This window comes from Pseudomonas sp. RIT411 (assembly GCF_003057735.2).
In the GTDB taxonomy this organism is placed as follows: domain Bacteria; phylum Pseudomonadota; class Gammaproteobacteria; order Pseudomonadales; family Pseudomonadaceae; genus Chryseomonas; species Chryseomonas oryzihabitans.
The window spans coordinates 504,594-598,945 of sequence record NZ_QBIZ02000001.1 but is presented as its reverse complement, the minus strand read 5'-3'; the positions used below and the strand labels follow the sequence as shown (position 1 = coordinate 598,945).

Annotated in this window: 84 protein-coding genes and 1 tRNA gene (1 of these 85 only partly in view); 66 read left to right on the top strand and 19 right to left on the bottom strand. The window is 64.8% G+C overall.

The features are described from left to right. Positions 1–79 precede the first annotated feature (79 nt). Entirely contained in the window at positions 80–2,995 is a 2,916-nt protein-coding gene (locus DBY63_RS02755; RefSeq protein WP_108581207.1) for a ribonucleoside-diphosphate reductase subunit alpha, read from the bottom strand. A gap of 608 nt (positions 2,996–3,603) precedes the next feature. Further along, on the bottom strand, positions 3,604–4,344 hold the full coding sequence (locus DBY63_RS02750) for a 4'-phosphopantetheinyl transferase superfamily protein (RefSeq protein WP_108581206.1): 741 nt from the start codon (positions 4,342–4,344) through the stop codon (positions 3,604–3,606). A gap of 377 nt (positions 4,345–4,721) precedes the next feature. Here DBY63_RS02750 and DBY63_RS02745 point away from each other — a divergent pair, with 377 nt between their 5' ends. Further along, positions 4,722–6,071, top strand: a complete 1,350-nt coding sequence (locus tag DBY63_RS02745; protein ID WP_027598064.1) for a dicarboxylate/amino acid:cation symporter — start codon at positions 4,722–4,724, stop codon at positions 6,069–6,071. A 414-nt stretch (positions 6,072–6,485) separates the two neighbouring features. Here DBY63_RS02745 and DBY63_RS02740 read toward each other — a convergent pair whose 3' ends face one another. The 3 genes from DBY63_RS02740 to fabA all read right to left on the bottom strand — a co-directional run bounded on the left by DBY63_RS02740 (position 6,486) and on the right by fabA (position 9,698). Further along, positions 6,486–7,700, bottom strand: coding sequence for a sugar MFS transporter (locus tag DBY63_RS02740; RefSeq protein WP_027601621.1), 1,215 nt, complete (start codon positions 7,698–7,700; stop codon positions 6,486–6,488). A gap of 253 nt (positions 7,701–7,953) precedes the next feature. Next, on the bottom strand, positions 7,954–9,171 hold the full coding sequence (gene fabB, locus DBY63_RS02735; RefSeq protein ID WP_059226759.1) for a beta-ketoacyl-ACP synthase I: 1,218 nt from the start codon (positions 9,169–9,171) through the stop codon (positions 7,954–7,956). 11 nt (positions 9,172–9,182) lie between these two features. Further along, positions 9,183–9,698, bottom strand: a complete 516-nt coding sequence (gene fabA, locus DBY63_RS02730) for a 3-hydroxyacyl-[acyl-carrier-protein] dehydratase FabA (protein ID WP_007160484.1) — start codon at positions 9,696–9,698, stop codon at positions 9,183–9,185. A gap of 377 nt (positions 9,699–10,075) precedes the next feature. Here fabA and DBY63_RS02725 point away from each other — a divergent pair, with 377 nt between their 5' ends. Genes DBY63_RS02725 through DBY63_RS02700 form a run of 6 tightly spaced genes read left to right on the top strand, consistent with a single transcriptional unit; the run spans position 10,076 to position 14,074 of the window. Next, positions 10,076–11,098, top strand: a complete 1,023-nt coding sequence (locus DBY63_RS02725; protein WP_007160483.1) for an NAD(P)H-dependent glycerol-3-phosphate dehydrogenase — start codon at positions 10,076–10,078, stop codon at positions 11,096–11,098. A gap of 25 nt (positions 11,099–11,123) precedes the next feature. Continuing rightward, on the top strand, positions 11,124–11,429 hold the full coding sequence (locus DBY63_RS02720; protein WP_169886967.1) for a DUF4389 domain-containing protein: 306 nt from the start codon (positions 11,124–11,126) through the stop codon (positions 11,427–11,429). Beyond that, complete coding sequence (sixA, locus tag DBY63_RS02715) at positions 11,426–11,881, top strand: phosphohistidine phosphatase SixA (RefSeq protein WP_108581205.1); 456 nt, start codon at positions 11,426–11,428, stop codon at positions 11,879–11,881. The genes DBY63_RS02720 and sixA overlap by 4 nt, the downstream gene beginning before the upstream one ends. 20 nt (positions 11,882–11,901) lie before the next feature. Then, positions 11,902–12,345 (top strand): hotdog fold thioesterase, encoded by a 444-nt coding sequence (locus tag DBY63_RS02710; protein WP_017641977.1) that lies wholly within the window; start codon positions 11,902–11,904, stop codon positions 12,343–12,345. Positions 12,346–12,376: 31 nt separating this feature from the next. After that, positions 12,377–13,258, top strand: coding sequence for an alpha/beta hydrolase (locus DBY63_RS02705; protein ID WP_108581204.1), 882 nt, complete (start codon positions 12,377–12,379; stop codon positions 13,256–13,258). Between the two features lie 6 nt (positions 13,259–13,264). Beyond that, complete coding sequence (locus DBY63_RS02700; RefSeq protein ID WP_108581203.1) at positions 13,265–14,074, top strand: DUF4892 domain-containing protein; 810 nt, start codon at positions 13,265–13,267, stop codon at positions 14,072–14,074. Here DBY63_RS02700 and DBY63_RS02695 read toward each other — a convergent pair. Further along, positions 14,071–15,261 carry a CynX/NimT family MFS transporter gene (locus DBY63_RS02695; RefSeq protein WP_231500994.1) on the bottom strand — a complete coding sequence of 397 codons (1,191 nt, stop codon included), beginning with the start codon at positions 15,259–15,261 and terminating at the stop codon, positions 14,071–14,073. The two genes, DBY63_RS02700 and DBY63_RS02695, sit on opposite strands and share 4 nt — an antisense overlap. Positions 15,262–15,604: 343 nt before the next feature. On the opposite strand from DBY63_RS02695, the gene selD reads away from it, so the two are divergent. From selD to DBY63_RS02675, 4 genes are all read left to right on the top strand, one after another. Beyond that, positions 15,605–16,639, top strand: a complete 1,035-nt coding sequence (selD, locus tag DBY63_RS02690) for a selenide, water dikinase SelD (protein ID WP_108581202.1) — start codon at positions 15,605–15,607, stop codon at positions 16,637–16,639. Then, a complete protein-coding gene (mnmH, locus tag DBY63_RS02685) occupies positions 16,639–17,739 on the top strand; it encodes a tRNA 2-selenouridine(34) synthase MnmH (RefSeq protein WP_108581201.1) in 1,101 nt (366 codons plus the stop codon). Before selD ends, mnmH begins: the two co-directional genes overlap by 1 nt. Before the next feature lie 77 nt (positions 17,740–17,816). Beyond that, positions 17,817–18,107 (top strand): hypothetical protein, encoded by a 291-nt coding sequence (locus tag DBY63_RS02680; protein WP_007160474.1) that lies wholly within the window; start codon positions 17,817–17,819, stop codon positions 18,105–18,107. A 148-nt stretch (positions 18,108–18,255) separates the two neighbouring features. After that, positions 18,256–20,208, top strand: a complete 1,953-nt coding sequence (locus DBY63_RS02675) for a methyl-accepting chemotaxis protein (protein WP_108581200.1) — start codon at positions 18,256–18,258, stop codon at positions 20,206–20,208. Positions 20,209–20,217: 9 nt separating this feature from the next. On the opposite strand, the gene DBY63_RS02670 is transcribed toward DBY63_RS02675, so the two are convergent. The 4 genes from DBY63_RS02670 to DBY63_RS02655 are packed head-to-tail and all read right to left on the bottom strand — an operon-like array spanning position 20,218 to position 23,692. Continuing rightward, a complete protein-coding gene (locus DBY63_RS02670) occupies positions 20,218–20,952 on the bottom strand; it encodes a YciK family oxidoreductase (RefSeq protein ID WP_108581199.1) in 735 nt (244 codons plus the stop codon). An 8-nt stretch (positions 20,953–20,960) separates the two neighbouring features. Further along, on the bottom strand, positions 20,961–21,632 hold the full coding sequence (gene mupP, locus DBY63_RS02665; protein WP_027598053.1) for an N-acetylmuramic acid 6-phosphate phosphatase MupP: 672 nt from the start codon (positions 21,630–21,632) through the stop codon (positions 20,961–20,963). Between the two features lie 3 nt (positions 21,633–21,635). Next, positions 21,636–22,334, bottom strand: coding sequence for a bifunctional 2-polyprenyl-6-hydroxyphenol methylase/3-demethylubiquinol 3-O-methyltransferase UbiG (gene ubiG, locus DBY63_RS02660; protein ID WP_007160470.1), 699 nt, complete (start codon positions 22,332–22,334; stop codon positions 21,636–21,638). 32 nt (positions 22,335–22,366) lie between these two features. Then, entirely contained in the window at positions 22,367–23,692 is a 1,326-nt protein-coding gene (locus tag DBY63_RS02655) for a TRZ/ATZ family hydrolase (protein WP_007160469.1), read from the bottom strand. Positions 23,693–23,810: 118 nt separating this feature from the next. On the opposite strand from DBY63_RS02655, the gene mtnA reads away from it, so the two are divergent. From mtnA to pheA, 4 genes are all read left to right on the top strand, one after another. Further along, positions 23,811–24,884: an S-methyl-5-thioribose-1-phosphate isomerase gene (gene mtnA, locus DBY63_RS02650; protein ID WP_108581198.1), complete on the top strand. Its 1,074-nt coding sequence runs from the start codon at positions 23,811–23,813 to the stop codon at positions 24,882–24,884. 232 nt (positions 24,885–25,116) lie between these two features. Further along, positions 25,117–27,948: a DNA gyrase subunit A gene (gyrA, locus tag DBY63_RS02645; RefSeq protein ID WP_108581197.1), complete on the top strand. Its 2,832-nt coding sequence runs from the start codon at positions 25,117–25,119 to the stop codon at positions 27,946–27,948. After that, a complete protein-coding gene (gene serC, locus DBY63_RS02640) occupies positions 27,948–29,033 on the top strand; it encodes a 3-phosphoserine/phosphohydroxythreonine transaminase (protein WP_007160466.1) in 1,086 nt (361 codons plus the stop codon). The genes gyrA and serC overlap by 1 nt, the downstream gene beginning before the upstream one ends. Beyond that, a complete protein-coding gene (pheA, locus tag DBY63_RS02635; RefSeq protein WP_169853341.1) occupies positions 29,033–30,130 on the top strand; it encodes a prephenate dehydratase in 1,098 nt (365 codons plus the stop codon). The genes serC and pheA overlap by 1 nt, the downstream gene beginning before the upstream one ends. A 24-nt stretch (positions 30,131–30,154) precedes the next feature. Here the strand turns inward: pheA and DBY63_RS02630 are convergent, their stop codons facing one another. After that, a complete protein-coding gene (locus DBY63_RS02630; protein ID WP_027601632.1) occupies positions 30,155–30,631 on the bottom strand; it encodes a DUF4124 domain-containing protein in 477 nt (158 codons plus the stop codon). A 297-nt stretch (positions 30,632–30,928) separates the two neighbouring features. On the opposite strand from DBY63_RS02630, the gene mgtE reads away from it, so the two are divergent. Then, positions 30,929–32,365 carry a magnesium transporter gene (gene mgtE / locus DBY63_RS02625; protein ID WP_027598049.1) on the top strand — a complete coding sequence of 479 codons (1,437 nt, stop codon included), beginning with the start codon at positions 30,929–30,931 and terminating at the stop codon, positions 32,363–32,365. A 51-nt stretch (positions 32,366–32,416) separates the two neighbouring features. Here the strand turns inward: mgtE and DBY63_RS02620 are convergent, their stop codons facing one another. After that, the gene (locus DBY63_RS02620; protein ID WP_007160462.1) at positions 32,417–32,731 is read right to left on the bottom strand and encodes an Arc family DNA-binding protein; all 315 of its coding nucleotides are present in this window, start codon (positions 32,729–32,731) and stop codon (positions 32,417–32,419) included. Positions 32,732–32,990: 259 nt separating this feature from the next. Here DBY63_RS02620 and DBY63_RS02615 point away from each other — a divergent pair. From DBY63_RS02615 to DBY63_RS02575, 9 genes are all read left to right on the top strand, one after another. Then, a tRNA-Arg gene (locus tag DBY63_RS02615) sits at positions 32,991–33,067 on the top strand. A 245-nt stretch (positions 33,068–33,312) separates the two neighbouring features. Further along, on the top strand, positions 33,313–34,335 hold the full coding sequence (locus DBY63_RS02610) for a glycosyltransferase (RefSeq protein ID WP_027598048.1): 1,023 nt from the start codon (positions 33,313–33,315) through the stop codon (positions 34,333–34,335). Positions 34,336–34,340: 5 nt separating this feature from the next. Further along, a complete protein-coding gene (locus tag DBY63_RS02605; RefSeq protein WP_108581196.1) occupies positions 34,341–35,447 on the top strand; it encodes an FAD-dependent oxidoreductase in 1,107 nt (368 codons plus the stop codon). Beyond that, positions 35,428–37,059, top strand: a complete 1,632-nt coding sequence (locus tag DBY63_RS02600) for a hypothetical protein (protein WP_256594336.1) — start codon at positions 35,428–35,430, stop codon at positions 37,057–37,059. Before DBY63_RS02605 ends, DBY63_RS02600 begins: the two co-directional genes overlap by 20 nt. A 5-nt stretch (positions 37,060–37,064) precedes the next feature. Then, a complete protein-coding gene (locus DBY63_RS02595) occupies positions 37,065–37,853 on the top strand; it encodes an NAD(P)-dependent oxidoreductase (RefSeq protein WP_037007070.1) in 789 nt (262 codons plus the stop codon). Next, positions 37,853–38,686 (top strand): sugar phosphate isomerase/epimerase family protein, encoded by an 834-nt coding sequence (locus DBY63_RS02590; RefSeq protein ID WP_108581194.1) that lies wholly within the window; start codon positions 37,853–37,855, stop codon positions 38,684–38,686. Before DBY63_RS02595 ends, DBY63_RS02590 begins: the two co-directional genes overlap by 1 nt. Further along, positions 38,683–39,039, top strand: a complete 357-nt coding sequence (locus DBY63_RS02585) for an SMR family transporter (protein ID WP_007160456.1) — start codon at positions 38,683–38,685, stop codon at positions 39,037–39,039. Before DBY63_RS02590 ends, DBY63_RS02585 begins: the two co-directional genes overlap by 4 nt. A 13-nt stretch (positions 39,040–39,052) precedes the next feature. Beyond that, the gene (locus tag DBY63_RS02580) at positions 39,053–39,901 is read left to right on the top strand and encodes a glycosyltransferase family 2 protein (protein ID WP_108581193.1); all 849 of its coding nucleotides are present in this window, start codon (positions 39,053–39,055) and stop codon (positions 39,899–39,901) included. 44 nt (positions 39,902–39,945) lie between these two features. Further along, positions 39,946–41,301: an MFS transporter gene (locus DBY63_RS02575; RefSeq protein ID WP_027601636.1), complete on the top strand. Its 1,356-nt coding sequence runs from the start codon at positions 39,946–39,948 to the stop codon at positions 41,299–41,301. Between the two features lie 42 nt (positions 41,302–41,343). Here the strand turns inward: DBY63_RS02575 and DBY63_RS02570 are convergent, their stop codons facing one another. From DBY63_RS02570 to flgA, 4 genes are all read right to left on the bottom strand, one after another. Next, positions 41,344–42,078 carry a flagellar brake protein gene (locus DBY63_RS02570; protein WP_027601637.1) on the bottom strand — a complete coding sequence of 245 codons (735 nt, stop codon included), beginning with the start codon at positions 42,076–42,078 and terminating at the stop codon, positions 41,344–41,346. An 88-nt stretch (positions 42,079–42,166) separates the two neighbouring features. Next, entirely contained in the window at positions 42,167–42,634 is a 468-nt protein-coding gene (locus DBY63_RS02565; protein WP_027601638.1) for a flagellar protein FlgN, read from the bottom strand. A 60-nt stretch (positions 42,635–42,694) separates the two neighbouring features. Beyond that, positions 42,695–43,003: a flagellar biosynthesis anti-sigma factor FlgM gene (flgM, locus tag DBY63_RS02560; RefSeq protein WP_027598038.1), complete on the bottom strand. Its 309-nt coding sequence runs from the start codon at positions 43,001–43,003 to the stop codon at positions 42,695–42,697. 160 nt (positions 43,004–43,163) lie between these two features. Next, positions 43,164–43,757 (bottom strand): flagellar basal body P-ring formation chaperone FlgA, encoded by a 594-nt coding sequence (gene flgA, locus DBY63_RS02555; RefSeq protein ID WP_255211779.1) that lies wholly within the window; start codon positions 43,755–43,757, stop codon positions 43,164–43,166. 233 nt (positions 43,758–43,990) lie between these two features. Between flgA and DBY63_RS02550 the strand changes: the two genes are divergently transcribed. The 38 genes from DBY63_RS02550 to DBY63_RS02365 all read left to right on the top strand — a co-directional run bounded on the left by DBY63_RS02550 (position 43,991) and on the right by DBY63_RS02365 (position 88,189). Then, positions 43,991–44,923: a chemotaxis protein CheV gene (locus tag DBY63_RS02550; RefSeq protein WP_007160449.1), complete on the top strand. Its 933-nt coding sequence runs from the start codon at positions 43,991–43,993 to the stop codon at positions 44,921–44,923. 42 nt (positions 44,924–44,965) lie between these two features. Further along, positions 44,966–45,793, top strand: a complete 828-nt coding sequence (cheR, locus tag DBY63_RS02545; protein WP_027598036.1) for a protein-glutamate O-methyltransferase CheR — start codon at positions 44,966–44,968, stop codon at positions 45,791–45,793. Positions 45,794–46,015: 222 nt separating this feature from the next. Beyond that, entirely contained in the window at positions 46,016–46,438 is a 423-nt protein-coding gene (flgB, locus tag DBY63_RS02540; RefSeq protein WP_108581192.1) for a flagellar basal body rod protein FlgB, read from the top strand. A gap of 2 nt (positions 46,439–46,440) precedes the next feature. Beyond that, the gene (gene flgC, locus DBY63_RS02535; protein ID WP_027598035.1) at positions 46,441–46,878 is read left to right on the top strand and encodes a flagellar basal body rod protein FlgC; all 438 of its coding nucleotides are present in this window, start codon (positions 46,441–46,443) and stop codon (positions 46,876–46,878) included. 12 nt (positions 46,879–46,890) lie between these two features. After that, positions 46,891–47,601 carry a flagellar hook assembly protein FlgD gene (gene flgD / locus DBY63_RS02530; RefSeq protein ID WP_108581191.1) on the top strand — a complete coding sequence of 237 codons (711 nt, stop codon included), beginning with the start codon at positions 46,891–46,893 and terminating at the stop codon, positions 47,599–47,601. A gap of 26 nt (positions 47,602–47,627) precedes the next feature. After that, entirely contained in the window at positions 47,628–49,151 is a 1,524-nt protein-coding gene (locus DBY63_RS02525; protein WP_027598033.1) for a flagellar hook protein FlgE, read from the top strand. Between the two features lie 169 nt (positions 49,152–49,320). Further along, positions 49,321–50,064, top strand: a complete 744-nt coding sequence (locus DBY63_RS02520) for a flagellar basal body rod protein FlgF (protein ID WP_027598032.1) — start codon at positions 49,321–49,323, stop codon at positions 50,062–50,064. 46 nt (positions 50,065–50,110) lie between these two features. Then, positions 50,111–50,896 carry a flagellar basal-body rod protein FlgG gene (gene flgG, locus DBY63_RS02515; protein WP_027598031.1) on the top strand — a complete coding sequence of 262 codons (786 nt, stop codon included), beginning with the start codon at positions 50,111–50,113 and terminating at the stop codon, positions 50,894–50,896. Positions 50,897–50,917: 21 nt separating this feature from the next. After that, a complete protein-coding gene (flgH, locus tag DBY63_RS02510) occupies positions 50,918–51,613 on the top strand; it encodes a flagellar basal body L-ring protein FlgH (RefSeq protein WP_027601645.1) in 696 nt (231 codons plus the stop codon). An 11-nt stretch (positions 51,614–51,624) separates the two neighbouring features. Further along, positions 51,625–52,725 (top strand): flagellar basal body P-ring protein FlgI, encoded by a 1,101-nt coding sequence (locus tag DBY63_RS02505; RefSeq protein WP_007160438.1) that lies wholly within the window; start codon positions 51,625–51,627, stop codon positions 52,723–52,725. 12 nt (positions 52,726–52,737) lie between these two features. Continuing rightward, the gene (flgJ, locus tag DBY63_RS02500; protein ID WP_027601646.1) at positions 52,738–53,955 is read left to right on the top strand and encodes a flagellar assembly peptidoglycan hydrolase FlgJ; all 1,218 of its coding nucleotides are present in this window, start codon (positions 52,738–52,740) and stop codon (positions 53,953–53,955) included. Between the two features lie 8 nt (positions 53,956–53,963). Continuing rightward, positions 53,964–56,003 (top strand): flagellar hook-associated protein FlgK, encoded by a 2,040-nt coding sequence (flgK, locus tag DBY63_RS02495; protein ID WP_027598027.1) that lies wholly within the window; start codon positions 53,964–53,966, stop codon positions 56,001–56,003. An 11-nt stretch (positions 56,004–56,014) separates the two neighbouring features. Then, on the top strand, positions 56,015–57,313 hold the full coding sequence (flgL, locus tag DBY63_RS02490; RefSeq protein WP_027598026.1) for a flagellar hook-associated protein FlgL: 1,299 nt from the start codon (positions 56,015–56,017) through the stop codon (positions 57,311–57,313). Between the two features lie 118 nt (positions 57,314–57,431). Beyond that, positions 57,432–58,427 carry a UDP-N-acetylglucosamine 4,6-dehydratase (inverting) gene (gene pseB, locus DBY63_RS02485; protein ID WP_108581190.1) on the top strand — a complete coding sequence of 332 codons (996 nt, stop codon included), beginning with the start codon at positions 57,432–57,434 and terminating at the stop codon, positions 58,425–58,427. After that, positions 58,424–59,575, top strand: coding sequence for a UDP-4-amino-4,6-dideoxy-N-acetyl-beta-L-altrosamine transaminase (gene pseC, locus DBY63_RS02480; RefSeq protein ID WP_108581189.1), 1,152 nt, complete (start codon positions 58,424–58,426; stop codon positions 59,573–59,575). Before pseB ends, pseC begins: the two co-directional genes overlap by 4 nt. An 11-nt stretch (positions 59,576–59,586) precedes the next feature. Beyond that, a complete protein-coding gene (locus DBY63_RS02475; RefSeq protein ID WP_108581188.1) occupies positions 59,587–60,207 on the top strand; it encodes a pseudaminic acid biosynthesis-associated methylase in 621 nt (206 codons plus the stop codon). Continuing rightward, the gene (pseF, locus tag DBY63_RS02470) at positions 60,204–60,905 is read left to right on the top strand and encodes a pseudaminic acid cytidylyltransferase (protein ID WP_108581187.1); all 702 of its coding nucleotides are present in this window, start codon (positions 60,204–60,206) and stop codon (positions 60,903–60,905) included. Before DBY63_RS02475 ends, pseF begins: the two co-directional genes overlap by 4 nt. Beyond that, positions 60,905–61,963 (top strand): UDP-2,4-diacetamido-2,4,6-trideoxy-beta-L-altropyranose hydrolase, encoded by a 1,059-nt coding sequence (gene pseG / locus DBY63_RS02465; protein WP_027598021.1) that lies wholly within the window; start codon positions 60,905–60,907, stop codon positions 61,961–61,963. The genes pseF and pseG overlap by 1 nt, the downstream gene beginning before the upstream one ends. A 20-nt stretch (positions 61,964–61,983) precedes the next feature. Further along, entirely contained in the window at positions 61,984–63,036 is a 1,053-nt protein-coding gene (locus DBY63_RS02460; RefSeq protein WP_108581186.1) for an N-acetylneuraminate synthase family protein, read from the top strand. After that, a complete protein-coding gene (locus DBY63_RS02455; protein WP_108581185.1) occupies positions 63,033–63,743 on the top strand; it encodes a hypothetical protein in 711 nt (236 codons plus the stop codon). Before DBY63_RS02460 ends, DBY63_RS02455 begins: the two co-directional genes overlap by 4 nt. After that, positions 63,740–64,423, top strand: coding sequence for a WbqC family protein (locus tag DBY63_RS02450; protein ID WP_158541717.1), 684 nt, complete (start codon positions 63,740–63,742; stop codon positions 64,421–64,423). The genes DBY63_RS02455 and DBY63_RS02450 overlap by 4 nt, the downstream gene beginning before the upstream one ends. Beyond that, positions 64,420–65,100, top strand: a complete 681-nt coding sequence (locus DBY63_RS02445; protein WP_027598017.1) for a class I SAM-dependent methyltransferase — start codon at positions 64,420–64,422, stop codon at positions 65,098–65,100. Before DBY63_RS02450 ends, DBY63_RS02445 begins: the two co-directional genes overlap by 4 nt. Continuing rightward, the gene (locus tag DBY63_RS02440; RefSeq protein ID WP_108581183.1) at positions 65,097–65,777 is read left to right on the top strand and encodes a PIG-L deacetylase family protein; all 681 of its coding nucleotides are present in this window, start codon (positions 65,097–65,099) and stop codon (positions 65,775–65,777) included. Before DBY63_RS02445 ends, DBY63_RS02440 begins: the two co-directional genes overlap by 4 nt. Then, positions 65,774–66,805, top strand: a complete 1,032-nt coding sequence (locus tag DBY63_RS02435) for a hypothetical protein (RefSeq protein WP_108581182.1) — start codon at positions 65,774–65,776, stop codon at positions 66,803–66,805. Before DBY63_RS02440 ends, DBY63_RS02435 begins: the two co-directional genes overlap by 4 nt. Further along, positions 66,802–70,737 carry a glycosyltransferase gene (locus tag DBY63_RS02430; RefSeq protein ID WP_108581181.1) on the top strand — a complete coding sequence of 1,312 codons (3,936 nt, stop codon included), beginning with the start codon at positions 66,802–66,804 and terminating at the stop codon, positions 70,735–70,737. Before DBY63_RS02435 ends, DBY63_RS02430 begins: the two co-directional genes overlap by 4 nt. A gap of 238 nt (positions 70,738–70,975) precedes the next feature. Then, positions 70,976–72,409: a flagellin gene (locus DBY63_RS02425; RefSeq protein WP_077172405.1), complete on the top strand. Its 1,434-nt coding sequence runs from the start codon at positions 70,976–70,978 to the stop codon at positions 72,407–72,409. A 72-nt stretch (positions 72,410–72,481) separates the two neighbouring features. Beyond that, positions 72,482–72,871, top strand: coding sequence for a flagellar protein FlaG (locus DBY63_RS25135; protein WP_077172406.1), 390 nt, complete (start codon positions 72,482–72,484; stop codon positions 72,869–72,871). Between the two features lie 71 nt (positions 72,872–72,942). Then, complete coding sequence (fliD, locus tag DBY63_RS02415) at positions 72,943–74,400, top strand: flagellar filament capping protein FliD (protein ID WP_108581180.1); 1,458 nt, start codon at positions 72,943–72,945, stop codon at positions 74,398–74,400. Between the two features lie 94 nt (positions 74,401–74,494). Beyond that, a complete protein-coding gene (fliS, locus tag DBY63_RS02410) occupies positions 74,495–74,875 on the top strand; it encodes a flagellar export chaperone FliS (RefSeq protein ID WP_058791679.1) in 381 nt (126 codons plus the stop codon). 14 nt (positions 74,876–74,889) lie between these two features. Beyond that, positions 74,890–75,201, top strand: a complete 312-nt coding sequence (locus DBY63_RS02405) for a flagellar protein FliT (RefSeq protein WP_027598011.1) — start codon at positions 74,890–74,892, stop codon at positions 75,199–75,201. Positions 75,202–75,365: 164 nt separating this feature from the next. Further along, positions 75,366–76,844 carry a sigma-54 dependent transcriptional regulator gene (locus tag DBY63_RS02400; protein WP_044340926.1) on the top strand — a complete coding sequence of 493 codons (1,479 nt, stop codon included), beginning with the start codon at positions 75,366–75,368 and terminating at the stop codon, positions 76,842–76,844. Positions 76,845–77,122: 278 nt separating this feature from the next. Next, on the top strand, positions 77,123–78,232 hold the full coding sequence (locus tag DBY63_RS02395) for an ATP-binding protein (RefSeq protein WP_288505541.1): 1,110 nt from the start codon (positions 77,123–77,125) through the stop codon (positions 78,230–78,232). Then, complete coding sequence (locus tag DBY63_RS02390; RefSeq protein ID WP_108581179.1) at positions 78,229–79,611, top strand: sigma-54 dependent transcriptional regulator; 1,383 nt, start codon at positions 78,229–78,231, stop codon at positions 79,609–79,611. Before DBY63_RS02395 ends, DBY63_RS02390 begins: the two co-directional genes overlap by 4 nt. Before the next feature lie 241 nt (positions 79,612–79,852). After that, on the top strand, positions 79,853–81,937 hold the full coding sequence (gene tkt / locus DBY63_RS02385; RefSeq protein WP_108581178.1) for a transketolase: 2,085 nt from the start codon (positions 79,853–79,855) through the stop codon (positions 81,935–81,937). Continuing rightward, positions 81,934–84,753 carry a bifunctional transaldolase/phosoglucose isomerase gene (locus tag DBY63_RS02380; protein ID WP_108581177.1) on the top strand — a complete coding sequence of 940 codons (2,820 nt, stop codon included), beginning with the start codon at positions 81,934–81,936 and terminating at the stop codon, positions 84,751–84,753. Before tkt ends, DBY63_RS02380 begins: the two co-directional genes overlap by 4 nt. An 18-nt stretch (positions 84,754–84,771) precedes the next feature. Beyond that, positions 84,772–85,749 carry a phosphogluconate dehydrogenase (NAD(+)-dependent, decarboxylating) gene (gene gnd / locus DBY63_RS02375; RefSeq protein ID WP_108581176.1) on the top strand — a complete coding sequence of 326 codons (978 nt, stop codon included), beginning with the start codon at positions 84,772–84,774 and terminating at the stop codon, positions 85,747–85,749. An 83-nt stretch (positions 85,750–85,832) separates the two neighbouring features. Then, positions 85,833–87,389 carry a glucose-6-phosphate dehydrogenase gene (gene zwf / locus DBY63_RS02370; protein WP_074584317.1) on the top strand — a complete coding sequence of 519 codons (1,557 nt, stop codon included), beginning with the start codon at positions 85,833–85,835 and terminating at the stop codon, positions 87,387–87,389. Next, positions 87,371–88,189 carry an HAD family hydrolase gene (locus tag DBY63_RS02365; protein ID WP_108581175.1) on the top strand — a complete coding sequence of 273 codons (819 nt, stop codon included), beginning with the start codon at positions 87,371–87,373 and terminating at the stop codon, positions 88,187–88,189. The genes zwf and DBY63_RS02365 overlap by 19 nt, the downstream gene beginning before the upstream one ends. Before the next feature lie 352 nt (positions 88,190–88,541). Here DBY63_RS02365 and DBY63_RS02360 read toward each other — a convergent pair whose 3' ends face one another. Next, entirely contained in the window at positions 88,542–89,444 is a 903-nt protein-coding gene (locus DBY63_RS02360) for a LysR family transcriptional regulator (RefSeq protein ID WP_077172413.1), read from the bottom strand. Between the two features lie 162 nt (positions 89,445–89,606). Here DBY63_RS02360 and DBY63_RS02355 point away from each other — a divergent pair, with 162 nt between their 5' ends. Next, complete coding sequence (locus DBY63_RS02355; protein WP_108581174.1) at positions 89,607–90,335, top strand: SDR family oxidoreductase; 729 nt, start codon at positions 89,607–89,609, stop codon at positions 90,333–90,335. Here the strand turns inward: DBY63_RS02355 and DBY63_RS02350 are convergent. Further along, complete coding sequence (locus tag DBY63_RS02350; protein ID WP_027601670.1) at positions 90,332–91,252, bottom strand: LysR family transcriptional regulator; 921 nt, start codon at positions 91,250–91,252, stop codon at positions 90,332–90,334. The two genes, DBY63_RS02355 and DBY63_RS02350, sit on opposite strands and share 4 nt — an antisense overlap. A gap of 62 nt (positions 91,253–91,314) precedes the next feature. Beyond that, positions 91,315–92,313, bottom strand: coding sequence for an acyltransferase (locus DBY63_RS02345; RefSeq protein WP_108581173.1), 999 nt, complete (start codon positions 92,311–92,313; stop codon positions 91,315–91,317). Positions 92,314–92,793: 480 nt separating this feature from the next. On the opposite strand from DBY63_RS02345, the gene DBY63_RS02340 reads away from it, so the two are divergent. Both DBY63_RS02340 and DBY63_RS02335 read left to right on the top strand, forming a co-directional pair. Then, the gene (locus DBY63_RS02340; RefSeq protein WP_108581172.1) at positions 92,794–94,140 is read left to right on the top strand and encodes an aspartate aminotransferase family protein; all 1,347 of its coding nucleotides are present in this window, start codon (positions 92,794–92,796) and stop codon (positions 94,138–94,140) included. 56 nt (positions 94,141–94,196) lie between these two features. Then, on the top strand, positions 94,197–94,352 hold the 5' portion of the coding sequence (locus tag DBY63_RS02335) for a CoA-acylating methylmalonate-semialdehyde dehydrogenase (protein ID WP_027597998.1). The gene runs 1,338 nt beyond the window's last position; the window shows 156 of its 1,494 coding nt (coding positions 1–156); it begins with the start codon at positions 94,197–94,199; its stop codon lies beyond the right edge, outside the window.

The window sequence follows — 94,352 nt, the reverse complement described above, 5'->3', positions numbered from 1 at the left end:
GGGTAGGCCCTCACCCTGGCCCTCTCCCAGGGGGAGAGGGTATAAGGAGCAGCCCTCTGCTAAGAGAGGGCTTGGGTACTTACTGGCAGGCTTCGCACTCGGGATCGTCGAGGCTGCAGGCCTTGGGCACCGGAGCCGGTGCCGCGGCGGGCGCCGCTTCGACCTTCTGCGCCGGGGCGGGCGCGGCGCTGGCCTGGACGCCGGTGATGGGGTCGGCGCTCACGGCGTTCAGCTTGCCGGTGTTGATGGTGGACTTCTCGGTGCTGGTGGCGGCCAGGGCACGGAGGTAGTAGGTGGTCTTCAGACCGCGGAACCAGGCCATGCGGTAGGTCACGTCGAGCTTCTTGCCCGAGGCGCCGGCGATGTACAGGTTCAGCGACTGGGCCTGGTCGATCCACTTCTGGCGACGGCTGGCGGCCTCGACGATCCACTTGGTCTCCACTTCGAAGGCGGTGGCGTACAGGTCCTTCAGATCCTGCGGGATGCGCTCGATCTGCTGCACGGAGCCGTCGTAGTACTTGAGGTCGTTGACCATCACCGAGTCCCACAGGCCGCGGGCCTTGAGGTCGCGTACCAGATAGGGGTTGATGACGGTGAATTCGCCCGAGAGGTTCGACTTCACATAGAGGTTCTGGTAGGTCGGCTCGATCGACTGGGACACGCCGGTGATGTTGGCGATGGTCGCGGTCGGCGCGATGGCCATGATGTTGGAGTTGCGGATGCCCTTCTTGGCACGCTCGCGCAGCGGGGCCCAGTCCAGGGTCTCGGACAGATCGACCTCGATGTACTTGGCGCCACGCTCTTCGATCAGCCGCTTCTCGGAGTCGATCGGCAGGATGCCCTGGGACCACAGCGAACCCTGGAAGCTGGAATAGCTGCCACGCTCTTCGGCCAGGTCACAGGAGGCCTGGATGGCGTAGTAGCTGATCACTTCCATGGAGGTGTCGGCGAACTGCACGGCGGCATCCGAACCGTAGGCGATGTGCTGCAGGTACAGCGCATCCTGGAAGCCCATGATGCCCATGCCGACCGGGCGGTGCTTGAGGTTGGAGTTCTCCGCCTGGGGCACCGAGTAGTAGTTGATGTCGATGACGTTGTCGAGCATGCGCACGGCGGTCTTGACGGTGCGGGCGACCTTGGCGGTGTCCAGCTTGCCGTCGATGATGTGGTTCACCAGGTTCACCGAACCCAGGTTGCACACGGCGATCTCGTCCTTGTTGGTATTCAGGGTGATCTCGGTGCAGAGGTTGGAGCTGTGCACCACGCCCACGTGCTGCTGCGGGCTGCGCAGGTTGCACGGGTCCTTGAAAGTCAGCCACGGGTGGCCGGTCTCGAACAGCATGGACAGCATCTTGCGCCAGAGGTCCTTGGCCTTGATGGTCTTGTGCAGCTTGAGCTTGCCGTACTCGGTCAGGGCTTCGTAGTACTCGTAGCGTTCTTCGAAGGCCTTGCCGTAGAGGTCGTGCAGATCGGGCACGTCGGCGGGGGAGAACAGGGTCCAGTTGCCGTCCTCGAAGACACGCTTCATGAACAGGTCGGGGATCCAGTTGGCGGTGTTCATGTCGTGGGTACGACGACGGTCATCACCGGTGTTCTTGCGCAGCTCGAGGAATTCCTCGATGTCCAGGTGCCAGGTTTCCAGGTAGGCGCAGACCGCGCCCTTGCGCTTGCCGCCCTGGTTGACCGCCACGGCGGTGTCGTTGACCACCTTGAGGAAGGGCACGACGCCCTGGCTCTTGCCGTTGGTGCCCTTGATGTAGGAGCCCAGCGCACGTACCGGGGTCCAGTCGTTGCCCAGGCCGCCGGCGAACTTCGACAGCATGGCGTTATCGTGGATGGCGCCATAGATGCCGGACAGGTCGTCGGGCACGGTGGTCAGGTAGCAGCTGGACAGCTGCGGACGCAGGGTGCCGGCGTTGAACAGCGTCGGGGTGGACGCCATGTAGTCGAAGCTGGCCAGCAGGTTGTAGAACTCGATGGCGCGGGCTTCCTTGTCCTTCTCCATGTGCGCCAGGCCCATGGCCACGCGCATGAAGAACAGCTGCGGCAGCTCGAAGCGGGTGCCGTGGCTGTGCAGGAAGTAGCGGTCGTACAGGGTCTGCAGACCCAGGTAGGTGAATTGCTGGTCGCGCTCGTGATCGATGGCGGCGCCCAGCTTGGCCAGGTCGAAGGTGGCCAGTTTCGGGTCCAGCAGCTCCAGCTCCACGCCCTTGGCGACGTAGGCGGGCAGGGCCTTGGCGTAGAGGTCGGCCATCTCGTGGTGGGTGGCGGACTCGGCCACGCCGAGGAAGCTCAGGCCTTCGGCGCGCAGGCTGTCCAGCAGCAGGCGGGCGGTGACGTAGGAGTAGTTGGGCTCACGCTCGACCAGGGTGCGGGCGGTCATCACCAGGGCGGTGTTGACGTCCTTCTCGGCCACGCCGTCGTACAGGTTCTTCAGGGTTTCCTTCTGGATCAGCTCGCCGTTCACCTCTTCGAGGCCTTCGCAGGCTTCGCTGATGATGGTGTTCAGGCGGCCCATGTCCAGCGGCTGGGTGGTGCCGTCGGCCTTGGTCACGCGGATGGTCGGGTGCGGCTCGGCGATGTCGCTCGCGGCGCCCTGCTTGCGCTCCTGGCTGCGGGCTTCACGGTAGATCACGTAGCTGCGGGCGACCTTCTGCTCGCCGGCGCGCATCAGGGCCAGTTCGACCTGGTCCTGGATCTCCTCGATGTGGATGGTGCCACCGGAGGGCATGCGGCGCTTGAAGGTGCTGCTGACCTGGTCGGTGAGCTGCTTGACGGTGGTGTGGATGCGCGAGGAGGCCGCGGCGGTACCGCCTTCCACGGCGAGGAAAGCCTTGCTGATGGCCACGGTGATCTTGTCGTCGGTGTAGGGGACGACGGTACCGTTGCGCTTGATGACGCGCAGTTGACCGGGGGCGGTGGCGCCCAGGTCCTGGCTGGCATCTTGCGCCGGGCGGCCCTGCTGGGCTTGCTCGCGGGTCAGGTCGGTGTGCATGCGGAACTCCCTTGATCGGAAAGAGGGGATCGTCGGCAAGCCGGCGATCCGGAAGAGTGTCGGCCCGTGGGCCTGCGCGACGACTGCCTGTCGCGCCATTACCAATGAAGATTCCAACGAAAAGCCGTACCAGCGCCGATTCCCGCAGGAGCCGGCGTTCGGGGTCAGGGACCCTGGAAATTCATAATTCGGGCGACAGGATAAGCCCTCCTCGTTAGGGAAGACAGTCTTGACAGAGGGGTGTTTCGCCGTCCCAGGCCATGCCGACGAACTGCTATATATGGTGGTGCGGGGGTGCAAGGGCCACTAGATGTCGCGTTTGTCACGTTTCCGGCTGTGGATAAGACGTGGATAAGCTGTTCGGGACTGGGGGGTATCCTGGGGGTGGTGCCCAGCCAGTGCGCGTGGAGGCTAGGATCAGAGCGAAGTGGTCAAATAACGTACAACGTGACTGGGCGGGTGAGACAAAAGCGTCACGGGATATACCGGTTCGCTATGAGCATTTTCTCCACCATAAGAAAACGTTCGATAGCCGCTGCGACGTTCTGCCCCGGCCAGCGTTTGTGCACCCGATCGACCGGACGACCCTTTCTCTATATAGGAGAGCCTCAGCGACGGGGCGCGATCAGCGTGAGCAACCGCCGTTCTTCGTCCAGGCGGTAGTGACCGCGCAGTGAGGTCCCGGCGGACCAGCGCGGCGACAACTCGATCAGCAGCCGAATATCGAAGGTCCCGCCGGGATCGGTGCCAAGGATCTCGGCATCTTGGAAGAAGAACATCTGCCCGACCTGGGGATGCAGCGCCTTGAACAGACTCTCCTTGGCGGAAAACGCCAGGGTGATGGCAAAGGCCTGCTGCTCTTCGTCCAGCGCCTGCACGCTTTCCCGTTCGGCCGGGGTGAGGATCTGGTCGGCCAGACGCAGGGCCTTGGCCGGTTCGAGCAGGGTTTCCACATCCAGGCCGAGACCCAGGTAGTCCCGGGCGCTGCCCACCGCCGCGGCTGCCCAGCCGTGACTGTGGGTGATGGCGCCGACCCAGCCGGCGGGCCAGGCGGGGCCACGATCCTCGCGGCGATGACCGGGTACCGCTGGCGCGCCACTGAGCTGCCGCAGGGCCTCGCGGGCGCAGAGACGCCCGGCCAGGTATTCGGCCTGGCGCTTGGCCACGGCGCGACGGATGTTGTCCGGCGGCAGGGCGCCCAGGCGCAGGGCGTCGCGCTCGAAGCTCACCTGGGCGGGATCGAAGCGGCAGTGCAGCAGGGCCAGGGCGTCGAACTCCTCCGCCAGCGGCGGCAGCGGCGCGGGCGCTGTGCAGCAGCCGGGCAGGTCGGTAGGGGGCAGGGCGGGCATCTCGGCCGGATACTCCTCGAAGGCGGCAACGGATCAGGGCAGGCGCCGCTGGAAAGGCGCGCAAAGGATAGCCGACTACCGACGGCGACTGGCGGAAAACCGCCTCGCGCGGTGGGGGATTTCCGCCCCTTTTCGTCGGGTGGCGGGGTTCCGCCCACCGCTGACAACTAGACTTTCGACTGAAAGGTGCATGAAAGCTGGCCCTTTGATTGCGCACCAAGAAGTGGAACGGCGATTGCTTATATCCAGCCAGATACTGGTGTCACCGTCGCGCGGCCGCCAGGTCCACAACAAAAAGCTCTCAGGATGAGAGAGCCAACTTCAGTCAGGTGCCCACTCAGACAGGACGTCAGGTAGTGGCCACAAGGGAAAGAGCCATGACAGCAACCGTCGACACAACAACAACTACCACAGCTCCCGCGCCCAAGCGTCCCGTCAAGCAGCCGCTCTACAAGAGTCTCTATTTCCAGGTGATCGTGGCGATCGTCCTGGGTGTGCTGCTCGGCCACTTCTATCCCCAGACCGGCGCTGCCATGAAGCCGCTGGGTGACGGTTTCATCAAGCTGATCAAGATGGTCATCGCGCCCATCATCTTCTGCACCGTGGTGACCGGTATCGCCGGCATGCAGAACATGAAGGCCGTGGGCAAGACCGGCGGCATGGCGCTGCTGTACTTCGAGATCTTCTCCACCATCGCGCTGCTGATCGGCCTGATCGTGGTCAACGTCGTCCAGCCGGGCGCCGGCATGAACGTCGACGTCAGCACCCTGGACACCAAGGGCATCGCTGCCTACGCCGCGGCTGGCGAGAAGCAGAGCACCATCGACTTCCTGATGAACATCATCCCGTCGACGGTCGTCAACGCCTTCGCCACCGGTGAGATCCTGCAGGTCCTGTTCTTCGCCGTGCTGTTCGGCTATGCCCTGCATCGCCTGGGCGAGACCGGTCAACTGGTGTTCAACTTCATCGACCGCATCTCCCACGTCTTCTTCAACATCATCAACGTCATCATGAAGCTCGCCCCCATCGGCGCCTTCGGTGCCATGGCGTTCACCATCGGCAAATACGGCGTCGGCACCCTGGTGCAGCTGGGCTACCTGATGGCCTGCTTCTACATCACCTGCCTGCTGTTCGTGCTGGTGGTGCTGGGTGCCGTGGCGCGCATGCACGGCTTCAGCATCCTCAAGTTCATCAAGTACATCCGTGAAGAACTGCTGATCGTGTTGGGTACCTCGTCCTCCGAGTCCGCCCTGCCGCGCATGCTGACCAAGATGCAGAAGCTGGGCGCCGAGAAGTCGGTGGTCGGCCTGGTGATCCCCACCGGCTACTCCTTCAACCTCGACGGCACCTCCATCTACCTGACCATGGCTGCGGTGTTCATCGCCCAGGCCACCAACACCCAGATGGACATCACCCACCAGATCACCCTGCTGCTGGTGCTGCTGATCTCCTCCAAGGGCGCTGCAGGCGTCACCGGTAGCGGCTTCATCGTACTGGCCGCCACCCTGTCCGCCGTCGGTCACGTACCGGTCGCCGGCCTGGCGCTGATCCTGGGTATCGACCGCTTCATGTCCGAAGCCCGCGCCCTGACCAACCTGGTCGGCAACGGCGTGGCCTCCATCGTGGTCGCCAAGTGGTGCGGCCAGCTGGATGAGCAGACCCTGAAGACCGAACTCGCTCGCGGCCCGAACGCCGTCGAAGTCGAGGAAGCTCGCCAGCCTGCCTGAGCCTGACGCGAGGGCCGCGCCTGGAGCGGTCCCTGCGGTAACGACAAGACGCCCGTATCGAAAGATACGGGCGTTTTCTTTTGCCTGGGATCTGGCCGGAGCAGGGTGGCCGCGCCGCGTCAGACCGTAAGGTCAGGCCCTTCGATTGGCAGGTATGGGAGAGCCCTCCCGGCCGTCTTGGCTACGCCGAGAGCGAAGGGCAAGGCAGGGCCCTCCAGACGGCCTCTGCCGATGCTGCATGGCGGAAGGTGCGGGGATGGCGCAGGGTGGGTCAGATCGCGCGTGCAGGGTCGTACAGCCCGCTATCTGGCAGGTGTGCAGGTCAGTCGATCAGCCGGGAGATAAGGAAGGAGGAGAGCGGAGGGGTAGCGGAAGGGACGAAGCGCTGGCAGGCCGCCAGCGCTTCGGGGTGGATCAGCGACGCAGGGTGGGGCGATAGCCCATTACGCCGTAGAACAGGATGTAGAGGTAGCAGACCAGCGGGATCAGGAAGGAGGGCAGCAAGCCGATGGTGTCGGCGAAGTAGCCCTGGATGGCCGGCACCAGTGCGCCACCGACGATACCCATGCACAGCAGGCCCGAACCCTTGGAGGTGAACTTGCCCAGGCCCTTGAGTGCCAGGGAGAAGATGGTCGGGAACATGATGGAGTTGAAGAAGCCGATGGCCAGCAGCGCCCACATGGCGACCTTGCCACCCTGCAGCACGGCCACGGCCAGCAGCACGCCAATGGCGATGGCATTGAAGGTCAGCACCAGGTTCGGCCGCACCTTGGTCATGATCACGCCGCCGATGAAGCGACCGACCATGGCGCCACCCCAGTACAGGGACAGGTACTTGGCGGCGGTGGCGGCGTTCAGGCCAGCCACGTCCGGGCTTTCCATCAGGCTCACCAGATAGCTGCCGATGGACACTTCCGCACCCACGTACATGAAGATGCCGACCACGCCGAGCAGCAGATGGCGATAGGCCCAGACGCTGTTGGCGGTCAGGGCGTTCTCGTCGGTGGCGTTGTCCTGCTCGGTGTCCTTGATCTGCGGCAGGCGGAAGAGGCCGATGATCACCGCCAGGGCGACCAGCATGCCGGCCAGGATCAGGTAGGGCAGCTGCACCGAATGGGCGGCGGAGTCTTCACCGACCAGCGCCAGAATGGTCACCGCGCCCACCAGCGGGCCGACGGTGGTACCCAGGGAGTTGAAGGCCTGGGTCAGGTTGAGGCGCGAAGCCGCGGTTTCCGGCTTGCCGAGGATGGTGACGTAGGGGTTCGCCGCCACCTGCAGCACGGTGATACCGGCCGCCAGCACGAACAGGGCGGTCAGGAAGAAGCCGTAGGAGTGGGCTCCGGCGGCGGGGTAGAACAGCACGCAACCAACGCCGGCGGTGAGCAGGCCGACGATGATGCCCTTCTTGTAGCCCAGGCTTTCCACCAGGCGACCGGCCGGGAAGGAGACGATGAAGTAGGCGGTGAAGAAGCAGAACTGGATCAGCGAGGCCTGCAGATAGCTGAGGGTAAAGACCGCCTTGAGGTGGGGAATCAGGATGTCGTTCAGCGAGGTGATCAGACCCCACATGAAGAACAGCATGGTGAGGACGATCAAGGGTCCGCGGTAGCTCTGGTTTTGATTGTGCATTGGGGCTCCATGGGTACAACAGTTTCTTGTTTCTGCCCGCTAGTTCGGACAGCGCTGTCTATGGCGGCTGCGCAGGTACAGCGAAGCGGCGCGAGATTAAGCTATTCGTGCTGCTGAATCCATTCTTCCTGGAGGTTCGCAGGCGAAGTGCCGGCGCCTTCGACCGCGTGGTCCGTGCCCGGTTCAGCGGGGCAGGGAGCAGAAATGAAAAACGGCGCCAGAGGCGCCGTTTGGGTCACACAAGCGAGGACTATCAGCCCTGCCAGCGCTTGAGTACCAGGGTGGCGTTGGTGCCGCCGAAACCGAAGCTGTTGCTCATGATGAGGTCCAGCTTGGCGTCTTCCTTGGTCTCGCGCAGGATCGGCAGGTCGGCGACTTCCGGATCCAGTTCGTCGATGTTGGCCGAGCCGGCGATGAAGTTGCCTTCCATCATCAGCATGCAGTAGATGGCCTCGTGCACACCGGCAGCGCCCAGGGAGTGACCCGACAGGCTCTTGGTGGAGCTGATGGCCGGAGCCTTGTCGCCGAACACGGCGCGCACGCCCTTGATCTCGGCCACGTCGCCCACCGGGGTGGAGGTACCGTGGGTGTTCAGGTAGTCGATCTCGCCGTCGACGGTGGACAGCGCCTGCTGCATGCAGCGGATGGCGCCTTCGCCGCTCGGGGCGACCATGTCGTAGCCGTCGGAGGTCGCGCCGTAGCCGACGATCTCGGCATAGATCTTGGCACCGCGGGCCAGGGCGTGTTCGAGCTCCTCGACCACCACCATGCCGCCGCCGCCAGCGATGACGAAGCCGTCACGCTTGCTGTCGTAGGCACGGGAAGCCTTTTCCGGCGTCTCGTTGTAGTCGCTGGAGAGCGCGCCCATGGCATCGAACAGCATGCTCTGGGTCCAGTGCTCTTCCTCGCCGCCGCCGGCGAAGACCACGTCCTGCTTGCCGAGCTGGATCTGCTCCATGGCCAGGCCGATGCAGTGGGCGCTGGTGGCGCAGGCCGAGGCCACGGAGTAGTTCAGGCCCTTGATCTTGAAGGGGGTGGCCAGGCAGGCGGAGACCGTGCTGCTCATGGTCCGGGTCACGCGGTAGGGACCGACGCGCTTGACGCCCTTCTCGCGCAGGATGTCCAGGGCTTCCATCTGGTTGAAGGTGGAAGCGCCACCGGAACCGGCGATCAGGCCGGTGCGGGGGTTGGAGACCTGCTCTTCGGACAGACCGGAGTCCTTGATCGCCTGCTCCATCGCCAGGTAGGCGTAGGCGGCGGCATCGCCGACGAAGCGCTTGACCTTGCGGTCGATCAATTCTTCGAGGTTCAGGTCGATGGAACCGGAAACCTGGCTGCGCAGACCCATCTCGGCATATTCCGGATTGTGACGGATGCCGGCACGACCCGCGCGCAGGTTGGCGGAAACGGTGTCTTTATCATTGCCCAGGCACGAAACGATACCCAGACCGGTAATGACGACGCGACGCATGCGAAAAGCCCTTAGAAGCTATCGGTGGAAGTGAACAGGCCGACGCGCAGACCTTCGGCGGAGTAGATCTCGCGGCCGTCCACGCTAACGGTGCCATCGGCGATGGCCAGAATCAGCGACCTGTTGATGGTGCGTTTGATATGGATATTGTAGGTGACCTTCTTGGCGGTCGGCAGTACCTGGCCGAAGAACTTCACTTCGCCAGAGCCCAGGGCGCGACCGCGACCCGGATTGCCCTGCCAGCCAAGGTAGAAACCGACCAGCTGCCACATGGCATCCAGGCCCAGGCAGCCCGGCATCACCGGGTCACCTTCGAAATGGCAACCGAAGAACCAGAGGTCGGGACGGATATCGAGTTCCGCCACCAGTTCGCCCTTGCCGTATTTCCCGCCTACCTCACTGATATGCGTGATCCGATCGATCATCAGCATGTTCGGTGCGGGCAATTGGGCATTGCCCGGACCGAAGAGCTCGCCACGGCTGCAGCGCAGCAAGTCTTCGTAGGTAAAGGCGTGTTGTTTGGTCATGCAAGCTCCTGTAGCTGGCCTAGGTCCAGGCTCTGGCGACTCCGAAGGTCGCTCTGGGTATGGCTTCGTGTAGCAGTAGACTGCCGGGGCATCGGGAAAGTCACAGGCCAGCGCCCCGCTCGTTAACGGACCATTGTGCACTTTTCGCAGTCAATTCTCCATCCTGGGCGCCCGCTCGGGGTCGCGCGCGCCCTGGGGCGACGCGGCGGGCAGTACCGGGAAAGGGGTGTTTGCCCACCCTAGATAAGTATTCCTCGGGCGTTTTCAATACCGTTCGGCCGATACGCGGCAGACCTTGAACGGGCCCTGAGGCCGGCGCGCGGCTACCGTATACTGAGCGACGAGGCCGCGCGATCGCGGTGAAGCCGAGAGTTTCGATGACAGTCCAATCCCCCATCGCCGTCCTGGGCGGCGGCAGCTTCGGTACCGCCCTGGCCAATCTGGTCGCCGAGAACGGGCTGCCGGTGCGCCTGTGGATGCGCGATCCGCAACAGGCCGAGACCATCCGCCGCGAGCGCGAGAATCCGCGCTATCTGAAGGGTATCAAGGTGCACGCCGCGGTCGAGGCCACCAGTGACCTGCAGGGCGCCATCCAGGGCTGCGAGCTGATCCTGGTGGCCCTGCCGTCGAGCGCGCTGCGCCAGGCCCTGGCACCCATCGCCCAGCAGCTGGAAGGGCGTTTCCTCGTCAGCACCACCAAGGGCATCGAGGCGCACTCCTTCATGCTGATGAGCGAGATCCTCGCGGAAATCGTGCCGCGGGCGCGCATCGGCATCATCTCCGGGCCCAACCTCGCCCGCGAGATCGCCGAGCACCAACTCACCGCCACCGTGGTGGCGAGCGAGGACGAAGAGGTGTGCCGGCGGGTCCAGGCGGCGCTGCACGGCCGCACCTTCCGCGTCTATGCCAGTGCCGACCGTCTCGGCGTGGAGTTGGCCGGCGCCCTGAAGAACGTCTACGCCATCATCGCCGGCATGGCCGCGGCCCTGGCGATGGGCGAGAACACCCGCAGCATGCTGATCACCCGGGCCCTGGCCGAGATGACCCGCTTCGCCGTGCAGCGCGGCGCCAATCCCATCACCTACCTGGGCCTGGCCGGGGTAGGGGACCTGATCGTGACCTGCTCGTCGGAGAAGAGCCGCAACTACCGAGTCGGCCATGCCCTGGGGCGAGGATTGACCCTGGACGAGGCGGTGGCCCAGATCGGCGAGACCGCGGAAGGCGTCAATACCCTGCGCGTGCTCAAGGAAAAAGCGGACGAGCTGGGCGTCTACATGCCCCTGGTCAACGGCCTCTATGCGATCCTGTTCGAGGGCCGCAGCCTGGGGCAGGTGATCGAGGCCCTGATGGGCGGCGAGCCCAAGACCGATGTTGATGTGGCGGACGCCCCCTTCAATTGAGCCGCTACACTGTCTGAAAAGAGGAATTCCCATGTCCCAACCCGAGCATTCCCGCGAGCTGCTAGGCCTGCGCCTGATCTGGATGCTGCTGTTCCTGTTCGTCTGGCTGGGTGCGCAGTACGTGCTGGCGGTGGTGGTGCTGGTGCAACTGGTGGTGCGCCTGATCAAGGGCGAAGCCAATCCCGGTCTGACCGCCTTTGGCGCGGCCTTGGGCAACTATCTGGCGCAGATCGTCCGCTTCGGCACCTTCGCCAGCGAAGTGAAGCCCTGGCCCTTCGCCGACTGGCCGGCCACCGAGCAACCCGACGACCGTTCCGCCACCGCGCCATGAAGCTCTGGCTGCTGCGGCATGGCGAAGCCGAGGCGCGGGCGCCCAGTGACGAGCTGCGCGAGCTGACCGCTACCGGTCGCGCCGAGGTGCTGCGCAGCGCCCTGCAGCTCAAGGGTGCCAAGTTGCAGCTCATCCTCGCCAGTCCCTATGTGCGCGCGCAGCAGACGGCGGCCCTGGTGCAACAGCAGCTGGGCTGGCCGGGCGAGTTGCGCAGCGTTTCCTGGGCCACGCCCGACGGCGAGCCGGAACGCGCCCTGGCGGAGCTGGCGCGACTGGAGGTGGAGGAGCTGCTGCTGGTGACTCACAATCCCTTCGTCGGTGAACTGGCCGGCTGGTTGCTGCACGGTCATCGGCAGGCGCCGGTGGCCATGGGTACCGCGTCCCTGCTGTGCCTGGAGGCGCCGCTGCCCCTGGCCGGCGGTTTCGATCTGGTCAGTCGCTTCCACGGCTGACGCCCTTGCAAGGAAAGTACATGAGCATCTGGCAGACCCTTCCGGATCCTGAGGACCTCGGGCGTGCGCTCGAGAACACCCTGGCCGAACACCTGGACATGCGGATCGAAGCCTGGGACGACAGCAGCCTGACCGCCAGCATGGTGGTCGACCGCCGCACCCACCAGCCCATGGGATTGCTGCATGGCGGCGCGTCGGTGGCCCTGGCGGAAACCGTGGGCTCGATCGCCAGCATGCTCTGCGTGGATCGCTCGCGCTTCTATTGCGTGGGTCAGGAAATCAATGCCAACCACCTGCGGGGCGTGCGCTCCGGGCGGGTGACGGCGGTGGCGCGTCCCCTGCACCTGGGGCGCAGCAGCCATGTCTGGGACATCCGCCTGAGCGATGAAGAGGGGCGCCTGACCTGTGTCTCACGGCTCACGGTAGCCGTGGTGCCCTTGCAGCGGGATGCCTCCCCGGCATGAAGCGCGCACTGGCACCCGCGGAGTGGAAATCATGACCGCCCAGGTGCAGGAATTGCGGCTGGAATTGCCCCATATCGAGTTGAGCGCCCGGACCTTCGGTCCGGAAGATGGCTATCCGGTGCTGGCGCTGCATGGCTGGCTGGACAATGCCATGACCTTCGCCCAGCTCGCGCCACGGCTGCACGGCCTGCGCATCGTCGCTCTGGACCTGCCGGGTCATGGTCTGTCGGCCCATCGTCCCGCAGGCGTTGGGTATGCGATTCAGGACTATGGGCTGGATGTGCTCGCGGCTGCGCGGCAACTGGGCTGGGATCGCTTCGGTCTGCTTGGCCATTCGATGGGCGCCATCGTCGGCGTCATCGCGGCCGCGGCCCTGCCGGAGCAGATCGAGCGCCTGGCGCTGATCGATGGCCTGCTGCCCTATACAACGCCGGCAGAGGAGATCGCCGAGAAACTCGGCAAGGCGCTGCTGGCGGAGCTGGAGCTGCCCAACCGGCGCAAGCCGGTCTACGCCACGGTGGAAGACGCCGTAGTGGCGCGGCTGAAGGGGTCGCTGACGGTCAGTCGGGAAGCCGCCGAGCTGCTCGCCGAGCGTGGCTTGATGGCGGTACCCGGTGGCTACACCTGGCGTTCTGATCCCCACCTGAGGCTGCCCAGTCGAATGAGGTTCACCCCGGAGCAGGCCGAAGCCTGTCTGCGCGCGGTGCGCTGCCCCACAGCCCTGGTGGTGGCCGCGGGTGGCCTGGTGGCGCCCCATGCCGAGGCCATGCGCCTGGCGCGAGAACAGCCGAACTTCAGCCTTCACGAATTGCCGGGCGGGCACCATCTGCATCTGGACGATGCAGCGGGCGCCCAGGCCGTCGCGGATTGTTTCAATGCCTTCTTTGCCGCCGGCACCGGGCACGACGAATAATGCGGCATGCCTAGCCGTCTGTTCTGCCCGCGCTCCCGCTTCCTGCCACGCCTCCTGCTGATCGGCCTGCTGCTGTCCCTTGGGACGACGCAGGCGGAGGTGCTGCCGGAGATCGCACCCATGGACCATGCCCAATTGGTGCGCGAAAGCGGACCGGCAACCGCCGAACGCCTCTATCCGCTGGGGCCAGTCAGTCGCATCGGCGGTCGCCTGCGCCTGGAGGATTCGCTGCAGGTGGAGGGCCAACTCCAGACCCAGACCTTCGAGCTGGCCAGCGGCCATCCGCCGCTGGCGCGGCTGGACAGCGAGCGGCAGCGCCTGCAGCAGCAGGGCGCGACGCTGCTCTACTGGTGCGAAGGGCGTGATTGCGGCGCCAGCAACGTCATCGCCAACAGCCTGCTGGGCGAGGCCATGCTCTATGGACCGGACGATCAGCAGGGGCTGCTGGTGCTGCAACTGGCGGAGCCGCAGACGGTGCTGACGCTCTATGGCATCACCCGTGGCAATCGTCGCGGCTATCTGCATGCCGAGCGGCTGCAGGCAGGCCAGCCCCTCCCTGAACTGTTGCCGAGCGCCGCCACCCTGCTCAAGGAGTTGCAGCGCGACGGTCAGCTGCTCCTGCCCGCCCTGGAGCGGGCCCCTGAGCAACCCTGGATCGCCCGGCTGGCGGCGGCCCTGGCGCTCAATGGCGATGTGGCGGTAACGCTGGGCGGCGACCAGGCAGACGCCTGGCAGCGTGCCCTGCGCGAAGCGGATATCCGCGCGCCGCGGCTGCAGACCGAGGCCAGTCGAGCCGCCGGACTCTATCGCCGCTAGACGTCGTTGACGTAGCGGGTCCGCCCCGCACCCAGGCCGAACAGCGTGGCCAGCACGGCGATCAGGGTGAAGAGCACGCCCATGGGGGCCCAGCCGTGGGTGGCGTCGTGGATGATGCCCACCAGCAGCGGACCGAGCGAGGCCAGGCTGTAGCCCGCGCCCTGGGCCATGCCCGATAGCCGTCCGGCGGTTTCCGCATCCCGCGAGCGCAGCACCAGCAGGGCGAGCGCCAGGCTGAAGGTCCCGCCCTGGCCCAGGCCGAGTATCACCGCCCACAGCCAGAGACTGCCGACCGGGGCGTAAAGGCAGCCCAGCAGGCCGGCGAGGGTCAGACTCATCACCACCACGATGGCCAGGCGCTGGTCCTGGCCCCGCGTCGCCAGCCAGGGGGCGGTGAGAGCGCTGACCAGCTGGGTCATCACCGAGCCCGACAGCATCAGGCCGGCCTGCACCATGCCCAGGCCGCGATCCATCAGCAGGGTCGGTAGCCAGCCGAAGACGATATAGGCCAGCGACGACTGCAGGCCCATGTACAGGGTGATCTGCCAGGCCAGCCGATTGCGCCACAGCGAACCGCCAGCCCCGCGGCGCGGTGCGATGGTGGGTGGCTGGCGCAGTTGCGGCAGCCAGACCAGCAGGGCCACCACGGCGACCAGGGCCCAGGTGGCGAGGGCGGGTTGCCAGCGGCCGTCGAAGGCCTCGGCGAGCGGCGCGGTGGCCCCGGCGGCCACGGCGGCGCCTATGCACAGCATCATGGTGTAGAGCCCCATCAGCTGGCCGGCCTGGGCGGGGAAATCGCGCTTGACCAGGGCCGGCAACAGGACGCCGAGGATACCGATGCAGGCGCCGGCGATCAGGCTGCCGAGAAACAGGCCCAGGGGCGGCAGCAGGCTGCGCAGGACGATACCAGCGGCCAGCAATGCCAGGATGGCGCCGAGCGTGCGTTCGCTGCCCCAGCGGCGGGCCAGGCGCGGAGCCAGGGGCGCGAACAACCCCAGGCAGAGCACCGGCAGGGTGGTGAGCAGGCCGATGGCGCTGCTGGAAAGACCCGTGCTGGTCTCGATCTGCCGCAACAGGGGCGCCAGGCTGGAGAGCGCCGGGCGCAGGTTGAGGGCGATGAGCATGAGGCTGGCGAGCAGCAGGCCGCGTTGCCAGGGGGTAAGGGGGGAGGAGGCTGGAGAAGACATGAGTACGGCTATGACCGGGGGAACTGGCAATGCTAGCGCACCCTGGCCATAACGCACGGCGCTTCCGTTCGCTACCCTTCAACGGGAAAAAATAGTTGGCGGACCGGCTAAAAAATCGCCAGTTCGTCCATCGCCGCATCGCCGCTCGCTTGTCCGGGGTCGGTTGGAGGTTTTCCACGAGGTTATCCACAGCAACTGTGGATTACCGCCAGAAAACAGCCCTTTTGCTTTGGCTGGCGATCTGTTAGGCGCGGTCGGTGCCCGCCGGCTGACGGGCATTTGCTACTATTACGCCCCTTCGCGCTGGCTGTCGAACCAGCGCCACCGCTGAACCGGAGTAACGATGACCGATCCCATTCGCCTCACCCAATACAGCCACGGCGCCGGTTGTGGTTGCAAGATCGCCCCCAAGACCCTGGAGACCATCCTGGCCGGCAGCGGCGCCCAGCACCTGGATCCGCGGCTGTGGGTGGGCAACGCCTCGCGCGACGATGCGGCGGTCTATGGCCTGGACGAAGAGCGCGGCGTGGTCTCCACCACCGATTTCTTCATGCCCATCGTCGATGATCCCTTCGATTTCGGGCGCATCGCCGCCACCAATGCCATCAGCGACATCTACGCCATGGGCGGCGATCCCCTGCTGGCCATCGCCATCCTCGGCTGGCCGGTCAACGTGCTGCCGCCGGAAGTGGCGCGCGAGGTCATCGCCGGCGGTCGCCGCGTGTGCGACGAAGCCGGCATCCCCCTGGCCGGCGGTCATTCCATCGACGCGCCCGAGCCGATCTTTGGCCTGGCCGTGACCGGGATCGTGGAAAAGCGCCATCTCAAGCGCAACGACACCGCGACCCTGGGCAGCCGCCTTTATCTGACCAAGCCGCTGGGCATCGGCATCCTCACCACCGCCGAGAAGCGGGCCTTGCTGCGCCCCGAGGATCGCCATCTGGCGCGTGACACCATGTGCCAGCTCAATCGTCCCGGTAGCCGTTTCGGCCGCCTGGCCGGCGTCACGGCGATGACCGACGTCACCGGCTTCGGATTGCTCGGCCACCTGGTGGAGATGGCCGACGGCAGTGGCCTCACCGCCGAACTCGACTTCGCCGCCATTCCCCGCCTCGAAGGCGTGGATTTCTATCTGCAGCAGGGCTGCGTGCCTGGCGGGACCGAGCGCAACTTCGACAGCTACGGCAGCCGTATCGCCCCGCTGGACGAAGGCCGCCGCCAGCTGCTGTGCGACCCCCAGACCAGTGGCGGCCTGCTGGTGGCCGTGGCACCCGAGGGTGAGGTGGAATTTCTCGCCGTGGCGGCGGAGCTGGGCCTGGCCCTGCAACCCATAGGGCAGCTGGTGAGCCGGCGCGCCCATGCGGTCGAGGTGGCCTGATGAGCCAGCGTGAGGATGCCCGCGACCTGCGGGCGCTGTTCCTGAGCGATGTCCCCCTGGTCGATGTCCGCGCCCCCGTGGAATTCGCCAAGGGCGCCTTTCCCCAGGCCACCAACCTGCCGCTGATGAATGACCTGGAGCGCCAGCGCGTCGGCACCCGCTACAAGCAGCAGGGTCAGCAGGCGGCGCTGCAACTGGGTCACCAGCTGGTGTCCGGGGCGGTGAAGGAGGCGCGCATCCAGGCCTGGGCCGACTTCGCCCGGGCCTATCCGGAGGGCTACCTCTATTGCTTCCGCGGTGGCTTGCGCTCCCAGATCAGCCAGGAATGGCTGCGCAGCGAAGCCGGCATCGCCTATCCACGGGTGGTGGGTGGCTACAAGGCCATGCGTACCTTTCTCATCGACACGCTGCAGCAGGCCCTGGCCGAGTGCGGCTTCGTGGTGGTGGGGGGCATGACCGGCACCGGCAAGACCGAGGTGGTGGCCCAGCTCGACAACGCCGTCGACCTCGAAGGCCATGCCAATCACCGCGGCTCCAGCTTCGGCAAGCGGGCCACGCCCCAGCCGGGCCAGATCGATTTCGAGAACAGCCTGGCCATCGACCTGCTGCGCCGCCGTCATGGGGGGCAGGCGCAATTCGTGCTGGAAGACGAATCGCGCCTGGTCGGTCGCTGCTCCCTGCCGCTGGAATTGCACCAGGGCATGCAGCAGTACCCGCTGGTCTGGCTGGAAGACAGCCGGGAAAACCGCATCGAGCGCATCCTGCGCGACTATGTCATCGACCTGGCGGCGGAATTCGTGGCCCTGCACGGCCCCGAACAGGGCTTCGGCCTGTTCGCCGAACAGCTGCGCAAGAGTCTCTCCGGCATTGCCAAGCGTCTGGGGGGCGAACGCTTCCAGCGCCTGTCGGCCATTCTCGAGGACGCCCTCGCCGAGCAGGAGCGCTCGGGCGACGTCGCGGCGCATCGCGGCTGGATCGAGGGTCTGCTGGCGGAATACTACGATCCCATGTACGCCTATCAGCGCGAGAGCAAGGCGTCCCGGGTGATCTTCAGCGGCGACCAGGCCGCGGTGGTCGAGTTTCTGCGCAACCGGCGCTGAACAGCGCTTGGGGTTGGCGGTCTACGCTGCGGTTATCCGGCCGTTCCGGCCGGTTGCAGGTGCAAGGAGAAAGAGAGATGAAAGCGAAACTGGTTCCCGTCCTGGCCGCTACGCTGGCTGCCGTGGTGCTTGCCGGCTGTTCGGGCAAGGTGGTCAATCGCGACAGCTGCGCCGCCCAGACCCGTTCCGCCTGGCAGGAACTCGACCTGGCCAAGGCCGAAGGCTTTTCCGGCACGGTGAGCTATTCCAAGGCGCTGGCCTTGCTGTCCACCGCCAAGACGCAGCAGCAGGTCGAGGCCTACACCGGTTGCGTGAAGAACGCCGAAAAGGCGCGCTTCTACATTCGCGAGTCCCGCGCCGGTCGCTGATCGCTCGGCCCCCTGGCCAACGGCCGCCGTCCAAAGCGACGCCGACATAACCGCGCGCGACGGATAGTGGCGGTTTGCTCCGCACCCTCTCAAGAATCGGCTTCTGCAGACGACAGCGTCGGTAGAACTCATTTTGTCGGGGTGCGGTATGAAAGGGATTGCGCGCTATCGCCTGGCCAATTGGCGAACCGCGACCAAGCTGGCGGTGGGCTTCGGGCTGGTGCTGCTGCTGACCCTGGTGGTGGCCCTGCAGGGCGGGCTCGCACTCAAGGATGTCGAGCATAGATTCGGCTCCCTGCGCGACATGGCGGCGATCAACCGGCAGGTGATGCAGGTCCGCGCCCTGGAGCAGGGCTTTCGCCTGAGTGGCGAGACCGCCCAGGCCGAGCACCTGCGGCAGGCCCTGCCGGCAGTGCTCGAGCGGTTGGGACAGCTGGAGGCCGAGGTGGGCAGTGCCAACGCTGTCGACCTCGACGCCGCCCGTGAGGCCATCCAGGCCTATGGCGCTGCCTTCGCCGACTTCGAACGACTCCACACCTCGCGCCGTCTGGCCATGGAGGGGGCCGCCTTTCTGGTAGAGGGCGCGGCCAACAGCCTGGACATCCTCCAGTCCGGTCTGCTGGATGACGGCGCCTATGCCCTCAAGGATTCCGGCGGCAAGCAGGGCGCCGAACTCCTGACCCTGTCGCAGCAGGTCGGCGAACTCTATCGCCTGATGCTCAAGAGTCTTGACGAAGCCCAGGCACGGGCCGGCAAGAGCACGGTGGACGACCAGCCGCTGCCCTCGGCCAGTGCCGCCCTGGAATTGCTGGCCAAGGTCGAGCCGCAACTGAGCGATCCGGCCTATTCCTCGGTCATCCAGGACGTCTCCACCAACATCAAGGAATTCATCCGCCGCCTCGGCGACTATGCCGCCGCCCTGGCCCAGGAGCGGACCGCCGGTGCGCGGATGACCAGCCTGGCGGAGACCGCGGTGCAGCGGGTCGATGCCCTCTATGGGCAACAGGAGACCGAACTGCAGGCGATGATGACCAAGCGCCTGCTGACCATCGGCGGCGTGGCCCTGCTGGCGCTGATCGTCGGCGCCCTGGCTGCGCTGATCATCACCCTGGCCATCGTCCGGCCGCTGCGCAAGGTGATCGCCGCCGCGGAGCGCATCGCCCAGGGCCAGCTGGATGTCGAGTTGACGGTGGATCGGGGCGACGAGATCGGCCAGTTGCAGCGCTCCAGCGCCAGCATGGTGGCGGCGCTGCGCGGTATGGTCCTGCAGCTGCAGAGCGGTATCGGCCGGCTCGGCCAGTCCGCCGCCGCCCTGGCCGAACAGGCCCGCGAGGCGCAGCGGGGCGTGACCCGGCAGCGCGAGGAAACCGATCAGGTGGCCGCGGCCATGGCCGAACTGGCCGCCACGGCCCAGGGGGTCGCCGCAGATGCCGAGGCCGCCGCCGGTGCCGGCGATCAGGCCGAGCGCCAGGTCAGCGATGGCCAGGCGGTGATCGGCCGCAGTCTGGCCGGTATCGAGACCCTGGGGGTGGATGTCCGGTCCGCGGCGGAGCGCCTCGAAGGCGTGTCCCACGACAGCCAGGCGATCAGCAGCGTGCTGGACGTGATCAAGGCGGTGGCCGAGCAGACCAACCTGCTGGCGCTCAACGCGGCCATCGAAGCGGCGCGCGCCGGTGAGCAGGGGCGGGGATTCGCCGTGGTCGCTGACGAAGTCCGGGCCCTGGCGCGGCGTACCCAGCAGTCGAGCGTCGAGATCGAACGGCTCATCGTGGTGTTGCAGAAGGGCAGCGGCGAAGCGGTCGCACGGATGCACCAGAGCGAGACCCTGCTCGTCGACACCCTGGACAGTGCCGGCGATACCCGGCGCGCCTTTGCCGGTATCGCCACGGCGGTGGCCAGCATCCAGCAGAGGAATCAGCAGATCGCCGCGGCGGCCGTGCAGCAGCGCGGGGTGGCCGAAGAGGTGGCGGTCAATGTCACCCGGATTCGCGACGGCGCCGATCAGTCCAGCCAGGCGATGGCGGCCACGGCCTCAGCCAGCCGCGAGCTGGCCGAACTGGGTGACGAGCTCGCGCGCCTGGTGCAGCGCTTCCACGTCTGATCGACTCCGCTACTGGGCGTTGAGCGCCTGGCCAGTGGTGCCCCGGCTGGCCGGACCGAGCAGATAGAGATAGACCGGCAGGATGGCCTCCGCCGCGGGCACCCGGGCCGGGTCCTCTTGGGGATAGGCCGCCGCCCGCATGGCGGTGCGGGTACCGCCCGGGTTGACGCTGTTGACCCGGATGCCGTCCTTGGCCAGCTCCTCGGCCCAGACCTGCATCAGGCCCTCGGTGGCGAACTTGGACACCGAATAGGCGCCCCAGCCGGCCCGACCCTTGCGACCGACACTGCTGGACGTGAAGATCAGCGAGGCCTCACCGGCCGCCCTGAGCAGCGGCAGCAGGGCCTGGGTCAGGGCGAAGCCGGCCTGGACATTGACCTGCAGCACCTGCGCCAGCGCGGCGGCGGGCGTCTCTTCCAGCAGCACCCGCGGCCCGAGCAGGCCGGCGTTGTGTACCAGGCCATCCAGGCGCCCGTGACGTTCTTGCAGCCGCTTCGCCACGGCGGCATAGGCGGTCGCATCGGCCTGTTCGAGATCCAGTACCAGGGTCTCGGCCTGGCCACCGCTGGCCAGGATCTCCTGACACACCTGATCCAGCGCCGCGGCATCGCGACCCTGGAGGATGACGCTGGCGCCCAGGGCGGCGCAGCCCTTGGCCAGGGCGGCGCCGATGCCGCGATTGGCACCGGTGACGAGGATAATGCGGTCCTTGAGCAGCTCGGTCGGAGCCAGGTAGTCGAACATCTGAACCTCTAGCAGCCGCACAGCGCGCGATCGAGCAGGGCGCGCAACTCCAGCGGATGGTCGATGATGGCGTCGGCGCCCCAGTGCTCAGGGCGGTCGTCCGGATGGATGTAGCCGTAGCGCGCTGCCACCGTCTTGCTGCCGGCGGCGCGACCGGATTCGATGTCGCGCAGGTCGTCACCGATGAACAGGGCGGTCTGCGGATCCACGTCCAGTTGCCGGCAGGCCAGCAGCACCATCTCCGGATCCGGCTTGCTGTGCGTGACATGGTCCGGGCAGACCAGGCAGGCCGAGCGCTCGGCCAGGCCCAGGCGCTGCATGATCGGCTCGGCGAAGCGCACCGGCTTGTTGGTCACCACGCCCCAACGCAACCGGGCGGCGTCGAGATCGCGCAGGATCTCGTCCATGCCGTCGAACAGCCGGGTGTGGACCGCGCATTGCGTCTGGTAGCGCTCGAGAAACTCCAGGCGCAGGGGTTCGAGTTCGGCGCCCAGGGGGTCGATCTCGAAGCCGGCCAGGATCATCGCCTTGGCACCACCGGAGATGACCCCGCGCAGGCGGGCCTCATCGGCGGGCGCGAGGCCCCTGTCCTGGCGCATGCCCTGGATGATGGCGATGAAGTCCGGCGCCGTGTCGAGCAGGGTGCCATCCATGTCGAAGAGGACCGCTTGCAGACGCATGGCCTAGTCCTCGCGCTGGGTGCGCACCATGTAGTTCACCGTCACGTCGCCTTCGAGCTTGTATCTCTTGGTCAGCGGGTTGTAGGTGAGGCCGATGACGTCGCGCAGGTTGAGGCCGGCGGCACGGGCCCAGGCACCCAGTTCCGAGGGGCGGATGAACTTGCGGAAATCGTGGGTGCCCCGCGGCAGCAAGCGCAGCACGTATTCGGCACCGACGATGGCGAACAGATAGGCCTTGGGATTGCGGTTGATGGTGGAAAAGAACACCTGGCCGCCCGGCTTGACCAGGTCGTGGCAGGCCTTGATCACCGAGGAGGGATCCGGCACGTGCTCGAGCATCTCCAGGCAGGTCACCACGTCATAGGTGCCGGCGTGCTTGCGCGCGTGGTCCTCGGTGGTCTCCTGGATGTACTCCACCGGCACGCCGGATTCCAGCTGGTGCAGGCGGGCGACGGCCAGGGGCGCCTCGGCCATGTCGATGCCGGTCACCTGGGCACCGCGCTGGGCCATGGCCTCGCTGAGGATGCCGCCACCGCAGCCGACGTCCAGCACCTTCTTGCCGGCCAGGCCCGCGTGCTGGTCGATCCAGTTGACGCGCAGCGGATTGATGTCGTGCAGCGGCTTGAATTCGCTCTCGCGGTCCCACCAGCGGTAGGCGAGGGCCTCGAACTTGGCGATCTCGGCGTTATCGACGTTGGACATGGGGTTCTCCAGAGGCAAGGGAGCGGGGCGCGTCAGGCGCCCTGCTGGATACGGGTGGCCCACTGCTGCGCATTGGCTATGAGTTCGGCCTCGTCCAGGCGCACGAGTTCGCTCTGGCGCAGCAGCGGCACGCCGCCGACCCAGACGTCGCTGACGCGGTCGCGGCCGGTGGCATAGATGAGTTGCGAAACGGGGTCGTAGAGCGGCTGCTGGGCGAGGCCGCTGAGGTCGACGGCGGTCAGGTCGGCGGCCTTGCCGACTTCCAGCGAGCCCAGGCAGCGCTCCAGCCCCAGCGCGCGAGCACCGTTCAGGGTGGCCAGGCGCAGCGCGCGATGGGCATCCAGGGCGGTGGCCGAGCCGGCCACGGCCTTGGCCAGCAGGGCGGCGGTACGGGTCTCGCCGAGCAGATCGAGATCGTTGTTGCTGGCCGCGCCGTCGGTGCCGATGGCGACGTTCACGCCGGCCTGCCAGAGCCGCTCCACCGGGCAGAAGCCGCTGGCCAGCTTGAGATTGGATTCCGGACTGTGGATGACATGGCTGTTGGTCTCGACCAGGTTTTCCAGATCCTCGTCGTCCACCTGGGTCATGTGCACCGCCTGGAAGCGCGGCCCGAGCAGGCCCAGGCGGCGCAGCCGGCTGAGCGGCCGCTCACCGGTCTGCTGCAGCGCCTGCTCCACCTCGAAGGCGGTCTCGTGCACGTGCATCTGGATCGGTGCCTGTAGCTGCTCGGCCAGGACCAGGATCTGCTCGAGCTTGGCGTCGGCCACGGTGTAGGGCGCATGGGGCCCGAAGGCCACGCTGATGCGCTCGTGCAGCTTCATGTCGTCGAACAGTTCCAGGCCGCGGCGGATCATGTCGTCCGCGGTGCGGGCGCCGGGAATGGGGAAGTCGAGGATCGGCAGGCAGACCTGGGCGCGCACCCCGGTGCGATGGATGGCCTCGCAGGCCACCTGGGGATAGAAGTACATGTCCGAGAAGCAGGTGATGCCGCCGCGGATCTGCTCGGCGATGGCCAGGGTGGTGCCGTCACGGACGAAATCCTCGTCGACCCAACGCCCTTCGGCGGGCCAGATGTGATCCTGCAGCCAGGTCTGCAGCGGCAGGTCGTCGGCCATGCCGCGAAACAGGGTCATGGCGGCGTGACCATGGGCGTTGATCAGCCCGGGGATCAGCACCTTGCCCGGCAGCTCCAGGGTCTCCTTGGCCGGCTGGCGCAGGGCCTCGCTACGCGGCGCGAGCAGGGCAATGCAGCCGTCGCGCACGCCCAGGGCGTAATCGCGCAGGACCACTCCGGCAGGCTCCACCGGCACGATCCAGCTGGGGAGCAACAAGAGGTCCAGGGGCGCGGGGGTGGGCATCGGCGGCGGTTCCAAGAGGGGCGAGCCGGCAGTATAGCGGTCCTTGCGGCGCTACCGCTAAATCCGCACGCCGATGCCGGTATACTGGCTGGCTACAGATTCAGGTCGAGGAAAGATCATGCGAGAGCGTCTGCTGGCGGCGGAAAAGATCAAGGCGATCGAATGGCGGGACGGTGCCCTGCACCTGCTCGACCAGCGCCTGTTGCCGCTGCGCGAACACTGGGTCGCCTGTCACAGCGCCGCCGAGGTGGCCCAGGCCATCCGCGACATGTTGGTACGAGGCGCGCCGGCCATCGGCATCAGCGCCGCCTATGGCGTGGTGCTGGGTGCCCGGCAGCGTGCCGCGGCGGGTGAGGACTGGCAAGCCGCCGTCAGTGCCGACTTCGAACTGCTGGCCGCTTCGCGTCCCACCGCCGTCAATCTGTTCTGGGCGCTCAACCGGATGCGCGAGCGCCTGACGCGCATGGCCGGGGAGGGCGCCCTGGCGGCGCTGGAAGCCGAGGCGGTGGCCATCCACCTGAGCGATCGCGAGGCCAACCTGACCATGGCCCAGCTGGGCGTCGAGCTGATCCGCAAGCACGACGCCAGCAAGCAGACCTTCCTTACCCACTGCAACACCGGCGCCCTGGCCACCGGTGGTTTCGGCACCGCCCTGGGCGTCCTGCGCGCCGCGCACCTGGACGGCCTGGTGGAATGCGTCCATGCCGACGAGACCCGCCCCTGGCTGCAGGGCTCGCGCCTGACCGCCTGGGAGCTGGCCGGCGAGGGCATCCCGGTCAGCCTCAACGCCGATGCCGCCGCGGCGCACCTGATGAAGACGCGCAACGTCGCCTGGGTGATCGTCGGCGCCGATCGCATCACCGCCAACGGCGACGTGGCCAACAAGATCGGCACCTACAACCTGGCGGTCATCGCCATGCACCACGGCGTGCGCTTCATGGTGGTGGCGCCCAGCTCCACCATCGACATGAATCTGGCGTCCGGTGACGACATCCCCATCGAGGAGCGCGCCGGTCACGAGTTGCTGGAAGCCGGTGGCCAGCGCATCGCCGCCGAGGTCGAGGCCTTCAATCCGGTGTTCGACGTGACCCCGGCCGATCTCATCGACGCCATCGTCACCGAGCGCGGGGTGGTGGAGCGTCCGGACGCCAAGAAGATGGCCGAGCTGATGAATCGGCGCCGCCTGCATTGAGGTGATCGCCAGGGGCGGATACATCCCTGAATGTGTTAGAATTTCGCTCTTTGCACAGGCTTTGTTCGAAAGCCCTCGGCAGGCGGTGATGCAGTGCTGAAAACCGGCTGGAGCGCCTTCGCGCCGCCGGTGGCAGGCGCCGCCAGACGGGCTTTCGCCTCTCCTATATCAGGCTCGGCCGACATGCGGACGAGCCCTAGCGCTTTTCAGATCAGAAGGAACCAGGCTTCTCATGGGTGAACTGGCCAAAGAAATCCTCCCGGTCAATATCGAAGACGAATTGCGGCAGTCGTATCTCGACTACGCGATGAGCGTCATCGTCGGCCGGGCCCTGCCGGATGTGCGCGACGGCCTCAAGCCGGTGCACCGGCGCGTGCTCTACGCCATGAGCGAGCTGGGCAACGACTGGAACAAGCCGTACAAGAAATCCGCCCGTGTGGTGGGTGACGTCATCGGTAAGTACCACCCCCACGGCGACACCGCCGTCTACGACACCATAGTGCGGATGGCCCAGCCCTTCTCGTTGCGCTACATGCTGGTGGATGGCCAGGGCAACTTCGGTTCGGTCGACGGCGACAACGCCGCGGCCATGCGATACACCGAAGTGCGGATGTCCAAGCTCGCCCACGAACTGCTGGCCGACCTGGACAAGGAAACCGTCGACTGGGTGCCCAACTACGACGGCACCGAGCAGATCCCGGCGGTAATGCCCACGCGCATCCCCAACCTGCTGGTCAACGGTTCCAGCGGCATCGCGGTCGGCATGGCCACCAACATCCCGCCGCACAACCTCGGCGAGGTCATCGATGGCTGCCTGGCGCTGATCGAGAACAGCGAGCTGACCGTCGACGACCTGATGCAGTACATCCCCGGTCCGGACTTCCCGACCGCGGGCATCATCAACGGTCGCGCCGGCATCATCGAGGCCTATCGCACCGGTCGTGGCCGCATCTATGTGCGGGCCCGCGCCGAAGTCGAGGACATCGACAAGAGCGCCAATCGCCAGCAGATCGTCATCACCGAGCTGCCCTACCAGCTCAACAAGGCACGGCTGATCGAGAAGATCGCCGAGCTGGTGAAAGAGAAGAAGATCGAAGGCATCACCGAGCTGCGCGACGAGTCCGACAAGGACGGCATGCGCGTGGTCATCGAGCTGCGTCGCGGCGAGACCCCCGAGGTGGTGCTCAACAACCTCTACGCCCAGACCCAGCTGCAGACGGTGTTCGGCATCAACGTGGTGGCCCTGCTCGACGGCCAGCCGCGAACCCTGAACCTCAAGGAACTGCTGGAAGCCTTCATTCGCCACCGTCGCGAAGTGGTAACCCGGCGCACCGTCTACGAACTGCGCAAGGCGCGCGAGCGTGGCCACATCCTCGAAGGCCAGGCGGTCGCCCTGTCCAACATCGATCCGGTCATCGAGCTGATCAAGAGCTCGCCGACCCCGGCCGAAGCCAAGGAACGCCTGATCGCCACGCCCTGGGAATCCAGCGCGGTACGCGAGATGGTCGAGCGCGCCGGCGCCGACTCCTGCCGTCCGGACGACCTGCCCGAGCAATACGGTCTGCACGAGGGCAGGTATCACCTCTCGCCCGAGCAGGCCCAGGCCATCCTGGATCTGCGTCTGCACCGCCTGACCGGCCTGGAGCACGAGAAGCTCATCGCCGAGTACCAGGAGATCCTGCAGCAGATCGGCGAGCTGATCCGCATCCTCACCAATCCCGAGCGGCTGATGGAAGTCATCCGCGAGGAGCTGGAGAAGGTCAAGGCCGAGTTCGGCGACAAGCGTCGTACCGAAATCATCGCCTCCCAGGTGGACCTGACCATCGCCGACCTCATCACCGAGGAAGACCGCGTCGTCACCATCTCCCATGGCGGCTACGCCAAGTCCCAGCCGCTGCACGCCTACCAGGCCCAGCGCCGGGGCGGCCGCGGCCGCTCGGCCTCGGCGGTCAAGGAAGAGGACTACATCGAACACCTGCTGGTCGCCAACAGCCATACCACCCTGCTGCTGTTCTCCAGCCTGGGCAAGGTCTACTGGAAGCGCACCTACGAGATCCCCGAGGCCTCCCGCGCCGCCCGTGGCCGTCCGCTGGTCAACCTGCTGCCGCTGGCCGAAGGCGAGCGCATCACCGCCATGCTGCCGGTCGATCTGGAAGCCATACGTCAGCAGGCGCCGGCCGGTGACGAGGACCTGGGCGAGCAGGACGACAACCTGGACATCGAAGACGCCGTGCTGGTGGAAGACGATGTCGAAAGCGAAGGCGAAGAGGGCGAACTCCTCGATGCCGACCAGGACGAGCCCACCGGCGCCTACATCTTCATGGCCACCCGCAACGGCACCGTGAAGAAGACCCCGCTGGTGCAGTTCAGCCGTCCGCGCAGCAACGGCCTGATCGCGCTGAAGCTGGAAGAGGGCGACAGCCTGATCGCCGCCGCCATCACCGATGGGGCCCGCGAGGTCATGCTGTTCTCCGACGGTGGCAAGGTCATCCGCTTCAAGGAACGCCATGTGCGCACCATGGGCCGTACCGCCCGCGGCGTGCGGGGCATGCGTCTGGCCGAGAACCAGCGGCTGATCTCCATGCTGATCCCCGAGCCGGGCGCCGAGATCCTCACCGCCAGCCTCAACGGCTTCGGCAAGCGCACCGCCATGGCCGAATACCCGCAGCGTGGTCGTGGCGGCCAGGGCGTGATCGCCATGGTCATCAACGAGCGCAACGGCCCCCTGATCGGCGCCATCCAGGTGCTGGACGGCGAGGAGATCATGCTGATCTCCGACCAGGGCACCCTGGTGCGGACGCCGGTCGAGGGCATCTCCCGTACCGGCCGCAACACCCAGGGCGTCACCCTCATCAAGCTCGGCAAGGGCGAGAAGCTGGTGGGCCTGGAGCGGGTGCAGGAGCCTTCGGTGGACGAAGAGCTGCTGGATCACGAAGCCGAGCTCGACGACGAGGTGCTCGACAAGGAATTGCCGGTCGACAGCCACGAACCCGACCAGGACGATGTGCTGCCCGGTGCCAGCGACGTGCCGAGCGATGATCTGCCCAACGAGGATGACGAGTGATGAGCAAGCGTGCCTACAACTTCTGCGCCGGCCCGGCGGCCCTGCCTGAAGCTGTGCTGCGCCAGGCCCAGGCCGATCTGCTGGATTGGCAGGGCCGTGGCCTGTCGGTGATGGAGATGAGCCACCGCGGTGAAGACTTCACCGCCATCTCGAACCAGGCCGAGGCCGACCTGCGCGAGTTGCTGGCCATCCCCAGCAACTACAAGGTGCTGTTCCTGCAGGGCGGCGCCAGTCTGCAATTCGCCCAGCTGGCGATGAACCTGATGCCCGAGGGCGGCAAGGCCGACTACATCGACACCGGCATCTGGTCGCGCAAGGCCATCGAGCAGGCGCGGCACTATGGCACCGTCAACGTCGCCGCCAGTTCCAAGGGCTACGATTACTTCGCCATTCCGGGGCAGCACGAATGGCAGCTGTCCAAGGACGCCGCCTACGTCCACTACACCCCCAACGAAACCATCGGCGGTCTGGAGTTCGACTGGATTCCGGACGTAGGTGACGTACCCCTGGTGGCGGATGCCTCTTCCGACATCCTCTCGCGCCCGCTGGACGTCTCGCGTTTCGGGCTGATCTACGCCGGCGCGCAGAAGAACATCGGGCCCAGCGGCCTGGTGGTGGTGATCGTCCGCGAAGACCTGCTGGGTCGCGCCCGCGCCGCCTGCCCGACGCTGCTCGACTACAAGGTCGAGGCCGACAACGGCTCCATGTACAACACCCCGGCCACCTTCTCCTGGTACCTGTCGGGCCTGGTGTTCAAGTGGCTGAAGGAGCAGGGCGGTCTGCCCGCCATGGAGCGCCTGAATCGCCAGAAGAAGGAGCTGCTGTACGGCTTCATCGACGCCAGCGACTTCTACAGCAACCCCATCGCCAAGAACGACCGCTCCTGGATGAACGTGCCCTTCCGCCTGGCGGACGAGCGCCTCGACAAGGCCTTCCTCGAGGGCGCCGAAGCGCGCGGCCTGCTGTATCTGCAGGGCCATCGTTCGGTGGGTGGCATGCGCGCCTCCATCTATAACGCCGTGACCCTGGAAGCCGTCCAGGCGCTGGTGACCTATCTGGCCGAATTCGAGAAGGAGCACGGCTGATCATGTCCGAACACGAGCTCAAGGCCCTGCGCCTGCGTATCGACAGTCTGGACGAACGCATCCAGGAGCTGATCAGCGAACGTGCCCGCTGCGCCCAGGACGTGGCCCGGGTCAAGATGGGAACGCTGGCGGAGGGCGAAAAGCCCGTGTTCTACCGGCCCGAGCGCGAGGCCCAGGTGCTCAAGCGGGTGATGGAGCGCAACGGCGGTCCGGTCCGTGACGAAGACATGGCGCGACTGTTCCGCGAGATCATGTCCTGCTGCCTGGCCCTGGAAGAGCCGCTGCACGTGGCCTATCTCGGCCCGGAAGGCACCTTCTCCCAGGCCGCGGCGCTCAAGCACTTCGGCAAGGCCGTGGTGACCCGGCCCATGGCGGCCATTGACGAGGTCTTCCGCGAGGTCGCCGCCGGCGCCTCCAACTTCGGCGTGGTCCCGGTGGAGAACTCCACCGAAGGGGCGGTCAACCACACCCTGGACAGCTTTCTCGAGCACAACCTCTCGATCTGCGGGGAGGTGGAGCTGCGCATCCACCACCACCTGCTGATCGGCGAGAACACCAAGGCCGACAGCATCACCCGCATCTATTCCCACGCCCAGTCGCTGGCCCAGTGCCGCAAGTGGCTGGACTCCTACTACCCCAGCGTCGAGCGGGTGGCGGTGGCCAGCAATGCCGAAGCGGCGCGGCGGGTGAAGGGGGAGTGGAACAGCGCGGCCATCGCCGGCGACATGGCGGCCTCGCTCTATGGCCTGACCCCGGTGCAGCAGAAGATCGAGGATCGCCCGGACAACTCCACGCGCTTCCTCATCATCGGCAACCAGGAGGTGCCGCCCAGCGGCGACGACAAGACCTCCATCATCGTCTCCATGCAGAACAAGCCGGGTGCCCTGCACGAGCTGCTGCTGCCGTTCCACACCAACAACATCGACCTCAGCCGGATCGAGACGCGGCCCTCGCGCAGCGGCAAGTGGACCTATGTCTTCTTCATCGATTTCCTCGGCCACCAGGCCGATCCGCTGATCCGCGACGTGCTGGAGCGCCTGTCCACCAGCGCCGTGGCGCTCAAGGTCCTCGGTTCCTACCCCCGCGCCGTGCTCTGACGCGGTGCCAGCCGGTTGCGGGCGTCAGCGTCGACGCACGCAACCCTGGTCATCGAAGGTCACCAGGCGCGAGCGTTCCTTGCGCTGGCGCGCCTCGTAGTGATAGCGAGTCAGGGCGTCCAGTTGGGAAATCCGCTGCGGCGGTCCCAGGGCGTTCTCCACGTCCGCCCGGCTCATGCCGACCCTGACCTGTCCCCGGATGATCGCCTGCCGCCTTTCGCTGGGGCTGAGTAGATCGCCGCACCCATCCGTTCTGGCTGCCACCACTGTTGGTGGGCGTTGCGCCTCCTTGCGCGGAGGGGCCTTGGGTTTCGCCATCAGCGTGGGCCTGGCGCCGCCCGGGCGGGGATTGTCCGCGCGTTGCAGGCGGCTGTCGCTGTCCGAAGCACAGCCGCTGGTGGAAAAGGTGAGGTGGCCGGCGGCATCTTCGCAACGATAGACCGTGGCCGCCTGGGCAGAGGCGCAGCCCAGCAACAGGCCGAGCACGACGAGCTTCTTCATGGGACGTCCTCCTTGACGTAGCGCTCAAGCTTAGCGGGTTAACGACCGCGGGACGAGCGTTGCAAGCGCGGCTTCGATACCGGCCCAGAGCCCTTGCAAATAGCTGTTTTGAAAACCTTTTGCGTTCGCACCCGTAACCGGTCCGGTGTATCATCCCCGCCGTCAGCCCCGCCGGGGCAGTGGTCATCCCCCCTTATGGACTTACCCAGTCAACACTCAATCGCCTTTTTCGTCCCGTTGTTGAGATAGGGTTCGTCGGTGCGCTCCGCCGGCGGGCCGGAGTGCGCTATGACCGTAGTGAACGAAGCAGAAATCAGAAAGCCCCACGAGACGCTGCAGGAGCGTCTCGCCCAGGTCGTCGAGTTGCTGGAGCGCTACGACCTCGCCGTCGAGGCGCGTGAAGACCACGATCGCGCCCCCGTATCCCCCGCCGATATCCCCGAAGAGGGCCTCGAAGAGCTGCGTGCCCGGCTGGACGAGCTGCACCCGGCCGACGTCGCCTTCATCCTCGAAGCCCTGCCGCAGGAAGACCGCCTGACCGTCTGGGGGCTGGTCAAGACCGAGCGTGACGGCGAGATCCTGCTGGAGGTCTCGGACGCCGTCCGCGAGACGCTGATCGCCGACATGGACGATCAGGAAATCCTTGCGGTGGCCGGTCAGCTCGACGCCGACGAACTCGCCGACCTGGCGCCGGACCTGCCGCGCGACGTCGTCCATGAACTGATGGAGGCCCTCGACGCCCAGCAGCGCGAGCGGGTGCGCTCCGCCCTGTCCTACGAAGAGGACCAGGTGGGCGCGCTGATGGACTTCGAGATGGTGACCATCCGCGATGACGTCGCCCTGGAAGTGGTGCTGCGTTATCTTCGCCGGCTGAAAGAGCTGCCCGACCACACCGACAAGCTGTTCGTGGTCGACAACGACAGCATTCTCAAGGGGGTGCTGCCGATCAAGCGACTGCTGGTCAACGATCCGGAAAAGCTGGTTGTCGAGGTCATGGCGAAGGAGGCGGTGGCCTTCCATCCGGACGGCGACGCCTATGACGCGGCCCAGGCGTTCGAACGCTACGACCTGGTTTCGGCGCCGGTGGTGGACAAGAACGGCAAGCTGATCGGCCGTCTCACCATCGACGAGATGGTCGACCTGATCCGCGAGGAAAGCGAAAGCGAAGTCCTCAACATGGCTGGTCTGCGCGAAGACGAAGACGTCTTCGCCTCGGTGTGGAAATCGGTGGGCAACCGCTGGACCTGGCTGGCCACCAACCTCATCACGGCCTTCATCGCCTCGCGGGTCATCGGCCTGTTCGAGGGCTCGATCGAGAAACTGGTGGCCCTGGCCGCGCTCATGCCCATCGTCGCCGGCATTGGCGGCAACTCGGGCAACCAGGCCATCACCATGATCGTGCGCGCCATGGCGCTGGGGCAGATCAGTGTGACCAGCACCGCGCGCCTGCTGCGCAAGGAGATGGGCGTCGCCCTGTGCAATGGCGTCATCTGGGGTGGGGTGATAGGGCTGGTGGCCTTCTATCTCTACAGCAGCTGGTCCCTGGGCCTGGTGATGATGGGGGCCATGACCCTGAATCTGCTGTTGGCGGCGTTCATGGGCGTGCTGATTCCCATGACCCTGCAGCGCTTCGGTCGCGACCCGGCCATGGGGTCGAGCGTCCTGATCACCGCGGTAACCGACAGCGGCGGCTTCTTCATCTTCTTGGGACTCGCCACCCTGTTCCTGATGTAGGGCAGGGCAGGGTGCAGCGGGCTGCCCAGGCGCAGGGCAGCCCGGACGCCGTCAGGATGCGGCGTCGATGTCGTGGGCGATCAGCGAGATCAGGGCGTTCTGCTGGCGACCCGACAGTTGCCGAAAGCGCTGCAGCAACTCCCGCTCGCTGGCGGTGATCTCCGGACTGTCCAGGCGAAGCCCGGGTTCGTCCCCAAGGGCGCCCTCTTGCTGCAAGCTCTGCTCGAGACGCGCGATGATTTCGGAGTTCATGCTGCGATGATGGTTGCGGGCCACATCCGCGATGCGCTCTCGCATGCCCTCGGGCAGACGCACGACGAATTTGTCAGCGGTACGGCTTGAGTAGGATCTAATGGCCTGGGTCATTGAGGTACTTCATCTGGAGTCAAAAATCAGTGAAGGCATAAGCCCTCGTCTCGTTCCGCTAGCACTCACGGCACCTTGGACTCTGTAACCACCTGTCCCTAGGTATCTGTTTTTATTGACGTCAATTTACCGACGTACAGAACAAATTGCAAAGCTGCCGAAGAACTTCCTGTCTGTGCCGCCCCGCGCGCAGTGTCGCGCTGCCTGAACCGGAACATGACAAACCTTCCGCTGCTCGTTACCATGAGCGCCCTTTCCTGTCCCAGTAGCTCAATTGGATAGAGCATCCCCCTCCTAAGGGGAAGGTTGGTGGTTCGACCCCACTCTGGGACACCAGATTCCTTTCCAGAACCTCTCCTCGCGATCCGACGCCTTCAACTGCCCTTGCCGAACCGTTACAGCAGTTTGGAGGATAGGGCAAAAACGGCGACCTTGTCCGACTTCCAAGCTCTTCCAGTGGCGATTTGTGGCTGTGATCACAGCATAGAGCAGCAGACAAAAACCTGCCGAATTTATCTGTACTCTCCGTTGGCTAACCGTCTGCATTGCTTGTATCTGGAGCGCCTCTGGAGGTTCGCGTCATGGCCTTTTATCCCGTCCTACTTTCAGTCGTGTTCGTTGTGCGTAATCAGGCTACCGAGTTGCAGAGCGTCCTGGAGCGCGCGGCAACTGTTATCGGTCCCTTGGTAAGTGACTACGAACTTATCATTGTCGACAACGCCTCTTCTGATGACAGCGTAGCTCGATTGAAGCAACTCACCAGCATCAATGGCCTGCCCAATCTGCAGGTATATGCCCTGACCAAGGAAGTGGACTCCGATACCGCCGCTTGGGTGGGACTGGAGAATGCGCTGGGAGACTTCGCGGTCGTCATAGATCCGGAAACCGATGACATCGCCTTCTTGCCCGACATGTTGCAACAGGCTGCGGGTGGCATCGACGTGGTGTTCGCCAACAATCAGCAGAAAGTTCGGCAGACCCTGTCCTACAGTCTTTGCTCCAAGGGCTTCAACAGTCTCTACAAGCAGTTCAACGGCGTCGATCTGGCCAAGGATGCGCCTCAGTACCGGATGCTCAGCAAGAAGGTCATCAATTACATCCTGCGCCATCCGGCGCCGGCGCTGACCTATCGCCATCTGCCGGCGACGGCGGGCTTCTCGCGGATCAATCTCGAATACAGCATGCCGCCGCGCAGCACCAAGCCCAAGCGGTTGTCCGGCAGCTTCGATCGCGGTGCCCGGCTGCTGGTGTCCTCCACCCGCAAGCCCATGCGCATGGTCAGTTTCCTGTCCATCGTCGGGGCCCTGTCCAATCTGCTCTATTCGATCTACGTCATCGCCATCGGCCTGTTCAAGGATGACGTCGCGCCAGGTTGGGTGACGATTTCATTACAGCAGTCCGGCATGTTCTTTCTCATTTCGCTGGTCCTGCTGGTGCTCGGCGAATATGTCCTGCAGTTGACCCACAGAGTCAACGAAGGGCCGCTCTATCATGTCGCCCAGGAGTTCACGAGTGCGGTCATGACGCGCCGTGACAAGCTCAATGTCGAAGTAGTGCAGGGCGGCAATGCCGCAAGGCCGGCCACTCAATCCGGCATGGCCTGACGATCATGAGAGATGCGATTGTCATAGGTGGCGGATTTTACGGGGCCATGACGGCCCTGTATCTCATGCGCGTGAGAGGCTTTGCGAAAGTCACTCTGGTCGAGCGGGAAGACGGGCTGTTGAAGCGCGCCTCTTATCACAATCAGGCACGCGTCCATAACGGTTATCACTATCCCCGCAGTTTCGTCACGGCCTTTCGCAGTCGAGTCAACTTGCCGCGCTTCTTGCGCGACTATCCCGATGTGGTGGTGCGCGACTTCACCAAGTTGTATGCCATTGCCCGCAACAACTCCAAGGTCACGGCCAAACAGTTCGAACGCTTCTGTCAGGGGATCGAGGCATCGCTGCAACCGGCGTCGGAGGAATTAAGTCGATTGTTCGACGATCGACTGATCGAGGCGGTTTATCTCACCGAGGAATATGCCTTCAACTCCGCCGTACTCGCCGCTGAAGTGAGTCGCGAACTGGATGCCGTCGGCGTCAAGTTGCGCTTCAAGAGTCGCGTGACGGCGATCCGCGGCGAAAGCGGCGGCCTGGGGGTCGACGTGGTGGATGAAGCCGGCGGGCAGGAGGAGATGCAGTGCCGCTATCTCTTCAACTGCACCTACAGCGGCCTCAACCAGTACGGTGGCGATTTCCCCGGCACCGCCACCCGGCTGCGCCACGAAATCACCGAGATGGCGCTGGTGGAGATGCCTCCGGAACTGCGCAACCTCGGGGTGACGGTCATGGACGGGCCGTTCTTTTCCATGATGCCGTTCCCGGCCCGGGGTCTGCACACCCTGTCCCATGTGCGCTACACCCCGCACCTGAACTGGGAAGACGCCAATGGCACCGATCCCTATGCGCTGCTGGACGGCTATGACCGCGCCTCGCGGGCGGACTGGATGGTGCGTGACGTGGCCCGCTACATGTCGGCTGCGGCGCGGGTGGAGTACCGGGATTCGCTGTTCGAGGTGAAGACCATTCTGATGAAGAACGAAGGCGACGACGGCCGTCCCATCCTCTTCGAACAACATCCCCAGCTGCCCGGCTGCTATTCGATGCTGGGCGGCAAGATCGACAACATTTTCGATGCCCTGGAGCGCCTCGATGCCGAACCCTTCCACTGAAGCGACACCCAGGGGGGTGTCCGGCGTCGCCGGCTTCATCAGCGTTCTGGTCTTTTCCATCATCAATTTCTTTCTGTTCGGCAAGGGCGTCATCCTCGACCCCTTTCACCAGGGGGAGTATTTCGCCACGCTGCCGACGCTGCTGCACAGCCAGCCGGGTGCCCATGCCTTCACCATCCATGGTGGCCTGGATTTCATCCCGGTATGGCTGGCGGAGACCTGGTTCGGCGCCCAGCACACCTTCCTGGTGACCCAGATCCTCTATGGGCTGTGCAACACCGGTGCGGCGCTGCTGCTCTGGGGAACGGCCGTGTTGCTGTGCCCGGTGCCCAAGGGCCGCGCGCGCCTGATCCTGCTGGTCGCCGTGGGCGCCGTGGCGACCCAGGTGGTGGGCTATCGCGATCTCTTCCTGCTGCTGTCGCTGTTCCTCTTCTGCCTGCATCGCAAGGTGGAGACCACGCCGCGGCGACTGCTGTGCGAGGTGTTGCTGGGTCTGGCGGCCGGCTTCAACCTGTTCTGGTCCTATGACCGCGGCATCGCCGGGGTGCTGGCCATCGGCTCGGCGGTACTGCTCACGCTGCTCCTGCAGCGGCGGCATGTCCTGTCGCTGCTGAGCTTCGTGGCGACCGTCGGCTGGCTTGGCTTTGGTACCGATTTCTTCGCCCTGACCGATTACGTCAAGAACCTGACCTTCCTCCTGGAGACCTCGTCCCAGTGGGGCTACGGCTTGAGTGCCCGGCCGCTGGCCCTGAGCCTGCTGCTGGCGGTGCCCACGGCCCTGGCGGGTTTCGCCTTGATCCGCTGTCTGCCCTGGCCATGGCGCTGGAGCGAGGATCTGCCACTGATCGGTGCCCTGGCCGTGTTGCTCGCGATCTTCTTCAAGATCGGGGTCAATCGCGCGGACTTCCAGCACATCCAGATGGGCTTTTGGGTCCCGCTGCTGAGCTTGCTCTATGCCGCCCGGCGGCAGCGCCTCGCGCGCAACGGTGGCTGGGATATCTCGGCCCATCCGCGCGCGGCTGCTGCGGGCATTGCCGCCGCCGTGCTGCTGGGGCTGGTCGGACTTAATCCCTCGCCGTTCTTCGCGGTGCTGCTGGTGGGTGCGCTGCTGGCCTTCAGCCGACGCCTGCTGGTGCCGGCCCTGGCAGGGCTACTGGTGCTGCTCGCCGCCTTCAACCTCTACAAGTCGCCGGTGGAGCGGGTGTGGGCTCAGGGACTCGCCTGGGTACCGGCGCTGACCGCCTTGCCGGATGACGCCGCCCTGGCAACGCCCGGGGTGCAATGGGCATCGCGCCGCCTGCTGGAAAGCGGCGCCCACTGCGTCTTCGATCTGGCCAACAACGGCGTCATCAATGGCGTGACCGATCTGCCGGCCTGTACCAAGTACATCTATCCGGTCTATGCCACGCCGCCCTACGAGGCCGATCTGCTCAGCGATCTGCAGCATGCCGATCCGCCGGCGGTGGTGTATTCGACGACCTTCTGGTCATTCAACCTGAACAACATTTCCATGCACGACAAGTTTCCACGACTCAAGGCCTACCTGGACGAGCGTTATCCCGTCGAGGAGTGCCAACCGGACTATTGCCTGAGATTCAAGACCAAGGGGTGAGCAACATGAAGACCGACGCATTGATAGGGTACAGCGGCTTCGTGGGGTCGACGCTGCTCAAGCAGAAGGCCTTCGGCGCGCTGTTTCGCTCCACCAATATCGATCAGATCGGCGACCAGCCCTATGGCCAGGTCATCTGCGCCGGCGCCCCTGCCCAGAAGTGGATCGCCAATCGCGATCCCGAGGCCGATCGCCAGAAGATCGATGGCCTGATCGGTCATCTGTCGCGGATCCAGTGCGATTCCTTCGTGCTGATCAGCACCGTGGACGTCTTCAAGCAGCCGCTCGGGGTGGATGAGACCACCGCGGTGGACGAAGAGGGCCTGCACGCCTACGGCGCCAATCGCTATCGACTGGAGCAGTTCGTCCGGGAGCATTTCGCCAATGCCCTGATCGTCCGCCTGCCGGGCCTGGTCGGGCCTGGCCTGCGCAAGAACGTGATCTACGACCTGCTCAACGACAACAACCTGCACGCGGTGGAAAGCCGTGGTGTCTTCCAGTTCTATCCGATGGTCAATCTCGGCTATGACATCCAGACCGCCCAGGCCGCCGGGCTGGACCTGGTGCACCTGACCGCCGAGCCCATCAGCGTGGCAGACATCGCCCGCCAGGGCTTCGGACGCGACTTCGGCAATACCCTGGAGGGTACGCCGGCGCGCTACGATTTTCGCAGCGTGCATGCCGAGGTCTTCGGCGGCCGTGACGGCTACCAGTACAGCGCCCGCGATACCCTGCTGGCCGTGCGCGCCTATGCCCAGTCGGAACCTCCGGTCATCAAGGCGGAGGGTCAGTGATGCGCATCGCCATCTCCAATATAGCTTGGGATCCGACCGATGACGCCATGGTCGCCGAGATCCTGCAGCAATACCGGGTCGATGCCATCGACATCGCGCCCGGCAAGTACTTCGCCGATCCCAAGACGGCCACCGCCCAGGACATCCAGGCAGTGCGTCAGCAGTGGCAGGCCCGTGGCATCGAGATCACCGGCATGCAGGCCCTGCTGTTCGGCACCACCGGACTCAATGTCTTTGGCGCCGATGACATCCAGCGTGCGCTGCTGGCGCAGCTGGAGGGCGTCTGCCGGGTCGCCGAGGGACTGGGTGCGACGCGCCTGGTGTTCGGCTCGCCGCGCAATCGCGATCGCTCGGGATTGAGTGACGACCAGGCCCTGGCACAGGCACGGGATTTCTTTCGCCGTCTGGGCGATGTGGCCGCGACCCATGGCGTGCAGATCTGTCTGGAGCCGAATCCGCCCCGCTATGGAGCTAACTTCATGATCGACAGCGATTCCACCGCCGCCGTGGTGCGGGCGGTCGAGCATCCGGCGATCCGCATGCAACTCGATACCGGCGCCCTGACCATCAACGAGGAAGATGCCGCTCGCGTGCTCGAAGAGCATGCGGAGCTGATCGGTCACGTCCATGCCAGCGAGCCGGACCTGGTGACCTTGGGGGAGGGCGGTACCAACCACGAGGGCATCGCCTTCGCCCTGACCCGCCGCCTGCCGGAACAGGTCGTCAGCATCGAGATGCTGCCGGCCAAGCAGGGCTCCAACCTGGCCGCGCTGGAGCGTGGCGTCCAGGTCGCGGTCAAGGCCTATCGAGACCTGCCGGAGGCTGCCGCATGAAGTGGCTGATCCTGATCCTGGGCATCGCGTCCAACGCCTCGGCCAGCGTGCTGGTGAAACTGGCCATGCTGCCGCCGCGGCGTTTTCCCAGCCTGAGCGATCCCATGGGCGCCCTGGCCAACTGGCCGTTCTGGCTGGGGCTGTTCATGTATGGCCTGGCCTTTCTGCTGTACGCCGCCGCCCTCGCCAAGCTGCCACTGAACGTGGCGCATCCGGTGCTGACGGCCGGGGCCATCGCCAGCGTCGCACTGCTGTCGGTGGTGATCTTTCGCGAAGCCTTTCCCTGGACCACGGCGGCAGGCATCGTCCTGATCATCGCCGGCGTCGCCCTCATCACGGCCCGTGTCGGTTGAACTTGGAGGACCTATGACTACTGCAATTCCCGCGACCGAGCGCGCCCTCTGGCAGGTGCCCAGCTATTCGACGACCTTCTGGAACGGCCGTAGCCGCCCGCACTGCGTGGTGATTCCGGTCATCAACGAAGGCGAGCGCATTCTCAATCTCCTGCGGCGCATGGCGGCGGTCAGGATCGCCGACATCGCCGATGTCATCATCGTCGACGGCGGCAGCACCGATGGCTCGCTGGAGCCGCAACGGCTGCAGGAACTGGGCGTCCGCGGGCTGCTGGTCAAGACCGCGCCGGGCAAGCTGAGCGCCCAGCTGCGCTGCGCCTATGCCTTCGTCCTCGACGAGGGTTACACCGGCATCGTGACCATCGACGGCAACGACAAGGACGATCCGGACGCCATCCCGCGCTTCATCGAAGCCATCGAGCAGGGTTACGATTTCGTCCAGGCCTCGCGCTTTCTGGCCGGCGGCGTGGCGGAGAACACCCCCAAGTCCCGTGACTTCGCCATTCGCTTCATCCATGCACCCATGCTGAGCCTGGCCTCGGGTTTCCACTGGACCGACACCACCCAGGGTTTCCGCGCCTACAGCCGGGCCATGCTGCTGGATCCGCGCGTGGCACCGTTCCGCGACGAGTTCACCACCTACGAGTTGCTGGCCTATCTGTCTTACCGGGTACCGAAATTGGGCTATCGCTGCGTGGAACTCCCCACCGTGCGGCGCTATCCGAAGGGCGAGGTACCCACCAAGATCAGCAGCGTCAGAGGTAATCTGTCGGTGTTGCAGGTACTGATGAAGGCCTGTGCAGGCTACTACAACCCACGCCTGGGCGAGGATGCCCAGTTGGCAGCGCAACGACGAAGCTGATCCCGTCGCGCTCGCCTGATGCGCAAGAGACGATGGAGTAGGCAATGGTGCGTGTGCTGTCGGCGTTTCGCGGGCTCTATTTCGCGACGCTGTTGATGTTGATCGGGACCGGTCTGCTGAGTACCTATCTCGGCCTGCGACTGGCCGCCGATCAGGTGCAGGGACTCTGGGTCGGCGCTCTGACCGCAGCCTATTACGCGGGACTGGTGATAGGCGGCAAGCTGGGGCATCGGCTGATCGCCAAGGTTGGCCATATCCGCGCCTATGTGACCTGCGCCGGAGTGGTCGGCGCCGCAGTGCTGGGCATCGGCCTCCTGCCCTGGTTGCCGGTGTGGCTGGCGCTCAGGGTACTGATCGGCATGGGGATGATGTGCCAGTACATGGTGCTGGAAAGCTGGCTCAACGAGCAGGCTGGCCCTGGCGAGCGGGGCAAGGTGTTTTCCGGCTACATGACCGCCTCCTACCTTGGCCTGGCGCTGGGGCAGGTGGTGCTGGTGCTCTCGCCCGATCTCGGCGTCGACAAGCTGATGCTGGTCGCCATCTGCTATGCCCTGTGCCTGGTGCCAGTAGCTGTCACCGGCAAGATCCACCCGGCGCCGCTCAAGCCGGCGCCGCTGGAGCCCACGTTCTTCATCCAGCGGATTCCGCAGTCGTTGACGACGACCCTGGTCGCTGGACTGGTGATCGGCTCCTTCTATGGCCTGGCGCCGCTCTATGCCAGCGCCCAGGGCCTGCCCACCGAGCGCATCGGCCTGTTCATGGCCTGCTGCATCTTCGCCGGTCTGATCGCCCAGTGGCCGATCGGCTGGCTTTCGGATCGGCACGATCGCAGCTGGCTGATCCGCGTGGTCGCCATCGCCCTGACTCTCGCCGCCCTGCCGTTGGCCGTGCTGCCCCATGTGCCGCCAGTGGTGCTGCTACCCCTCGGCCTCATCGCCAGCCTGCTGCAGTTCGTGCTGTATCCGCTGGCGGTGGCGCTGTCCAATGACCATATCGAAGGGGAGCGCCGGGTCTCCTTGAGTGCCATGCTGCTGGTGACCTTTGGCATCGGTGCCTGTATCGGTCCGCTGGTGGTGGGGGCGCTGATGAATCTGGTCGGACCCAATATGCTCTATGCCTTCGTCGTCCTCTGCGGGGCGATCCTGATCTGGCGCATCCGGCCGGATGCAGTCACCGGCAAGCACCTGGTCGACGAGGCGCCGCTGAGCCATGTGCAGATGCCCGAAGGGTCGACCAGTTCGCCGCTGGCGGCCGCGCTGGATCCACGGGTCGATAGCCAGGTGGTACACGACCAGATGCATACTGAACCGGTCGTGGAGGAGGAACCCGCCGAGGAGGGGGCACCTCTGCAGGAAGAGATCGAGTTTCCCCAGAATCCGCCTGAATCCAAGGCGACCTGAGAGTTGGAGGAGGGCGCCCAGCAGCCGTGGGCGCCCGATCGGTCACTCGAACCGGCGATTTTCTCGCTGCAGCTGGTAGATGAAGCGCTCGACCTGGCGCTGGGCTGCGCCACTGAGGTTGTCGAAGCAGACGCCCACGTCGCTGTATTCCAGGCGGTCCGGACAGGCGACGTGGCGGATGGTCACCGGCGTGTTGATGGCGCCTATGGGCAACTCGGCGGTAAAGCTCTGGACCCGCTGCCCGGGTTGCAGCAAGTGGGTCACGTTGCCGGGAAAGCGTAGCTTGCAGCCCGTGGCCGACAGGTCGATCAGTTGACCACGCAGCTGGATCTGGCTATTGCCCTGGCTCAACTCGGCCGTCGCCGGCTGGGTCAGCAGCAGCTTGACCCGATAGGCATTGCGCCGCTGGTGATAGGTGAGCTCAGTGGGCAGGCCGATCCAATAGCAGCGATTGCCGTCCAGTTCGCTGAACTCGACCGGGCGATCGATCTGCCAGGTGACCTTGATGCCTTCGTGGAAGCTGTCCACCCGAAACGCCTGGCCCTGTTCGAGCAGGCGTTCGGCTTCGCGTGGGATGAACTCGTCCAGCGCGATCAGTCCCTTGGCTTCGTCGATTTCGACGACGAAGCTCTGGAATTGCTGCCCCTGACGATTGAAGGTGATCCGCAGCGGAATGTGCTGCTGTTGCGCCGGCCGCAGGCAGGCCAGGATCTCGCCCTTGGAGCGATAGATCTGGGGTGGCTGAGCGGCGTTGTCGCTAGCGGAAGAACCTTGCACCTGGAAACTCCTGTAAACAGCGGTCAGCAAGAATACTGGCTAGCTGCCATCTGTACAGCAAAAACGCGTTGGGGGAAAAGCTTCGAGCTCAAGCCGAACTCAGCGGACGCTGATAACCGCCACCGGTCTGGCTGCCGCGGCGGTTGTACAGCGTGGGTGCCGAGGTGCCCTGCAGCACGTTCAGCAGCTTGCCGACCACGAAGCGGTTGGCCTGGATGATCTGGCCATTGCGGACGTTGTGCGCCTTGCACTGCTCCATGAGCTGCGCGAGCCGACTGGAAAGCGCCAGCAGTTCTTCCCCATCGGGTAGCCGCGCAGCCAGGGCTTGCAAGCCCTGCAGATCCGCGCGCAGACCGTGGGCCTGGAGCAGGGCAGTGCGCTGCTGGGCATGCTGGTCGAGCTGCTTGAGCAGGATCTGCTTGGTGCCCAGCAGGGCTTCCAGCCGATCGAGCTGACGCTCGCTCAATGCCTGGAATTCCTGCTCGATCAGGGCCAGCAGTTGCTCGCTCAGGTCGATGTCGTGGCGGGTGATTTCGAGCAAGGTGGCATTGGGCATGGCACGGTTTCCTTTCGAACGTTAGAGACGATCGTCAGAAAGGCCGTGCCGAACCGGGCGTCAGGACTCGAACGCCATCAGTTTGTCGGCCACTTTCTGGCTGTCGACCTTGTAGGAGCCATCGGCGATGGCCTGTTTCAGGCGGCTGACCTTGTCGCTGTCGACCACCGGCAGATCCTTGAGCCCTGCCGTCAGGGAGCTCAGTTGCTTGGCTTCAGCGCTCAAGCTGACCGACTCGCCGGAGGCGGTGCTCTGGGTAGCCTTGACGTCGCTGGTCTGAGCCGCGGACACGTCCTTGGTTGACGCCGCCTTGGTATTGCCTATGCCCGCAGTAGAGGACGAATTCAGGCGATTGATATCTAGAGCCATGAGTGGAGATCCTCGTGTCGTCTCGTTCGCATGTCCGGCTTATCGGCGTGCAATGCCGAAACTTTAGCCGTAGACCTGTGCGCCCCGTCACATCCTTCGACAGGATGACGCGCAGAGGTTCAGGAAGCGGACGTTCAAGGTACCTCTTTTGGCTCTTGCGCTAAAGGGCTACCTCCACCTGGCCCTGATCGACGACCCGACCGTGAATTACCCGGTTGGAGCTGAGGTTGCGTACGCGGATCTCCTCGTCCTTGGCGCCGGCGCTGAGGGCCTCGCCCTGCATGCGGATGCTGAAGGAGGCGCTGCGGGCATTGATGACCACCTGCTCGCCCTTGCGAATGAGTTCGGCCTGCTCGATAAAGGACGGCGCCAGGACCTGCTCACTGACCACCTGACGCTTCAGCTGGGTGCCTATCACCTGTTCCAGGCTGGTCAGGTAGCCCTGGGTCAGGGTGCCGACATCACGCTCCACCAGCGCCACGTTCTGGCTGTCCAGCACCGCGCCACGCAACAGGGGCTGCAGCGTGACCACCACCGGGCGATACAGCTTGACCTGCGCGGGCACGAATACCGTCCAGGGACTAGCGCCTTCGCAGCGTACCTTGACGTTTATCCGACCCACCGGGGTCGGGTTGCCCTGCTGCGACAGCGTCAGGGGTTTGTCGCAGGCGGCCAGCCGCAGGCGGGAATCCAGCGAGTTGATCTGGGTTTCATGGCGCGCGTTGGAATGGGTCTCCAGCAAATATTCCTGCACGCGCTCCTCAAGAAAACTTTCGACGGCGCCGATAAGTTCGTCAGATGAGGTGTAGTCGCCTTCTGCATAGGCCTTTCCGCCCAGGCATGTCAGGATCAGCACAAGATTCGCAGCCCAGCGGCAAGAAGTCTTCATAGGTCGGAAACACGTCGCTTCGATCTTCATGAGTCACATCTAAGCAAGCCCTGTGCCGAGTTTTCCAACCGGTCCGTGGCAACGAGAGGAGTCGCCAAATGGCTGGTGTATTGGACGCAGTCAACCAACGTACCCAACTGGTGGGCCAGAACCGTCTGGAACTGCTGCTGTTCCGCCTGGACGGCTCGCAGCTCTATGGCATCAACGTCTTCAAGGTGAAGGAGGTGCTGCAGTGCCCCAAACTCACCGTGATGCCGAAATCGAGTCCGGTGGTACGGGGCGTGGCCAGCATTCGCGGCGGCACCTTTCCCATCATCGACCTGGCCATGGCCACCGGTCGCCGTGGGCTGGAAGACATCAACAACTGCTTCGTGATCATCACCGAGTACAACACCAAGGTGCAGGGCTTCCTGGTGCGCTCGGTGGAACGGATCGTCAACATGAACTGGGAAGGCATCAACCCGCCGCCCAAGGGCACCGGTCGTGATCACTACCTGACCGCCGTCACCCGGGTCGACAACCAGCTCGTCGAGATCATCGACGTGGAAAAGATCCTGTCCGAAGTCGCACCGTCCGTCGAAACCGTGTCGGCCGGCGTCATCAGCGAAGTGGTACAGGCCAAGGCCGTCACCAAGCGCGTCCTGATCGTCGACGACTCCTCGGTGGCCCGCAAGCAGGTGAGTCGCTGCCTGGAAACCGTAGGGGTAGAGGTCATCTCCCTCAACGACGGCCGCCAGGCCCTGAATTACCTCCAGGCCATGGTGGCCGAAGGCAAGCGCCCGGAAGAGGAATTGCTGATGATCATTTCCGACATCGAGATGCCGGAAATGGATGGCTACACCCTGACGGCGGAAATCCGTCATGATTCGCGGATGCAGAAAGTGCATATACTGCTGCATACCTCCTTGTCCGGCGTCTTCAACCAGGCGATGGTCAAGAAGGTCGGTGCGGACGACTTCCTGGCCAAGTTCCGCCCCGATGATCTTGCCTCCCGGGTAGCCGAGCGCATCAACGCGGTCGACAGTCACTAGGTGAAGGCGTCTCTATCCCGGTATCCAGAAGGCGGAGCGGCAGTGTCAGCAGTCAACGCGGATTTTGTGCTTTTTCGTGATTTCCTCGAGAAATCCAGCGGGATCCTGCTCGGTGACAACAAGCAGTACCTCGTCTCCAGTCGGCTCAACAAGCTGATGGAGACCGAAGGGATCAAGACGTTGTCGGAGTTGGTGCAGCGCATCCAGATGCAGCCCCGTGGCGGGTTGCGGGAAAAGGTCATCGATGCGATGACGACCAACGAAACCCTGTGGTTTCGCGACACCTATCCCTTCGAGGTGCTCAAGAACCGCCTCTTGCCGGAGTTGACCAAGAACACCTTCGGCCAGCGCCTGCGGGTCTGGTCGGCGGCCTGCTCCTCGGGTCAGGAACCCTATTCGCTGTCCATGACCATGGACGAATTCGAGCGCAGTGCGGCAGGGCAGGGGCGTGGCGGCATGCAGATCGTGGCGACCGACCTGTCCGGCGCCATTCTCACCGCGGCCAAGTCCGGCGAATACGATTCGCTGGCGATCGGTCGGGGGCTGTCCCAGGAGCGCCTGCAGCGCTACTTCGACGTGCAGCAGCCGGGGCGCTGGGCGGTCAAACCGGCGATTCGCAGCCGCATCGAATTCCGTGCGCTGAATCTGCTGGACAGCTATGCCAGCCTCGGCAAGTTCGACATGGTGTTCTGCCGCAACGTGCTGATCTACTTTTCCGCCGAGGTGAAGAAGGACATCCTCACGCGCATCCACGGCACCCTCAAACCGGGCGGCTATCTGTTCCTGGGCGCCTCCGAGGCCCTCAATGGCCTGCCGGATCTCTATCAGATGGTGCAGTGCAATCCGGGCATCATCTACAAGGCCAAGTAGGCCGGTCGATGGACACCCCAAGGGCAGACCCAGGTCTGCCCTTTCTTTTGCGCCAAAGTTTTGCCGCCCCGGCCTCGGGGCCCGGCAAGGACGGCGGAAAAACCTTGCCGCTTGCCGTCGTTCTGACTGCCACCTTGCGCTAAGCCCTTGATTTAGATGGATGCTGGAGACTGGCACGGGCCTTGCTAAATCGCTTGCAAGCCACGTCAAAGGTCTCTCGACATGAGCATCAGTTTCGACAAAGCACTCGGGTTGCACGAGCAGGCGCTGAACTTCCGTTCGCAGCGTGCCGAGGTGTTGGGCAACAACATCGCCAATGCCGACACCCCGGGCTACAAGGCACGGGATCTGGATTTCAGCGCCGTGATGGCGGAGCAGGCGGCCAAGAGCGCACCAGGGGCCTCCGGCCACTATCACCTGGAAACCACCAACAGCCGCCATATCGCTGCCGAAGGCTTCGACATGAGCATGGGCGACTCGGCGTTGAAATATCGCATCCCCACTCAGCCCTCCGTGGACCAGAACACCGTGGATGCGCAGGTCGAGCAGGCCAACTACGCCGAGAATGCGATGAATTTCCAGGCCAGCTTCACCCTGCTCAATAGCAAGTTCAAGGGGCTGATGTCGGCCCTGCGCGGAGAATAGCCATGTCCCTGAGTTCGCTGTTCAACATCGCCGGCAGCGGGATGAGCGCCCAGAACGTTCGCCTCAATACCGTGGCCAGCAACATGGCCAACGCCGATTCCGTATCTTCCAGCGTCGACCAGACCTACAAGGCGCGGCACCCGGTGTTCGCCGCCCAGCTCAACGAGGCCCAGGGCGGCGCCTCGCTGTTCGATGATCAGGGCCAGGCCGGGGTCGGGGTGGAGGTCAAGGGCATCGTCGAGGACCAGAGCGAGGTACAGAAGCGCTATGAGCCCAACCACCCGATGGCGGACAAGGACGGCTACGTCTACTACCCCAACGTGAACGTGGTGGAGGAGATGGCCGACATGATTTCGGCCAGTCGCGCCTTCCAGACCAATGCGGAAATGATGAATACCGCCAAACAGATGATGCAGAAGGTACTGACCCTCGGTCAGTAAGGAACCGGCGCCATGGCCATAAGCACGACCAATTCCACCGCTCAGTCGGTGCTCGACAAGTACTCCGTCAACAAGACGAGTGCCACGGGTGACAGCAGCGGTAGCGAGACCAAGAAGACCAGTCAGCTCGGCAAGGACGAGTTCCTCAAGCTGATGGTCGCCCAGATGAACAACCAGAATCCGCTGGAGCCCCAGGGCAACGGCGAATTCATCGCGCAGCTGGCGCAATTCAGTACCGTCGAGGGCATCACCAACCTCAATACCAGCGTCAGCTCGATCCTCTCCGGCAGTCAGTCTTCCCAGGCGCTGCAGGCGTCCACCCTGGTGGGCCGCAAGGTGATCGTCGATACCGACAAGGTCAAGGTGGATACCAGTGCGGACTTCAAGGGTGCGCTCAATCTGACCGCGTCCAGTCCGAACGTCTGGGTCAACGTCTACAACGACGCCGGCAGTCAGGTGAATCGTCTGAACCTGGGGCAGCAATCCAGTGGCCTGGTGAATTTCACCTGGGATGGCACCGACGCCAGTGGCAAGAAGCTGGACGCAGGCACCTATCGCTTCGAGGCCCAGGCCAGCATCGATGGCAAGACCGAAGCCATGAAAACCAGTTTGCCGGCTAACGTCGACAGCGTGACGCTGGGGCAGAACGGCGGCGAAATGACACTCAACCTTGCCGGCGTCGGCAGCATCGGCATCTCCAAAGTCCAGGCGGTCGGCCAGTAAGGCGCGGCACACGAGAGGAATCCAGCATGTCTTTCAATATCGGTTTGAGCGGCATCAAGGCCGCGTCCAGTGACCTCAACATCACCGGCAACAACATCGCCAACGCCAGCACCGTCGGCTTCAAGCAGTCGCGGGCAGAGTTTCAGGACCTCTATGCCGCCTCGGTACTGGGTACTGGCAAGAATGCCCAGGGCAGCGGCGTGCTGCTGGGCAATGTCGGCCAGCTGTTCAACCAGGGCACCATCGATTCCACGCAGAATGCGCTGGACATGGGCATCAACGGCAACGGCTTCTTCATGACCAGCAACAACGGTGCCGTCCAGTACACCCGTGCGGGTTATTTCGGCACCGACAAGCAGGGCTTCATCGTCGACAACAACGGCTACAAGCTGCAGGGCTACACCACCAACGCCCAGGGCCTGCTGCAGCCCGGCGTACGCAGTGACCTGCGCATCGAGACGGCCAGTCAGGCGCCCAAGTCCACCACCCAGATCGCTCAGCAGTTTAACCTGAACTCGACCAGCGCACCGCCGACGCTGACGCCCTTCGATCCCTCGGATCCGAAAACCTACAACTCCTCGACCTCGCTGAACATCTATGACAGCCAGGGTAACTCCCACGTCATGTCGCAGTACTTCGTCAAGGCACCGGCGCCGGCCACCAATCAGTGGTCGATGCAGGTGCTGATCGACGGGCGCAATCCGCTGGATCCGGGGGTTGCCACCAAGACCGCCAATACGGCGGCGGGGGTTGCCGGTGCGACGGCAAACAGTGTAGCCACGGCGGTCAACAACATGTCCGGGGCCACGCCCCAGGTGAAGGCCATCGCCAACAATGCCGCCGCCGCTGCCGGTGCGACTCCGGCCTCGGTCGCCGCAGCCGTGGCCGCCTATGGCACCCAGCCGCAGAGCTTTGGCGTGACCTTCGATGCGGCTGGCAAGCTGAGCACCGTGAGCTCTTCTTCGTCGGGCGTCAGCATCGATCCCAAGACCAATATCATCACCTTCGCTACCGATCCCACCGGATCGAGCGGTAGTGGCTGGATCCCGGCGATATCCGATGGTGGCAACCCGGCGAACTACAGCTGGAACGGCGCGCTGGGCAACACGGGCGGCTTCACCTTCGATCCGCGCGGCTCGACGCAATTCTCTACTGCCTTCGCGGTGAACAGCGTTAACCAGGACGGCTACACCACCGGTCAGCTGTCCGGTCTGGAGATCGACGATACCGGTCAGATCTTCGCGCGCTACACCAACGGTCAGTCCAAGGTGCAGGGTCAGGTGATCCTAGCCAACTTCGCCAACGTCCAAGGCCTGACGCCCATGGGCAAGACCTCCTGGACCGAATCCGCCGAGTCCGGCCAGCCGGTGGTGGGCACGCCGCGGGCCGGTACCCTGGGGGCCCTGCAATCCGGTGCGTTGGAGGCGTCCAACGTCGACATCTCCACCGAACTGGTCGACATGATCGTGGCGCAGCGCAACTACCAGGCGAACGCCAAGACCATCGAGACCGAGAACGCCATCACCCAGACCATCATCAACCTGCGTTGATGTCGTTTCTCTGACGGCTTGCCGCTCAGACGTCAGGAAAAGCCTCCTTCGGGAGGCATTTCTATTCTCAAGCCCTTGATTCAGCGGGTTTTTCGTTTTCTGGAACGGGCCTTGCTAAAGAACCTCCGAACGCAAGCTTGGCGGCAATCTGCCGCCGTCGGAGGATCAGATGGACAAGCTGCTGTACGTCGCCATGACCGGCGCCAGCCAGAACGAAATGGCCCAGCGCGCCCATGCCAACAACCTGGCCAACGTCTCGACCTCGGGATTTCGCAAGGATCTCGAACAGGCGCGCTCGATGCAGGTGTTCGGCGAGACCATGCCGTCGCGCGTCTATTCCATGAGCGAACGGCCGGCGACGGACTTCACCCCCGGCGCGCTGCAGGAAACCGGGCGTGACCTGGACGTGGCCATCCAGGGTCCCGGCTTCGTCGCGGTCCAGGATCCCTCCGGCAAGGAGGCCTATGTGCGTACCTCCAGTCTGCAGATCGATCCCCTCGGCATGCTGCGGACCGGCAGTGGTATGCCGGTGCTCGGCAATGGCGGACCCATCGCCGTGCCGCCCGCTTCCAAGGTGGAAATCGGTCAGGACGGCAGCATCACCATTCGCGGCTCCGGCCAGGCAGCCAATGCCCTGGCCCAGGTCGATCGCATCAAGCTGGTCAATCCCGACACCAAGCAGATGGAAAAGGGGCTCGACGGCCTGCTGCACATGAAGCAGGGCCAGGCGGCGCCGCCCATGGATGCCAATGTGTCCCTGGTGTCCGGCTTCGTCGAGTCGAGCAATGTCAATGCGGCGGAGGAGATGACCTCGATCCTGTCGCTGTCCCGCCAGTTCGAACTGCAGGTGAAGATGATGCGCAGCGCCGAAGACAACGACGCGGCGCTGGCAAAGGTTTTGCAATTCTCCTGATCAAGGCTAGCGCCGACGTAAAACCGGCACTTCGAGGAATACCATCATGATGTCGTCACTGTGGGTCGCCAAGACCGGTCTGTCCGCCCAGGACATGAACCTCACCACCATCTCCAACAACCTGGCCAACGTGTCCACCACGGGCTTCAAGCGCGACCGCGCCGAATTCCAGGACCTGCTGTACCAGATCCGGCGCCAGCCGGGTGCCCAGTCCACCCAGGACAATCAGCTGCCCTCCGGCCTGCAGCTGGGTACCGGTGTGCGCATCGTCGGCACCCAGAAGAACTTCACCGAGGGTTCGCTGCAGACCACCGACCAGCCGCTGGACATGGCCATCAACGGCGACGGCTTCTTCCAGGTGACCATGCCCGATGGGACCATCAACTACACCCGTGACGGTACCTTCCACCTGAATGCCGATGGCCAGCTCGTGACCGCCAACGGCTTCGCCCTGCAGCCCGCCATCGTGCTGCCGGCCGATACCAAGACCTTTACCGTCGGCGAAGACGGCACCGTGTCGGTCACCACCGCCGGCCAGGCCGCGCCCCAGGTCATCGGCAACCTGCAGATCGCCCAGTTCGTCAACCCGGGCGGTCTCCAGGCCGTGGGCCAGAACCTGTTCAGCGAGACCGCCTCCAGCGGCGCGCCCCAGGTTGGCACCCCGGGTCTGAACGGCCTCGGCACCGTGCTGCAGAGCACCCTGGAAAACTCCAACGTGAGCACGGTGGAGGAGCTGGTGAACATGATCACCACCCAGCGCGCCTACGAGATGAATTCCAAGGTCATCAAAGCGGCCGACGACATGCTCGGCTTCGTCAGTCAACAGCTCTAATCCCCTGTGAGGAAGCGCTCCATGAAACCTCTGTTCGCCGTCGCCCCGCTCCTGGGAGCGCTCGTACTCGCAGGATGCGTAGCCCCGGCCGCCAAGCCGGACGATCCCTATTACGCTCCGGTGTTGCCGCGCACGCCGGTGCCGGCGGCGCAGAACAACGGCGCCATCTTCCAGTCGGGGTTCGAACAGAATCTCTATACCGACCGCAAGGCCTTCCGCGTGGGCGACATCATCACCGTCACCCTGCAGGAGAAGACCCAGGCCAGCAAGAACGCCAGTTCCGACGTCGCCAAGAACAGCAAGGCGACCCTCGGGCTGACTTCGCTGTTCGGGGCCAAGCCGAAGATCCCCAATCCCCTGGCCGACGGCGACCTGAGCCTGGACGCCGGCTTCTCCGGCAACCGCTCCAACACCGGCAAGTCCACGGCGGCCCAGGGCAACAGCCTGTCCGGTTCGCTGACCGTGACCATCGCCGAGGTACTGCCCAACGGCATCCTGGTGGTCCGCGGCGAGAAGTGGCTGACGCTCAACACCGGCAACGAACTCATGCGCATCCAGGGCATGGTCCGCGCCGATGACATCGCCACCGACAACACCGTGTCGTCCACCCGCGTGGCCGATGCGCGGATCACCTATTCGGGCACCGGCGCCTTCGCCGATGCCAGTCAGCCGGGCTGGCTGAGCCAGTTCTTCGGCAGCCCGCTGATGCCCTTCTGAGGATGAGCGCCATGTTCAAGACCCTCATCGCCGCTGCCGCCCTGGCCCTGGTCATGCCCCTGGCCCAGGCGGATCGGCTGAAGGACATCGCCAGCATCCAGGGCGTGCGGACCAACCAGCTGATCGGCTACGGCCTGGTGGTGGGTCTGCCCGGGACCGGCGACCAGACCACCCAGACGCCCTTCACCGTGCAGACCTTCAACAACATGCTGGCCCAGTTCGGCATCAAGGTACCGCCGGGTACCACCGCGCAGCTGAAGAACGTCGCCGCGGTGTCCATCCATGCCGATCTGCCGGCCTTCGCCAAGCCCGGCCAGACCATCGACATCACCGTGTCCTCCATAGGCAACTCCAAGAGCCTGAGAGGCGGCAGCCTGCTGCTCTCGCCGCTCAAGGGGATCGATGGCCAGATCTACGCCATTGCCCAAGGCAATCTGGTGGTGGGTGGTTTTGACGCCGAAGGTCGCGACGGCTCGAAGATCACCGTCAACGTTCCGTCGTCCGGGCGCATTCCCAATGGCGCCACCGTCGAGCGGCCGGTGCCGAGCGGCTTCGACCAAGGCAACAGCATCACGCTGGACCTCAATCGCAGCGACTTCACCACCGCCAAACGCATCGTCGACAAGATCAACGAAACACTTGGCGCGGGTGTTGCATCAGCCGTTGATGCCGGGTCGATTCGTGTCACAGCGCCGGTGGATCCCAGCCAGCGCGTCGACTACATCTCGATCCTGGAGAACATGGAAGTGGATCCGGGGCAGGCGGTGGCCAAGGTCATCGTCAACTCCCGTACCGGGACCATCGTCATCGGCCAGAACGTCAAGGTCTCGCCGGCGGCGGTGACCCAGGGCAGCCTGACCGTGACCATCAGCGAGGACCCCCAGGTGAGCCAGCCCAATCCCTTGTCGGGTGGGCAGACGGTGGTGACTCCCCAGTCGACCGTCAAGGCCAAGCAGGAGGCCAAGCCGATGTTCAAGTTCGGTCCGGGTACCACGTTGGACGAGATCGTGAGAGCGGTGAATCAGGTGGGCGCTGCGCCCAGCGACCTGGTTGCCATTCTCGAAGCGTTGAAACAGGCCGGCGCCTTGCAGGCCGATCTGATCGTTATCTAAGGAGAACGGGCGATGGAATCTCGTCTGGGTGGCAACTACGGCAACGTCAAGGATTCGGGGGCCTTCACCGACCTGAATCGGTTGGCCCAGATGAAGGGTAAGGACCGCGACAGCTCGGAAAACGTCAAGAAGGTCGCCGGCGAATTCGAGTCGCTGTTCCTGAGCCAGATGCTCAAGTCCATGCGCAGCGCCAATCAGGCGCTGGCGGACAAGGACAGCCCCTTTTCCAGCGAGACCACCAAGCAGTACCAGGACATGTACGACCAGCAGCTGGCCGTCTCCCTGTCCCGGGATGGCGGCGGTATCGGCCTGGCCAACGTGCTGGAACGTCAGCTGAGCAAGACCGCCCAGCCGTCGAGCCGCCCCAATCCCTTCGCCCAGGTTGGCCAGGCTGCGCCCACCGAAGGCCAGCTGGCCGCCGGTCGCAACGCCAAGCTCAACGACGTGGCGAGCCACGGCCTCAAGCCGGCCACTACCGTAGCGTCCGGGCGTGACGATTCCAGCGCGCTGAATTCCCGACGGCTGGCGCTGCCCGGGCGTCTGGCCGAGCGTACCGCCGCCAATATTTCCGGGGCGGCCGAGCAGGGCGCCACCCTCAAGCAGAGCTTCCAGGACGTCGCGGCCGCCCAGAGCGCCTGGCGCCAGCAGGCCACGCAACCCGGCAGCAAGCCGGCCGCCGCGACCGAGGCCGTCGCCAGCGTGGACGGCGCCGCTGCCACCGGCAAGACCCGTTTCCGCACCCGTCAGGAATTCGTCGACACCATGATGCCCATGGCCGAAGCCGCGGCGAAGCGTCTGGGCGTGGATCCCAAGTACCTGGTCGCCCAGGCGGCGCTGGAAACCGGCTGGGGCAAGCACATGGTCAAGCAGGCCGATGGCAGCAACAGCAACAACCTGTTCGGCATCAAATCCCACGGCTGGGACGGCGGCAGCGCCCCGGCGGTGACCCAGGAATTCGTCAACGGCAAGGCTGTGACCGAGACCGCCAAGTTCCGCACCTACGATTCCTTCGCCGATAGCTTCCACGATTACGTGAACTTCCTGCAGAGCAACGACCGCTATGACAAGGCGCTGTCCACCAACGGCAACTCCGAGCGCTTCATGCAGGGGCTGCAGCAGGCCGGCTACGCCACCGATCCGCACTACGCACGCAAGGTGATCCAGATCGCCCGCAACATGAACACCTATCAGACGGTCGCCTCCCTGGGCACCAGTCCGTCCCGCGGTTGAGGTGAGCCATGGCTGATCTACTTTCCATTGGTCTATCGGGCCTGAGGTCCACGCAAAACGCCCTGACCACCACCGGTCACAACATCGCCAACGTCAATACGCCCGGCTATTCGCGGCAGGAGGCCATCCAGCAGACCAACATCGCCCAGTTCAATGGCTCGGGTTATGTCGGCTCCGGCTCCCAGACGGTGGATGTGCGTCGCCTCGCCAGTGATTTCCTCACCAGCCAGGTGCGCTCGGCCAACAGCCAGAACAGCGAGTTGCAGGCTTTCAAGAGCCAGATCTCCCAGCTCGACGGCCTGCTGTCCGACAACACCACCGGTATCACGCCGGCGATGCAGAAGTTCTTCGCCACCCTGCAGACCGCGTCCCAGGATCCGTCCTCGGTCCCGGCGCGGGAGGCCGTGCTTGCCCAGGCGCAGGGGCTGAGCAAGTCCTTCAATACCCTGTATGACCAGATCGACAAGCAGAACAGCCAGATCAACGATCAGCTGTCGGCCCTCACCGGTCAGATCAATTCCCTGGCCAAAAGCGTCGGCAGCCTGAACGATGCCATTGCCCGTTCCAAGGCAGCCGGCGCGGCGCCCAACGATCTGATCGATTCGCGGGACCAGGCCATCAAGCAGCTGTCCGGCATGGTCGGTTTGCAGGTGGTCAGCCAGGACGATGGCTCGCTCAACCTGTTCGTCGGCACCGGCCAGCCACTGGTGGTCGGCAGCAACGTTTCGACGCTGACCGCTCAACCGGGCAATGACGATCCGTCGCGCTATCAGATCACCCTGACGGCGGGCAGTACCTCGCAGATCATCACCTCGCAGGTCAGTGGCGGCGAGATGGGGGGCCTGCTGTCCTATAGAGACACGGCACTGGACCATGCCTTCAATAGCCTCGGTCAGCTGGCGCTGACCCTGACCGATACCCTGAACAAGCAGCTGGGGCAGGGTCTGGATCTGGCGGGCAATGCCGGTTCGGCGCTGTTCAGCGACGTCAACGGCGGCCAGAGCACCGGTCTGCGAGTCATGGGGCGGTCCACCAACTTCGGCTCGGCTACAGCCACGCTGAACATCACCGATACGTCCAAGCTCAATCCGAGCGACTATCGGCTGGATTTCGACGGCACCAACTTCAAGGCGCTGCGCATCAGTGATAGCACCAGCATCACGGTGACCCGCAGCGGTACCGATCCGGTCACCCTGACCTTCGCCGATGCCAAGGGTACCGATCAGGGTTTCAAGGTGCAGTTCACCGCGGCCGAACTGAACAAGGCCCAGGCGGGCGACGTCTTCAGCCTCCAGCCCACCCGTCGCGGTGCGGCGCAGATGAGTGTGGAGCTGAGCCAATCCAGCCAACTGGGCTTCGCGGGTACCGCCAAGGCTGCCAGCACTACCAACAACCGTGGTACCGGTGCTATCACCCAGCCTGACCTGAAGAGTGCGCCTTCGCCGGTCAGTACCGCCGATCTGGGTAGGCTGTTCGGTAGTGGTGGCATCAAGCTGAGTTTCAATGCCGCCGCTGGCAACCTGACCGGGACCCTGCCCACCGGGGCCAGCCTGAGTTATGTCTCGCCGTCCACTACCGGCCTGACCTCGGGTCAGACCAATACCTTGCGGCTGCAATACACCGACCCGAACACCAACAACAGCTACAGCTACGATTTCAACGTCAGCGGCGTGCCGCAGGATGGCGACAGCTTCACCCTGGGTGCCAACAGCGGCGCCGTCTCGGACAACCGCAATGCCCTGAACCTGGTGGCCTTGCAGACCAAGACCACCATGGGCGGCTATGGCACGACCGGTACCACTTACAACAACGCCTACGGCGGCCTGGTGGAGCGGGTCGGTACCCTGACCGCCCAGGTGCGGGTGGACTCGGCCGCCAGTGAGACCGTGCTCAAGCAATCCGAAGACAATCGTGATTCCCTGTCAGCGGTGAACCTGGACGAAGAGGCGGCCAAGCTCGTCCAGTTCCAGCAGTACTACGGTGCCTCGGCGCAGGTCATCAAGATCGCCCAGTCGCTGTTCGACACCCTGATCGGCGCCTTCAGATAAGGAACCCGCCCATGCGCATCTCTACCGTCCAGGCGTTCAACAATGGCATCAGCGGCCTGCAGAGCAACTATGGCGATGTCAGCCGCTCCCAGGAACAGATCAGCACCGGCAAGAAGATCCTCACCCCGGCGGACGATCCGGTGGCGTCGATCAAGCTGTTGCAGCTGAGCCAGGAAGAGGCGCTCAACGGTCAGTACAACACCGGTATGACCGCCGCCAAGAACAGCCTCACTACCCAGGAATCCATGCTGACCTCAGTGGAGACGGTGCTGACGCGTATTCGCGAGATCGCCGTCCAGGCCGGCAACGGTGCCCTGGATCCAACCGATCGCGCCTCTCTGGCCAAGGAAGTCGGGCAGCGCGAAGACGAGCTGATGAACCTGATGAACAGCAAGGATGCCAGTGGCAAATACTTGTTCTCCGGTTCCATGGGTGACACCCAGCCCTATGTGCGTAACGCCGACGGCACCTACAGCTACAACGGCGACGAAGGGCAGCGCAGCGTACAGATCGCCAGCTCCACCTTCGTGCCCCTCAGCGACAGCGGCAAGGACGCCTTCGAGAACAACTTCAACGCCAATCGGGTGGATACCAGCAAGGGGACGACCAATACCGGTACCGGGCGGATCTCCCTCGGCCTGGTGACGGACAAGGGCGCCTATGACTCGACCTTTCCGGCCAGCGCGCCGCCGGTAGCCAGTGACGGTATCGGCATCCATTTCCTCGATGACAAGAAATACGTCGTCTACGACCTCGCCAAGGCACCTACGGCCGCCCAATGGGCGGCCTACGATCCGGCCAATCCACCCGCAGGCCAACTCAAGGTGGACAGCCTGGACAGCACCCAGGAAGCCAGCAAATCCATCAGCTATGGCGGGGTGAAGGTGCAGATGGATGGCGTTCCGGCTGCCGGCGACGAATTCAAGATCACCCGCGACACCGCCAACGAGAAGCGCAGCCTGCTCAACGTGGTATCAGACCTGCGCAAGGCGCTGGAGAATGGCGACAGCAGTACCGAAGGGGTCTACCAGATCCGTGACAGCGCTGCCGTGGCCCTGAGCAACTTAGATACGGCCTACACCCAGGTCGACGGCGTGCGTGGCAAGGTCGGCGCGCGTCTCAACGTCATCGACTCCACCAGTGACTTCATCGCCAACGTCAGCCTGGTCAACAAGTCGGTGCAGTCTGATCTCCAAGATCTCGACTATCCCGAGGCGCTGTCGCGTTACGCCTTGCAGAACACCGTACTGCAGGCATCGCAGCAGAGTTTCGTGAAGATCGCCCAGTTGAGTCTGTTCAAGTACCTGTAAGGACAGAGGTCAAGGCGTAACGGGATTGGCCGATTTTTTGCTGCTACTCTTTCGCTAGGCTAGATGCGCCGGTTTTCCGCCGCCTCCGCCGCTCGACTCATCGCGAAGGGATAGCAACATGTTTGATGGCCTGTCGATCTTCATCTCGGGTGGTACCGGCTCTTTCGGTCGCGCCTTCGTCAAGCGGCTGCTAAGCGACTACCAGCCCAAACGGGTAGTGGTGTTTTCTCGCGACGAACTCAAGCAGTACGAGATGAGCCAGGAGTTCGATGCCCCCTGCATGCGCTACTTCCTCGGCGACGTGCGCGACGAGCAGCGTCTGCAGCAGGCCATGCGCGGCATCGATCTGGTGATACATGCCGCCGCCCTGAAGCAGGTGCCAGCGGCCGAATACAACCCTACCGAATGCATCCGTACCAACGTCAATGGCGCGGAAAACATCATCGCCGCGGCGTTGCAGAACGGTGTGAAGAAGGTCATCGCCCTGTCCACCGACAAGGCGGCCAGTCCGATCAATCTCTATGGCGCCACCAAGCTGCTGTCGGACAAGCTGTTCGTCGCGGCCAACAACATCGCCGGCAGTCGCGACACCTCCTTCGCCGTGGTGCGCTACGGCAATGTGGTCGGCTCCCGCGGCTCGGTGCTGCCACTGTTCCGCAAGCTGATCGCCAAGGGCGCCGAGGACCTGCCGATCACCGATGCGCGCATGACGCGCTTCTGGATCACCCTCGACGAGGGCGTGGATTTCGTCATGCGCAGCTTCGAGCGCATGCAGGGCGGCGAGTTGTTCGTGCCCAAGATTCCCTCCGCGCGGATCGTCGATCTGGCGACTGCCCTGGCGCCGGATCTACCGCAGCGCCAGGTCGGCATCCGTCCGGGGGAAAAGCTGCACGAGATGATGATCTCCCGGGACGACAGTCCTCATACCCTGGAATTCGCGCGTCACTATGTCATCGCGCCGGCGCTGAGCTTCAACCAGCCGTGCGACTACTCCCTTGATGGCCTGGGCGAGCAGGGACATCCGGTCGAGCCGGGCTTCGAATACCTGTCCGACATCAATCCCGATTACCTCGACGTCGCGGCGCTGCGCCAGCTGGTCGAGCGCTGCCCATGAGCGCCATTCCCTATGGTCGGCAATCCATCAGCGAAGCGGACATCGCCGCGGTCACCGCCGTGCTGCGCTCCGACTGGCTGACCCAGGGGCCGATGATCGAGCGCTTTGAACAGGCAGTGGCGGGGCGCTGCGAAGCGACGCACGGTGTGGCCGTCTGCAATGCCACGGCGGCGCTGCATCTCGCCTGCCTGGCGCTGGACCTGGGGCCTGGCGATCTGCTTTGGACCTCGCCCAATACCTTCGTGGCCAGCGCCAACTGTGCGCGCTATTGCGGCGCCGACGTCGACTTCGTCGACATAGATCCGCGCACCCTCAATCTCAGCGTTCCGGCGCTGGCCGCCAAACTGGAAGTCGCCGAGCGGACAGGGCGGCTGCCGAAGATCCTGGTGCCCGTGGCCTTCGCCGGCCAGAGCTGCGACCTGGCCGCCATCCAGTCTTTGGCACGCCGCTATGGCTTCAAGGTGATCGAGGATGCTTCCCACGCCATAGGCGCGCGCTACGTCGGTCAGCCCGTGGGCTCTGGCGCCCAGGCCGACATCACCGTATTCAGCTTTCATCCGGTGAAGATCGTCACCACCGGCGAAGGCGGGCTGCTCACCACCAACGATGCCGCCCTTGCCGAACGGCTGCGGCGACTGCGCAGCCACGGCATCACCCGCGACCCGGCGTTGCTGCAGGCCGCAGGGCAGGGTGGCTGGTACTACGAACAGCTGGAGCTGGGCTTCAACTACCGCATCACCGACATCCAGGCGGCCCTGGGACTGTCGCAGCTCGACCGCCTGGAGCCCTTCATCGCGCGTCGGCGCGCCCTGGTCCAGCGCTATCGGGAGCTGCTGGCGGAATTGCCGGTCGGCCTCCTTGGCGACCAGGTCGGTGCCGAGTCGGCCTGGCACCTCTTTCCCATCCGGGTGGATGAACACCAGCGCGATCAGGTCTTCGCCGGGATGAGAGCTGCGGGTATCGGCGTCAATCTGCACTACATCCCCGTGCACCTGCAGCCCTATTACCGCGCCCTGGGCTTCGCGCCTGGCGATTTTCCGGAAGCCGAGCGCTACTACGCCCAGGCCCTGAGCCTGCCGCTGTACGCCGACCTGAGCGAGGCCCAGCAGGATCGAGTGGTTGAAACGCTGGCCGAGTTGTTGAAGTAGAGGAAAGGAGCATGCGAGAGATGACCGCGCAAGAGCGCTTCTGGCAGGGTGAATTCGGTGATGCCTACGTCGACCGTAACGCCGGCGCTGCAGCCGTAGCCAGCTGCCTGGCCTTCTTCGGACGCGCGCTGGCGCGGGCCGGCGGCCTGGGTAGCGTGCTCGAGCTGGGCACCAACCGTGGCCTCAACCTGCAGGCGCTGCGAGCCCTGTTGCCCCAGGCGCAGTTGCAGGGTGTCGAGCTCAACGGCAAGGCCTGCGCCCTGGCCCGGGCGCTGAACGTTGCCGAGATCTGGGAGGGTTCGCTGTTCGATTATCCCGTGACCAAGGGCTTCGACCTGGCGTTCACCAAGGGCGTACTCATCCATCTGCCTCCCGACTTGCTGCCGGCTGCCTACGACAAGCTGTACCAGGCCAGCCGACGCTTCATTCTGGTCGCCGAGTACTACAACCCCACGCCGGTGGAAGTGAGCTATCGCGGCCATGCCGAGCGACTGTTCAAGCGCGACTTCGCCGGTGAACTGCTCGACCGCCATGCCGATCTGCGCCTGCTGGACTACGGCTTCGTCTATCACCGCGATCCGCTGTTCCCGGCCGATGACATCTCCTGGTTCCTGCTGGAGAAACAGGCGTGACCGCCATCGCCATCATTCCCGCCCGGGGGGGCAGCAAGCGCGTCCCGCGCAAGAACATCAAGGCCTTCCACGGCCGCCCGATGATCGCCCATTCCATCCAGGCGGCGCTGGAAAGTGATCTGTTCGCCCGGGTCGTGGTCAGCACCGACGATGCAGAGATCGCCGAGGTCGCCCGCAGCTGGGGCGCCGAGGTGCCCTTCCTGCGTCCCGCCGAGCTGGCGGATGACCATGCCGGTACCGTCGAGGTGATCCAGCATGCGGTAGCGGCGCTGCGCGAGCAGGGCGAGGACTTCGCCTACGCCTGTTGCCTCTACGCTACCGCACCTTTCGTGACCCCGGCCGATCTGGCGCGGGGGCTGGAAATCCTCGAACGTCATCCGGACAAGGCCTATGCCTTTACCGTCACTGATTACGCCTCGCCGGTGCAGCGAGCGTTGCGGCTGCGCCCGGACGGCGGTGTCGAATCGCTCTATCCGGAGTTCTACGAAACCCGCTCCCAGGACCTGGAACCGGCTTTCCACGATGCCGGCCAGTTCTACTGGGGGCGCACCGAGGCCTGGGCGCAGGGTGCACCCCTGCATGCGCCGCACTCGCTGCCCGTATGGCTGCCGCGGCATCGGGTGCAGGATATCGATACGGCCGAGGACTGGCGGCGTGCTGAAGTTATGTTCGCCGCCCTGGGAGCGGCGCCGCGGTGATGCGGATTCTGGTGCGTGTGGATGCCTCGCCCATGATCGGCAGCGGTCATCTGGCACGTTGTCTCACCCTGGCCAGGGCGCTGGAGGCACAGGGTGCGCAGTTCACCTTTGTCTGCCGACTCGCTGAGCCGGACTGGCGCGCACTGATCCCCCAAGCCTATGAAGTCCTGCTGTTACCCCCACTGGGATCGCCGCCTGGCTATCCCGAACAGCGGATCGACGCCGAGGAAGACTTCCTAAGCATGCAAGTCCTGCTGGGTGAGCGATGCTTCGACTGGTGCCTGATCGATCATTACGGCCTGGCCGCGGACTGGCATGCCAAGGTCCGCCGCCATGCCAGACGCATCCTGGTGCTGGACGATCTCGCCAACCGTCCCCTGGCGTGTGATCTGCTGCTGGACCCAGGCGATCATCCATGGCCGGAGCAGCGCTACGTATCCCTGCTGCTGCGCGACGCCGTGCAATTGTACGGGCCAGAACACGCACTGCTGCGCGACGAGTTCAAGCAAGCGCGAGAAGGTCTGGCGCCGCGCGCGGGGCGTCTGGAGCGGGTCTTGGTGTTCTTCACCGGCGGTGATGACCTGGGCCAGACGCGGCTGGCGCTGCAAGCCCTGCTCAACTGGCGCCCCGGCCTAATTGTCGATGTGGTGGTCGGAGCAGGACAGGCTGACCAGGCAGAGCTCCAGGCACTGTGTGATCAGCCGGGGTGGCGACTGCACATTCAGATCGACTACATGGCCCGGTTGCTGGCGGACGCCGATCTGGCCCTAGGTGCTGCTGGCGCCTCCTCCTGGGAGCGTTGCGCGCTGGGAGTTCCAGCGCTATTGGCGATCCTGTCCGACAACCAGCGCGAGTTGGCGGCCGGTCTGGAGCGCTGCGGGGCAGCACTTATCCTGGGGGAAGGTGCCGAGCTTGAAGTCGAGGATTATCAGCAGGCGCTGCACGCCCTGACGCCCGAGCAATTGGCGCGGATGTCGGCGCAGGCCTGGAAGCAGGTGGATGGTCTGGGTACCCAGAGAGTCGTCCACGCCCTAATGGAATTGTCGGCCGCACGCTGAGGCGGTGGAGGAAAGCTCGCATGTACCCACGTCCATTCGCCATCGCCGGCCGCGAGATTGGGATAGCGCACCCGCCGTACTGCATTGCCGAGGTTGGCATCAATCACAACGGTGATCTGGACACGGCGTTTCGTTTGATCGAGGTGGCCAAGTCGGCCGGTGCGGATGCGGTCAAGTTTCAGACGTTCAAGGCCAAGGATTTCTGCGGCGATCCCGAGCAAACCTTCACTTACCGCTCGCAAGGCCATACGGTCACCGAGCCCATGCTGGCGATGTTCCAGCGCTATCAGTTCGCTCCTGCGCAGTGGCAGGCGATCAAGGCGCATTGCCAGGCCGTCGATATCACCTTCTTTTCAACGCCGCAGAATCGACCCGACCTGGATCTATTGCTGCAGATCGGCGTGCCTGCCATCAAGGTCGGATCCGACGACTTCACCAATCTGCCGCTGCTGGAAAGCTATGCTGGCGAAGATCTGCCGCTGATCCTGTCCTGCGGGATGAGCGATCTGGCCGAGGTGCATCAGGCGCTGGAAAGCGTCGGCTGGTTCGCCGGTCGACCGCTGGTGCTACTGCTTTGTACCTCCCAGTATCCGACGCCGCCAGACGATGTACACCTCAGCCGCCTGACTACCTTGCAGCACGCCTTCCCCGGCCTCACCGTCGGGTTTTCCGACCATACCCAGGGCCCTCTCGCTGCAGCATTGGCACTGGCCCTCGGCGCCCGTGTGTTCGAAAAGCATTTCACCCTCGATCACGATCTGCCCGGACCGGATCACTGGTTTTCCGAAGATCCGCTGGGTCTTGCGTGCTGGATCGAACACATCCACCAGGCGGCGGCCATGATGGGCCGTCCCTATGTCCGTCCGACGGTGGAAGAGCTGACGAACAAGCGTGAGTTTCAACGTGTGCTGGTGGCCTCCCGTGATATTCGTCACGGCGAGCTCTTCAGCGCTGAAAACCTCGGTGCGCGACGGGTAGCGGGTGGTATCGGACTTCCGCCGTCCTTCCAGAGACGCTTGGTGGGACGATCGGCTTCGCGGGATTTCCTGGCAGGCGCGGTGATCGACCTGTGAAGCCGAGGATCTGCCTGCTACTCAATGACCTGGCGGAGGCACCGGCCGCTACGTTGCTGGAACGTCTGCTGCCGTCATCTCGGGTGGTCGTGGACCTGGCCGTGCACTATCCGGCAGAGCCGGAGCGCTACACGGCCATCGTACCCTTCAATTATCGCAGGCTGCTGCCTGCCGAAACGCTGGACCGAGTACTGGTCTTCCATGCGTCGGCCTTGCCCCAGGGCAGGGGGTGGGCGCCGATCTACTACAGCATCGTCGAGAATCAGCCCTGCTATGTGGTGACCGGCTTTCGCGCCGCTGCAGCGGCCGACACGGGTGATCTGATCGTCCAGGCCAGCTTTCCATTACGTCCCGAGTACACCGCGGCCTATCTCCGGCAGGTGGACGAGCCACTTTTTCTACAGGTGCTCGGTCGATTGCTGGAGCGTTGGCCGACAGGCGATTTTCCTGCCATACCCCAGTCGGGCGAAGGTGCGTTTCGCGAGCGCCGACGGCCTGCGGACAACGAGATAGATCCGACGCGACCCTTTGCGGACTGGATCCCGCATCTGCGTGCAGTGGAGGCGGCTCATCCAGCCTTCTTTTTTTACCGGGGCGTCAAATACCTCGTCGAGGTTCGCCCCGAGATACCCCCTGCTTTTCCGCCGCCCTTGCGCCTCGAATACTGCGCTTCGGGTGAAATCGAGTGGCTGGAGGACTGGGTGTGAGGGTGGCCATTCATCAGCCTGCTTATCTACCCTGGCTCGGTTACTTCGATCGCATCGCCCAGGTCGACCGTTTCGTCTTTCTCGATACCGTGCAATTCGAGAAGAACAGCTTCATCAATCGCAATCGCATCAAGACCCCTCAGGGTATCCAGTGGCTGAGCATACCGGTATCCAGTCGCGGCCACCTGAACAGCGATCTGAGCGAGACCCGTATCGACAATTCGCGCGATTGGCGCGCCGACCACCTCAAGGCGCTGGCGCTGAATTATCGGCGCACTCCGCATTTCGCCATGCGCTTTGCGCGTCTTGAGGCCCTCTACGCCGAACCTGAAGACTTGCTCTCGGCCTGGTGCTGGCGCCAGCTGCGCTTCTGGCTCGACGAATTGCGGATCTCGACACCCGTGCTGCGCGCGAGCGACCTCGACCTGCGGCAGCGCAAGTCGGCGCTGGTACTGGAAATCTGCCAGCGCCTGGGGGCTAGACATTATGTATCGGGTAGCCTTGGGCGTGACTATCTGGATGAGGCGTCGTTTACCAACGCCGGAATAGTCGTGGAGTACCAGGCGTTCGTGCCGCGATCCTATCCTCAGCTCTGGGGCGAGTTCAGTCCCGGCCTAGGCGTGGTCGACTGGTGGTTCAATCAGCCCGAATCGATCACCCCCTTCAGGAGTCAGCCATGACCTTTTCCGCCGAATGGGAGCAGCGCTATGCGGCCAATACCCATCTGTCCATCTGGCCCTGGTCGGATGTGGTCAGCCTGACCCGGCGCCATCATCCCATGCTCGGCGCAGGCCACCGTGTTCTGGAACTCGGTTGTGGCGCGGGTGCCAACATCCCGTTTTTTCTGCAGCTCGGGGTCGACTACCACGGCCTCGATGGCAGTCCGACCATGGTCACTCAGCTGCAAGAACGCTTTCCGCCGCTCAGAGAGAGGTTGCTCGTCGCTGACTTCACCGAGGCCTGGCCGCTAACGCCAGGCTTCGAGCTGATTCTTGATCGCGCCAGTCTGACTCACAACACCACCGCCGCCATCCGACGTTGCCTGGCCCAGGTGCTGGCGGCCCTGCGGCCCGGTGGGCTGTTCATTGGCGTGGACTGGTTTTCCACCGCGCATTCGGAGGTTGTCCATGGGCGACCCGATACCGATGCCAATACCCGTACCTCTTACACGTCCGGGCCCTTTGCCGGGGTGGGGCGGGTGCACTTTGCCGATGAGGCCCAGCTGCGCGAACTCTTCACCGATTTCGACCTGCTGCACCTCGAAGAACGACGTGCCCAGCGCCTGGAGCCGGCCGATGGCCTGTGCATAGCCACCTGGTCGCTGGTGGCGCGCAAACCCGAGAAGAAAAGCTCATGAGCAACGAACGCGTTCTGGTCATCGCCGCCCATCCGGACGACGAGATTCTTGGCTGTGGTGGCGCTATCGCCCAGCACAAGGCACGGGGGGACGAGGTGCATGTCGTCATCATGGCCCAGGGGCTCTACAGTCGCGGCACACCCGAGGAGGCGGAGCGCCTCGCCCTCGAGAAGGCGTCCGACGACGCCAATCGCATTCTGGGAGTGGATCGCCTGACCCGTCTCGACCTGCCGGACAATCGCCTCGACAGCCTCGATCTGCTGGATCTGGTCAAGCCCGTCGAAGCCCTGATTGGCGAGCTGCGGCCCGGTATCGTCTATGGCCACTGGTGTGGCGACGTGAACATCGATCATCGACGCCTGCACGAAGCGGTAGTCACCGCGTGCCGCCCGCAACCGGGTCATCCGGTGCATACCCTGCTGTTCTTCGAAGTCGCCTCGTCCACCGAATGGCAGCCTCCTCACAGCGCACCGGCCTTCCTGCCGAACTGGTTCGTCAATATCGATTCCGTGCTGACGCTCAAGCTGCAGGCCCTGGATGCCTATGCCATGGAAATGCGCGCCTGGCCGCACCCGCGCTCGCTGAAGGCAGTCGAGCATCTTGCCCGTTGGCGTGGTGCCTGTGTCGGCATGGCCGCGGCAGAAGCCTTCGTGCTTGGCAGGCTGCTGCAATCATGATCGAGTACGACGGCGGCTCACCGGTTGCCCGGGACTGGACCTCGACCGACCTGCCGTTATCAGACGGTCCCTGGCTCTTCGGCAATGCCGGGATCGATTGCCTGCGGCAGCAGGTGGAAGATGCCTTCGCCCGGCGCCAACTGGATCCCGCAGCCGAACCCCTGCGGGTGAGCGCCGACCAGCTGTCCGTACCGGCGACCCGCAATATGCAGGCCTATGCCGCGCTACCGGCAAGTCTAACGGCTGAACAGCGCTGGCATGACTACGCCGCTGCCTTGGAAGAGGGCGGGCGACTGGTACTGGACGTACGTCCGGCGGAGCACTGGCAGGGGTTCGGTCGGCGCCTGACAGCCCAGGATCAGCGGACGCCTTGCTATGCCGTACGCGACCTGATCAGCCAGTTGAGCGCCCAGGGGCTGGCTGTCATCGCCGTCGAACCCTATGCCGGGCTCTGGGACAATGCTTGGCTGTATCGGGGGCTCAGGCACAGACACAAGTGGCGGCGGCTGCTGTCCTGGCTCGCCAACGACGAGCCGCTGCTGACCTGGGCGCTGCGCCTGGAACAGGAGGTTTTCGCCACGCTGGCACCCCGGGCAAGTGGACGCTGCCTGGTCGCGGCAGAGAAGCGTCCCGGGGCGGTGGATCCTGCGGACGCATTGCAGCAGCTCGCCGAGCGCGACCAGGCCCTGAGTGATCCTCTGCGCCTGGCGCCGGGTGCCGAGGCGCTGGCGGCAAGCCAGGCGGAGGCGACTTCTTCCCTGCGTGCCCAGCAGCTGTTGCTCATGCTTGGCGAAGTTCTGCAGCGCCACTATCCGCAGCTGGATTGGCTGGCGCTGCTGCCAGAATCAGCCGCTCGGCAATTGCGCGATTGGCAGTCCGCGGAGGCGATCGATCAGCGGGCCATGACCATACTGGACGCGTGGCGCCAGGGCTCCGGCGAACATGAAGAGCTGTTGCGTGGCCTCGACTATTCCCTGATGACGCCGCTGTTGCGGCAGTATTTTCCGGCACGGAGAGCGCCCTCGTGAAAGCCCCGGCCATCGTCGCCTTCCTTTGGGACAATCAACTGCCGGTGTTGCGGGAGTTCTTCCGCCGACACGGTCCCCTGACCCTGATCACCCTGTCGCCCTATGTCTCGCAGGGGCTGCTGGACGTATTGGACGAGGCGGGTAGCAAAGTCTTCGTGCTGGATCAGGAGCTGGACGATGCGGGCGTCTTCGCCGTCGAGCGCGACACCTACCACTGGCATAGCCGCCTGCAGCTCTGGTTCGATCAGGGGCCACCGGCGCGTCTGCACAACGAAGACTGGACCGCGCTGCACGCCCTGATCGATGCCCGCCTGCACGCCGAGTTGCCCACCGTGGTGACGCTGCTGGAAAGCCTTGCCCGCGCGCAACGCGACTACCGGCTGAGCCTGGTGCTGGGCAGTGAAGACGTGATGGTCATCGCCAAGGTGACCATGCTCTGGGCGCGTACCCAGGGGATTCCCTCCCTGCACCTGTCCCACGCCCTGGCGCTGAACGATCCCTACACGGTGCATGGGCGCCAGGTCGCCGACATCACCGCCGTCTATGGCCAGCGTGGCCTGGAGGGCTATCTGGATTATGGGGTGCCGCCGGAGCGCCTGAGGGTCACTGGCAATCCGGCCTGGGATGGCATTCCCGCGCGGCGGGCCGCCCGTGCCGAGCATGCCGCGGCCCTGCATGCCAGGCATGGTCTGCGCGTCGGAGAACCCATCGTGGTGTTCGGCACCACCTGGGCGAGCGGCCATAGCGCCCACGGTGACCAGGCCATTTTCGAACGGACCGTGGCAGCCTTCATCGATGCTTGCGAGAAGCTGTTCAGTAGCGGCTTGACCTTCAATCCGGTGATCAAGGATCGTCCGCCCAATTTCCAGTTCGGCGAGACGCGCGTGGCTGAATTGCTGCGCGAACGCCAGGCCGATCCGGGGCGCTATTTCTATCTGGCCGAAGACGGTCCGCTCTGGCCGGTGGTCGCCGATGTGCTGATCGCCGTGGATTCCAACTACTGCGTGGAAGCCTTGCTGAGCGGCACCGCTGCCATCAATTTGCGGCATCCCGGCAACATGCCCTTCGGACCCTGCTATGCAGCGGAGGCCGGTATCGCCGACGTCACGGCGCAAGAGCTCCCCGATGCGCTTGGCCGCCTGCTGCGCGATCCTGTCGAGCGGGCTCGCCAGGTCGCGGCCAGCGCCCGCAGCGCACCCTATTACAACCTTGCCCAGGCGGGCGATGCCGCCCAGCGCGTGGCACAACTGATGGGTGAGATGGCCGTCGGCCTGGTGCCGCGTCTGCTGGCCTGGCTGGATGCCCGCCTGCCTATCGCGGCAGAGCGCGAGGCGCTGCAGCGTCCGGTTGAGGAGCTGGGCCGCGGTCGGCAATTGCTGGGAATCCTGATTCTGGATGCCGGCCAGAACGCCGTTGCGGTGGAGCGAACCCTGGCCAGTCTGCAAGAGACCCTGGGTACGGCCTGGACCGCCGTGGTAGTCAGCCCGGCGCCTGCGCCCGTCACCCTGGAGGCCGGCGTCGAATGGCTGCCGGTCGGGGCAGGAGAGGTCATGAACGTTGCCTCGGCCCGAATGCAGGAGCAGGGCAATGGGGCTTGCGACTGGTGGCTGACCCTGGACGCCGGTGGCGAATTCACTCGCAGCGGCCTACTGCTGTTCACCTCGATGCTGGCCCGGTTGCAGTTGCAGGATCCCGCGGGGCAGGCGAGTCATGCCTGTTTCGCCGACGAATTGCAGCGCTCTGCCGAAGGCGCGATCGGCGCCTGCTTTCGCCCGGACTTCAACCTGGATCTGCTGCTGAGCTTTCCGGCGTTGTTCGGCCGGCACTGGGCCGTGCGTCAGTCGAGCCTACTCGCCCTGGGCGGCCTGGAGCCCGCCTACGGCACTGCGGCACCTCTGGATCTGCTGCTGCGGGTGATCCAGCGCCATGCCGGGGCCGGTATCGAGCATCTGCCCGAGGTCCTGCTGGTCGCGGACAGTCCCGCCCTGAGCGTCGAGCCCGCCGAGCAGGTGGCGCTGGAGCAGCACGTGCAGGCGCGCGGCTATGCCGAGGCCCGGGTCGAAGCCTTTCTGCCACGGCGGTATCTCATCACCTACGGCCATCAGGCGACTCCCAGCGTATCGGTGGTCATCCCGGTGCTGGATGAGCTGGAGCGCGCCCAGCGCTGTCTGGACAGCCTGCTGGAACAGACCCGCTATGCCGGTTTTGAGGTCCTGCTGGTCGATTGCGGCAGCCGTCAGCCGGCGACGCAACGCTGGCTGGATGACCTGGAGGCGCTGGGTGCCGAACAGGTTAAGGTCTGGCGCTTTGCTGGCGAGCCGAATCGCTCCGCGCTGATCAACGCCGTGGCCCAGGCCAGCGCGGCGGACTTCCTGCTGCTGCTCGAGCCCAGTTGCGTGCTGGTGCAACCGGACTGGCTGGAGATTCTGCTCGATCAGGGACAGCGGCCGGAGGTCGGCGCCGTTGGACCACGCATCTGTGATCCCCAGGGGCGGATCCTCGAAGCGGGCCTGCTGCTGGGCCTGGACGATGGGGCCAGTGCCGCCTTCGCCGGAGAGGACCTGCAGACGCCTGGCTATCTGAGTCGTCTGCAACTGGTGCAGGATTACAGCGCCCTGGGTGCGAGCTGCCTGTTACTGAAGCGCGAATTGATCCTGGCGCTGGATGGCTGGGATGCCGAGCGCTTTCCGCTGGCCTATGGCCCGGTGGATTTCTGCCTGCGCCTGCGGCAGGCGGGTTATCTCAACGTCTGGACACCCCAGGCGACCGTTATCCAAGAAGGCCTGGACGGCACGCTGGTCGATCGGCAACGAGCGACGGAGCGCGAGGCGCTGCAGGAACGTTGGCTCCCCGTGCTGGCACGGGATCCAGCCTACAATTCCCAGCTCTCATTGGCCGGCAGCGGCTTCAGCTTCGAATACGGTACGCGACGCCTGCAGCAGGCTGTCCTGCCACAGATCCTGGTCTGTCCCGCCGACGAAGCGGGCTGCGGCCACTACCGGATACGTCAGCCGCTGATGGCGCTGCGCGATGCCGGCCGGGTGGAAGGGCTGATCTGCGCCCAGCATCCGACGCCTCTGGAGCTGGAGCGTTTTTCGGTCGATACCCTGGTTCTGCAGCGGCAGATCACCGATGACCAGCGTGACAGCCTGCGTCGCTTGCAGAGGCTGTCGCGCACCTTCACGGTGTTCGAGCTGGACGACTATCTGCCGAACTTGCCGCTCAAGAGCATGCATCGCGCCTCGATACCCAAGGATATCCTCAAGGCGCTGCGTCAGGCCGTGGCGACCTGCGACCGCCTGGTGGTTTCCACGCCGGCGCTAAGCAGTGCTCTGGCCGGTATGAATACCGATATACGCGTCGTACCGAACTTCCTGCCTCCACGCTGGTGGGCGGGGCGGCAGAGCCTGCGTAGGCAGGGACGCAAGCCACGAGTGGGCTGGGCGGGGGGCAGCAGCCATACCGGCGACTTGGAGTTGGTGGTGGATGTCGTCCAGGCGCTTGCCGATGAAGTGGAGTGGGTCCTCTTCGGGATGTGCCCCGACCGACTCAGACCCTATGTGCATGAGTTCCATCCGGGAGTCTTCATCAATGACTACCCGGCCAAGCTGGCCAGCCTGAATCTCGACCTGGCCATTGCGCCGCTCGAAGACAACCTGTTCAACCGCTGCAAGACCAACCTGCGGCTGCTCGAATATGGCGCCTGCGGTTTCCCGGTGGTGTGCTCGGATATCGAGCCCTACCGGGGTGATCTGCCGGTCACCCGGGTGCGCAACAGATTCAAGGACTGGTGCGATGCCATTCGCAGTCAGCTGGCCGATCTGGATGCCACCGCGCGACAGGGCGATCTGCTGCGTGAACAGGTGCTCCAACAGTGGATGCTTGAAGGCTGCAATCTGGACGTCTGGCAGGCTGGATGGCTACCCGGTTGAACGTCGCGATGAAAAGTGCGCTTCGCCATTAAATAAAACGGCTCTCCCGTCGATAACCTGGATGTCACTCTCCGGCGTTTGATCACTGTCAAGTGTCTGGCGAAGAAAATCGCCAAACACCCTTAAAGTTCTAGCGACAGGCGCCGATAAACAAGATGAATGCGAAATACAGGGGCGTCTGAGCAAGCAGGTCCCATTCGCATGCTCAGGCACACAAGGTTCAACTGGAGACGCCACCATGGCACTTACCGTCAATACCAACATCCCTTCCCTGAACACTCAGCGTAACCTGCAGAACGCGTCCAGCTCCCTGGCCACCTCCATGCAGCGTCTGTCCACCGGTAGCCGTATCAACAGCGCCAAGGACGATGCCGCCGGTCTGCAGATCTCCAACCGTCTGACCAACCAGATCAACGGTTTGAACCAGGCGACTCGCAACGCCAACGACGGTATCTCCCTGTCGCAGACCGCTGAAGGCGCCATGCAGCAGTCCACCAACATCCTGCAGCGTATTCGCGACCTGGCCGTGCAGTCCGCCAACGGCTCCAACAGCGACGCCGACCGTTCCGCTCTGCAGAAGGAAGTGACCGCGCAGCAGAACGAACTGACCCGTATCGCCCAGACCACCACCTTCGGTGGCCGCAAGCTGCTGGACGGCTCCTTCGGCACCACCAGCTTCCAGATCGGCGCCAACGCCTACGAAACCATCGATGTCACCCTGAAGGACACCTCGGCCACTGCCTTGGGTTCCAACCAGATCGGCAGTGGTGCCAGCACCAGCGCAGGTAATGCGGTTGCTGGCAGCGGTGGTGTACTCACCACCAGCGGCAGCATCACTCTCGTGGGCGGTGGCAAGAGCCAGCCTGTGAACTACGCCGCCGGTGACTCGGCCAAGACCATCGCTGGCGCTATGAATGGCCAGATTCCTGGTCTTGCTGCTTCGGCGCGTACTGTGCTGACCGTAACCGATTCCATTACCAGCGGTGCGGCCAACATGACCATGAACGTGGGCAGCAACTCGCTGAACCTGGTCGGTGTGGCCAGTACCAAGGACATGGCTGACCAGATCAACGCCAACGCCGCCAAACTGGGCGTTACTGCTAACTACGACAGCCAAGCCAAAAAGCTGACCATCACCTCGGCCACTGGCGAAAACGTAACCTTCGGTGCGGATACCGGTAACGCAGCCGGTGCCATCACGGTTTCCTCGCAGAAGTCCGATGGTTCGTTTAGTACCGGTGTGGATGTGCGGGCCAATGGCGGTCAAGCCATGGGCTACGTCAAGCTAGATTCGCCGACCACCTTCGCCATGACAGGTGATACCACTGCGATTTTTGGTTCGACCAAGTCTTCGCTGAGCAAGGTCTCCGACGTCGACATCTCCACGGCCGACGGCGCTCAGAAGGCCCTGTCCGTGATCGACCAGGCCCTGGCCAACATCGACTCCCAGCGCGCTGACCTCGGTGCGGTGCAGAACCGCTTCGACAACACCATCAGCAACCTGACCAACATCTCGGAGAACGCCACCTCCGCCCGTAGCCGCATCAAGGACACCGACTACGCCGCAGAAACCGCGAACCTGTCGAAGAACCAGGTACTGCAACAGGCTGGTACCGCGATCCTGGCCCAGGCCAAGCAGCTGCCCCAGTCGGTTCTCAGCCTGCTCCAGTAAGGGCAGAGATCGGTCTAGGCAGGGAGAAGGGGGACGCCCCTTCTCCCTTTCATGCGTTGTGAGGACATTACAATGGACATCGTCAAGACAACGGGTTTTTCAGCGGTAAGGCCCTATGGCGCTCAATCGAGCCCTGCGGCCGCGACGTCCTTCAGCGCTGCGGCGCCCACGGCGGACTCTACGGTCAAGCCGGTTTCCCAGACCAGCAAGGCCGACGGGGACAAGGCCGAGAAGCCGGAAGACGGCAACATGGATGGCGCCCTGTCCAAGCTGAAATCGAAATTCCAGGAAGACCACCGCAACCTGGATTTCAGTATCGATGACTCCACCGGCGAGGTGGTGGTCAAGGTGCTGGACGGTGAGTCCGGCAAGCTCATCCGGCAGATGCCCAGCGAGGAGGTGCTCAAGCTGGCTAAACAGCTGGATGAGATGCGCAGCCTGATGTTCAAGGCCAAAGCCTAGTTGGCGCGGAACTTGAATCAGACTGACTAAGCGCAGGGGCGACGACGTAACGTTGGCAGGGGGATAGCGACATGGCAGGTATCAGCGGAATTGGCGGCTCGGGGCTGGACATCGACTCCATCGTCACCAAGATGGTGGCCGCCGAAAAAGCACCCAAGATGGATCAGTTGAACGCGACGCAAACCAAGGCGACCGCGCAGCTCACCGCGATCGGTTCCCTGAAGGGCGCCATCAGCGAATTCCAGACCGCGCTGACCACGCTCAATAGCCCCACCAGCTTCCAGGCGCGGGCCGTCACCCTGTCGAAAAGTGACTATCTCACGGCCACGGCCAGTACCAGCGCCAGCGTCGGGAGCTATCAGGTCGCAGTCACTCAGCTGGCTGGCAGTAGCAAGGTGGCCCTGGCGTCCGTACCAGCCACCTCCACCACGACTGCCAGCGATAACAAGACTTCCACTACGATTCCCACCACCTTCGGCAAGGGCACGCTGAGCATCAAGATCGGCGATACCAAGCTCTCGGACATTCAGGTCGATGCCACCAACAACACCCTGAGTGGCATCCGCGATGCCATCAATAAGGCCGGACAGAACCAGGGCATCAGTGCTAGTGTCGTCAATGACGACACGGGTTCACGACTGGTATTGAGCAGCACCAAGACCGGTGACGGTAATGACATCTCGGTGTCGGTGAGTGGTGATGATGGTTCGGGCAAACAGAGTCTGACCAAGCTGGCCTACACGCCAAGCAACAGTGACTCCAGCGATCCTGCCGCCGCCCATTCGCTCTCCAAAGCCAAGAGTGCCCAGATGACCATCGATGGTCTGAAGGTCACCAGCGCTTCGAACACGGTGAGCAATGCGGTCGATGGTCTAAGTTTCACCCTCAAGGCCACCACCCCGGCGGACAGTCCGATGACCGTCGGCGTCAGCCAGGACGAGTCGGGTGTCAAGGGCAACATCAAGGGCTTCGTGGATGCCTACAACAAGCTCATGGGTGTCATCAAGACCCAGACCTCGGTGACGAAGGTCGGGGACAACAGCTCGCCCATCGCGGCTGCGCTGGTGGGGGATGCGACTGCTCGCGGCCTCACGACCACCATCCGCAGCGAGCTTGGCACCATGCAGGGGACAGGCGCCGTCAAGGCGCTGGCCGACCTGGGTATCACCACCCAGAAGGATGGCACCCTGGCCATCGACGACACCAAGCTGAGCAGTATGGTGAGCTCCAACTTCAGTGACCTGTCCAGCTTCTTCACTGGCGACCAGGGCATAGCGGCGCGGCTCAAGGGTAAGCTCGATCCCTATACCATGACCAATGGCATTCTCGAGCAGCGTTCGAACTCCCTGAGCACCACCTTGAAGAACGTGGACGCCCAGACCGCCACGCTCAACACGCGTATGACCGCGCTCTCGGATCGTCTCTACAAGCAATACAACGCCATGGACCAGCTGTACTCGTCGTTGTCGACCACCGCGTCCTCGCTCTCCCAACAGCTGGCGGCCATGCCCTTCGCCAACAAGAGTTGAGTGGGCCGATTCGGCCAATCCGGTCGATAAAGGGGTCAAGTAATTCGCGTCATGACCGATAAAGAAAGTATCGGAAACACACAGAGGTCGTGACATGAACGCAATGACAGCCATGCGCCAATACCAGCAGGTCGGCCTGCAGGCGCAGGTGTTCGAAGCCAGTCCCCATCAGCTGATCCAGATGCTCATGCAGGGCGCCTTGGATCGTCTGGCCAAGGCGCAAGGCGCGCTTGAGCGGGGTTGGCTGCCGGAGAAGGGCGAGCTGATCGGCAAGGCGGTATCCATCATCGCCGGTCTCAAGGACGTCCTCGATTTCGAGCAGGGTGGTGAGATCGCCACCAACCTGGATCGTCTGTACGACTATATGATCCGCCGGCTCAGCGAAGCCAACCGCAACAATGATCCTGTTATCCTTGAAGAAGTATCCGGCCTGATCCGCGAGATCAAATCCGGCTGGGATGCCATTGCCCCCTGATCTGGAGTCGACCGATGAACGTCGCCATGCAAAAGACCCCGGTGGAACGCGTCGAGCTCGTCTATGAGCAGATGGCCGCTGCGCTCAAGGCCGGAGACTGGACGCGGATCGCCGAGCTGGATCTGGATTGCCGGCTGTTCGTCGACGAAGCCATGTATGCCACGGGGGACGAGGCCGTAGCCCTGCGTGCCAGCCTCGAGCGCCTGCTGGCGCTCTATGCCTCCCTGCTGCAGAGCTGCAAGGCAGAGCGGGACGCTACCGCCCAAGAGTTGACCAAGCTCAACAAGTCGAATCAGGCCGCCAAGGTCTATCAACTGTTCGGTTGACTGTCATCTGTTGGACGGTAATTCAAAGTTTGGATATTTCGCCGCCATAAAATTGACCCCGCATCACAATTTGTCTTAACTTGCGCAAGATGCCGACCAGTTGGCACTTGGATGCAGGCGACACCTGCGCGTAGCGAACCGACAAGCCGAATTGGGGCAGGGACATGTGGCGTGAAACCAAGATCCTTCTGATCGACGATGAAGCCGAGCGGCGCAAGGCGGTCTCGGTCATTCTCGATTTTCTCGGCGAAGCTCATCTCGCCTGCACCAGTTCCGATTGGCAGGCCACCCTCGAAGCGCTCGACAGCAGTCGGCAGGTCAGCTGTGTGCTGGTCGGTCGCGTCGACAGCCGTGGCAACAGCGTCGAGCTGCTCAAGCAGGTGGTGGCCTGGGACGAGATGGTCCCGCTGCTGTTGCTCGGCGAAGCGGCGCAGCCGGAGTGGCCGGACGATGTCCGCCGCCGCGTGCTGGTCTCCCTCGAATACCCGCTGGCCTACAACAAGCTGCTGGATTCCCTGCACCGTGCCCAGGTCTATCGCGAGATGTACGACCAGGCTCGGGATCGCGGGCGTCAGCGCGAGCCCGAGCTGTTCCGCAGCCTGGTGGGTACCAGCCGCGCCATCCAGGGCGTGCGCAAGATGATGCAGCAGGTGGCCGATACCGAGGCCACGGTACTCATCCTCGGTGAATCCGGCACCGGCAAGGAGGTGGTGGCGCGCAACCTGCACTTCCACTCCAAGCGCCGCGAGGCGCCCTTCGTGCCGGTCAACTGCGGCGCCATTCCGGCAGAGTTGCTGGAAAGCGAGCTGTTCGGTCACGAGAAGGGTGCTTTCACCGGCGCCATCACCAGTCGCGCCGGTCGTTTCGAATTGGCCAACACCGGCACCCTGTTCCTCGACGAGATCGGCGACATGCCGCTGCCCATGCAGGTCAAGCTCCTGCGGGTGCTGCAGGAACGGACCTACGAGCGGGTAGGCAGCAACAAGACCCAGAGCGTGGACGTGCGCATCATCGCGGCGACCCACAAGAACCTGGAGCAGATGATCGCCGCCGGCACCTTCCGCGAAGACCTCTACTACCGCCTCAATGTCTTCCCCATCGACATGGCGCCGCTGCGCGAACGGGGTGAAGACATCCCGCTGCTGATCAACGAACTGATCGCGCGGATGGAACACGAGAAGCGGGGCTCCATCCGCTTCAACTCGGCGGCCATCATGTCGCTGTGCCGCCACGAGTGGCCGGGCAATGTCCGCGAACTGGCGAACCTCGTGGAACGCATGGCGATCATGCATCCCTATGGCGTCATCGGCGTGGCCGAGTTGCCGCTCAAGTTCCGCTACGTGGAAGACGAAGCCGATCCCATGGTGGAGTCCCTGCGCGAGGAATTGCAGGAGCGCGAGGCCATGGCCGGGATCGGGACGGTCGAGGTGTCGTCCTCGGCGCTGCTGCCCAGCGAAGGCCTGGATCTCAAGGACTACCTGGCCAACCTGGAAAAGAGCTTTATCCAGCAGGCGCTGGACGATGCCGGTGGCGTCGTGGCACGTGCCGCCGAGCGACTGCGCATCCGCCGGACCACCCTGGTGGAGAAGATGCGCAAGTACGGCATGGGCCGTCGCGACGACGAGTTCGACGAAGAGATCTAGCGAACCCTCTATAGCGCTGAATGGGTCAACGTAGGGTGGATGACGGCGCAGCCTCATCCACCTTATTTTTTAGCGTGGCAAGTGGAAAAGGCCGCGCCGTTTTCCGCGCTACGGCGCTTTGGCGCCAGGACGGCATGGGTCTTGCTCCAGCCTGGACAATGTCAATTGTCCGTCGCGAGCCCCAGCCGATGCCTGCGCAAGCCCTTTCTTCCGCCGTCCCTGCCGACGCTGCCGTGGAGGCTTCCGCCTCCGCGCAGGCCCGTGAAGCCCTGGGGCAGATGTCGCGCCAGCTGAGCGAATCCTTCCAGTTGCTCGAAGCCCGGATGAATTCGCTGCAGGGCGAACTGGAGTGGGTGTCTGCCCAGCGTCTGCAGGAGCTGGCGGAAAAGGAGCGCCTGGCCAGCCGGCTGCAGAATCTGCTCGACGTCCTGCCCGCTGGCATCGTGGTGCTGGACGGCGCCGGGCGCGTGCGCGATGCCAACCCCGTGGCCCAGGCCCTGCTCGGCGAGCCCCTGGCAGGCGAGCTGTGGCGTACGGTGATCGCCCGGGCCTTTGCCCCGCGCCATGACGACGGCCACGAGGTATCCCTGCGTGACGGCCGGCGCCTGTCCATCGCCATCCGCTCCCTGGATGGCGAGCCGGGACAACTGGTGCTGCTCAACGACCTCACCGAAACCCGTCACCTGCAGGGCGAACTGGCACGGCATGAGCGGCTGTCGGCGCTGGGGCGGACCATGGCCTCGCTGGCGCATCAGATCCGTACCCCGCTGACCGCGGCGCTGCTCTATGCCAGCCATCTGGAGGAGGGCGGCCTGGCGCTGGCGCAGCAACAGCGTTTCGCCAGCCGGCTCAAGGAGCGGCTGCACGAACTGGAGAACCAGGTCCGCGACATGCTGGTATTCGCTCGCGGCGAATTGCCCCTGGCGGATCGACTGACCCCCAGCGCGCTGTTCGCTGCCCTACGCGAGTCGGCGACCCCTCATCTCGGCGACTGCCCTGTGCGTTGGCAACTGGATGCCCAGGGCGGGCTGCTCGCTTGCAACCGCGACATGCTGGTAGGCGCCGCCCTGAACCTCATCCACAACGCCCTGCAGGCCATGGCGGGCAGTGGCCGCTCGGGACGGCTCAAGGTGCATCTATATCGCCGTAACGGCGAGTTGCGCCTGGCGATCAGCGACAGCGGTCCGGGCATTCCGCTGGCGGTCCAGCAGCGCCTGGGCGAGCCCTTTCTCAGCACCAAGACCACCGGCACCGGTCTCGGCCTGCCGGTCGCCCTGGCGATGGCCAAGGCCCACGGCGGCCGGCTGACCGTGCGCTCGCGGGTGGGGCGTGGCACGGTGGTGACCTTCATCCTGCCCCTGCTGGCGAGCGAGGAGACCTCGGCATGACCCTGCCCATCCTGCTGGTGGAAGACGACCGCGCCCTGCGCGAAGCCCTGGCCGATACCCTGGAACTCGGCGGTTATCGCTATCGCGCCGTGGACAGCGGCGAGGCGGCGTTGCTGGCGCTGGCAGAGGAGCCCTTCGGCCTGGTGATCAGCGACGTCAACATGCCCGGCATCGACGGTCATGAATTGCTGGCCAGTATCCGGCTGCGTGATCCGGCGCTGCCGGTGCTGCTGATGACTGCCTTCGGCAGCATCGAACGCGCCGTCGAGGCCATGCGCGGTGGCGCGGCGGACTATCTGGTCAAGCCCTTCGAGCCGCGCCTGCTGCTGGACACCCTGGCGCGCTGCTGCCCCCAGGGACGCCGCGTGCCCGGGGCGCGTCAGCCGGTGGCGGCCGATCCTCAAAGTCGGCAACTGCTGGAGCTGGCCAGCCGGGTCGCCCGGAGCGAGGCCACGGTGCTCATCACCGGCGAGTCGGGCACCGGCAAGGAGGTGCTGGCGCGCTTCATCCACGATCAATCGGCGCGGGCGGACGGCCCCTTCGTGGCGGTCAACTGCGCGGCCATCCCCGATCACCTGCTCGAAGCCATCCTCTTCGGTCATGAGAAGGGCGCCTTCACCGGCGCCATCGCCGCCCAGCCGGGCAAGTTCGAACTGGCCCAAGGCGGTACCCTGCTCCTGGACGAGATCTCCGAGATGCCGCTTGGGTTGCAGGCCAAGCTGCTGCGGGTCCTGCAGGAGCGTGAGGTGGAGCGGGTCGGGGCGCGCAAGCCGCTGGCGCTGGACATCCGCGTGGTGGCCACCAGCAACCGCAGGCTGGCGGAGGAGGTGGCCGCCGGACGCTTCCGTGAAGACCTCTTCTATCGCCTGTCAGTCTTTCCGCTGGCTTGGCTGCCGCTGCGCGAGCGACCGGCCGACATCGTGCCCCTGGCCGAACGGCTGCTGGCTGTCCAGGCCGCGCGGATGAATCGTCCGGTACCGGCCCTGAGCGCCGCCGCGCGCCAGGCGCTGGCCGAGCATCCCTGGCCGGGCAATGTGCGCGAACTGGACAATGCCGTGCAGCGGGCGCTGATCCTGCAACCGGGCCACCAGCTCCAGGCCGAGGATTTCGGACTGCACTGGCTGGCGACCGGTGTCTCCCAGACGCCTGTCGCAGCGCCCGTGCTGACGTCAGGCGTGGCCGATGCCATGCGTCCATTGGACGCCGATCTGCGCGATCGGGAATTCCAGGTGATCCTCGATACCCTGAAGGCCGAACGCGGCCGCCGCAAGGAGACCGCCGAGCGCCTGGGCATCAGTGCTCGCACCCTCAGGTACAAGCTGGCGCAAATGCGTGATGCCGGGCTGGACGTGGAGCAGGAATTGCTCGCCGGTTGCTGAGCGCGCAAGTCGATAGCCGGCTATCTACCCGGAGGGAACCAACCGTCTAAGGCGCTGTTCTAGAGAAAGGATCGCGACTGCGGCGTGGGGTCGCAGAGGAAGCTTGCCCCCGCCGTCCCGGACCCCGTCCGGCCGCTTTGCTTTCTTCTCCTAGGCGCTGCTTGTGCTGAAAACGGTTTCATGGACGGTGCTTGCCGTTTTTGCCGCGGGTGGCGCGCCTGCCAGCACGAGGACGCTTGCCATGGGTTCCACCGCACCTTCCAGCTCCAACGCCGACCTATTGACCATCAATACCATCCGTACCCTGTCCATGGATGCGGTACAGAAGGCCAATTCCGGCCACCCTGGTACGCCGATGGCCCTGGCCCCGGTCGGCCATACGCTGTGGAGCCGCTTCCTCCGCTATCACCCCGAGCATCCGGACTGGCCCAACCGCGACCGCTTCGTGCTGTCGGTCGGCCATGCCTCCATGCTGCTCTATTCGCTGCTGCATCTCGCAGGCGTCAAGGAGATCGACGAGCACGGCACCGCGACCGGCAAGGAAGCGGTCAGCCTGGAGGACATCAAGCAATTCCGTCAGCTGGATTCCAAGACCCCAGGCCATCCCGAGTACCGCATGACCACCGGCATCGAGACCACCACCGGTCCGCTGGGGCAAGGCTGCGGCAACAGCGTCGGCATGGCACTGGCGCAGAAGTGGCTGGCGGCGCGTTTCAATCAGCCGGGCGTGACCCTGTTCGACTATGACGTCTACGTCCTCTGCGGCGACGGCGACATGATGGAAGGGGTCACCGGCGAGGCAGCGTCCATGGCCGGCCACCTGGGGCTGGACAACCTCTGCTGGATCTACGACAACAACACCATCAGCATCGAGGGCCACACCGAGCTGGCCTTCAGCGAAGACGTGGCCGAGCGCTTCCGTGGCTATGGCTGGCACACCCTGCACGTCAAGGATGCCAACGACGCCGAGGCCCTGGCCGCCGCCCTGCATCGCTTCAAGGGCAACACCGGCAAGCCGACCCTGATCGTGGTCGACAGCCTGATCGGCTATGGCGCACCCAACAAGCAGAACACCGCGGCGGCCCACGGCGAGCCGTTGGGCGCGGACGAGATCAAGCTGGCGAAGAAGGCCTATGGCTGGCCGGAAGATGCCGACTTCCTGGTGCCCGACGAAGCCCGTCATCACCTGCGGGATGCCCTGCTGGAGCGTGCCAGCGGCCTCTACGAAGACTGGAATCGCGCCTTCGACCGCCTGCGCCAGGACGATCCGCGTCGTGCCGACGAACTCCAGCGCATGCGCGCTGGCGCGATGCCCGAGGGCTGGGACGCCAAGCTGCCCAGCTTCGACGCCGACGCCAAGGGCGTGGCCTCCCGGGAATCCGGCGGTAAGGCGCTCAACGCCTTCGCCGAGCAGATCCCCTGGCTGGTCGGGGGCGCCGCCGACCTGGCGCCGTCCACCAAGACCAACCTCAAGTTCGACGGCGCCGGCAGCTTCTCCGCGCGGGAGCCTGCGGGGCGCAACATGCACTTCGGCATTCGCGAGCATGCCATGGGCTCCATCGCCAACGGCATGGCGCTCTGCTACCTGCGCAGCTTCACCGCCACCTTCCTGGTGTTCAGCGACTACATGAAGCCGCCGATCCGCCTGGCGTCGATCATGGAATTGCCCGTGGTCTTCGTCTTCACCCACGACTCCATCGGCGTTGGCGAAGACGGCCCGACCCACCAGCCCATCGAGCACCTGGCGCAACTGCGCGCCACCCCGGGCCTGCTGACCCTGCGTCCGGGCGATGCCAACGAAGCCGTGCAGGCCTGGAAGATCGCCCTGCAGCAGACCAATAGACCCTCCTGCATGGTGCTGTCGCGCCAGCCGCTGCCGACCCTGGATCGTTCGAAGTACGCCAGTGCCGAAGGGGTCGCTCAGGGTGCCTACGTGGTGGCCGATGCCGAGGGCGGTAAGCCCCAGGTCATCCTTATGGCTACCGGCAGTGAATTGGGCCTGGCGATGCAGGCTTATGAGCAGCTCAAGGGCGAAGGGGTCAAGGCACGAGTGGTTTCCATGCCCTGCTGGGAGTTGTTCGAAGAGCAGGACGAGGCTTACAAGCAGTCCGTGCTGCCTGATGAGGTGCTGGGGCGCGTCGCCATCGAGCAGGCCGGTCCCCTCGGCTGGGAGCGCTATATCGGGCGCAAGGGTGCCTCGGTGACCATGAGCACCTTCGGGGCCTCGGCGCCCATCGGCAAGCTGCAGGCCAAATACGGCTACACCGTAGAAAACGTGGTCAAGCTGGCCAAGGAGCAGGCGCAACGTCAGGGGAGCGCCACATGAGCAATCCACTCAAACAGCTGACGGAGCAGGGCCAGGCGGTCTGGCTCGACTTCGTCAGTCGCGAGTTCCTCGCCAAGGGTGAACTGCAGAAGCTGATCGAGCGTGACGGCCTCACCGGCGTCACCTCCAACCCGTCGATCTTCGAGAAGGCCATGGGGCATGGCAGTGACTACGATGCCAGCCTCGAGGCCTTTCTGGAAAAGGCCGATGCCGAGCCGGTGGATGTCTATGAGCATCTGGCGATCGAGGACATCCAGCAGGCCGCCGACATCCTGCGACCGGTCTATGATCGTCTCGAAGGCCGCGATGGCTATGTGAGCCTGGAGGTCTCGCCCTATCTGGCGCTGGATACCCGTGCCACCCTGGAAGAGGCGCGCCGGCTCTGGCAGGCGGTGGACCGACCCAACCTCATGGTCAAGGTGCCGGGTACGCCCGAGGGTGCCGTGGCCATCCGCAAGCTGATCGAAGAGGGGATCAACGTCAATGTGACCCTGCTGTTCGATCGCAACGCCTACATGGCGGTGGCGGAAGCCTATATCGCCGGTCTGGAAGCCCGCTTGCATCGCGGTGAAGACATCTCCCGTCTCGCCAGCGTGGCGAGCTTCTTCATCAGCCGGGTCGATGGCGTGCTGGACAAGCTGATCGACGAGCGCAAGGGCGAGGACGCCGAGCTGGGCGGGCTGCGTGGCAAGGTCGCCATCGCCAACGCCAAGCTGGCCTATCAGGACTACCAGCGGCTGGTCCAGTCGCCGCGCTGGAAGGTCCTGGAAGCCAAGGGCGCGCGCCCGCAGCGTCTGCTGTGGGCCTCCACCGGCTCCAAGGATCCGGCCTATCCCGATACCCTCTATGTCGACCAACTGATCGGGCCGGATACCGTCAACACCATGCCGCCGAAAACCATGGATGCCTTCCGTGACCATGGCACGGCGGCTCCCATGCTGAGCACCGACATCGAAGCCGCGCAGCGCGTGGTGGATGCGACGGCCCGTTTCGGGCTGGACCTGGATGGCGTGGCCAAGCGGCTGGTCAAGGACGGTGCCCGCCAGTTCGAGGACGCCGCCGATGCGCTGCTGGGCGCGGTCGGCCAGAAGCGCATCGATTTCCTGGGTGAGCGCCTGAATACCGCGGACTATCGCCTGCCCGATGCGCTGAATGAAGCGGTGGAAAAGCGTCTCGACGAGGCACGCCGTGAAGGCTGGTCCCGTAGGCTGTGGCAGGGCGATGCCTCGCTCTGGACCGGTCGCGACGAAGACCAGTGGGTCGGCTGGCTGGCCGCGGCCCAGGGCCGTCAGGCTGACCCCAAAGCCTTGGCAGCCCTGGCGGAAGCGGCCCGGCAAGAGGGCCTGGATACCGTGGTGCTGCTGGGCATGGGCGGTTCGAGCCTGGGTCCGGAGGTGCTGGCCAATACCCTGGGCACCGCGCCAGGCGGGCTCAAGCTCAAGGTGCTCGATTCCACCGATCCGGCGCAGATCGCCGCCCTGGAAGAGCAACTGGACCTGCACCGGACGCTGTTCCTGGTTTCGAGCAAATCCGGCTCGACCCTGGAGCCAGAAATCCTGCGCGCCTATTTCCACAAGGCCGTCGAGCAGGCCCTGGGTGCGGAAACAGCCCAGCGGCGCTTCGTCGCCATTACCGATCCCGGCTCCAAGCTCGAAGCCAGTGCCACGGCCGAGGGCTACCGGGCTATTTTCCAGGGCGATCCCCATATCGGTGGACGCTATTCGGTGCTGTCGGTATTCGGCATGGTGCCCCTGGCGCTGCTCGGCCATTCGGTGGCCGATTTCTTCCAGGTGACCCAGCCCATGGTGCTGGCCTGCAGCCCCAGTGCGCCGCCGGCCATCAATCCCGGCATCCGCCTGGGCGTGGTCCTGGGCGAGGCGGTGCGTGCCGGACGCGACAAGGTCACCCTGATCGCCTCGCCAGGTGTCGCCAGCCTGGGCGCCTGGCTGGAGCAGTTGCTCGCCGAGAGCACCGGCAAGCAGGGCAAGGGCATCATCCCGGTGGACCTGGAGCCGCTCGGTGAGCCAGCCGTCTATGGGGCGGATCGGGTGTTCGTCAGCCTGGTGCTGGCGGGCGAAGAAGACGCCGAGCGCGACCGTCGCCTGCAGGCCCTGGCCGCAGCCGGGCATCCGGTGGTGGACATCCGTCTCGCCCGCGCCGAACTGATCGGCCAGGAATTCTTCCGTTGGGAGGTGGCGACTGAGGTGGCCGGTGCCGTCATCGGCATCAATCCCTTCGATCAGCCCGACGTGGAAGCCAGCAAGATCAAGACCCGCGCCCTTACCGACGGCTACGAACGCGAAGGGCGTCTGGCCGGCGACGAACCGCTGCTGGAGGAGGGTACCCTGGCCCTGTTCGGCGATGCCGACCTGCAGGGGCAGGACACCGCCCGCGCGGCGATCAGGGCGCACCTGGCGCGCCTGCAGCCCGGCGATTACCTCGCCGTGCTGGCCTATCTCGAGCGCAATGCCGTGCATGAGGAGGCCTTGAGCGCCATGCGTGATAGCATTCGCGACAGCAAGCGCGTAGCGACCGTCGGCGGCTTCGGCCCCCGCTTTCTGCACTCCACCGGACAGGCCTACAAGGGCGGTCCGAACTCGGGTGTGTTCATCCAGATTACCGCCGATGCCCAGAACGACCTGGAGATTCCAGGGCGGAGTCTGAGCTTTGGTGTCGTCGAGGCCGCCCAGGCCAAGGGCGACCTCGAGGTGCTGGCCGAACGGGGACGGCGCTACCTGCGCGTGCATATCAAGGGCGGCGACATCGACGCCGGCCTGCAACAAATCGTCGAACTGGTCGAGGCGGCGGTCGCCTGACCTCAAGGAGTCATCAGCATGCAATTGGGAATCATCGGACTGGGCCGCATGGGCGGCAACATCGCACGGCGTTTGATGAAGCATGGGCATGAAGTCGCGGTCTATGACCGCAGTGCCGAAACCGTGGCCGGCCTCGGCAAGGAAGGCGCCGTCACCGCCGACAGCCTGGACGGTGTCATCGCCGCCCTGGCTCAGCCGCGGGCCATCTGGGTCATGCTGCCGGCCGGCGAGCCGACCGAGCAGACCATCGCCGAGCTGGCCGACCGCCTGGCTCCCGGCGACGTCATCATCGATGGTGGCAACACCTACTACAAGGACGACATCCGTCGCGCCAAGACCCTGGCCGAGAAGGGCATCGACTACGTCGACGTCGGCACCTCCGGTGGCGTCTGGGGCCTGGAGCGCGGCTACTGCATGATGATCGGCGGCAAGTCCGAAGCCGTCGAGCGCCTGGAGCCCATCTTCGAAGCCCTGGCCCCCGGTTATGGCAGCATCGAGCGTACCCGTGGCCGCAACGCCCCGGACGAGCGTGCCGAGCGCGGCTTCATCTTCACCGGTCCGGCCGGTTCCGGTCACTTCGTCAAGATGGTGCACAACGGCATCGAATACGGCCTGATGCAGGCCTATGCCGAAGGCTTCGACATCCTCAAGATGAAGAACAGCGACAAGCTGCCGGAAGACGAGCGCTTCGACCTGGACCTGGCCGACATCGCCGAAGTCTGGCGCCGTGGCAGCGTGGTGTCCTCCTGGCTGCTGGACCTGACCGCCCAGGCCCTGGCCAGCGACGTCGCCCTGGAGAAATTCTCCGGCTCCGTGGCCGACAGCGGCGAAGGTCGCTGGACCATCGAGGCGGCCATCGAGGAAGCGGTACCGGTCAACGTCCTGTCCGCCGCCCTCTATGCGCGTTTCCGCTCCCGCCAGCAAGCCACCTACGCCGACAAGCTGCTGTCGGCCATGCGCTTCGGCTTCGGCGGCCACGTCGAAATCCCGCAATAAAACCCCGGCCGTTCCCCTGTGGAGCGGCCACGGGCCGCGTCCCGGGGGACGGCATCAGCCGCCCTCGCGGATAAGGCCCTGTCATGACCGATTCTCCTGCCGTCACCCCCAGCACCGCCGCCCAGGAGCGCCGCTCCTGCACCAAGGCACCCACCGCACCGCCGGCCACGCTCTTTCTGTTCGGCGCCAATGGCGACCTGGTCAAGCGACTGCTGATCCCCTCGCTGTACAACCTCCTGCGTGACGGTCTGCTCGATGACCGCACCCAGATCATCGGCGTCGATCACAACCCCAACTCCGACGAAGGTTTCGCCGACCGGCTGGAAGCCTTCATCCGCGACCAGGCCGAAGCCAAGGGCAAGTCCCGGGACGAGGCGCTGGATGCCGATCTCTGGGGCCAGCTGCGCGGGCGCATCCGCTATCTGCAGGGCGACTTCCTCGAAGACGCCACCTACCAGGCGGTGGGCGAGCGCATCGCCCAGGCCGACACCGACAACGCCGTCTTCTACCTGGCCACCGCCGCGCGCTTCTTCGGCGACGTCGCCGAGCGCCTGGGCAAGGCCAAACTGCTGGAAGAGCGTGAAGACGCCTACCGCCGGCTGGTGGTGGAAAAGCCCTTTGGCGCCGACCTGGCCAGTGCCCAGGCGCTCAACCAGCGCCTGCTGGCGAACATGGAGGAAAAGCAGATCTATAGAATCGACCACTACCTGGGCAAGGAGACGGTGCAGAACATCCTGGTCAGCCGGTTCTCCAACGCCCTGTTCGAGTCGTTCTGGAACAACCACTACATCGACCATGTGCAGATCACCGCGGCCGAGACCGTGGGCGTGGAGTCGCGGGGCGATTTCTACGAGAAGACCGGTACCCTCAGGGACATGGTACCCAACCACCTGTTCCAGCTGCTGGCCATGGTCGCCATGGAGCCGCCGGCCTCCTTCAACGCCACCTCGGTGCGCGACGAGAAGGCCAAGGTGGTCGGCGCCATCCGTCCCCAGACCACCGAAGAGGCCCTGGCCAACTCGGTGCGTGGCCAGTACGCCGCCGGGACGATGAACGACAAGCCCGTCAAAGGCTATCGCGAGGAAGAGCGGGTCGATCCCGAGAGCCAGACCGAGACCTATGTGGCGCTCAAGCTGTTCGTCGACAACTGGCGCTGGGCCGGGGTGCCTTTCTACCTGCGCACTGGCAAGCGCCTGACCGCGCGTGATACCGAGATCGCCATCTGCTTCAAGCATGCGCCCTATGCCCAGTTCCGCGACACCAAGATCGACCGGATGCGGCCCAACTACCTGATCATCCAGATCCAGCCCGACGAAGGCATGTGGTTCGACTTCCATGCCAAGCGCCCGGGACCCCTGGTGGAACTGGAGAACATCCGCATGGGCTTCGCCTATAGCGATTTCTTCGAGATGCAGCCCTCCACCGGCTACGAAACCCTGATCTACGACTCCCTGATCGGCGACCAAACCCTGTTCCAGCGCGCCGACAACATCGAGAACGGCTGGCGCGCCGTGCAACCCTTCCTCGACGCCTGGCAACAGGGCGGCGCAGTGGAAAGCTACGCCGCGGGCAGTGCCGGTCCCGCCGGCGCCGATGAACTCCTGCAGAAGGACGGCCGCTCATGGCATCCGCTGACCTGATCCCCATCGACCTGCTGGTGTCGGATATCGACGGCACCCTGGTGCGTGACGACAAGAGCCTGAGCGAGGCGGTGATTGACGCCGTCAAGCGCCTGCAGGCGGCCGGCAAGGCCATTACCCTGGTCAGCAGTCGCCCGCCGCGGGCGTTGCTGCCGCTGGTGCGGCAACTGGGCGTTGACCAGGCGGTAGCCGGTTTCAACGGCGGCAATCTGGTGGAAGCGGACGGCGCCCTGATCCGCGCCCACCGCCTGGCCGAGCAGGTGACGCGTCAGGTGCTGGAGCGCCTGGATCGCGAGGCCTTCGAAGTCTGGTTGTTCGCCGACGACCTCTGGCTGACCCGCGACGGGGAGGGGCCCTACGTCCCCCGCGAGACCCGGGCACTGGGCTATGGACCGACCGTGGTGGACTCCTTCGAACCCTACCTGGATCGCGTCGACAAGATCGTCGCCGCTGGCAGTGATCACGCCGGCCTGGAAGCCCTGGAGGGCGAACTGGGTGAGCGATTGGGGGAGGGCGCCACGGTGCTGCGCTCCCAGCTCTATTACCTGGACATCACTCATCCCAAGGCCAACAAGGGTGACGCCCTGATCGAACTGGCCCAGGCCGCGGGCGTACCCGTGGCGCGCACCGCGGCCATTGGCGATGGCAGCAACGACGTGCCCATGTTCCGCCAGGCGGGCCTGGCCATCGCCATGGGCCAGGCCGGGGCGGCGGTGCGCGAAGCAGCCGACCGGGTGACGGCCAGCAACCAGGAAGATGGCCTGGCCCAGGCCATCGATCAGTGGATCCTGGGGGCCTGATGGCTGGTTGGTGAGGTTGGGCTTCGCTGTGCTCAACCCAACCTGCTTGTCCTGTAGGTTGGGTTGAGACAGCTCCACCGTCGAAGCCCGACAGGTCTGAATTAGCTCCAGGTGGAAAAGGCTGCGCCGTTTTCCACGCTACGGCCTGATGGGTGATATTGGGCTTCGCTGTGCTCAACCCAACCTACAGGGTGCGTAGGTTGGGTTGCGGCGGCTCCATCGCCGAGGCCCGACAGGTCTGAATTAGCTTCAGGTGGAAAAGGCTGCGACGTTTTCCACGCTACGCGGTATCAGGCGGGCGCCCCCTCTCCCTCCGGGAGAGGGCCGGGGTGAGGGTAGCCCAAACCCCGCGCTACCCCTCCTTCTGCTCCCTAAATTCCCGCACATGCTCCACCAGTGCCCGCAGCTTGGGCGCCAGGTTGTGGCGGTTCGGATAGTAGAGGTAGAAGCCGGGAAAGGGCGGCAGATAGTCGTCCAGCACCCGCTCCAGTTCACCACGTGCCAGATAGGGCCGGAAGGTGTCCTCCATGCCAAAGGTGATGCCGCCGCCGGCCAGGGCGGTGCGCACCATCAGCAGCATGTCGTTGGTGGTGATCCGCGGCGAAACGGCCACGTCGAAGGCGCGGCCGTCCTCGCTGAATTCCCAGCGCCAGGGCGCCACTTCCGGAGCCGGACGCCAGCCGATGCAGCGGTGGTTCGCCAGGTCGCGCGGGTGCCGGGGCTGGCCATGGCGGGCGAAGTAGGTCGGGGTCGCCACGGCCACCTCGCGCTGCGCCCCGGTCACCGGGATGGCGATCATGTCCTGCTCGATCACCTCGCCCAGCCGCACGCCGGCATCGAAACCCCGCGCGACGATATCGAATTCCTCGTCGGTGACAGTGATGTCCAGGGTCACCTCCGGATAGGCCTCGACAAAGCTGGCCAGCAACGGCCCGTCGAGAAAGCGCTCGGCGATGGAGGTGACCGCGACCCGCAACAATCCGCGCGGAGGGCCGGCGTGACTGGCGTCTTCCAGGGCACCCAGCAGCCCGGCCAGGGGCCCGGCGACCTGTCGCTGCAGGCGTTCGCCCGCTTCGGTAAGACGCACGCTGCGGGTGGTGCGCTGGACCAGTGAACTGCCCAATTCGTCTTCCAGACGGCGAATGGCCTGGCTGACCGCCGAGCGACTGACGCCCAGGCGATCGGCCGCCACACGAAAATTCTCGGCCGTGGCCACCACGGTGAAGACCTTGAGCAGATTCAGATCGGTAGGCATTGGTAAGTCCAGCTAACCATGGCAGTCAGGGAAGGGGGAGTTATCACGACAATGGCCCCTCGCTAAGGTGGTGGCAAGCCTGTAAGGGCGCCGTGCCGACAGGGCAGGCAGCCGACGAGCAGATCGTCCGGGCAAACCATCCCATTTCGAGAGGAACACTCCATGGCTATCGACAAGGTCGTACTCATCACCGGCGCTTCCAGTGGCATAGGTGCGGGCATCGCGCGCGAACTGGGCGCGGCCGGCTGCAAGCTCCTGCTCGGTGCCCGCCGCAGTGAGCGGCTGGAAGCCCTGGCGGCCGAGATCAACGCTGCGGGCGGCGAGGCCGCCTGCCGCCGACTGGACGTCACCGACAGCGCCGACGTGGCCGCCTTCGCCCAGGCGGCGCGCGAACGCTGGGGCCGGGTGGACGTCATCGTCAACAACGCCGGCATCATGCCGCTGTCGCCCCTGGCCTCGCTCAAGACCGCAGAGTGGATGCAGATGGTCGACGTCAACATCAAGGGCGTGCTCAACGGCATCGCCGCGGTGCTGCCGGAATTCACCGCCCGCGGCGCCGGACATGTCATCAACCTGGGCTCCATCGGCGCCCTGTCGGTGGTGCCCACGGCGGCGGTCTATTGCGCCACCAAGCATGCGGTGCGGGCGATCTCCGAAGGCCTGCGCCAGGAACGTGACGATCTGCGGGTCACCTGCATCCATCCGGGCGTGGTGGAAAGCGAGCTGGCGTCCACCATCACCGATCCCGCCGCCCGGGCGATGATGGACAACTACCGCGCCATCGCCCTGCAACCCGATGCCATCGGCCGCGCGGTGCGCTACGCCATCGAGCAGCCGGACGACGTGGACGTCAACGAGATCGTCGTCCGTCCGACCCGCAGCGCCAACTAGACCGTTTCGGCCAGGGCTTCGAGAAAGCGCTCCAGCACCAGATTCGGTCGCCGACCCTTGCGGGTGACGGCGGCCAGGGTGGTGTCGAAATGGAAGCGTTCGGGATTGAGGGCGCGCAGTTGTCCTTGCACCACCCAGGGCTGGGCGACGTGGTCGGGCAGGTAGCCGATGTAGCAACCGGTGAGGATAAGGAAGGCCACGCCTTCGCGATCCGAGGCCCGCGCCGTGCAATTCAGCGCGGCATGGCGCTCGTGGCCGTCCTGGTTGAGCAGATGGTTGGGGCCGACCGCGTCCTGGGCGGCCAGGACGCTTTCGTCCAGCGCCACATCGGCCACCGCGAACAGTGGATGGGCCCGGCTGCAATAGAGCAGGGCGCGCTCTTCGTAGAGCGGCAGATAGTCCAGCCCGGCCAGGGCATTGATCAGCGGTAGCACGCCCAGGTGCAGATGGCCGTCGAGCACGCCGGTCTCGATCTCGCCGGGCAGGGTCATGCCGATGTTGACCACCACCCCCGGCGCGGCGCGCTTGAGCGCGGCCAGGGCATGGGTGATGCGCATGCGCGGCTGGGTCACCAGGTTGTTGATGATGCCCAGGTTCAGCTCGCCGCGCAGGTGCTGGTGCAGCTGGTTGACCTCGCTGCGAAAGCCTTCCAGGGCGGCGAACAGCGACTGGCTCGCCTTGAGCACCTCGCGGCCTTCGTCGGTCAGGGAAAAACCGGCGCGCCCGCGCTGGCAGAGGCGCATGCCCAGGCGTTTTTCCAGATCGTTCATGTGCAGGCTGATGGCCGAGCGGGTGATGCCCAGCCGGCCTTCGGCCGCGGTGAAGCTGCCGCATTCCACCACGGTCTTGAACAGTCGCAGCAGGCGGATCTCGAAATCGCCGACCTGGGCGAGCAGGGCCTTGCGCGTCGTCTTCATGGCTGCCACCGCAAATGCGGGACAGCATAAGGCGCCGTCGGGAGCGGCGCCAGCGACCGGCTTCAGGCGCCGATCAGCACCCGGCTGCGCTGCTGGGTGACCTGCTTGACCACCCAGACCGCGGCGATGCAGCAGAGCAGGGTGATCAGCGTCAGGCACAGGCGGGTCCCCAGGTACTGGGCGAAATTCTGCTCACCCAGCAGGCGCCCCAGCACCCGGTAGGCGCCAGCCAGGTAGCCGTGCAGGAAGTAGATGGCGAAGCTGTAGGCGCCGAGCAGGGCCATGCCCTTGGCCAGGCGGCTGTCGGCACGTTCCGGTGTCTTGACCCGCTGGCTGAAGACGGCGAACAGCAGCAGGCACAGCACCAGTTTCTGCAGGCCGTAGAAGGCGCTGTCCAGCACCGCTGCGCCACTCAGCAGCACCAGGGCCGCCAGCAGCCAGTAGCGCGCCTGGGGTCGTTGCAGGCGCTCGCGTTGTTCGCAGGCCAGCATGCCGCAGAGGTAGATTGGCAGGAAATGCAGCGCCGCCAGCAGCGGATCGGCATCGTTGGCCGGACGGTCGGACACTAGGAAATACAGCAGGCCGACCATGGTCGCTGCCGGCAGCAGGCCACGCTTGACGATCCATTCGAGGACCGGCGCGAGCAGGAAGATCAAGGTCAGTGCCGGAATGAACCACAGCGGACCGAGGTGGGCGCCGGTGGCCAGCAGCAGGGCGGTCTGGGCGAAGGGCGGCCAGTCATGAAAGGCGTTCATGTCGATCCATTCGTGTTCCTGCTTGAGTCCGGAGACATAGAGCAGCACGGCGGGGATCGAGATCAGCAGGTAGGGCAGGATGACGTTCTGCAGCTTCTTGCCCAGGTAGACCTGGTAGCTGTATTTGCCGAGGTTGTAGCGAAAGAAGAAGCCGGACAGGGTGACGAAGATGCAGGTGGTTTCCAGCGACAGCAGATTCAGGGCGATCTGCTGGTGTTCGGTGGTCTGGTAGCTGCCCACGGTCATGTGGTGGAAAACGATGAGAACGGCCGCCAGGCCGCGGATCCAGTTGAGCTGAATCAGCATGGGAGAGGTTTCCTTGGGGAATAGGTAAACCACGCGCTCTGCCTCGGGAGAGGGGCACGGGTTAGCGAAAGCGGAAGATTGAATGCGCGGTAGAGACGGCGGACAGGCTACCGCGCCCGGCAGGACTACGCGCCGGGAAAAGAGGTGAGGCAAGGGGGCCTCTGCGCCACGGGACTACGGTGGCAGGCGGCCAGCTTAAATTGTTTCAGGCAAGTCACTGATTACTAATCAATTTTCTTGGTTTCAAGATGTTTCGGCGGTGCAGAGTTGGCACGGATGATCGCCTCTGGAAAGGGGGTTTCATCCATTCCAGTATCCGATCAATGAGAGACGTTTTCCCCTGCAAGAAAGTCTCGATTGGTTGAGCACTCTCGCCAATAGGGTGAGTTTCAAGATATCCAAGCGTGAGAAAAAAACCCTTTAACTCACGCAAAACCGGGCGCACTCTGCAGACTCGACTTCACCGCCCGAGACCCCGTCATGAACCAGCCGCTGACCGTTTCCCCTCCTGTCGCCGCCCAGCTCAATCTGCGCGCCCACTGGATGCCCTTCACCGCCAATCGCGCCTTCCAGAAGGATCCGCGCATCGTGGTGGCCGCCGAGGGCAGCTGGCTGACGGACGATCAGGGCCGACGCATCTATGACAGTCTCTCCGGCCTCTGGACCTGCGGCGCCGGTCACTCGCGCAAGGAGATCCAGGAGGCCGTGGCACGGCAGCTGGGCACCCTCGACTATTCGCCGGGCTTCCAGTACGGCCATCCGCTGTCCTTCCAACTGGCCGAGAAGATGGCCGAACTGACTCCGGCCGGTCTCGATCATGTCTTCTTCACCGGTTCGGGCTCCGAGAGCGCTGATACCTCGGTCAAGCTGGCCCGCGCCTACTGGCGCATCAAGGGCCAGCCGGCCAAGACCAAGCTGATCGGCCGGGCCCGCGGTTATCACGGCGTCAACATCGCCGGCACCAGCCTGGGTGGCATCGGCGGCAACCGGAAGCTGTATGGCTCCTTCATGGACGTCGACCACCTGCCGCACACCCTGCAGCCCGGCATGGCCTTCACCAGGGGCATGGCCGAGACCGGTGGCGTGGAGCTGGCCAACGAGCTGCTCAAGCTGATCGAGCTGCACGATGCCTCCAACATCGCCGCCGTCATCGTCGAGCCCATGTCCGGCTCGGCCGGGGTGATCGTGCCGCCGGAGGGCTATCTGCAGCGCCTGCGCGAGATCTGCACCCAGCACGACATCCTGCTGATCTTTGACGAGGTCATCACCGCCTTTGGTCGCATGGGCCGCCACACCGGCGCCGAATTCTTCGGCGTGACGCCGGACCTCATGAACGTGGCCAAGCAGGTCACCAACGGCGCCGTGCCCCTGGGCGCGGTGATCGCCAGCAGCGCCATCTACGACACCTTCATGAACCAGGCCACGCCCGAACACATGGTGGAATTCCCCCATGGCTACACCTACTCGGCCCATCCGGTGGCCTGCGCCGCCGGCCTGGCCGCGCTGGAGCTGATGGAGCGGGAGAACCTGGTGCAACAGGCCGCCGAGCTGGCGCCCAAGTTCGAAGCTTCGCTGCATGGCCTCAAGGGCGCCAAGCACGTGGTGGACATCCGCAACTGCGGCCTGGCTGGCGCCCTGCAACTCGCCCCGCGCGATGGCGATGCGGTGATCCGCCCGTTCGAGGCCGGCATCGCCCTGTGGAAGGCCGGTTTCTATGTCCGCTTCGGCGGCGACACCCTGCAATTCGGGCCCACCTTCAACGCCAAGATCGAGGACCTGGACCGCGTCTTCGCCGCCGTCGGTGACGTCCTCAATCGCCTCGACTGATCCCCTTTCCGGCGCTCCCGCCGCGGAGCGCCCACCTCTTGTACAAGGAGTCCCTCATGAGCCTCAAGCATCTCATCGGCGGCCAACTGGTCGACGGCGGCAGCCGCCGCGCACCGGTCTACAACCCCTCCACCGGCGCGGTGATCCGCGAAGTGCCCCTGGCCGATGCCGCTACCCTGCAACAGGCCATCGATGCCGCCCAGGCCGCCTTT

Coding starts and splice junctions, on each gene's coding strand:
- DBY63_RS02755 (WP_108581207.1), bottom strand. CDS start 2,995: ATGCACACCGACCTGACCCGCGAGCAAGCCCAGCAGGGCCGCCCGGCG.
- DBY63_RS02750 (WP_108581206.1), bottom strand. CDS start 4,344: ATGCCCGCCCTGCCCCCTACCGACCTGCCCGGCTGCTGCACAGCGCCC.
- DBY63_RS02745 (WP_027598064.1), top strand. CDS start 4,722: ATGACAGCAACCGTCGACACAACAACAACTACCACAGCTCCCGCGCCC.
- DBY63_RS02740 (WP_027601621.1), bottom strand. CDS start 7,700: ATGCACAATCAAAACCAGAGCTACCGCGGACCCTTGATCGTCCTCACC.
- fabB (WP_059226759.1), bottom strand. CDS start 9,171: ATGCGTCGCGTCGTCATTACCGGTCTGGGTATCGTTTCGTGCCTGGGC.
- fabA (WP_007160484.1), bottom strand. CDS start 9,698: ATGACCAAACAACACGCCTTTACCTACGAAGACTTGCTGCGCTGCAGC.
- DBY63_RS02725 (WP_007160483.1), top strand. CDS start 10,076: ATGACAGTCCAATCCCCCATCGCCGTCCTGGGCGGCGGCAGCTTCGGT.
- sixA (WP_108581205.1), top strand. CDS start 11,426: ATGAAGCTCTGGCTGCTGCGGCATGGCGAAGCCGAGGCGCGGGCGCCC.
- DBY63_RS02710 (WP_017641977.1), top strand. CDS start 11,902: ATGAGCATCTGGCAGACCCTTCCGGATCCTGAGGACCTCGGGCGTGCG.
- DBY63_RS02705 (WP_108581204.1), top strand. CDS start 12,377: ATGACCGCCCAGGTGCAGGAATTGCGGCTGGAATTGCCCCATATCGAG.
- DBY63_RS02700 (WP_108581203.1), top strand. CDS start 13,265: ATGCCTAGCCGTCTGTTCTGCCCGCGCTCCCGCTTCCTGCCACGCCTC.
- DBY63_RS02695 (WP_231500994.1), bottom strand. CDS start 15,261: ATGTCTTCTCCAGCCTCCTCCCCCCTTACCCCCTGGCAACGCGGCCTG.
- selD (WP_108581202.1), top strand. CDS start 15,605: ATGACCGATCCCATTCGCCTCACCCAATACAGCCACGGCGCCGGTTGT.
- mnmH (WP_108581201.1), top strand. CDS start 16,639: ATGAGCCAGCGTGAGGATGCCCGCGACCTGCGGGCGCTGTTCCTGAGC.
- DBY63_RS02680 (WP_007160474.1), top strand. CDS start 17,817: ATGAAAGCGAAACTGGTTCCCGTCCTGGCCGCTACGCTGGCTGCCGTG.
- DBY63_RS02675 (WP_108581200.1), top strand. CDS start 18,256: ATGAAAGGGATTGCGCGCTATCGCCTGGCCAATTGGCGAACCGCGACC.
- DBY63_RS02670 (WP_108581199.1), bottom strand. CDS start 20,952: ATGTTCGACTACCTGGCTCCGACCGAGCTGCTCAAGGACCGCATTATC.
- mupP (WP_027598053.1), bottom strand. CDS start 21,632: ATGCGTCTGCAAGCGGTCCTCTTCGACATGGATGGCACCCTGCTCGAC.
- ubiG (WP_007160470.1), bottom strand. CDS start 22,334: ATGTCCAACGTCGATAACGCCGAGATCGCCAAGTTCGAGGCCCTCGCC.
- DBY63_RS02655 (WP_007160469.1), bottom strand. CDS start 23,692: ATGCCCACCCCCGCGCCCCTGGACCTCTTGTTGCTCCCCAGCTGGATC.
- mtnA (WP_108581198.1), top strand. CDS start 23,811: ATGCGAGAGCGTCTGCTGGCGGCGGAAAAGATCAAGGCGATCGAATGG.
- gyrA (WP_108581197.1), top strand. CDS start 25,117: ATGGGTGAACTGGCCAAAGAAATCCTCCCGGTCAATATCGAAGACGAA.
- serC (WP_007160466.1), top strand. CDS start 27,948: ATGAGCAAGCGTGCCTACAACTTCTGCGCCGGCCCGGCGGCCCTGCCT.
- DBY63_RS02630 (WP_027601632.1), bottom strand. CDS start 30,631: ATGAAGAAGCTCGTCGTGCTCGGCCTGTTGCTGGGCTGCGCCTCTGCC.
- DBY63_RS02620 (WP_007160462.1), bottom strand. CDS start 32,731: ATGACCCAGGCCATTAGATCCTACTCAAGCCGTACCGCTGACAAATTC.
- DBY63_RS02610 (WP_027598048.1), top strand. CDS start 33,313: ATGGCCTTTTATCCCGTCCTACTTTCAGTCGTGTTCGTTGTGCGTAAT.
- DBY63_RS02605 (WP_108581196.1), top strand. CDS start 34,341: ATGAGAGATGCGATTGTCATAGGTGGCGGATTTTACGGGGCCATGACG.
- DBY63_RS02600 (WP_256594336.1), top strand. CDS start 35,428: ATGCCGAACCCTTCCACTGAAGCGACACCCAGGGGGGTGTCCGGCGTC.
- DBY63_RS02595 (WP_037007070.1), top strand. CDS start 37,065: ATGAAGACCGACGCATTGATAGGGTACAGCGGCTTCGTGGGGTCGACG.
- DBY63_RS02590 (WP_108581194.1), top strand. CDS start 37,853: ATGCGCATCGCCATCTCCAATATAGCTTGGGATCCGACCGATGACGCC.
- DBY63_RS02585 (WP_007160456.1), top strand. CDS start 38,683: ATGAAGTGGCTGATCCTGATCCTGGGCATCGCGTCCAACGCCTCGGCC.
- DBY63_RS02580 (WP_108581193.1), top strand. CDS start 39,053: ATGACTACTGCAATTCCCGCGACCGAGCGCGCCCTCTGGCAGGTGCCC.
- DBY63_RS02575 (WP_027601636.1), top strand. CDS start 39,946: ATGGTGCGTGTGCTGTCGGCGTTTCGCGGGCTCTATTTCGCGACGCTG.
- DBY63_RS02565 (WP_027601638.1), bottom strand. CDS start 42,634: ATGCCCAATGCCACCTTGCTCGAAATCACCCGCCACGACATCGACCTG.
- flgM (WP_027598038.1), bottom strand. CDS start 43,003: ATGGCTCTAGATATCAATCGCCTGAATTCGTCCTCTACTGCGGGCATA.
- DBY63_RS02550 (WP_007160449.1), top strand. CDS start 43,991: ATGGCTGGTGTATTGGACGCAGTCAACCAACGTACCCAACTGGTGGGC.
- flgB (WP_108581192.1), top strand. CDS start 46,016: ATGAGCATCAGTTTCGACAAAGCACTCGGGTTGCACGAGCAGGCGCTG.
- flgC (WP_027598035.1), top strand. CDS start 46,441: ATGTCCCTGAGTTCGCTGTTCAACATCGCCGGCAGCGGGATGAGCGCC.
- flgD (WP_108581191.1), top strand. CDS start 46,891: ATGGCCATAAGCACGACCAATTCCACCGCTCAGTCGGTGCTCGACAAG.
- DBY63_RS02525 (WP_027598033.1), top strand. CDS start 47,628: ATGTCTTTCAATATCGGTTTGAGCGGCATCAAGGCCGCGTCCAGTGAC.
- DBY63_RS02520 (WP_027598032.1), top strand. CDS start 49,321: ATGGACAAGCTGCTGTACGTCGCCATGACCGGCGCCAGCCAGAACGAA.
- flgG (WP_027598031.1), top strand. CDS start 50,111: ATGATGTCGTCACTGTGGGTCGCCAAGACCGGTCTGTCCGCCCAGGAC.
- flgH (WP_027601645.1), top strand. CDS start 50,918: ATGAAACCTCTGTTCGCCGTCGCCCCGCTCCTGGGAGCGCTCGTACTC.
- DBY63_RS02505 (WP_007160438.1), top strand. CDS start 51,625: ATGTTCAAGACCCTCATCGCCGCTGCCGCCCTGGCCCTGGTCATGCCC.
- flgJ (WP_027601646.1), top strand. CDS start 52,738: ATGGAATCTCGTCTGGGTGGCAACTACGGCAACGTCAAGGATTCGGGG.
- flgK (WP_027598027.1), top strand. CDS start 53,964: ATGGCTGATCTACTTTCCATTGGTCTATCGGGCCTGAGGTCCACGCAA.
- flgL (WP_027598026.1), top strand. CDS start 56,015: ATGCGCATCTCTACCGTCCAGGCGTTCAACAATGGCATCAGCGGCCTG.
- pseB (WP_108581190.1), top strand. CDS start 57,432: ATGTTTGATGGCCTGTCGATCTTCATCTCGGGTGGTACCGGCTCTTTC.
- pseC (WP_108581189.1), top strand. CDS start 58,424: ATGAGCGCCATTCCCTATGGTCGGCAATCCATCAGCGAAGCGGACATC.
- DBY63_RS02475 (WP_108581188.1), top strand. CDS start 59,587: ATGCGAGAGATGACCGCGCAAGAGCGCTTCTGGCAGGGTGAATTCGGT.
- pseG (WP_027598021.1), top strand. CDS start 60,905: ATGCGGATTCTGGTGCGTGTGGATGCCTCGCCCATGATCGGCAGCGGT.
- DBY63_RS02460 (WP_108581186.1), top strand. CDS start 61,984: ATGTACCCACGTCCATTCGCCATCGCCGGCCGCGAGATTGGGATAGCG.
- DBY63_RS02445 (WP_027598017.1), top strand. CDS start 64,420: ATGACCTTTTCCGCCGAATGGGAGCAGCGCTATGCGGCCAATACCCAT.
- DBY63_RS02440 (WP_108581183.1), top strand. CDS start 65,097: ATGAGCAACGAACGCGTTCTGGTCATCGCCGCCCATCCGGACGACGAG.
- DBY63_RS02435 (WP_108581182.1), top strand. CDS start 65,774: ATGATCGAGTACGACGGCGGCTCACCGGTTGCCCGGGACTGGACCTCG.
- DBY63_RS02425 (WP_077172405.1), top strand. CDS start 70,976: ATGGCACTTACCGTCAATACCAACATCCCTTCCCTGAACACTCAGCGT.
- DBY63_RS25135 (WP_077172406.1), top strand. CDS start 72,482: ATGGACATCGTCAAGACAACGGGTTTTTCAGCGGTAAGGCCCTATGGC.
- fliD (WP_108581180.1), top strand. CDS start 72,943: ATGGCAGGTATCAGCGGAATTGGCGGCTCGGGGCTGGACATCGACTCC.
- fliS (WP_058791679.1), top strand. CDS start 74,495: ATGAACGCAATGACAGCCATGCGCCAATACCAGCAGGTCGGCCTGCAG.
- DBY63_RS02405 (WP_027598011.1), top strand. CDS start 74,890: ATGAACGTCGCCATGCAAAAGACCCCGGTGGAACGCGTCGAGCTCGTC.
- DBY63_RS02400 (WP_044340926.1), top strand. CDS start 75,366: ATGTGGCGTGAAACCAAGATCCTTCTGATCGACGATGAAGCCGAGCGG.
- DBY63_RS02395 (WP_288505541.1), top strand. CDS start 77,123: ATGTCGCGCCAGCTGAGCGAATCCTTCCAGTTGCTCGAAGCCCGGATG.
- DBY63_RS02390 (WP_108581179.1), top strand. CDS start 78,229: ATGACCCTGCCCATCCTGCTGGTGGAAGACGACCGCGCCCTGCGCGAA.
- tkt (WP_108581178.1), top strand. CDS start 79,853: ATGGGTTCCACCGCACCTTCCAGCTCCAACGCCGACCTATTGACCATC.
- DBY63_RS02380 (WP_108581177.1), top strand. CDS start 81,934: ATGAGCAATCCACTCAAACAGCTGACGGAGCAGGGCCAGGCGGTCTGG.
- gnd (WP_108581176.1), top strand. CDS start 84,772: ATGCAATTGGGAATCATCGGACTGGGCCGCATGGGCGGCAACATCGCA.
- zwf (WP_074584317.1), top strand. CDS start 85,833: ATGACCGATTCTCCTGCCGTCACCCCCAGCACCGCCGCCCAGGAGCGC.
- DBY63_RS02365 (WP_108581175.1), top strand. CDS start 87,371: ATGGCATCCGCTGACCTGATCCCCATCGACCTGCTGGTGTCGGATATC.
- DBY63_RS02360 (WP_077172413.1), bottom strand. CDS start 89,444: ATGCCTACCGATCTGAATCTGCTCAAGGTCTTCACCGTGGTGGCCACG.
- DBY63_RS02355 (WP_108581174.1), top strand. CDS start 89,607: ATGGCTATCGACAAGGTCGTACTCATCACCGGCGCTTCCAGTGGCATA.
- DBY63_RS02350 (WP_027601670.1), bottom strand. CDS start 91,252: ATGAAGACGACGCGCAAGGCCCTGCTCGCCCAGGTCGGCGATTTCGAG.
- DBY63_RS02345 (WP_108581173.1), bottom strand. CDS start 92,313: ATGCTGATTCAGCTCAACTGGATCCGCGGCCTGGCGGCCGTTCTCATC.
- DBY63_RS02340 (WP_108581172.1), top strand. CDS start 92,794: ATGAACCAGCCGCTGACCGTTTCCCCTCCTGTCGCCGCCCAGCTCAAT.